Annotated in this window: 91 protein-coding genes and 1 tRNA gene (2 of these 92 cut by a window edge); 49 read left to right on the forward strand and 43 right to left on the reverse strand. The window is 33.1% G+C overall.

All coding sequences use genetic code 11. The features are described 5' to 3' along the window. The 9 genes from nusA to ERX46_RS01410 all read right to left on the reverse strand — a co-directional run. Positions 1-319, reverse strand: partial view of a transcription termination factor NusA gene (nusA, locus tag ERX46_RS01370; RefSeq protein WP_130092036.1) — the 5' portion only. Its footprint begins 917 nt before the window's first position; the window shows 319 of its 1,236 coding nt (coding positions 1-319); its start codon is at positions 317-319; its stop codon lies off the left edge, out of view. Positions 320-326: 7 nt separating this feature from the next. Further along, positions 327-806, reverse strand: coding sequence for a ribosome assembly cofactor RimP (gene rimP, locus ERX46_RS01375; protein WP_130092037.1), 480 nt, complete (start codon positions 804-806; stop codon positions 327-329). Between the two features lie 167 nt (positions 807-973). After that, entirely contained in the window at positions 974-3,094 is a 2,121-nt protein-coding gene (locus ERX46_RS01380) for a M48 family metallopeptidase (RefSeq protein ID WP_130092038.1), read from the reverse strand. 13 nt (positions 3,095-3,107) lie between these two features. Beyond that, positions 3,108-4,577: a hypothetical protein gene (locus tag ERX46_RS01385; protein ID WP_130092039.1), complete on the reverse strand. Its 1,470-nt coding sequence runs from the start codon at positions 4,575-4,577 to the stop codon at positions 3,108-3,110. Between the two features lie 17 nt (positions 4,578-4,594). Then, a complete protein-coding gene (locus ERX46_RS01390) occupies positions 4,595-5,464 on the reverse strand; it encodes a hypothetical protein (RefSeq protein ID WP_130092040.1) in 870 nt (289 codons plus the stop codon). Between the two features lie 9 nt (positions 5,465-5,473). Continuing rightward, positions 5,474-7,594, reverse strand: a complete 2,121-nt coding sequence (locus ERX46_RS01395; RefSeq protein WP_130092041.1) for a M48 family metallopeptidase — start codon at positions 7,592-7,594, stop codon at positions 5,474-5,476. A gap of 142 nt (positions 7,595-7,736) precedes the next feature. Beyond that, a complete protein-coding gene (rnc, locus tag ERX46_RS01400) occupies positions 7,737-8,459 on the reverse strand; it encodes a ribonuclease III (protein ID WP_130092042.1) in 723 nt (240 codons plus the stop codon). Between the two features lie 5 nt (positions 8,460-8,464). Next, positions 8,465-9,715, reverse strand: a complete 1,251-nt coding sequence (gene fabF / locus ERX46_RS01405; RefSeq protein ID WP_130092043.1) for a beta-ketoacyl-ACP synthase II — start codon at positions 9,713-9,715, stop codon at positions 8,465-8,467. A 49-nt stretch (positions 9,716-9,764) separates the two neighbouring features. Further along, a complete protein-coding gene (locus ERX46_RS01410; RefSeq protein WP_130092044.1) occupies positions 9,765-10,001 on the reverse strand; it encodes an acyl carrier protein in 237 nt (78 codons plus the stop codon). Between the two features lie 254 nt (positions 10,002-10,255). On the opposite strand from ERX46_RS01410, the gene yihA reads away from it, so the two are divergent. After that, a complete protein-coding gene (yihA, locus tag ERX46_RS01415) occupies positions 10,256-10,861 on the forward strand; it encodes a ribosome biogenesis GTP-binding protein YihA/YsxC (RefSeq protein WP_130092045.1) in 606 nt (201 codons plus the stop codon). A gap of 84 nt (positions 10,862-10,945) precedes the next feature. Here the strand turns inward: yihA and ERX46_RS01420 are convergent, their stop codons facing one another. The 5 genes from ERX46_RS01420 to ERX46_RS01440 form a co-directional block, all read right to left on the reverse strand. Continuing rightward, a complete protein-coding gene (locus ERX46_RS01420; RefSeq protein WP_130092046.1) occupies positions 10,946-11,563 on the reverse strand; it encodes a suppressor of fused domain protein in 618 nt (205 codons plus the stop codon). A gap of 81 nt (positions 11,564-11,644) precedes the next feature. Continuing rightward, complete coding sequence (locus tag ERX46_RS01425; protein ID WP_130092047.1) at positions 11,645-12,487, reverse strand: 1,4-dihydroxy-2-naphthoyl-CoA synthase; 843 nt, start codon at positions 12,485-12,487, stop codon at positions 11,645-11,647. Positions 12,488-12,597: 110 nt separating this feature from the next. After that, positions 12,598-13,050, reverse strand: a complete 453-nt coding sequence (locus ERX46_RS01430) for an RES family NAD+ phosphorylase (protein ID WP_130092048.1) — start codon at positions 13,048-13,050, stop codon at positions 12,598-12,600. A 78-nt stretch (positions 13,051-13,128) separates the two neighbouring features. Next, complete coding sequence (locus ERX46_RS01435) at positions 13,129-13,602, reverse strand: antitoxin Xre/MbcA/ParS toxin-binding domain-containing protein (protein WP_130092049.1); 474 nt, start codon at positions 13,600-13,602, stop codon at positions 13,129-13,131. A gap of 452 nt (positions 13,603-14,054) precedes the next feature. Beyond that, the gene (locus ERX46_RS01440) at positions 14,055-15,911 is read right to left on the reverse strand and encodes a TonB-dependent receptor plug domain-containing protein (protein WP_130092050.1); all 1,857 of its coding nucleotides are present in this window, start codon (positions 15,909-15,911) and stop codon (positions 14,055-14,057) included. A gap of 100 nt (positions 15,912-16,011) precedes the next feature. Here ERX46_RS01440 and ERX46_RS01445 point away from each other — a divergent pair, with 100 nt between their 5' ends. Continuing rightward, the gene (locus ERX46_RS01445; protein ID WP_130092051.1) at positions 16,012-17,493 is read left to right on the forward strand and encodes an aminotransferase-like domain-containing protein; all 1,482 of its coding nucleotides are present in this window, start codon (positions 16,012-16,014) and stop codon (positions 17,491-17,493) included. Positions 17,494-17,571: 78 nt separating this feature from the next. Here the strand turns inward: ERX46_RS01445 and ERX46_RS01450 are convergent, their stop codons facing one another. The 3 genes from ERX46_RS01450 to ERX46_RS01460 are packed head-to-tail and all read right to left on the reverse strand — an operon-like array spanning position 17,572 to position 21,525. After that, the gene (locus ERX46_RS01450) at positions 17,572-20,895 is read right to left on the reverse strand and encodes a DEAD/DEAH box helicase (RefSeq protein ID WP_130092052.1); all 3,324 of its coding nucleotides are present in this window, start codon (positions 20,893-20,895) and stop codon (positions 17,572-17,574) included. Beyond that, a complete protein-coding gene (locus ERX46_RS01455) occupies positions 20,892-21,233 on the reverse strand; it encodes a HepT-like ribonuclease domain-containing protein (protein ID WP_130092053.1) in 342 nt (113 codons plus the stop codon). The genes ERX46_RS01450 and ERX46_RS01455 overlap by 4 nt, the downstream gene beginning before the upstream one ends. Further along, positions 21,226-21,525, reverse strand: coding sequence for a nucleotidyltransferase family protein (locus ERX46_RS01460; protein ID WP_130092054.1), 300 nt, complete (start codon positions 21,523-21,525; stop codon positions 21,226-21,228). The genes ERX46_RS01455 and ERX46_RS01460 overlap by 8 nt, the downstream gene beginning before the upstream one ends. Before the next feature lie 399 nt (positions 21,526-21,924). On the opposite strand from ERX46_RS01460, the gene ERX46_RS01465 reads away from it, so the two are divergent. After that, the gene (locus ERX46_RS01465; RefSeq protein ID WP_130092055.1) at positions 21,925-23,019 is read left to right on the forward strand and encodes a hypothetical protein; all 1,095 of its coding nucleotides are present in this window, start codon (positions 21,925-21,927) and stop codon (positions 23,017-23,019) included. Between the two features lie 200 nt (positions 23,020-23,219). Continuing rightward, on the forward strand, positions 23,220-24,389 hold the full coding sequence (locus tag ERX46_RS01470; protein WP_130092056.1) for an ATP-binding protein: 1,170 nt from the start codon (positions 23,220-23,222) through the stop codon (positions 24,387-24,389). Between the two features lie 112 nt (positions 24,390-24,501). Here ERX46_RS01470 and dacB read toward each other — a convergent pair whose 3' ends face one another. Then, on the reverse strand, positions 24,502-25,974 hold the full coding sequence (dacB, locus tag ERX46_RS01475; RefSeq protein ID WP_130092057.1) for a D-alanyl-D-alanine carboxypeptidase/D-alanyl-D-alanine endopeptidase: 1,473 nt from the start codon (positions 25,972-25,974) through the stop codon (positions 24,502-24,504). Positions 25,975-26,013: 39 nt separating this feature from the next. On the opposite strand from dacB, the gene asnB reads away from it, so the two are divergent. The 12 genes from asnB to ERX46_RS01535 all read left to right on the forward strand — a co-directional run bounded on the left by asnB (position 26,014) and on the right by ERX46_RS01535 (position 42,802). Beyond that, the gene (asnB, locus tag ERX46_RS01480; protein WP_130092058.1) at positions 26,014-27,867 is read left to right on the forward strand and encodes an asparagine synthase (glutamine-hydrolyzing); all 1,854 of its coding nucleotides are present in this window, start codon (positions 26,014-26,016) and stop codon (positions 27,865-27,867) included. Continuing rightward, positions 27,852-29,018, forward strand: coding sequence for a glycosyltransferase (locus ERX46_RS01485; protein ID WP_130092059.1), 1,167 nt, complete (start codon positions 27,852-27,854; stop codon positions 29,016-29,018). The genes asnB and ERX46_RS01485 overlap by 16 nt, the downstream gene beginning before the upstream one ends. A 3-nt stretch (positions 29,019-29,021) precedes the next feature. Then, on the forward strand, positions 29,022-29,795 hold the full coding sequence (locus ERX46_RS01490; protein WP_130092060.1) for a polysaccharide biosynthesis/export family protein: 774 nt from the start codon (positions 29,022-29,024) through the stop codon (positions 29,793-29,795). Beyond that, on the forward strand, positions 29,795-32,110 hold the full coding sequence (locus tag ERX46_RS01495; protein ID WP_130092061.1) for a GumC family protein: 2,316 nt from the start codon (positions 29,795-29,797) through the stop codon (positions 32,108-32,110). The genes ERX46_RS01490 and ERX46_RS01495 overlap by 1 nt, the downstream gene beginning before the upstream one ends. 32 nt (positions 32,111-32,142) lie before the next feature. After that, the gene (rfbC, locus tag ERX46_RS01500) at positions 32,143-32,691 is read left to right on the forward strand and encodes a dTDP-4-dehydrorhamnose 3,5-epimerase (RefSeq protein WP_130092062.1); all 549 of its coding nucleotides are present in this window, start codon (positions 32,143-32,145) and stop codon (positions 32,689-32,691) included. A gap of 19 nt (positions 32,692-32,710) precedes the next feature. Then, complete coding sequence (locus ERX46_RS01505; RefSeq protein ID WP_130092063.1) at positions 32,711-33,790, forward strand: glycosyltransferase family 4 protein; 1,080 nt, start codon at positions 32,711-32,713, stop codon at positions 33,788-33,790. A gap of 221 nt (positions 33,791-34,011) precedes the next feature. After that, positions 34,012-34,938, forward strand: coding sequence for a lytic transglycosylase domain-containing protein (locus ERX46_RS01510; protein WP_130092064.1), 927 nt, complete (start codon positions 34,012-34,014; stop codon positions 34,936-34,938). Between the two features lie 27 nt (positions 34,939-34,965). Next, a complete protein-coding gene (gene uvrA / locus ERX46_RS01515) occupies positions 34,966-37,767 on the forward strand; it encodes an excinuclease ABC subunit UvrA (RefSeq protein ID WP_130092065.1) in 2,802 nt (933 codons plus the stop codon). 11 nt (positions 37,768-37,778) lie between these two features. Next, positions 37,779-38,462, forward strand: a complete 684-nt coding sequence (locus ERX46_RS01520; RefSeq protein WP_130092066.1) for an LOG family protein — start codon at positions 37,779-37,781, stop codon at positions 38,460-38,462. A 126-nt stretch (positions 38,463-38,588) separates the two neighbouring features. After that, on the forward strand, positions 38,589-39,590 hold the full coding sequence (locus tag ERX46_RS01525; protein WP_130092067.1) for an META domain-containing protein: 1,002 nt from the start codon (positions 38,589-38,591) through the stop codon (positions 39,588-39,590). 642 nt (positions 39,591-40,232) lie between these two features. Further along, positions 40,233-41,399 carry a hypothetical protein gene (locus tag ERX46_RS01530; protein WP_130092068.1) on the forward strand — a complete coding sequence of 389 codons (1,167 nt, stop codon included), beginning with the start codon at positions 40,233-40,235 and terminating at the stop codon, positions 41,397-41,399. After that, on the forward strand, positions 41,378-42,802 hold the full coding sequence (locus ERX46_RS01535; protein WP_130092069.1) for an OmpA family protein: 1,425 nt from the start codon (positions 41,378-41,380) through the stop codon (positions 42,800-42,802). Before ERX46_RS01530 ends, ERX46_RS01535 begins: the two co-directional genes overlap by 22 nt. 756 nt (positions 42,803-43,558) lie before the next feature. Here the strand turns inward: ERX46_RS01535 and ERX46_RS01540 are convergent. Further along, on the reverse strand, positions 43,559-44,767 hold the full coding sequence (locus ERX46_RS01540; protein WP_130092070.1) for a BaiN/RdsA family NAD(P)/FAD-dependent oxidoreductase: 1,209 nt from the start codon (positions 44,765-44,767) through the stop codon (positions 43,559-43,561). 570 nt (positions 44,768-45,337) lie between these two features. On the opposite strand from ERX46_RS01540, the gene tatA reads away from it, so the two are divergent. The 18 genes from tatA to ERX46_RS01635 all read left to right on the forward strand — a co-directional run bounded on the left by tatA (position 45,338) and on the right by ERX46_RS01635 (position 68,522). Beyond that, complete coding sequence (tatA, locus tag ERX46_RS01545) at positions 45,338-45,526, forward strand: twin-arginine translocase TatA/TatE family subunit (protein ID WP_130092071.1); 189 nt, start codon at positions 45,338-45,340, stop codon at positions 45,524-45,526. Between the two features lie 17 nt (positions 45,527-45,543). Beyond that, positions 45,544-46,953, forward strand: a complete 1,410-nt coding sequence (gene gatA / locus ERX46_RS01550; RefSeq protein ID WP_130092072.1) for an Asp-tRNA(Asn)/Glu-tRNA(Gln) amidotransferase subunit GatA — start codon at positions 45,544-45,546, stop codon at positions 46,951-46,953. After that, entirely contained in the window at positions 46,954-48,429 is a 1,476-nt protein-coding gene (locus ERX46_RS01555) for a lytic transglycosylase domain-containing protein (RefSeq protein ID WP_130092073.1), read from the forward strand. It abuts the gene before it with no gap. Between the two features lie 73 nt (positions 48,430-48,502). Beyond that, complete coding sequence (locus ERX46_RS01560) at positions 48,503-49,636, forward strand: DUF4837 family protein (protein ID WP_130092074.1); 1,134 nt, start codon at positions 48,503-48,505, stop codon at positions 49,634-49,636. Between the two features lie 1,050 nt (positions 49,637-50,686). Continuing rightward, positions 50,687-51,163, forward strand: coding sequence for a hypothetical protein (locus ERX46_RS01565; RefSeq protein ID WP_130092075.1), 477 nt, complete (start codon positions 50,687-50,689; stop codon positions 51,161-51,163). A gap of 91 nt (positions 51,164-51,254) precedes the next feature. Continuing rightward, positions 51,255-51,527 (forward strand): hypothetical protein, encoded by a 273-nt coding sequence (locus ERX46_RS01570; RefSeq protein ID WP_130092076.1) that lies wholly within the window; start codon positions 51,255-51,257, stop codon positions 51,525-51,527. A gap of 23 nt (positions 51,528-51,550) precedes the next feature. Then, positions 51,551-53,053 (forward strand): efflux RND transporter periplasmic adaptor subunit, encoded by a 1,503-nt coding sequence (locus tag ERX46_RS01575; protein WP_130092077.1) that lies wholly within the window; start codon positions 51,551-51,553, stop codon positions 53,051-53,053. A 13-nt stretch (positions 53,054-53,066) separates the two neighbouring features. Then, positions 53,067-56,156, forward strand: a complete 3,090-nt coding sequence (locus ERX46_RS01580) for an efflux RND transporter permease subunit (protein ID WP_130092078.1) — start codon at positions 53,067-53,069, stop codon at positions 56,154-56,156. Then, complete coding sequence (locus tag ERX46_RS01585) at positions 56,153-57,334, forward strand: TolC family protein (RefSeq protein ID WP_130092079.1); 1,182 nt, start codon at positions 56,153-56,155, stop codon at positions 57,332-57,334. Before ERX46_RS01580 ends, ERX46_RS01585 begins: the two co-directional genes overlap by 4 nt. 195 nt (positions 57,335-57,529) lie before the next feature. After that, positions 57,530-58,399 (forward strand): cation diffusion facilitator family transporter, encoded by an 870-nt coding sequence (locus ERX46_RS01590; protein ID WP_130092080.1) that lies wholly within the window; start codon positions 57,530-57,532, stop codon positions 58,397-58,399. Between the two features lie 505 nt (positions 58,400-58,904). Then, positions 58,905-59,654 (forward strand): hypothetical protein, encoded by a 750-nt coding sequence (locus tag ERX46_RS01600; protein ID WP_130092082.1) that lies wholly within the window; start codon positions 58,905-58,907, stop codon positions 59,652-59,654. Further along, positions 59,647-59,913, forward strand: a complete 267-nt coding sequence (locus ERX46_RS01605) for a hypothetical protein (RefSeq protein WP_317127168.1) — start codon at positions 59,647-59,649, stop codon at positions 59,911-59,913. The genes ERX46_RS01600 and ERX46_RS01605 overlap by 8 nt, the downstream gene beginning before the upstream one ends. A gap of 85 nt (positions 59,914-59,998) precedes the next feature. Next, positions 59,999-60,199 carry a hypothetical protein gene (locus ERX46_RS01610; protein ID WP_130092083.1) on the forward strand — a complete coding sequence of 67 codons (201 nt, stop codon included), beginning with the start codon at positions 59,999-60,001 and terminating at the stop codon, positions 60,197-60,199. A gap of 71 nt (positions 60,200-60,270) precedes the next feature. Further along, positions 60,271-60,453: a hypothetical protein gene (locus tag ERX46_RS01615; protein ID WP_130092084.1), complete on the forward strand. Its 183-nt coding sequence runs from the start codon at positions 60,271-60,273 to the stop codon at positions 60,451-60,453. Between the two features lie 271 nt (positions 60,454-60,724). After that, positions 60,725-65,434, forward strand: coding sequence for a hypothetical protein (locus tag ERX46_RS01620; protein ID WP_130092085.1), 4,710 nt, complete (start codon positions 60,725-60,727; stop codon positions 65,432-65,434). A gap of 4 nt (positions 65,435-65,438) precedes the next feature. Next, positions 65,439-66,368, forward strand: coding sequence for a toll/interleukin-1 receptor domain-containing protein (locus ERX46_RS01625; protein WP_130092086.1), 930 nt, complete (start codon positions 65,439-65,441; stop codon positions 66,366-66,368). A gap of 617 nt (positions 66,369-66,985) precedes the next feature. Then, positions 66,986-67,765 (forward strand): DUF4365 domain-containing protein, encoded by a 780-nt coding sequence (locus ERX46_RS01630; RefSeq protein ID WP_130092087.1) that lies wholly within the window; start codon positions 66,986-66,988, stop codon positions 67,763-67,765. Next, on the forward strand, positions 67,758-68,522 hold the full coding sequence (locus ERX46_RS01635) for a hypothetical protein (RefSeq protein WP_130092088.1): 765 nt from the start codon (positions 67,758-67,760) through the stop codon (positions 68,520-68,522). Before ERX46_RS01630 ends, ERX46_RS01635 begins: the two co-directional genes overlap by 8 nt. Positions 68,523-68,586: 64 nt before the next feature. Here ERX46_RS01635 and ERX46_RS17435 read toward each other — a convergent pair whose 3' ends face one another. The 7 genes from ERX46_RS17435 to ERX46_RS01665 all read right to left on the reverse strand — a co-directional run bounded on the left by ERX46_RS17435 (position 68,587) and on the right by ERX46_RS01665 (position 78,117). Continuing rightward, positions 68,587-68,757, reverse strand: coding sequence for a hypothetical protein (locus tag ERX46_RS17435; protein WP_165366115.1), 171 nt, complete (start codon positions 68,755-68,757; stop codon positions 68,587-68,589). 63 nt (positions 68,758-68,820) lie between these two features. Continuing rightward, positions 68,821-69,243 carry a DUF6943 family protein gene (locus tag ERX46_RS01640; protein ID WP_130092089.1) on the reverse strand — a complete coding sequence of 141 codons (423 nt, stop codon included), beginning with the start codon at positions 69,241-69,243 and terminating at the stop codon, positions 68,821-68,823. Between the two features lie 2,400 nt (positions 69,244-71,643). Next, positions 71,644-73,359, reverse strand: coding sequence for a hypothetical protein (locus ERX46_RS01645; RefSeq protein ID WP_130092090.1), 1,716 nt, complete (start codon positions 73,357-73,359; stop codon positions 71,644-71,646). Continuing rightward, positions 73,360-75,264 carry a hypothetical protein gene (locus tag ERX46_RS01650; RefSeq protein WP_130092091.1) on the reverse strand — a complete coding sequence of 635 codons (1,905 nt, stop codon included), beginning with the start codon at positions 75,262-75,264 and terminating at the stop codon, positions 73,360-73,362. An 11-nt stretch (positions 75,265-75,275) separates the two neighbouring features. Then, positions 75,276-76,235 carry a BsuBI/PstI family type II restriction endonuclease gene (locus ERX46_RS01655; RefSeq protein WP_130092092.1) on the reverse strand — a complete coding sequence of 320 codons (960 nt, stop codon included), beginning with the start codon at positions 76,233-76,235 and terminating at the stop codon, positions 75,276-75,278. Further along, positions 76,232-77,812, reverse strand: coding sequence for an Eco57I restriction-modification methylase domain-containing protein (locus ERX46_RS01660; RefSeq protein ID WP_130092093.1), 1,581 nt, complete (start codon positions 77,810-77,812; stop codon positions 76,232-76,234). The genes ERX46_RS01655 and ERX46_RS01660 overlap by 4 nt, the downstream gene beginning before the upstream one ends. Beyond that, a complete protein-coding gene (locus ERX46_RS01665; protein ID WP_207214099.1) occupies positions 77,812-78,117 on the reverse strand; it encodes a helix-turn-helix domain-containing protein in 306 nt (101 codons plus the stop codon). The genes ERX46_RS01660 and ERX46_RS01665 overlap by 1 nt, the downstream gene beginning before the upstream one ends. A 569-nt stretch (positions 78,118-78,686) precedes the next feature. Here ERX46_RS01665 and ERX46_RS01670 point away from each other — a divergent pair. From ERX46_RS01670 to ERX46_RS01695, 6 genes are read left to right on the forward strand one after another with little or no spacing between them, the layout of a single operon-like run. Beyond that, positions 78,687-78,914 (forward strand): DUF2188 domain-containing protein, encoded by a 228-nt coding sequence (locus ERX46_RS01670; RefSeq protein WP_130092095.1) that lies wholly within the window; start codon positions 78,687-78,689, stop codon positions 78,912-78,914. Positions 78,915-78,918: 4 nt separating this feature from the next. Next, a complete protein-coding gene (locus ERX46_RS01675) occupies positions 78,919-79,524 on the forward strand; it encodes a toll/interleukin-1 receptor domain-containing protein (RefSeq protein ID WP_130092096.1) in 606 nt (201 codons plus the stop codon). Further along, on the forward strand, positions 79,521-80,954 hold the full coding sequence (locus tag ERX46_RS01680) for an SIR2 family protein (RefSeq protein ID WP_130092097.1): 1,434 nt from the start codon (positions 79,521-79,523) through the stop codon (positions 80,952-80,954). The genes ERX46_RS01675 and ERX46_RS01680 overlap by 4 nt, the downstream gene beginning before the upstream one ends. 2 nt (positions 80,955-80,956) lie before the next feature. Beyond that, entirely contained in the window at positions 80,957-81,586 is a 630-nt protein-coding gene (locus tag ERX46_RS01685; protein ID WP_130092098.1) for a TIR domain-containing protein, read from the forward strand. 41 nt (positions 81,587-81,627) lie between these two features. Continuing rightward, complete coding sequence (locus tag ERX46_RS01690; protein ID WP_130092099.1) at positions 81,628-82,266, forward strand: TIR domain-containing protein; 639 nt, start codon at positions 81,628-81,630, stop codon at positions 82,264-82,266. An 11-nt stretch (positions 82,267-82,277) separates the two neighbouring features. Further along, positions 82,278-83,531 carry a hypothetical protein gene (locus ERX46_RS01695; RefSeq protein WP_130092100.1) on the forward strand — a complete coding sequence of 418 codons (1,254 nt, stop codon included), beginning with the start codon at positions 82,278-82,280 and terminating at the stop codon, positions 83,529-83,531. Positions 83,532-83,831: 300 nt separating this feature from the next. Here the strand turns inward: ERX46_RS01695 and ERX46_RS01700 are convergent, their stop codons facing one another. Continuing rightward, positions 83,832-85,112, reverse strand: coding sequence for a PIN-like domain-containing protein (locus ERX46_RS01700; protein ID WP_130092101.1), 1,281 nt, complete (start codon positions 85,110-85,112; stop codon positions 83,832-83,834). A 542-nt stretch (positions 85,113-85,654) separates the two neighbouring features. On the opposite strand from ERX46_RS01700, the gene ERX46_RS01705 reads away from it, so the two are divergent. Further along, complete coding sequence (locus ERX46_RS01705) at positions 85,655-86,602, forward strand: endonuclease I family protein (protein WP_130092102.1); 948 nt, start codon at positions 85,655-85,657, stop codon at positions 86,600-86,602. A gap of 57 nt (positions 86,603-86,659) precedes the next feature. On the opposite strand, the gene ERX46_RS01710 is transcribed toward ERX46_RS01705, so the two are convergent. From ERX46_RS01710 to ERX46_RS01750, 9 genes are all read right to left on the reverse strand, one after another. Continuing rightward, positions 86,660-87,391, reverse strand: a complete 732-nt coding sequence (locus ERX46_RS01710) for a hypothetical protein (protein WP_130092103.1) — start codon at positions 87,389-87,391, stop codon at positions 86,660-86,662. Positions 87,392-87,579: 188 nt separating this feature from the next. Beyond that, positions 87,580-88,791: a tetratricopeptide repeat protein gene (locus ERX46_RS01715; RefSeq protein WP_130092104.1), complete on the reverse strand. Its 1,212-nt coding sequence runs from the start codon at positions 88,789-88,791 to the stop codon at positions 87,580-87,582. Between the two features lie 169 nt (positions 88,792-88,960). Further along, positions 88,961-89,890, reverse strand: coding sequence for a peptidoglycan recognition protein family protein (locus tag ERX46_RS01720; RefSeq protein WP_130092105.1), 930 nt, complete (start codon positions 89,888-89,890; stop codon positions 88,961-88,963). Between the two features lie 50 nt (positions 89,891-89,940). Beyond that, positions 89,941-90,564 carry a P-loop NTPase family protein gene (locus ERX46_RS01725; protein WP_130092106.1) on the reverse strand — a complete coding sequence of 208 codons (624 nt, stop codon included), beginning with the start codon at positions 90,562-90,564 and terminating at the stop codon, positions 89,941-89,943. Between the two features lie 11 nt (positions 90,565-90,575). Next, positions 90,576-91,487, reverse strand: coding sequence for a transcriptional regulator (locus ERX46_RS01730; protein ID WP_130092107.1), 912 nt, complete (start codon positions 91,485-91,487; stop codon positions 90,576-90,578). A gap of 2 nt (positions 91,488-91,489) precedes the next feature. After that, positions 91,490-91,774 (reverse strand): helix-turn-helix domain-containing protein, encoded by a 285-nt coding sequence (locus tag ERX46_RS01735; protein ID WP_130092108.1) that lies wholly within the window; start codon positions 91,772-91,774, stop codon positions 91,490-91,492. Between the two features lie 881 nt (positions 91,775-92,655). After that, positions 92,656-94,164, reverse strand: coding sequence for a hypothetical protein (locus ERX46_RS01740; RefSeq protein ID WP_130092109.1), 1,509 nt, complete (start codon positions 94,162-94,164; stop codon positions 92,656-92,658). Positions 94,165-94,355: 191 nt separating this feature from the next. Beyond that, complete coding sequence (locus ERX46_RS01745) at positions 94,356-95,618, reverse strand: site-specific integrase (RefSeq protein WP_130092110.1); 1,263 nt, start codon at positions 95,616-95,618, stop codon at positions 94,356-94,358. Positions 95,619-95,958: 340 nt separating this feature from the next. Further along, positions 95,959-96,031 (reverse strand) — tRNA-Gln (locus tag ERX46_RS01750). Between the two features lie 304 nt (positions 96,032-96,335). Between ERX46_RS01750 and ERX46_RS01755 the strand changes: the two genes are divergently transcribed. The 4 genes from ERX46_RS01755 (at position 96,336) to ERX46_RS01770 (ending at position 103,441) form a co-directional block, all read left to right on the forward strand. Beyond that, on the forward strand, positions 96,336-100,340 hold the full coding sequence (locus ERX46_RS01755) for a glycosyltransferase family 117 protein (protein WP_130092111.1): 4,005 nt from the start codon (positions 96,336-96,338) through the stop codon (positions 100,338-100,340). Positions 100,341-100,365: 25 nt separating this feature from the next. Beyond that, the gene (locus ERX46_RS01760; protein WP_165366116.1) at positions 100,366-100,947 is read left to right on the forward strand and encodes a polysaccharide deacetylase family protein; all 582 of its coding nucleotides are present in this window, start codon (positions 100,366-100,368) and stop codon (positions 100,945-100,947) included. 10 nt (positions 100,948-100,957) lie between these two features. After that, entirely contained in the window at positions 100,958-102,013 is a 1,056-nt protein-coding gene (thiL, locus tag ERX46_RS01765) for a thiamine-phosphate kinase (protein WP_130092113.1), read from the forward strand. 444 nt (positions 102,014-102,457) lie between these two features. Beyond that, positions 102,458-103,441, forward strand: coding sequence for a D-alanine--D-alanine ligase (locus ERX46_RS01770; RefSeq protein ID WP_130092114.1), 984 nt, complete (start codon positions 102,458-102,460; stop codon positions 103,439-103,441). A gap of 63 nt (positions 103,442-103,504) precedes the next feature. On the opposite strand, the gene ERX46_RS01775 is transcribed toward ERX46_RS01770, so the two are convergent. Both ERX46_RS01775 and ERX46_RS01780 read right to left on the reverse strand, forming a co-directional pair. Next, positions 103,505-103,816, reverse strand: a complete 312-nt coding sequence (locus ERX46_RS01775; RefSeq protein ID WP_130092115.1) for an SUF system Fe-S cluster assembly protein — start codon at positions 103,814-103,816, stop codon at positions 103,505-103,507. A gap of 339 nt (positions 103,817-104,155) precedes the next feature. Further along, the gene (locus ERX46_RS01780) at positions 104,156-105,274 is read right to left on the reverse strand and encodes a glycosyltransferase family 4 protein (RefSeq protein WP_165366117.1); all 1,119 of its coding nucleotides are present in this window, start codon (positions 105,272-105,274) and stop codon (positions 104,156-104,158) included. A 271-nt stretch (positions 105,275-105,545) separates the two neighbouring features. Between ERX46_RS01780 and ERX46_RS01785 the strand changes: the two genes are divergently transcribed. Continuing rightward, a complete protein-coding gene (locus tag ERX46_RS01785; RefSeq protein WP_130092117.1) occupies positions 105,546-106,937 on the forward strand; it encodes a pyridoxal phosphate-dependent decarboxylase family protein in 1,392 nt (463 codons plus the stop codon). A 277-nt stretch (positions 106,938-107,214) separates the two neighbouring features. On the opposite strand, the gene ERX46_RS01790 is transcribed toward ERX46_RS01785, so the two are convergent. After that, complete coding sequence (locus ERX46_RS01790; RefSeq protein WP_130092118.1) at positions 107,215-107,517, reverse strand: ASCH domain-containing protein; 303 nt, start codon at positions 107,515-107,517, stop codon at positions 107,215-107,217. A gap of 198 nt (positions 107,518-107,715) precedes the next feature. Between ERX46_RS01790 and ERX46_RS01795 the strand changes: the two genes are divergently transcribed. Further along, positions 107,716-108,366 carry a hypothetical protein gene (locus ERX46_RS01795; protein ID WP_130092119.1) on the forward strand — a complete coding sequence of 217 codons (651 nt, stop codon included), beginning with the start codon at positions 107,716-107,718 and terminating at the stop codon, positions 108,364-108,366. A 212-nt stretch (positions 108,367-108,578) separates the two neighbouring features. On the opposite strand, the gene ERX46_RS01800 is transcribed toward ERX46_RS01795, so the two are convergent. Both ERX46_RS01800 and ERX46_RS01805 read right to left on the reverse strand, forming a co-directional pair. Next, the gene (locus ERX46_RS01800; protein WP_130092120.1) at positions 108,579-111,026 is read right to left on the reverse strand and encodes a TonB-dependent receptor; all 2,448 of its coding nucleotides are present in this window, start codon (positions 111,024-111,026) and stop codon (positions 108,579-108,581) included. Positions 111,027-111,057: 31 nt separating this feature from the next. Then, a complete protein-coding gene (locus ERX46_RS01805; RefSeq protein ID WP_130092121.1) occupies positions 111,058-112,785 on the reverse strand; it encodes an ABC transporter substrate-binding protein in 1,728 nt (575 codons plus the stop codon). Between the two features lie 431 nt (positions 112,786-113,216). Here ERX46_RS01805 and mce point away from each other — a divergent pair, with 431 nt between their 5' ends. Next, positions 113,217-113,621, forward strand: coding sequence for a methylmalonyl-CoA epimerase (gene mce / locus ERX46_RS01810; protein ID WP_130092122.1), 405 nt, complete (start codon positions 113,217-113,219; stop codon positions 113,619-113,621). On the opposite strand, the gene ERX46_RS01815 is transcribed toward mce, so the two are convergent. Next, on the reverse strand, positions 113,598-114,224 hold the full coding sequence (locus ERX46_RS01815; RefSeq protein WP_130092123.1) for an HAD family hydrolase: 627 nt from the start codon (positions 114,222-114,224) through the stop codon (positions 113,598-113,600). The genes mce and ERX46_RS01815 overlap by 24 nt on opposite strands. Before the next feature lie 99 nt (positions 114,225-114,323). After that, entirely contained in the window at positions 114,324-114,959 is a 636-nt protein-coding gene (locus ERX46_RS01820; protein ID WP_130092124.1) for a YceI family protein, read from the reverse strand. A 273-nt stretch (positions 114,960-115,232) separates the two neighbouring features. Here ERX46_RS01820 and ERX46_RS01825 point away from each other — a divergent pair, with 273 nt between their 5' ends. Then, positions 115,233-115,343, forward strand: the start of a protein-coding gene (locus tag ERX46_RS01825; protein WP_130092125.1) for a cell division protein FtsX. The gene runs 780 nt beyond the window's last position; the window shows 111 of its 891 coding nt (coding positions 1-111); its start codon is at positions 115,233-115,235; its stop codon lies beyond the right edge, outside the window.

Below are 115,343 nucleotides of genomic sequence, written 5' to 3' on the forward strand. Positions count from 1 at the left end.
TTCCGAAATCTTCAAATTTAATTTCCTCAGAAACATCCTCTCCAACTTCAAAATCTGGTTCGATCTTTACAGCTTGAGAATATGCTATCTCGATATTTGGGTCTTCAACCTCTCCATCAGGAACAATTTCTTTGTTTACCCAAATTTCGAAATCACCCTTGTCGATATTGATAATAACATCACAATGCTCATCAGTACCATATTTTTTCTTTAAGATAGTACGAAATACGTCTTCTAAAACACGCATCATCGTCTGTCTGTCAATACTTTTAAATTCTTTGAATTCAGTGAAAACTTCTATTAAGTTCATACTATTCATTAGTTCACTATTTAAATGATATTACAATTTTTGTTTCCTTTATCTCTTCGAAAGTGTATTCATGTTCTTGAACAACAATTTCTTTTTTCTTCTTCCCTTCAACGCGCTCTTTCGAAGTTGTTTCCAGTTTAATACCATTTTCATCAACGTGCTTTAACACACCTTCAATGGTATTGTTTTTTTCTTTCAGCTGTACCTTAATTTCGTTTCCGATGTTCTTAATGTACTGTTTCAAAACTCGAAAAGGTTTATCTAAACCCGCCGATGACACAGACAGTTCGAAATCTTGTTCCTCCCTATCTAAATTGTGTTCTATGTTCCTTGAGACAGAAACGCAGTCATTAATGGCTACATTTCCGTCTTCTACGTCTAACTCTACTTGAATGACATTGTTTGATGATATTGCTATCTCTACAATGAACAAGCCTTTATCCAGCTCGTTTATTCTCTCTATTGCTAGTTCTTCTATGATTTTCTTCTTCAGCATACTTACAAAAAGAGGGGACAAATTGTCCCCTCGTTCTATTAAATTTGTATATAAAACAGTGCAAATGTAATTAAAATAATTCGAAATACAATATTATTTATTTTTATGCTGACTTTCAAGTGCATTGAAGATACACTTTACTTCTTCAATACTTGTAAATTTAGATTCTAGTTGAATTTAGAAAACACCAAATGAGTAAGTCCCTCAACTGATAATTTATTTAATTTGTATCTTGAATCATACGCTCTTGAACTGTAAATTTCACCTGTGGCAATATGAATGTATTTAGCATCACCGGTAACCGCCTTACTTGAAAACTTATCAAAGTAATATTTTCCAGAAATCAATAGGAGGTAAGGATCATTATATTGGCTCATCAAACTATTCATCTCGTCATAATCAACCCAAAGATTTTTCACGTTGTTGTTTTTAAGATTCGCAGTTTGAATTAAAAATGAATTAATTAATGCTGCCTCGTTGTATTTTTCTGTTGTGAATTCCGCTGTCAATGAAATATCTTTGCTCTTTAGTCTATCTTTTGGAGCGTGTTTTTCAAATCCTCCATTCAAATATTCATAAAACAATAGAGTTGCGTCAAGATCAAACTCACCTTTGGTTTCTGCAACTAGTCTTGGAGTGATCAAAATTAAATCACTTTTACTTAAATTATTATCATCTTCGTTAACTTCATTATAGCTATATCGAATAACTTTTGAACGGGTATATTTTTCTTTTTCAGCATTATAAATTTCATGAAATTCACCGCTCTTTGCTAAGTCGTAGAGAAAGAATAAAGAGAAGTTATCATCAGTGAGTTCAGTGGTTGTTCCTCTTTCTGAGCTTTGTTGTTCACGAATTCTCCTAATTCTATCATATTTTGTTTCATCTTTAAATAAGGTGCTGTCAATTTTTGGGGTTGATGAAACGGAATCAATTTTATTATTATAACGTTGAGCCGCTCGATAGCTTACACTTTCTAGGTCATCAATTTTTAAATTTCGCAAACCTGCTAGACTTCCAATGGCTTCATTTCTGATTTCCTCTACTCTTTTAGAACTTGGAAATTGTTTGTAAACATCTTCAATTTGTCTTAAACTTAAAAGTGCTAATTCTATTTGATTTAGGTTACTAAAAAGACCAAATAATATTGAAATGGCTCCTTCTCTTTCTGCCATATCCTCAGTAAGGCCTCTTTTTTTTCCATTTAAAGAAAGTTGGTTAATTGTTGCCCAAGCGACTGCCTTGCTTGTTTGTAAATATTCATTATTAGGAAATTCTTTTTCTAGAATATAAATTTCATAAAGCGCTTTAATGTAATTTGATACCAATAAATTTTCCCTTACGGATTCAAATCTTGCAATGTTTTGAATTGTTTTAAATTCTTCTTCATTTAGAAAGCTTGTATTGTTTTTCCAATCACTGTATTTTTTAATTTCATCAGCGATGGCGTCTTTTCTTTTTCGAATATTAGGATGTGAACTCTTGCTGTCGTCATAATCTTCAAAAGCCAAAATTGGATTAGGTCTGTCTGGGAAGTATGATCGTGGAATATAAATTTCAGGGTTTCCAAAAAATGTACTGTCAACATCTACTTCATCAAATGTGAGGTAAGAATACATCAAAACATCAAAAACGGTATTCACTTCTTTGTCAGAATAACCTGCCGCATGATAAAGTTTTAAAGCATCTTTATCCGCTTCAAATTCATGGTCTTTGGAAAGTAAAACAAGATCTTCATACGAAGTTGTTGGATTCAATTCACTTTCCTTTGATTTAGTGAATGACTTTTGAAGATGTTTTTCTTGATAATGAACTATTTCATGCGCAATAATATAAGCCAACTGTGCTTCATTTTCAATTTGAGAAATTAATCCTGTTGTAATGAAAATTATTCCGGGTTCAGTACATAATGCATTTGTTGTATTCGTTTTCAGTACATAAAACTGTAATCTTCGTCTTAATCCTGGCTCGTTTTTCAATAAATTTGCTGCAACTTTTTCAACATATTTTGTCATTGGATCTCCATAGAGAACAAAACCTGATTTGAGTAGATTATTTAAAGCGTAATTGGAATATTTGGCATAATCTTCTCTGTTTTCTTCATCCACTTTTGTCGAACTTTTAATTCTCTCAGCAACTTTATCATCAAAAGAAGTTGTGAAAATAGCTGGAGGTGTTCCTATGGATAATGTGGTTTTAAAATTAGCAAAAGTGTCATCCTGGGCGATAACGCCTAAATGCATAAAAAATACTATAGCGAAAAATGTTTTTAGAGAATGGCAATTCATGAATAAATGATTTTTATTTTCTTTTGAAGTCGATTAAAGATACAAATGTTTTTCCTCCTATGTTATGAATAGCATAATATACTCCATTTTCTTTAGTCTCAATTGCATTTTTATAAGCAATTGAATTCACATTTTCTTTCTCCAAGATTCTTTTAATCTCTACTTCTCCAGAATTAGAATTGAAGGTGGCTTTTATAGGAATGGTTTTTTTACTTACATCCATTTTATGAAAAAACCATATTCCATTGCTGTCATTCGCTTTGTATTCTCCTTTTTTAAATACATTCTTCTTACTGTTGAAAATCATTTCTAATTCATTTTGATCATTCACGTAAACCAAATATCCAGTAAGTCTGTATTTAATATCAGAAACATCTTTTCTGACTAAAGGTGTTCCCCAAATGTATTTACCATCCTTATCTAATTTAATTGTGTGTGCACCATAATCAATTCTTCCTCCAGACGCTGTCATTGTAAATATGAAATAAGATGACCCTTCATTGTCAAATATAACCTTCTTAATGGAGCCAATTCCTCTTCTGGTTTTTTTGATTTCAGCATCTATGGGATATGATTTCCTAGTCAATTCAGAAGTTTTAAAATTATAAGTGTATACTCCAAGTATGTTCTTATCAGTTTCCTCATTTTGTTCCTCAGATTCACTTTCATTCAATTGAGACTGTATAGCAATCAAAACTTTATTATCAGAAATATTTTCACTAATCGTATATTTAATAATTCTGCTATAGTCTGGAAGCATTTTATTGATTTTAGGCTCTTCTTCTTGACTGAAGGTTATCATGTTTGAAGCAAAAATATTTTTTGTTGTAGTGTATAAAGAGGTTGTTTGTTCATATTCTCTTACTAAAAAAACAGCCTTGTCATTTGATAATACTTTAGAGGCAATTATTTCAAATTGACTGAAATTTGTCGAAGCAGTGGCCTGTACAGCATTTAACTCTTGATAATCTTCGTCGAAAAGAAAAAGTTTTAATTGATTGGCAGCATTTTGATATTCTAGATGAATAGAAATTAAGGTGTTTCCAGTTTGTTCGCTATTTTCAGCATAGTATTCCATCCTAAAAAAATTAGCTGGGTCCATTTGGATATCAGCAAATCTCATAGGGTCACCAATCGCGTTATAGTCCAGTGTGTATTTCTGAGTGTAAAGTTCGATAGACATATCTTGTTCAATACTATATATTCTCGTTATCCCTTCACTGTTAAAAATGGTTTTTACAGTCTTAGTGCGTTCGCCTCCAATTTTTTTATTGAAGTTTTTACTCCCAGCTTTACTTCCGTCTTTATAAATGTTTATTTTGTTATGTTTTGCTTTTTGTAAATAGATTTTCTCTTGCGCATAAATTAATCCGTCTCCCTTGTGGTTTTTTACTCTTCTTGCTTTTTGAGAAGAAATAATTTCCTGAGCATTAATTGAAAATGCTAATAATGTAATCGTTATTAAAGTAATTAAGTTTTTCATAATGTTTTTTTAAGCTATTAAATAGCAAATGATAATCCTGTTCTAAAATATAGCATGTTAAAGAATGTTTCGTGACCGAGCTTGTTCCTAACAAAATTTCTGGAATAAGCAGCTGATTCTCCAGTAAAATAGCCATATTCCATCGGTAAATTATCAACTGCATCCATGTCTTGATATAGGCCAATATTAAAATTCAAGCCTAAATCTAGACTCAGGTTTTTTGTGATTAACATTCTGTATGTGTAATTCATTGAGAACCGTGTATAAATGAATACCTTTTCGTAATCGTCCAAAAAATCATCCAAGTCCGTGATAGGCGTTTCGGAATCTATTCGATAATTTTGATCTTGATCAAGTGAGAACATACGCACTCCTAATCCGTAGGTGAATAAATGTTGATTTGGCGCAAGGACAGCATCAGAAAAACTACCCAGTAGAATTTGAATGTCATAGGTGTTAAAGACAGGTGTTGAGATTAAAAATGGCTTTGAAATATCGTAATCATCTTCAGTAAATCCAATGTTTGCAGTTTCATTAATTGTAAGATTGTGTTTTTGATAATTAAATTCTACTCCTATTACTTTGTCTGAATTATAAATCCTTTTATACGAAGCATTAAGCATTAAATTAAACTTTTGATCTCCACCAACTAGTTTATTGTTCTGGTCGTAATATTGATAATAAGTTCCTCTCCCAACGCCTTCATTTGCGTACATCCCATCATCGGTATAATTTCCGTTTTGTCCAATTGGGATTAAGCGGGGATTAAAGCTAGCGCGAACTGAAAATATATTTTTCTGATTAAAGAAATTGGTGCTTTGTCCGTATGTGCTTTGTGAGAAACAAAACAATAAGCAGGCAAATATAATTAGATGTAAATTTTTCATTTTCTTTAATTAAAATTTTGAGAATACTTCAAATACTAAACCACCTACTGAAGCTTTTCGGATTTTCAAATTCACAGAATAGTAGTTCGATTTTAAAACATTTCCAGTTGAAATTTCTATGTACTGGGCTTTTCCTGATAGAGAATTTCTGAATATTGATGATTTGTTTGCTTCACCAGAGATCAAAACAAGATAAGGATTGTTGAATTTTTTAATTAATCCTTGCATGTCTTCATAATCAATTATTTGATCTTTAAACTCTCCATTGTTTAGATTTATCTTTTGAACTAGGTAAGAGTTGATCAAACAAGCTTCGTTATATTTCTCAGTGGTAAAGTCTTCGGCTAAGGCAATGCTGTTATCATACACTCGTTCAGTTGGAGCATATTTAGGTATTTCTTTAACCATTATATCATAAAACAATAGTGTTTTATCTAAATCGAAATTCCCTTTGTAATTTGCTTCTAGTTGAGGAGTAATTAAAATAATATCACCTTCTAGTTTTTTATTTCTTTCCTTTTTTAGTTGCTTTCTCTCTTTTTTTGAAAGTGAGGTATAACCTTTTTCATTCTTTATTTTTTCAATTTCCTTTTCGTAAATTTCATTGAATTCACGATTCCCAACTAAATCATATAGAAGGAAAGCCGAAAAGTTTTCATCAATAAGTTCCGTTGTGCTTTTAGTTGAACTTTGTTTTGCTCGAATTCTTTTAATTTTATCATATTTAGATTCTCCCTCAATTGCTAAAGTATCCGTTTGAACTGTGTCAGTCAAATATTCTTCTCTTAGTTTAATTGCATCTAGGTAACTGATTTTCTCTAATTTATTAATGTCGAATCTTCTAACATGTGCAAGAGCAGAAATTGCTTCATCTCTTATTTCTTTAATTCTTTTTGAAGAAGGAAATTCCTTATGAATATCATGGGTTTGTCTAACTGCCATTAAAGCCATTTCCTCTGAAGAAAGTTTTGAGAGGAAGCTGTAAACCATTGAAATAGAACCTTCTTTTTCATCAATTTTTTTTATGAATGATCTTTTCTTTCCAGATAGATTTGTTTGACTCATAAATAACCAAGCAAGTGCTTTACTCGTTTGTAAAAATTCGTTTTTCGGGAATTCCTTTTCTAAGATGTAAATTTCATAAAGTGATTTTATGTAGTCCGAGCGCAATAAGTTTTCTCTAACCGATTCAAATCTTGCAATATTTTGGACATAAGAAAACTCTTCAGTTTCAATAAAATGGCTGTTATTTTCCCAATCGCTGTATTTCTCAATTTCATTAGCAATAGCATCTTTTCTTCTTCTGATATTAGGGTGCGTACTTTTACTGTCATCGTATTCTTCAAATGCTAAAATTGGATTTGCTTTTTCTGGAAAATATGATTCTGGAATATAGACTTCCGGGTTACCAAAAAAAGAATTGTCAATTTTAACTTCGTCAAAGGTGAGATAAGAATACATCAAAACATCAAAAACAGTATTGATTTCTTTATCTGAATATCCCGCTGCATGATAAAGTTTTAAAGCATTTGCATCCGCTTCAAATTCATGATCTTTTGAAAGTAAAACAAGATCTTCGTAGGATGTCGTTATCTCGAGATTAGTCTCCTTTGATTTATTGAAAGATTCCTCTAAGTGCTTTTCTTGATAATGAACAATTTCATGAGCGATGATATAGGCCAATTGTGCTTCGTTTTCAATCTGTGAAATTAATCCAGTGGTTATAAATATGACACCGGGATCTGTGCAAAGCGCATTGGTAATATTAGATTTAATGACATAAAACTGTAGTTCTTTCTCTAAATTTGGTTCGTTTGCTAGGAGTTTTGCAGCAACTTTTTCAACAAAAACGGTCATCGGATCGCCATAAAGAACTAATCCCGATTGAAGAAGGCTATTTAATGCATAATTAGTATATCTAGCATATTCTTCTTTATCATCATCTTTTATATTGTTGGTGCTTTCTATTTTGGCGGCTACTTTATCATCAAAAGAAGTTGTGAAAATAACAGGAGCTTTTCCTATAGATTTAGAGGTTTTAAATTGTGTAAGGCTTGACTCTTGAGCGTTTAGTATTAATGGAAACAGAAATAGCGCGACAAAAAAGGACCTAATATATTGGGATTTCATAATTGTAATAATCGTTAGTAGTTTATAAAACTAATAATTATTTAAGAAAAGAGAGGTGGATTAAGGTCTTTTAGGTAATAAAAGTCTTTTTTAATCAAGTAGAAGAGCAAAGATTGGAATCGAATAAAGAAATAGAGGAGTTTTAAATTGCTCCCATCAATTGTAAGGTCTCTTTTGAAGCTGCTTGTTCGGCTACTTTTTTGGAATCTCCTGTACCTTTTCCATAAGGATTTGAGTTGATGAACACTTCAACTTCATAGAACCATTTTCCGTCAGCGAATTTTTCTGTGATTAGTTTAAACTCTATGTCCAAATGACTTTTCTGTGTCCATATATAGAGTCTACTTTTGAAGTCAATTTCTTTTTCTAATAGAGTAGGTAAATCTAGATGCGCTCTTAAAACGGAATGGAAGATGGATTTTTTGGCGGCTTCGTAACCTGAGTCGATATAAATTGCTCCAATTAATGCTTCAAACGCGTTTCCTTCGAGTGTTGCCAACCTGATGCTTCGGCCCGTTTGGTAAACAATGTGATCCGCAATTCCCATAGATTGAGCTATGGTTGTCAAAGTTTTTCGACTCACCATTTTTGATTTCACCTTGGTTAGATAACCCTCGTCTTCTTCGGGGAATTTATGGAAAAGAAAATCTGCAATTATTGCATCAAGAATAGTATCTCCTAAAAATTCTAACCGCTCATTTGAAATGAGTTTATCAGAAGCGTTAGAAATTGACTTGTGGGTCAACGCGATTTTAAACAAAACTAATTTTTTTGGTCTATGCCCAAATTTCTTAATTATGAATCGAATTAACTTAAGGTCATTTTTGCTTTTCGGGCTTGATCGAAATAAAAACAATCGTCTCAAAACGCTTACTTTAACTTTTTAAAGATTGCAGAGGTATTGTGCCCTCCAAAACCGAATGTATTCGATAAAGCTACATCAACTTTACGTTTTTGTGCTTTATTAAAAGTAAAGTTCATCTTGTTATCAATCTCCGGATCATCCGTAAAGTGATTGATTGTTGGAGGAACAATGTCATGTTTCACAGCTAGAATACAAGCAATTGCTTCAATAGCTCCTGCCGCACCAAGTAAGTGACCTGTCATTGATTTCGTAGAAGAAATATTCAGTTTATAAGAATGTTCTCCGAATACGTGTTTAATTGCTTTTGGTTCAGCAATATCTCCAAGTGGAGTAGAAGTACCATGAACATTGATGTAATCAACATCTTCTGGTTGAAGTTCTGCATCTTTCAATGCTTCGATCATTACATTTCTTGCTCCAATTCCGTCTGGATGAGGAGCCGTAATGTGGTAAGCGTCACTTGACATTCCACCACCAGCAACTTCAGCGTAGATTTTTGCACCACGTTTAATTGCATGATCATAATCTTCAAGGATAAGTGCACCAGCACCTTCACCTAAAACAAAACCATCTCTGTCTTTGTCGAATGGACGAGAAGCAGTTTCCGGAGAATCGTTACGCATTGAAAGCGCACGTAAACCATTGAATCCGCCAACTCCCATAATAGTAACTGCAGCTTCAGAACCACCTGTTACAATTGCATCTGCTTTACCTAAACGAATTAGATTGAAAGCGTCAATAATAGCATTGGTTGAAGAAGCACATGCCGAAACAGTAGCATAATTTGGACCACGTAATCCATATTTAATTGAGATATGCCCTGCAGCGATATCAACAATCATTTTAGGAATAAAGAAAGGGTTGAATTTTGGAGTTCCATCACCATTCATGAAATCTTCATGTTCATCTTGCAATGTTTTTAAACCACCAATTCCTGACCCCCAAATTACACCAATACGATCTCTGTTTGGATTTGATTCCAATAGTTGAGAATCAACCATGGCTTCCGTAGCGGAAACCATGGCATATTGAGAAAATTGATCTAATTTTCTAGCATCTTTTCTGTCAATGAAATCATTAACATCGAAGTTTTTAATTTCGCAAGCAAACTGCGTTTTGAATTTAGAAGCATCAAATTGTTTGATAGGTGCAGCACCGCTTTTACCGGATAGTAATGCATTCCAATACTCTTCTACAGTATTTCCGATAGGTGTTAAAGCTCCTAGTCCTGTTACAACAACTCGTTTAAGTTCCATGAATTAAATCTAAATTTTAATTTGCAGTTTGTTACCAAATTGTAACTGCTTATTTTGCGTGTTCTGTAATGTAAGAAACTGCTTGACCTACAGTTTGAATGTTCTCTGCTTGGTCATCTGGAATAGCAATATTGAATTCTTTTTCGAATTCCATAATTAACTCAACTGTGTCTAGAGAATCTGCTCCTAGATCATTTGTGAATGACGCTTCCGTTGTTACTTCTGCTTCTTCTACACCCAACTTATCAATAATAATTGATACAACTCTTGATTTGATATCAGACATTTTTTCCTATTTTTAAAGGGTTAATTCAGCCTACAAAGAAATAATTTATGTTTTGAAATTCAAAATTAAAACACGAAATTATGCTTTGCGATACTACTTTCGCCCAAAGTTTACTTGTTATTAGTGCCCTGTAGGGCTTAATTATTATTGTTAACTTATTTAACAATGCGTTAAAGATAGAAATAAAAATGATTTTGCGCACCAATTTTATGTTTGCTGATTTTAAAAAAATAACTTTGTGAAAAATTGATGTTATGGTTATACATTCTGCAGAGTTCGTGATTAGTAATACAGAGGTGGATAAATGTCCAGAGCCTAAGCTTGCTGAGTATGCCTTTATTGGTCGCTCAAATGTAGGGAAGTCCTCTCTTATTAATATGTTGACCAACCATAAAAAGTTGGCAAAAACTTCTGGGAAGCCAGGGAAGACACAATTAATTAACCATTTTATTATTAATAAGGAATGGTTCCTTGTAGATTTACCTGGTTATGGATACGCAAAAGCATCAAAGACCAGCCGCAAGAAATGGGGGCTATTTATTGATGAGTATCTTTTGACAAGAGAAAATTTACTCAATACATTCATATTAATAGATAGTCGACTCGAACCGCAAAAGATTGATGTTGAATTTATGGAATGGTGTGCAACCAAAGGTTTACCATTTTCTATGGTGTTCACAAAAACAGATAAATTGTCGGCAGTCGAATTGGATAAGAAACTTGCGAAATATAAACGCGAAATGTTAAAACAATGGGAGGTTATGCCACCATTTTTTGTTACATCAAGTGTTTCCGCAAAAGGAAGAGACGAGGTTATGAATTATATCGCAGAAATTAACGTGGCATTTGAACCGCAGTAGGTGGTTTTTTTACCATTGTAGAGGCACAATGCATTGTGCCTCTACAATGGTAAAAAAAATTGCGCCTACAAATGCCGAAAAACATCACGATCTAAACCAACGACTCTTATAAATTGATGTTCTGTAATCGTCTAGAATTTCATCTCCATTTCTCCCACGGAATTTCTTAATCCATTTCCGGTATCCTTGATGCGTTTTTTGTTCGTATTCTTTGTGGAATATTGGAATGATGGCTAAAAAGTGTACTTCAACCCCATTTATTATTACCGGAGCGAAAAAATCTTCTAATTCAATCGGATCAGCAAGAAGTAAGTAATCTTGCTTCATTGTTGTAGAAATACTGGTAGAAGGATTTCCATTGGCAACTGTATGACCCGGTCCATACCAAGTTTCCCCTTCAATAACGTTTTTGGTGAGTTTTTGAATGATTTTTAAAGGCCACATCATGTTTTCATTTTCAACATCATTCAAATCCCAATATCCTGGCAGACAGAAAAATATTTCAGTATGTTTTCTGTCCTGGTATCTTTCGTTAACAGGCATGTCGTAAGTTGAGAGACCGTTTGTGCAAATTATAGTCAATGGGAATTTCTTCTCCACTTCGATTTTTAATAAATCGATATAATCGTCTTCACCAATCGGATAATCACTTACGCGATGCGCTCCAAATCTTTGTTCTAATGCTGATTTTAATTCGCTCATTGTATTGTTTTAAACAATTCTATTTTCTTAAATTGAAGTTGGAATTGATTTTTACTGATATGCGCAATTGAAATTAATAAGCTATGGAATCCATTTTATGTTAGAAAAGTCTGGCTTACGCTTCTCCAAAAATGCGTTACGTCCTTCTTCTGCTTCATCTGTCATGTAGGCCAAACGCGTTGCTTCTCCAGCAAATACTTGTTGACCAACCATTCCATCATCTGTTAAGTTGAAAGCAAATTTCAACATTCTAATTGATGTAGGAGATTTATCCAATATTTCTTGTGCCCATTCAAAAGCTGTATCTTCTAATTCTGCATGCGGAATTGCTGCATTCACCATTCCCATATCAACCGCATCTTGCGCTGAATAATTACGTCCTAAGAAGAAAATCTCACGGGCTTTTTTCTGACCCACCATTTTTGCAAGGTAAGCAGAACCGTAACCTCCGTCAAAACTTGTAACGTCGGCATCTGTTTGTTTGAATATCGCATGTTCCTTACTCGCTAAAGTTAAGTCACAAACAACGTGTAAAGAGTGTCCACCGCCAACTGCCCATCCTGGAACGACAGCAATTACAACTTTTGGCATGAAACGAATCAATCTTTGAACTTCAAGAATGTTTAAACGGTGCATTCCATCTTCACCTACATAACCTTGTTTTCCTCTTGCTTTTTGATCTCCACCTGAACAGAAAGAATATACGCCGTCCTTGCTACTTGGACCTTCTGCAGATAATAACACAACACCAATTGAAGGATCTTCTTGTGCATCGTAAAAAGCTTCGTATAATTCCGATGTTGTTTTAGGTCTAAAAGCGTTCCTAACATCGGGTCTATTGAATGCAATTCTAGCTACACCATTTGACTTTTTATAGGTGATGTCTTCGTATTCTTTTACTGTTTTCCAATCTGCAGTTTTCATATTCAAGATTTTGGTGTGAAGATAAGGAAATTAAGAAGAATTATGGGAAGGAATTTGTCAGAATTAGGCGGATTTTTAAGAATCTGTTAGAAGTGAGATAAGTTATTCAGTTAGGCTTTTTTAATCCTCAAATCATATATTATCCTTTTTATTTCTACCAATTCGAAAGCTTTTCCCAATAATGAAGGATTTAGAATATAATTGTATTCATCCGGAATAATAATTGAAGGGATTTTGATAAGTGGAATGTTAGAATGTAAAAAATCTGTTCCAATTGTTTTTGTAGAATGAGGCGCTGGAATCTCTTGCCAATCATTAGGTAATTTATTGGATTTGATTTCTTGAATTTGTTCTTCATCAATTTCAAAGGTGCAAACAGAAAGAGAGTTAGGTATGAAGTCAATATTTATATTTACAGAATATTCCAAAATTGCCAAAGCACGACTTTCGGAGGTGTAAATGCAAGGTGTATTCACATGATTCCAGCGGCCACCATAAAGTTTAGCTCCAGTTCCAGCTAAATCTTTGGCATATTCGATTTTACCTATTCTGTAGACTTTCATTTTTTTTGAGAAAATTCTATTTTGTATTTATCTAAAACTCCATCACTTTAATTATTCTTCATCTTCTTGCAAATCCAATTATGAATAAACACCATAAGCAACCCTCCCAATCAAATTGTGAATTTCTTCTCTTCCATATTGGTTGGATGTAAAATCAAAAGGAACTTTACCTCCTAAAGCTTGATTTGGAAAAAACATCCATTGATTAAATTTTTCTTTTTCTTCAAAGACTTCATAACCGAAGGAATATAAATCAGCTAAAGCGAGAATTTTTTCACTGATTGTATCGCTGAATTTTTCACTTCCTTTTTTGTTTATTAAAGTAGCGCGTGTAACTGATAATGCCAAAGCCAATGCATCGTAATCTAAATTGGCAAGCTTTTTAAAAAGTACTAAGTAGTTTTTAGAAATTCTATTTTCAACTATATCCATCTTTTGTATAGATGTTAAGCTGTGAATAGGCATTTGCGCATCGATACCCGTGTAATATTGTGTGGGTGCTTCGCTTACGAAGCTTAGGTTATTATCGGTATGTTGGTTTTCTCCTGACATGACAGTATACTTTATTACTTATTGCAATACAAATATATACTTTTTATTTCGGCAAATCAAATGTTTACTCTTTTGTTTTTAATATATTACTAGTTATCAATTATCTAATGGTTTTTTTTGAAAGTGAAAAGAAAGGAGGGATTCCTCCACTATCAAAAATCAGAGATATTTATCGCTGTTCGGAATGACAATAACATGGGGTTGTTTTTGGCAAGAAAAGGGGTTGAAGCTTCAACCCCTTTTCTTGCCACCCATCACTCAAAACAACTGTCATTCCGGATGAGTTGAAACGACTGAGGAAACTCTTTTGAGCTCTACTGTTTATCGAGATTTATTTCCAAAAGAGGGGAGCACTTCATTACCCTTTTAATTAGTTCTTTGCTTTTGCCGATTTCAAAGAAAAACAGTAATATAAAGAAGCTGTCTTTTATAAACTCTGTGAAATCCGACCATCACTTCTTCCAAACATATCTCACTCCTAAAGTAAACCACCTCGGAGGCATAGGAACCGCTCCAGCCTCAACATATTTAGCATTGAGAATATTACTCACATCAGCATAAACAGAAAAATCATTTATATCGTAATTAGCACGAACACTTAACAAATGATAAGGATCGTTTAATTCTCTTTTGATAAATCTGTTGTTAATTTGAATGGAGAAATCTGCGTAAGCATAATTTAATCCTGCGATCAACTGATTTCTTAATGACTCTAAAATGTATTTTGACTGTATGCTTTCTTCTGAGTTATAACTTGGTTTAAGAAATGTGTAATTCACTTTATATCCAATCTTATGTTTTTCTTTTATTGCAAATTGCTGTGAAATATTGGCATGAATTCCATGAACTAAATTCTCTCCGATATTTATTGGTGAATAAGGTAAAGAAGGCATTTCTCGAACCCAGTCAATGTAATTGCTTATTGAACGATAGAAATATCCACCATTTATTTTCAGTGTTCTCTTAGCATATTGAAAATTCGCTTCATAAGCCCAAGCATCTTCTGGTTGAATGTTTGGATTTCCAACATTTCCAGGTAATTGATTAAGGTATAAATCCGTGAAGGAAGGAATTCTTTGACCAGAACCAACGCTAGCATAAACTTTCCAACTCGGTGAAAAACGATAAGCGAAATCTATTCCTGGATAAACTTGCCAATCATAATCTGTATTGTAATTCACATAAGTTCCTGCGGTAAGAATCAATTTTCTCCAGAAGACCTTTCTATATTCTAAAGAAATTCCATGATTATCTCTTTGGTGTTGACCAATATTTGAACTGTTGATTTCATCAAATCTTGATTCAAATCCTAAGCCAAAATCACCAATTGTAGTTTTAATACTCGTGTTTATTTCCGCCATTAAAGCGTTGGAATAATGTTTTGAACGTGCAATATCGATGTCTTTTCCTAAATATCGATAATCATCTTCATTATAACGATTGCTAATTCTAGGAGAAATCGTAAAACGACCCAATTGATGAGAAGAGGAAAGACTAACCAATGCCGTCTCTACAATTTCATTAGAATTTATGTCTCCAGGAGCAGCGTAAAAACCATTCGCACCAAAGTCATTATAGGTATATCCTCCCATCCATTGAAGCGAGTTTTTGGTATTTATTTTATGCTTTCCAGAATAGAATAAACGTGTATTGCTTTGCGCTGTATTGTAACGTTGTCCGTTGTATAAATCTTGACTCAATGCGATTAAATGATTCTGTTTTTTTGTGTTAAAATTCCCCGTAAGTTGAATTCCGCCACCACCATATACCCCATCACCATCGCCAGCTTCCTTTTCTTGAAAAGATGAACCCGCATAAGTATTTACTGCAATGAAAGACTCACCTGAACTTTTGGTGACGATATTTATCGCTCCAGTTAAAGCATTAATTCCATAAACTCTAGCAGCAGGACCCCTCAAGACTTCAATGCGCTCAATTGCATCTAAAGGAATAGGAATATTCATCATGTTGTGAGCAGTTTGTGCATCCAATAATTTTACTCCATTAATAAGGACAAGCGTTTGTTCAAATGAACCTCCATCAATACTGATGTCTGCTTGATTTCCAAAAGGCCCGCGTTGACGAACATCAATTCCGCCAACATAAGCAAGTAATTCATTTACTGTTCTTGCAGGTAGTTTTTTAATGTCTTCAGCCGTTAGAATTTCAATATTTCGTGTCGCTTGATTTACTGGAATATCTAAACGATTTCCTTGAATGAGCACTTCTTTAAATACGGTTGTGTCTTCTTGTGAAAATGCACAAGTGGATGACAGGGTAAGAATTGTAAAGGCAATAAACTTTTTCATATTTTAATTTTCTAATCTTATTTTTATCAAATTCGATGCAAAGGTGCTACATTTGAGATTCTATAAATAGTCCAGATTTTAAATATTAAGTAGTCCAGATTTGATTTCAATAGCTCAATTTATTCGAATAGACAGAAGAAAGTCTGATTCGCTATATCTCCAAATAGCATATCAATTTATAAATGCTGTTCAGCGAGGTCTTATTCCTGTTGGAGTTAAGTTGCCTGGCACAAGAGTTTGGAGTGAAGAATTAGGAGTGCATCGAAAAACAATTGTTGCAGCTTTTGAGGAATTGGAAGCTCAGAATTGGTTAGTGATAAAAGCCAAAGTGGGTGCATTTGTTCAAAATCCAGAGTTAAAAGCAATAAAAGATGATGATTTAGCTTTGAATCCAATAAAATCAGTAGAAAAAGCAAAGTTTTCATTTAATAAATCATTTATATTGTCTTCACCTTATGAAAAAGAAAACCATAAATTTATTTGTAATGATGGGCAACCAGATTATCGGATTATAAAAACCCAAGAATTATCTCGATTCTATACTGGAGCTTTAAAACGAAGAAATATTCAAAGTAATATTGGGAATTATGCCGTTCAAGAAAATGCGTTTTTTATAGAACAGTTGAGCTATTATCTGAATCTAACACGAGGATTTCACATTTCAAAGGCCCATTTGCTTGTGGCCAAAAGCAGAGAAATGCTCTTTTATACACTTGCGAAAATGTTGTTCAATGAAGGTGACATTGTTCTGGTTGGAGAATTAAGTTTTTTCTCGATGAACATGGTTTTTAATCAAGAGAAAGTAAAGGTAAAAACTGTTCCGTTAGATGAAGATGGAATTGATATTTCTTACATCAGAAAGAAGTATAATAAAGGTGATATTCGATGTGTTTATCTCAATCCACAACAAAGTTATCCAACCACTTCAGTATTATCAAAAGCAAGAAGAAAGGAACTGATCAACTTGGCTGAAGAATATGATTTTGTGATAATCGAAGACAATGAAGATTTTGAATTTAACTATCAAAAGCAAATTGATTTACCCATGGCGACAAATAATGCCAATGGTAGAATTATTCATTTAGGATCAATAGGAAAGCACCTTCATCCAACTTTTCAATTGAGTTTTATGATGGCTCCGCCAGATTTTATTGCAGAAGCGAAAAAACATGTGTCTGTGTTAAATCCCCAAGGAAATTTTGTGTTAGAACAAGCCTTAGGTGAAATGATAATTGAAGGAGATTTGTTTCGCTATCAAAAGAAAGCTAGCAAGATTTACCGTGAAAGAATGTTGCACTTTGAGGCTTTATTGAAACAGTATTTCGGAGAATCAATCAAGTTTGAACGCCCTGCAAACGGATTTGCATTTTGGATAGAATTTCAGGAGCAAATTTCATTGGTAAAACTGGCGCAAGAAATGAAATCTAGAGATACTTTTCTTCCCCGAATTTGTATGTATCAAAATAAAAATCAAACAGCGCTTCGGTTGGGATTTGCACATTGGGATTTGGTGGAAATGGAGGAGTTTCTGAGGTTGTTTCGAGAGAGTTATGAGAAGGTAGTTAAAGTATTGAAATATTAGTATAAAGATCTATCTCATTCAATAATTAAAAAATCCGCGACCATCCGCGCTGCTTGCATCCGCGTTATCCGCGTGCCATTACAGCGCAAACTCCACCTTCCATTCTCTACTCACAGCAGTCCGATAAAAATCAACCACCTCATGTCCGCTTTTAAATATCGAAGCAATATCTTTTATAAGCAACGAATTTTCTTTCCGCTCAATTCCATCCTTAAAACTAGATTCAATTTCAGTATTTTCTTCTTGTTCCAAAAACAACATTAATTTCCTTATACTCTCCACGCCTTCATTGTTCGAAATAGAAAAATCTGCTGATGTTACACTTCTCACAAAAGTGATTTTAGAAATTGCGCGTGACATTAATACATTCAATCTTCTGTGACCTTGTTCTTGGTTTAATGGTCCAAATCGCTTGTGAAAATCTCCATTTAAATCTTTAGCATAACCTAAACTAATAAGCAAATGTTCACATTGATCTCCTTGAACGTTTTCTAAAGATTGAATAAAAATAGAATCTTTATCTTCTAATTGGTCTAAATAATTGGTTGGAATTTTCTCTAAAATTGCTTTTAATTGCGTTTGACTAAAGGCCACCAATCCAAAATCAAATACTGCATTTTTAATTTTGTTAATAATGATTTTTGAAACGATATCCGCTTCTTTTTCATTGCTGCGTTCATCAAAAATCCCATCCGTTGTAATTAACTCAATTGGTTTTTGAGGATTCGGTGTTGGAAAAGTTTTTAATTGATTCTCGTAAAAGTATTGGTTACTAAATGCAATTAAACTTGGATGAACCGAACGATAATGATGTGTTAATATCACGTTTTCCCAATAAAAACTCGCATGGTGCAAAGCGTCGGCTTGATGAAGCGTTTTCTTTTGAAAATAAAATTGTGGTGCCATTTGTTGTTGATCTCCCGAAATCACAATGCGTTTGGAGCGTTGCACAGTTCCTACAATATGACTCAACGGAATCTGACTTGCTTCATCAAAAACGGCTAAATCAAATTGATAATCGATAGGTAAACTTTTCGCCACACTGTATGGACTGCACAAGACAACAGGATGCAAAACTTGAATCCATAATCTTGCTTCGCTTTCCAACAATTCTCTAACACTTGGGAAAACACGTTTTTTATCAAAAGCCTTGACTAAAATTGATTTTCCTTTTCTTAAATCTTTTTTTAATTCCTTTTCTTCTTCATTTAATTTCGAAGCAGGAGTTTGCAATAATGTATGAAATTGCTCAAATTTCCTTTTAATTTCTTGGGTTATTGATTCACCAAATGATTCCGATTCTTCATTAAAAGATTGAATAATATCCATAATTCTTTGATTCAATTTTTCTCCAGTAATTTCAGCTAAAGTTGGAAATTGACCTTTGAAATCTTTCCAATGTGAATTGTAAATCGCAGAATTCGCTTCTTTTAAAGATCTCGTTTCTTGCAAAACATTTTTTGTTTCATTTGAAATCTCCTTCAATCTTGAAGTGTTTTCAATCATCAAAGGAATTTCTTTTTCAATTGATTTTAATTGTGAGAAGATTGGAGCTTCTTTTAACGTGAAATAGTGTCGCAAAGTATGATGAATTTCTCCTAAAATTTGACTAGAATTTTTTAATTCTAACCGTTCATTTTTAGACATTTCAACGAGCAATTGAATGTCATTTTTATCCGCTGAATTGATTCTGTTAATTGCGTAATTAATGTGATCTAAAACAGCAATTTCATCTGGCAACTTTAGTTTGCGCAACTTGTCTTTTGTTGTTATTAATTCACGTTTTACAGAATTTAATTCAACTAAATTCTCCAAAGCTTTCTTGGTGTCCAACATACTCAAATGCGTAAACTTAGAGAGTTTGTTTCTCGTCATCCAAGATTTGTAACTGAATTTATTGTTGCTTGAAAGTGCCAGAATATATTCATTGAGTTCTGTCAAGCTAAAACTCTTGTCCCACAAACCTTCTTCGGCTTTTAAAATAGCTTCTTTTTCGATTAATGTTTTAAATGAATTGTAAAGTTTTAAAAACTGTTTTTGAAGTTTGCTTTCATTCTCAAATACCGAAATTGGCAAAACTTGGTCGTCATGATAAAACAAAGAAGCCAATCCACTCAACTTGATTTTGTACTCAATATCAGAAGGTGTGATTTCTCTTTCTTTTAATGATTTAAGATTTTGAATTGTCTTTTCTGCAGCATGCTGAATATCTGAAATTGCATATTGAGAAATATTGAGTTGCAACCAACTTCCAGAAATCGGGAAGTCATTTTTATTTAAAGTTTCAAGAACAATTTTCTCTTTTTCCCAAGTTGGAAGAGTTGGTTTTTTGGTCAAATAAACAGTCTCTTCTTGAGAATTGTATTTCGATTTGAATTCACTAAATGAAATCCCGCCAATTAAATCCTCTTGGCGTAATCGTGCTAAGGTCAAGTCTAAACTTTGTTCTAATAATTCAGATTGTTCGCCAACCATAATTTGCTTCACTTGCAAACCTTCAATAAAGTTCCAAGTGCTTTGCAACGAACGAATAAATTGCTTTGCTTTTAATTCATGGTGATAAAAAACACAAAAATGATGAAGATTTTTATCTTTCATCTTGTCGTAAATCACTTGTAAAGCGACAGATTTCTCTGCCACCAATAAAGCACTTTTGTTTTCACCCAAGACTTTCCCAATTAAATTGGCAATCACTTGAGATTTCCCTGTTCCAGGTGGACCTTGAATGACCGTATGATTGTCGTTTACTTTTTCAATTGCTACTTGCTGACTTACATCCGAAGGAAATAAATAATGATCCGATAAACTGAATTCTTCAATTTCCCTACTTTCTCCAAACAAACTTTTCAACGATTCACTAAATTGTGGAGCATCTAAAATTGCATCAAATTCTTTTTGAAGTACAAAACGATGTGGATGAAAATTAGCCACCCAAATACCATTTTCAATTGTAGTTTTTAACCCTAATTCTTCTAAATGTTGCGCTGCTTCTTCAATTTCAGAAGAGATTTCATTAAGAGAAAGCGTAATCAACAATAAAGGATTAATATAAAAATCTTCGGTCTGCTTAATTTCAAACCTTCCATTAAAACGATTGCGATGAATTGAAGCATCAGCCAATAAGAAAGGCATCTGAAAAGTTTGGTTTTCGAATTCAAAAGAGATTTTACCGTTCGCAATTCCGAAAATTGGAGAACCACTTTCCTTTATAGAAGTTTGATGTTGCTTGAAGACTTTCTTTAGAAATGGATTTTCATTGATTGAAAAAATTTTATCTTCTTGATAAAAGGTGTCAATTGAGAAAGCATTTTCGTTGGGAAGTAGATTTAATAGTACGTCATTTTTGTTGGGCGTCAAAAGACCTTCCCTCCATTCATTTATTTGTTGGCGTATTACTGTCATTGAATTAAATCATCGATATCAGATTTTAACTTTGGAAGATGATTTATTAAAATTGACCATATGTTTTCATCAGATATATTATCGTACCCATGAATTACTTGATTTCTTAGAGCGATAATAGCTTTTACATCAGAAGTTTTATCTTCATAAGAATCATCTCTTTTTAGGATTCTGTTAACAGCTTCACCGATTATTTCAAGATTACGTTCAATAGCTCTTTTCAGCATAATATTATTGCGATATTGAATGAAGTCCTTATTTTGATTCTCGAAAAACCCGTCAATTTCCTCTATGGAAATTTTGATATCATACAGCCATTTATGAATTCTTTCATCCATAAATCAACTTTTTATTTTTATCAATGGAGTTAATAAGAATTGGATTTTTTAAAGTCTGTTCCTCTACTAAATCAATCTCTCTACCATATAACTTTTTTAAATTCTCCTTAAAGTTGATAAAGTTTTCAAAATATCCAGATAATTCAATTGCCTTAAATTTGACAAGGAAATCTATGTCGCTTTTAGCGTTAAAACTTGAGTTTAATGCGGAGCCAAATAGATACAATCTCTCTACGTGATATTTATCACATAGGTTTTTTAAATGCTCTTTATTTTTTTCAATCAATTTCACATTCAAACTTAATTAAATTTATTCAGATTGGAGAATAATGGAAGTTGTTTTTGTGAATTGGATTTATCTTTCAATCAATCGATGGTTTTTCATGAAAACTTCATATTCCACTACCTCTCCATTTTTAATTTCCAAAGAAGCTTTATCGATTTCTGCTTTTTGTTTAGAAAATAAATTATCCTTTAATCAAAGGGTTCATAATTTAATTTTTTGTGTAATTATTAAAGCCAGTGTGTCATATAGTATTTAATTAGAAAATAGTTGAGTTAAATAACTGGAATTTCTTTTTAACTTTTCCTACTAATAAAACTATTCTTATCTTCGAAATCTATTTTAGTAGGAAGCCTCGCAGTGCCTTACCAGGTAGCGTTTAGAAGAACCAATTACAATATTTGAGATATGGAATTTAATAATAAAAAACTAGAGAAAACATCAAAGCTGATCAATTACGTAATCGCGATTGTACTTTGTGGTTTCTTGATTTCTCTATCTGGAAAATTGATTGATGATGTTGATGAATGGGAAGAAAAGCCATTGGTTGAAGAATTCCAAAATCATGAGTTCTTAAAACATAAGGAATTTGAAATTCAGGACATTGACAATAAAATTGAATTAAAATCTGCAAAACTCTCAAGCGTTCAAAACACCATAAGAGTTGTTAATGGTAATTATGCGAATGCCAAGAAATCTTATGATAATTGGTTAGAAGCTAGGAAAACAGTTGGCTCACCTAGAGAAGATAAAGAGGTTTTGTCACGTGCAAAAGAACTTGATGAATTTTATAAGACACAGCAAGAATGGAAAATTGAATTGAATCAGATTTCTGGTGAAATAGAGGTTTTATCTAATCAGAAAAACGCATTTCACGAAGCAATAAACAAGGAGATTGAGCGTGCTTATGAGGAGAGAGAAAAAGCAATTAGAGCTTATGATTTAAAAGTGTTTCTAATACGATTACTGTTTATTTTACCTATTCTACTGCTTGGAATACTATTCATTGTCAAATTCAGAAAACACAAATACTGGCCTTTGTTTTTAGGATTTGTACTCTTTTCATTCTATGCTTTCTTTTTTGGATTAGTTCCTTATCTTCCAAGCTATGGTGGCTATATTCGATATACAGTTGGGATTATACTGAGTATTCTTTTTGGAACTTATGCTATTAATAAAATCAAAACATTTATTGAAAATAAAAAGAAAGAATTAAAAGTTTCTACTACCGAAAGATCGAGGAGAGTACAAACTGAAACGGCGGAAAAAGCACTTGACAATCATATGTGTCCATCTTGTGGTAAAGATTTTATTGTTAAAAAATGGGATAAAACAGCAGGTAAAAAAGATAAAGCTGATACCTATGGAATTGTAACCAATTTTTGTCGGTTCTGTGGACTAGAACTTTTTAAGAAGTGTAAAAAATGTGGTGAAGAAAATTTCGCTCATTTACCTTTTTGTTCATGCTGCGGTGATAAAATGTCGGATAATGAATCTGAATAGTATTGAAATTTTAGGATGAGATCCTCAATTTCTAAACTTAACATTATTTTAGTAGGGGTTTGTGCCTACGCTGACTAGCGATACGGCAGCGAATGTAACTAAGTGAAAATATAAAGACGCACTTCCAATTGAACGTTTTCTTCAAAAACTGCTCATCCTATTGTGCGTTTGTGTATATTTGCAATAAATATCTAGTAATTATGAGAACGCTCTATCAGAAATTTGAAACGCTTTTACAAAACACTACAACTGATTTTAAGCGTTACCTTTACGATAAAATATCTTGGGATAACCGTATGATTGGAATTATAGGTGGTCGAGGTGTAGGTAAAACAACGCTGATTTTGCAGCGCATCAAAGAAGAGTTAGGTAGTAAAAAAGCGTTGTATGTTTCTGCTGACGATTTATATTTTAGTGAAAATAAACTTTATGATTTAGCTGATGAATTTTACAAGAATGCTGGTGAATATTTGTTTATCGATGAAATTCACAAATATGAAAACTGGTCGCGTGAATTGAAAAACATATATGATTCACTTCCTAATTTAAAAGTGGTGTTTACTGGTTCCTCTGTTCTTGATATTCTTAAAGGTTCAGCTGACTTAAGTCGTCGGGCAGTAATATATAAGTTGCAAGGACTTTCTTTTCGTGAATATTTAAAATACTTTCATAATTATGATACGGGAATTTATTCCTTGGAGCAGATCATAAATAATGATGTGAAACTTGAAAATATAGAACATCCTTTGCCATTGTTTAGTGAATATTTAAAAAACGGTTATTATCCATTTGGAATTGAAAATGAATTCAATTTGAGATTGGGACAAGTAATTGTTCAAACATTAGAAACTGATATTCCACAATATGCAAATCTAAATGTGGCCACAAGTCGAAAGCTTAAACGCTTACTTTCCATTATTGCCGAAAGCGTACCTTTTAAACCAAATTTCACGAAAATAGCAGAGATGATAAAAGTAAGTCGAAACTCTTTGGATGACTATTTTGTGTATATGGAAAAAGCAGGATTGATAACTCAGCTGCGTGATGAAACCAGCGGAATTCGAGGCCTAGGAAAAGTAGACAAAGTGTATTTGGAAAACACTAATATGGTTTATAATCTGGTTGGTAATCAATCAAATGTTGGGAATTTACGTGAAACGTTCTTCTTAAACCAAATGCGTGTTGAAAACGATGTAATTTCATCGAAAAATGCAGATTTCGTAATTGATAAATACACTTTTGAAGTCGGCGGAAAAAACAAGAAACAACAGCAAATTGAAAAAGATGGAAATTCATTTGTCGTAAAAGACGATATAGAACATGGTTATCTAAATGTGATTCCGTTGTGGGCTTTTGGATTTAATTATTAGTAGGAATAATTTTACTAGATTTTTTAATTCTTTAATGCGCACTTTCAATTGAACAATTTCGTCAAAAATCGCTCATCCTGTTGTGCGTTTCAAACAAATTCACAAACCAACCCTAATACCCCGCCATACTATTAAAAACCACCTCCATCCGCTTCACCAACTGATAATTACTCAAATCGTCATTATTCACCATCAGCGCAAAGGCAATCTTCTTTCCGCTCTTACTGTCCACATATCCAGCGTAAGACTTTATTCGATTCATTGTTCCACTTTTGGCTTTGAGTTTTCCTTGAGCGGCTTGACCACGACATACACTTCTTAATGTTCCGCTTGATCCTGCAACGGGCAGAGTCTCCTCAAAAGCGGAGAAATTCTTAGATTTATACATGTACGCCAACAATTTTGTGTAATGCAATGCACTAAATGCATTGGTTCTCGACAATCCGCTTCCATCTGTTTGCATCATTCTAATTCCTAATCTTGGTTCCCAGTATTCATTAATGAATTTTTCACTTTCTTGACTTCCTCCAAAACCTGTTGATTCATAAGTGGAAAGACACAATAATTGCTCAGCGAAAAAGTTTACACTTCTCATGTTGGTCCAAAAAGCAATTTCTTCAACTGTTTTACCTTCGTAAGTGAATAAGGAATTCAATTTTTGATAATTGATTGTCGTGTCCGAATAAATTTGCATTAATAATCTCATTCCTAAAGCTGGATTTTTAACTTTTATTCCCGCACGAATTAAAGCCGATTCAAAAACTTGGGCCAATAATAATTCAGGATCTGGAACGCTTGCTTTTACTTCGAAATTAGATTTGTTATTTGGTAAATTCCCAACAGCAAAACGCTGATAAGAAAAAGGCGTTCCATAAATATAAGCATTGTCGCTGCTCGATGCATAAGTCGTCACTTGATTGTGCAAACTATATCCTTTAATTTTCGGTGTCATGGAATCCAAAGTTGTTGGTCCATTTAATCGCGAACTAGTCGAGAAATGTAAATATGTCATGTTATCGTAAACCGCACAAGCACTTGCAGCTGCTCCGTAATAATTCCCCATATCTGACCATGACCAACCATCAGGTGCGCCATGATATCCAAAAGCGGAACCGTCGGCTAAAACTTTTCCATTGATTTCTTTAATTCCTTTTTCTTTGATAAAATTCACCCATTCTGTGAGGAAAAGATGAACTTCCCCGTCTTTATAAAAGAATCGACTTCCTAAGCTTGGATCGCCTAATCCTCTGATGATAATATCTCCATTTAAAACACCAAGAGAATCAATATTCCCCGTTTTATAAATGATGGTTTTTGGACGATAATCTTTTCCTAAAATCTCAAATGCAGCTGCTGTAGTGAAAAGTTTTACCGTTGAAGCAGGCATAATCGCTGTTTTGTGATTGTATTCAGCAATAATTTTATCATTGTCAATATCGTAAGCTAAAAAGCTAATTGCAGCATTTTCAAGCGATTCATGGCTTTTGAAATTGTTAATAGCTTGCTGCACAGCATTAATTTGCTCTTGTGCAACGGATAAATTGATAAAAAACAAGTAGAATACACTAACAACTATTAACTTCATGGCGAGATTTTAAATTTTTATAAAAATCGATAAAATATTATGTGCGGCATAGTTGGATTGAAGAAATATTTTGAAACCCCTAAAGATAAAGATATAAATCGTGTGAAAAGCGCTATTTCTTGTCAAACTCATCGTGGACCAGATAATACTTCGTTGGAAGTTTTTGGTAGAGCAATTTTAGGACACAACAGATTGGCAATTATAGATTTGAATGAGAGATCAAATCAACCATTTTATGATGTTACTGGAAGATATTCAATCATTTTTAATGGAGAAATTTATAATTATCCTGAATTAAAAAATGATTTACTGAAAAAAGGAGTTGTCTTTGAAACTTCTTCTGATACTGAGGTTTTATTGTACCATATTATCGAAAACGGAACAGCCGGAATTGATGATTTGCAAGGTTGTTTTGCATTTGCATTTTTCGATGAACAAGAAGACGAAATGTTGTTGGTGCGAGATCACATGGGAATCAATCCTTTGTTGTTTTCAATACAAGAAGATGAGGTTTTATTTGCTTCTGAATTAACAGCGTTTAAATATTTATTGAACGATTCGGTTATTAATGAAGATGCTTTAAACGCTTATTTTCAATTTACGTATGTTCCAGCGCCCGACACCATGATTGTTGGAGTTCATAAATTGTTACCCGGACATTATGTGAAAATCAAAGGAAAGAATGTTGATGTCATTGAATATTATTCTGTGCGCAATGCTCCTGATATTAAAATTCCGTATGAAGAAGCCGTTACAGAAATAAAGAAAAAAGTCGAAAATGCAGTAATTAAAAGATTGAACGCTGATGTTCCAATCGGCACTTTTTTGAGCGGTGGAGTGGACAGTTCAATTGTTTCTCAAATTACCGCAGATTTTAAAACTTCTATCAATACATTTTCAATTGGTTTTGTAGGAAATGACTTTTTGGATGAATCAGAATACGCAAAAAATGTTGCAGAACATATTGGCTCCTCACATTTCCCAATTCAATTAGACAAAGAAAGCGTTGTTAAATCGTTTTCAACTGTTTTAGAAGCTTATGATGAGCCTTTTGCAGATTCAAGTGCTGTGGCGATGTATTTCTTATCTCGTGCAGCGAAAGAACAAGTAACAGTTTGTTTATCAGGTGACGGAGCAGATGAGCTTTTCGCAGGATACAACAAGCACAAAGCATATATTAGAAGTAAACATCCAGGTGTTTTATTGAAAGTCGCTTCAAAAGTTGCTGGACAAATGTCTGGCGGAAATAGAAGAGGAAAGATTTCAAATCGCATTCGTCAAATGAAAAAGTTTGGTGTTTTATTGCAACAAAAATGGCCGAATTCTTATTGGATGTTGGCACAATTTATTTCTAAAGACCGACGTGATGAATTGCTTTTGGTCAGCAAACCTTATAAAAGCATAGTTGACCCAGGAAAAGAAAGTTTACAAAGCTTTTTAATGACGGATCAGCAATTTGTTTTGCCTAACGACATGTTGAAAAAGGTGGACATGATGAGCATGCGGAATTCATTGGAAGTCAGAACACCATTTTTAGACAGAGATTTGGTTGATTTTGTGAATGGACTTCCTGACGATTATAAATATTCAGAAGGAGTAGGAAAGAGAATTTTACGAGATGCTTTCAGAGATGTTTTACCTGATGAGGTTTTCTCACGCTCCAAAAAAGGTTTTGAAGTTCCATTGCAAGATTGGATTCAAAGTGTTTGGAATAATGTGGTGGATGAATCATGGTTTTCAAAAGAGTACATCGAAAAACAAAATGTATTTTCTTTTAATGGAGTGACTCAATTGAAAGCAGATTTCGACAAAGGGGAAGAGGAAGAAGCTACAGTTACAATGTGGGCATTTATTGTATTTCAAAATTGGTTTGAACGATGGACAGAAAAATAAAAGTGGTAAGGATAATAAATCGTTTCAATATTGGTGGACCAACTTTTAATGCCACTTTTCTAACGAAGTTTTTAGGAGATGAATTTGAAACTACCTTAATCGGTGGTGTTCCTGACGAAGGAGAAAAAGACTCTCATCATATTTTGGAACAATATGGAATTACACCAATCATCATTCCTGAGATTCAAAGAAGTTTAAATCCAGTTAAAGATTATAAAGCTTATAAAAAGATAAGAGAATTATTAAAGGAAATAAAACCTGATATTGTACATACGCATGCTTCAAAAGCTGGATTTGTAGGAAGAGCAGCAGCTATTTCTTTGAAAATACCTGTAATTTTACATACTTTCCATGGACATGTTTTCCATTCTTATTTTGGAAATGCGAAAACGCAATTATTTAAACAAATCGAACGTTTTTTAGCCAAAAGATCTACGGGAATTATTGCGATCAGTGATATTCAGAAACAGGAACTCAGCGAAATTCATAAAATTGCTCCAGCCAATAAGATTAAAGTTATTCCATTGGGATTTGATTTAGAGAAATTCTCTGAAAATAAGGCAGAGAAACGAGCAGCAATTAGAAAAGAATATAATATTCAAGAGAACGAGGTAGCCATTGCAATTGTTGGTCGATTGGCTCCAGTAAAAGACCATGATTATTTCTTAAAGGTCATAGAAGAATTACTCGGTCAAACAAAAACAAAAATCAAGGTTTTCATTGTAGGAGACGGAAGTGAAAAAGCGCATATTGAAGAAAGAGTAGCCGAAATTCACCAGAAATATCCTAATACAATCGTTATGACATCATGGATTTTAGATATTGCAACTTTTAATCAAGGAATGGATATCATGTGCTTGACTTCCAAAAATGAGGGGACTCCTGTAAGTATAATTGAAGCGCAAGCATCAGGCATTGCGGTCATTTCAACAGATGTTGGAGGAGTTCGAGATATTCTAGAAGAGGGTAAAGCGGGCTTTGTGATTAAAAGAGAAAATAGTGAAACTTATACTGATAAATTACGTTTATTGGTTGAAGATTCATCCTTACGAGAAAAGTTTTCTATTTTTGGACAGGAAAACGTGAAGTATAAGTTTAGTTATCATCGTTTAGTTGATGATACTAGGAAATATTATAAATCGCTATTGTAACAAATGAAAATTATAACGTCACTTTTTATATCTGTATTATTTCTATCTCTATTTACTTCTTGTAATGTGAATAGTCATGTGATGTTTAAAACTACCGATTCAGAGGTAATCACAGAAAATATTCCAATTTCTCCTGATGATGCTTATCGTTTAGCAACTGATGATAAAATTTCCTTTGTGCTTTACGTTGAGAATGGAAAGAGAATAATAGACCTTGCTGCAGGAATCAATTCAAACGGAGGTAGTCAGCAGGCTTCATCAATTAGTCTTCAATACCTTGTTCGTCAGGATGGAAATATAGAATTACCATTACTTGGTTTAGTTCAAGTTGCTGGAATGTCAACAATTGAAGTACAACAAAAATTAAGTGAGTTATATGCTGTAAACTATATTGATCCGTTCATTCAGGTTGAAGTAACCAATAGAAGAGTAATTGTCTTTCCAGGAACCGGAGGGGATGCAAAGGTTATTTTAATTCAGAATGACAATACAACTTTAATGGAAGCAATTGCTTTAGCTGGTGGAATTACTGAGCGTGGTAAAGCGAATGTGGTAAAAGTAATGAGACAAACCGAGGAAGGAAGGAAAGTTTATCAAATTGATTTGAGTACAATAGATGGATTAAAGTATGCAGATATGATTGTCCAATCAAATGACTATATTTATGTTGAGCCAACAAAACAATTATCTCGTGAATTCTTGAAAGAGGTAACGCCAATAGTATCACTGATATCTTCAGCAATTTTGGTCTTTTCAGTATTCACAACATTCAAATAATGAATAGTCAGAAAGGAAAAATATTTGTAAATACTACCTTTGATTTAAAGGTTTTAAAAATTGTTATCAAAAGAAATTGGTACTGGTGTGCAATTATTTCAATTTTATTTTTCGTTTTTGCTTTCATATATGTAAGGTACACTAAGCCTGTTTACGAATCAAAAATGTTGATTCAGCTGAACAGTGAAAATCAAGGAGCAGATTTATTAGATTTTAAAGACGCTAGAAAAGATGGATCCATTGCCAAAGAAATTGAATTACTGAGATCTCAATTACTTTTTGAAAAAGCGATAGACGACTTGCCATTAAACGTTTCTTTGTATGCAAGAGGAGAATTTCTAACAGAAACACTTTATAAACAAGGTACAATTAGAATAAAACCTTTGATCATTAAGGATTCATCCTTGTTTGGTACTCCAATTTTTCTTTCCGCTTTTGATGATAAAGTAATCATGAACTTTAAGTATAACGGAGGGAATTATAATTATAAATTTTCGCCAAATTCGTTACTTAAAACTCCATTTTTTGATATGCGAGTAAGCATTGATAATTGGGACCAATATCTTGCTAACACGACAAGCAATAAACTCTACTTTGTATTAAATGAAAAAAAGTCTATTGCACGTCAATTGAGGTCAGGACTAACCGTTACTCCGGTCGATCCAAATGCACGAACAGTTGAGTTGAGTTTTAGGAGTCACAGTCCTACATTGGCAATGGAGATAGTACAATCTTTAACGGCAAACTTTTTCAAATACGACGAAAATATTAAAAAAGAAAGTGCCGATAATATATTGGACTTTATAGCTGTTCAACTAGATTCATTAACCCAGGAATTGAAAGTTGCTAAGGACAGTATAATGGCTTATCAACGTCAGGAAAACATTACGAATCCTGAGTTTATAGCCTCAACAACTTCTCAAAAAATAGAAATTTTAAAGTTAGAAGAAAGAAATGGATTAGAAGAATTGAGGATTTTAAATTCTGTTGAATCCAAACTTAAAGGAAACCCGAATAGTCTTGATGTTTACCGTTTAATTCCTGTCATTATAGGGAAATCTTATGAATCTAGTTTGAGTATTCAAATTCAAGAGCTTTATAATTTAATTGAGCAAAAAGAAGATCTTTTGTATCAAGTAACTCCAGAAAATGAAAACATCAAGAAACTGATAATGAGAATTCAGGTTCGGAAAGAAAATATTGATGAAATCATAGCTTTATTGTCTAGTAGAATTCAGGAGCGACTAATCGTTATTCGAAAAGAATTAGCAGAATATGAAGACAGTTATCTCAAGTTGCCTGAAAAGCAAATGGAATTGTCTAGACTGAATAATGTCAAAGAATTAAACGAGAAATACTTTTCTTTATTAACAGACAAAAGGGCAATCTACTCTATCTCAAATGCTGGTTACTCCTCAGATAATAAAGTGCTTAACGATGCTTCAACTTCTGGAACTCCCGTCTTTCCAAAAGTTGAAATGATTTATGCTGTGAGTTTATTTTTAGCCTTTAGTTTATCCATGGCGTTTTTATTCTTGCGCTATCTGTTATTTAATGAGATCAATCAACTTTCAGATCTACGATCAATTATCCCAAGTAAAATTGGAGTTTTAGGTTCTATTCCAAAGAATAAAAATAAAGATACTTATTCTTTATTGGTGGTAGATAATAACCCACGATCCATGATCAGTGAATCATTCCGAGCCTTAAGAACTAATTTGTCTTTTGTAAAAAATGACATTAGGACTATTACCATAACATCAACTGTTTCTGGAGAAGGTAAAACCTTTGTCGTGCTTAACTTGGCTGGAATTATAGCGATGACAGGTAAAAAAGTACTCGTTGTTGATCTTGATATGAGAAGACCAACTGTGCATCATGGTTTAGGGGCTACCAATGAAAAAGGGATGAGTAATTTGTTAGCGCGATTATGTGAAAAGGAAGATGTAATTCAAAATACAAGAATAGAAAATTTAGATTTTATTTCTGCTGGACCAATTCCGCCAAATCCATCTGAACTACTTTTGGGTAAACGTTTGGATGAATTAATCATAGAATTTAAAGATGTTTACGATGTTATTATATTTGATAATCCGCCTATTGGATTGGTTTCGGATGGAGTGCGCTTACTTACAAAAGTAGATGTTCCAATATATGTATTCAGATCAAATTATTCAAAAAGAAATTATAGTGATAAACTACATGAAATTTCTGAAATAGAAGAAATGAAAAACATCAATGTTGTATTAAATGCTGTGGATGCCAAGAAAAGTCTTTACGGATATGGTTATGGTAATTATTACAATGAAGAATAAATTAGAGTTTACCAATTGATAAAAAGTATATTTTGAAAATAATTGAAACGGGAATAAAAGACTTAATTGTTATTGAAGCAAACGTTTTTGGAGATGAAAGAGGATATTTCTATGAATCTTTTAACGAAAAACAGTGGAAAGAAAAGGTAGGAAAGCTACCTGATTTTGTTCAAGATAATGAGTCGATGTCTCACGCCGGAGTTTTAAGAGGATTACATTTTCAAAAATCGCCTCATGCCCAGGGAAAGCTTGTACGCGTTGTACAAGGCAGTGTTTTAGACGTTGCAGTAGATTTAAGAAAAGATTCTGAAACCTATGGAAAGCATTTTAAAATAAAACTTTCAGGAGAAAACAAACAACAGTTGTATGTGCCTGAAGGATTTGCGCATGGTTTTTTGACATTGGAAGACAATACCATTTTTAGTTATAAATGCACTAATTTTTATAACAAAGAAAGCGAAGGTGGTTTGCTCTGGAATGATGAAGATTTAGCTATTGATTGGGAAATAGAAGAACCGATTTTGTCGGAAAAAGACAAGTATTATAAAAGTTTTATTACTTTTGTCTCGCCTTTCCTTTAAATCGGAATAACTTAACATCATGAAACTTAGTCTTGTCACCGAATATATTATTTATCTTTTAGGAGCTTTTCTAGTCTCCTTTATAATCAATAAGCTTGTTTTGCGTTTCGCAAAAAGTCTCGGAATAAGAAATAAAAATGATGTTGTCGTTAGATGGAGTAATACCTCAAAGCCTTCTCTAGGTGGAATTAGTCTGTATTTTACCTTTATAGTCAGCGCACTCTTTTACGCAATAACCTCTTCGAATGATAATATTTTTGATAATATCGAATTTGTTGGATTGATCACAGCTGCAACATTAGCATTTGTTATAGGTGTGGCAGATGATGCCTACAATACAAAGCCTTTATTAAAGCTTTTTGGTCAGATATTCTGTGGTGTAATTTTTGTCTATACAGATAATGCTATTGATATTTTTCACCTGCCTGTTCTCGATGGATTAATTACAGTTTTATGGGTTGTTGCAGTGATGAATAGCTTAAACATGTTAGACAATATGGACGGAATAACAGGAACTGTTTCCTTGTTTATATTAGTTACTTGTTTGGTTGTTTTTGGATTCTTTAATGATCCAAGTAATCTGCTTTGGTCAATTCTAATTATAGCCGAAATTGGAGCGCTAACAGCATTTCTATCTTATAATATTCATCCTGCAAAAATGTTTATGGGGGACACAGGAAGTCAGTTTATAGCTCTTTTCGTTAGTTTCTTCGGAATTAAAGCTTTGTGGAACTTACCATCACATTTTGAATTGCCTTCATGGTCAGCTGTTTTTCTTATTTTAGCTGCTTTTACACCAGCGGTAGCAGATACTTTAACTGTAGTAATCAACAGAACCAAAAGAGGTGTTTCCGTAATGCTTGGTGGAAAAGACCATACAACGCATCATATGGTTTATAAAGGGTATTCAGAACTAAAAGTTTGGGTTATTTTTCTAGTTATTAGTATTCTTTCAACTGTAATAGCTTTCATTATTGGTTATTTTATTAGTCTAGGGTATCTTGTTCCATCACTGGCAGGATTAGTATTGTTTGTCGTGGTATTTGTTCTCCTTTATAGAAATACCATTAAATATAAAGAACCAGAAAAAGTTGAATAAGGTACCGTTAGTTTCTTTTTAGACCTTATAAATTTAAGCTTCAAAATCTTTTCGCCAATTTAACATTCCTGTTGAATAGGTTAAGACTAATGATTAAATATCAGTTTTTATAAATTTTATCCATAGTGGATTCATAACGATTTATGTTTCTTGGTCTGTTGAGAAACGGTAAATAAAAATCACTTTAGTTTCATTACTTTTGCACTAAAATTTATATAAAAATGAGAAACGTTTTTGTTATTGCATCGATTTTTATTTTGTTCCTGTTTTCCTGTAAGGACGAACCAAAAACGACTTTAGAAAAACCTGAATTCACGAAAGAATCTATAAAAAATCATTTTGTTGTGCCTGAAGTTCCTGATGGTATATTTTTCGCTGGAGACAGTATCTCATTTAAAGATTTAGATTTAAAAGAGCGAATGGACAATGAATTAGTTATCAATAATTTTTGGCATTCGAATACTATAATGATGATGAAGCGCTCTAATCGTTGGCTTCCTGTTATGAAAAAGATTTTTAAGGATGAAGATGTGCCAGCCGATTTGGTTTATATTTCTATTATTGAAAGTGGTTTGCAAAATGTCACCAGTCCAAGTGGAGCAAAGGGATTTTGGCAATTCATGGCGCCAACAGCAAAAGAGCAAGGACTAATTATTAACGAACAAATGGATGAGCGCTACCATGTTGAGAAAAGTACCCGAGCGGCTTGTAGATATCTGAAAACTGCGCATGAAAAATTTGGATCGTGGGTTTTAGCCGCTGCATCATATAATTTAGGAATATTTGGAATGTCAGATAACCTACAAAGACAAAAAGTAAACAATTATTTCGACTTGTCTTTAAATCCAGAAACAGCCAGATATATTTTTAGATTAATGGCGATTAAATTGGTGTTTGAAAACCCAAGTAATTACGGTTTTTACATCAACAATGAAAGTCTATATCCTGAATATGTTACAACAGACGTGATTATCGATACTTCAATTCCTAATCTTTATGAATGGTCAATTGAACATGGAATAACAATCAAAATACTAAGGAAACTTAACCCTTGGATCAGAGGAAAAAACTTTATTGTTGAAGAAGGGGAGGTCTTTACTTTTAAAATCCCGAAAGACAATGAACAACTTGGAGTGTTCAAAGGTTAATCTATTGTATATACAAGTGCATTAAATATGAAAGATCAAATAGAGATTCTTGGAGCTAAAGAACATAATCTTAAAAATATAGACTTAATTATCCCAAGAGATAAATTGGTCGTTTTTACTGGACTCAGCGGAAGTGGGAAGTCATCACTGGCTTTTGATACTATTTTTGCAGAAGGTCAGCGCCGTTATATTGAAACATTTTCAGCCTACGCAAGACAGTTTTTGTCGGGAATGGATCGTCCAAACGTTGATAAAATTGATGGACTTTCGCCTGTTATTTCGATTGAACAAAAAACGGTTTCTAAAAATCCGAGATCAACTGTAGGAACAATTACTGAAGTTTACGACTTTATGCGTTTGCTTTTTGCTAGAATTGGAACTGCGTATTCTTTCATTTCGGGAGAAGAAATGGTGAAATATTCAGATGATCAAATAGTTTCCTTAATTATTGATGACTTTGAAGGAGAAAAAGTAGTGTTTTTAGCGCCTTTAGTAAAAGGAAGAAAAGGACATTACCGGGAGCTTTTCGAAAGAATGCTCAAAAAAGGTTTTACGAAAATGCGTGTCGATGGTCAAATTGTGGATATGACTCCGGGAATGAAAGTCGACCGTTACAAAGTGCACGACATTGAATTGGTGGTTGATCGATTATCAGTAGATACAAAAGATAAAAAGAGATTAAAGAAAGCAGTAGAGACAAGCATGGAAATCGGTGAGAAATCCATGATGCTGATGAAATTTGACGCTAAGGAAGTTCGTCATTTTAGCCGTACTTTAATGTGTCCTTCTTCGGGAATTAGTTATCCAGATCCTGAACCGAATTTATTTTCATTTAATTCACCTTATGGAGCTTGTCAAACTTGTAATGGTTTAGGAGAAGTTTCTGTAATTGATTTAGATAAAATTATTCCAGATAAGAAATTATCAATCAAAAAAGGAGGTTTAGCACCGCTGGGAGATTATAAGCGTACTTGGATTTTTGAAGAATTAGAGAAATTCTTAGAGGATGAAGGATTTACGTTAAATACGCCGCTTGAGGAAATTCCAGATGATTTATTGACAGCAATTCTTTACGGGCGCGAAGCAACAAGAAATAACTTAGGAAAAAATGTTGCTGCTTTCGAAGGAATTATTGATTTCTTGACGAGACATATTGAAGAGAAAACTTCTGCTAAAATTACACGCTGGGCACAAACGTTTATGAATAAGAAAACGTGTCCAACTTGCGAAGGTTCAAGGCTGAAAAAGGAAGCGCATTATTTCGAAATTGATGGTCAACACATTGGTCAGCTAGTTGAAATGGACATCGATGAATTGGCGCATTTCTTTGAAGCTTTACCTCCGAAATTGAGCAAATCAGAAATGATTATCGGTAAAGAAATTCTAAAAGAAATTGGCGATCGACTTTCATTTATTTTGTCTGTTGGATTAAATTATTTGACCTTGAATCGTTCGGCAAGAACTCTTTCAGGGGGAGAAGGTCAACGTATTCGTTTGGCTACTCAAATTGGTTCGGAATTGATGAACGTTTTGTATGTGTTAGATGAGCCAAGTATTGGTTTGCACCAAAGAGACAATACAAGATTAATAGATTCTTTAAAGCATTTACGTGATTCAGGAAACTCAGTAATAGTAGTTGAACATGACCGTGAAATGATTGAAGCTGCTGATTTTATTGTGGATATTGGACCAGGAGCTGGAGTGCGTGGTGGAGAAATCCTTAACGCATGCAGTTGGGAAGAATTAATTAAAAGTGATTCATTAACAGCTCAATATTTATCGAATAAAAAGAAAATAGAATCACCAAAAGTTCGCCGAAAAGGAAATGGTAAAAAACTAATTCTTAAAGGAGCAACAGGTCATAATTTAAAGAATGTTGATTTGAAAATCCCTTTGGGAACTTTTACTTGTGTAACAGGAGTTTCAGGAAGTGGAAAATCTTCACTGGTAAACCATACCTTATATCCAATTCTAAATGCACATATTTATAATGGAGTAAAAGAACCATTGCCTTATAAAGAAATTAAAGGAATGGAGCATGTGGATAAAGTGATTGAAATTAATCAAGATCCAATTGGTAGAACGCCAAGGTCAAATCCTGCTACCTATACTAAGGTTTTTGATGAAATCAGAACTTTGTTTTCTACAATTCCTGAAGCACAAATTCGTGGATATAAACCCGGACGTTTCTCATTTAACGTTAAAGGTGGAAGATGCGAAACTTGTAAAGGTGGCGGATTGAAGCAAATTGAGATGAATTTCTTGCCAGATGTATATGTAGAGTGTGAGACTTGTGGCGGAAAACGTTACAACAGAGAAACTTTAGAAGTACGTTATAAAGGAAAATCAATTTATGATGTTTTGGATATGACCATCGAAAAAGCAACCGTGTTTTTCGAGCCAATTCCAAAGATTCATCGTATATTGTCTACTTTGCTTTCCGTAGGACTTGGTTATATCAAGCTTGGGCAACCATCAACAACAGTTTCGGGAGGAGAAGCACAACGTATAAAGTTATCCACTGAACTCTCGAAGAAAAGTACTGGAAAAACAATTTACATCATGGATGAGCCTTCAACAGGTTTGCATTTTGAAGACATCAGAATGTTGTTGGATGTTTTAAATCGATTGGTTGAAGAAGGAAATACAGTTTTGGTAATTGAACACAATCTAGATATTGTGAAAGTTGCCGATTATGTTATTGATGTTGGTCCAGAAGGTGGAAAAGAAGGTGGTCGCATCGTTGGAGAAGGAACTCCAGAGCAATTAGTAAAGAAATTTAAGGATTCGATTACAGCAAAATATTTAAAAACAGAACTAGAAAGATAATTAGAAGATATATGAGTCACAAACCAGGAAAAGATTGGAATGAAATAAAGTCGAACGACAGTTGGGCGATTTTTAAAATAATGGCAGAATTTGTACAAGGATATGAGAGCATGGCGCGCATAAATCCAAGTGTTTCTGTATTTGGTTCAGCAAGAACTCAACCCGATAGCAAGTATTATCAAAAAGCAGTCAATATTTCAAGATTGCTTGGAGAGAAAGGCTATGGTGTAATTACTGGCGGAGGACCTGGAATTATGGAAGCGGGTAACAAAGGAGCGCAAGAAGGCGGAGGGCAATCCATTGGGTTAAATATTGACTTGCCATTTGAGCAAAGTGGGAATAAATATATTGACCAAGATGCTAACTTGAAATTCGATTACTTCTTTGTTAGAAAAGTTGTGTTCGTAAAATACTCTCAAGCATTTGTTGTTTTGCCAGGTGGTTTTGGAACGATGGATGAATTGTTTGAAGCGTTAACTTTAATTCAAACCAAGAAAATTGCACGCAAACCAATCGTTTTTATTGGAACGGAATATTGGCAAGGTTTAATTGATTGGATAAAAAATACAATGTTGACAGAAGGAAATATTCATGCGGCAGATCTAGATTTATTTAAAGTGTTAGACGACGAAGAAGAAGCGGTTAAATATATCGATGACTTCTTTAAAACTCATTCTTTGAAGCCGAATTTTTAATTTCATTGGTAAAGATTATGCATGCTTAACACATTATAACAATTACATATTGATATAGTCACTTACTTTGCGAAATATTACAAAAAAGTAATTATCTTTTAAAGAAGAATTATTAAAACAATAAATATGAAATTAAGAAGTGTATTGCCATTTGTTGCCGGATTAGTGATTTTACAATCTTGTTCAACACCAAAGAACGAAGTGATGTGGGTTGGAGGAATGAAAACGGAATGTGATGCTGAGGCTGGAAAAACGGAATGTTTGAATGTTTATGAAGGTGAAGAATTGAAAGATGAAAAATGGCAAGGTATGTCAGCTGACATCGAAGGTTTTTCATTTGAAGAAGGATTCATGAAAAAAATTGAAGTGAAAAAAGAAGAAGCAAAAGGAAACGAAACTTCTCCAAAATACACTTTAGTTAAAGAATTAGAGAGAAAAGAAGATCCACGTATGCACTTGAATGGACAATGGGTTTTGGCTTCTATCAATGGAAAAAACATCAATAAAATGATTGTTTTACCAACCATGAAATTTGATTTAAAAGCAAAGCTAATTTCAGGAAATGGAGGTTGTAATTTATATTCAGCTCAAATTGATGAATTGTCAACTCAAAATATCAAGTTAAGTAAAAACGCTGGTACTTTAATGGAATGTGCCAATGAAAACATGGAAAACGAATACCATACTGTACTTTCTGAAATCGCTAAATACGAAGTGAAAAATGAAAAATTAACTTTCCATAATAAAGATGGAAAAGAAACGATGACATTTATTAAAGTTGATCCTTCACAGCCAAATCCAGCTCTTGGAGGAATGTGGATGAGCACTAGATTGATGGGGGATACAATTATTAAAGCAGATAATAATCCAAATATCACCTTTGATTTAGATAAGATGATGGTTGCTGGTAAAGATGGATGTAACAATTACAATGCATCAATTGAAACTTTGTCAAACGCTGATTTAATTATAGGGCAAATTGCTTCAACTAAAATGATGTGTCCAAATATGGATATGGCAGATAAATTCACAGAATTAATTGCTAAAGTCGTAACTTATAAAGTTGTTGGAAGCGAACTAATCATGATGGATCAAGACGGAAACGAAGTTTTAGCTTTTGTAAAATAGGAAGAAATATCTAATTTAAGATATTAAAAGGGCGGTGCTGATTATTCAGTATCGCCTTTTTAAGTTAAATTCTTTTTTTTATTAAAATGACTATCTGTTAATAGACCAGTAGATTAATGTGTTTAGGAGCTGCTCTTGTTTTAATAATTGATTGGAATCGATAAACAAGGTTGTAATTTTTAATGTAGACATTCACTGATTTTTTTAACCTGTTGTAATTTCAGGATTTAGCAGATTTTAAAATACGTTGTTCTGCGAGAAGAGGGCCGTAAGATTTATTCTTGATTGTCAAGTACGCAAATTGATCATCTTATCATTACATGAAACCAGGCCATCTAGTGATAGTAAGATTTAATTGTCGACTTACTGGTAAACATAGGTGGCATTGTTAATAAATAGGATTACCACGTTGAAGTGTAACTTTTGTAGCTATTGGCAGCTATAAGTTGAATCAATAAATATAGAACGAATAGTTGATTTGTCTAAAAATAATAGTTATCTTACAGAGGAGGAATTGCTAATCAGGATGTTTTTTTGATTTGGAGTTTCCTAACGCCTAAAACATTAAATTAAAATAGTTCAAGATTAAAGCTAAATATAACATGAAATTGTTTTAATCTTGTGCCAAGAAATAAAACGAAAATGAAATTAAAATTAAAACAATCTATATTAGTTGCCCTGTCTGTTATTAGTTTTGGATATGCCAACGCACAATCGCAAATTATTAAGTTGGATAGTGAAAATGGTTCATTTAAAAACTTCCCAGTTCTTCCAGATAACGAGGCTTTCGCTATTGAAGGGGAAATTGATAAATCCATCAAGCTTGTTGAAGTAACGATAAAAGAAAATAAATCTGGAAACGATCCTGTTGTTTATAGTTGGAACAGGTCATTGCATAATAATTCCGAAAATTTCGAAGTTTTAGTTACTCAGCCATTAAAAGCTGGAGCAACTTACGATTTTGTTGTTACTACTTTTAAAGAATTAGAGGTAGATGCTAAGAAAAGGATTCTTGGTAATATCTTAATTCGCAGTAATCACTTGATTAAAAGTGAAGTTACTATTGATAAGCATGAGCTAAAAGTTGATAACGCTAAGAGACTAATCGAAGGATTGAATGAAATAGTTTATGAAGGAATTGCACTTCAAAGATCAAGAAATGGAATTGAATTCGATGGATTATCTGGATTAGTTGAAAATGAGATTAAAAAAATCAATAAATTCAAATTTAAAAAGCTTCTCCACAGAAAAGATGGAACTGAAAAAGATTCTATTTCTAATGCTGCTTTAGATAAAAAAGTAAACTATTTAACAGAGTTGATCTTAACTGAGATCAAGCCATTTATTGCTTCAGAATTGGTTGAACAATACAGAAGATATCCTATTATGGAAGTAAAAACCAGAAAAGGTAATTTCACACTTCCTATCAATGGTGGACTTTATGCATGGAATCTAAACTCTAATATCAATGATGTTAGCTTTTCAAATACAGGTTTAACACCTGGAGTGGGTTTTACAATTCCTTTCAAAAGATCATTTAGTGTAAGAGGGAAATCCTTAACGGCATTAGGTATTTCATTAGGAGTTTTAACAACTAAAATGAAAGATGCAAATGGTGACCGTTTTGCTACCCCAACCATTACACTTCCTGTATACGCAGCATTAGGAGTTAACGTTTTTAGAGTTATTAGAGTTAACGCGGGAGCGATAATGGTTAGTAATATGGACGCAATAAATAGTAAAATACAGTTTATACCAACATTTGGTATTGCTTTGGAATTAGACGCATGGATTGGAGTAAGAAAATAGGATTATTAATACTTGCGGTGCTAGTTTTAGCAGCTTGTTCTTCTAGGAAAAATTACGGTTCAGTATATTTTGCTAGGGGAGATGTCTTTAATGACGCCGAATTGGATTATGACTTAACTGTAAGTGATTACATTGATTATGCAGATTCAATAAACAATGACATCAAAAGTTTAAATCATTATGAAAATGATGTTATCAACTCTGTGGATACAACTGTTTCTGGTGAAGAAATCAGTTCGTTAGACACCTTGAGATTAGAAGAAAAGGTTTTAAAAGACACTTTGTTGCGTTTTCAGGATGCTACAGATACTATTTTTACGAATGATTTAACTCTGAAAAATGAGGAGATCATGGATACCGTTATTGTTGATTCTATTGAGCTAGTTAAAACGGATAGTTCAAGCCTTAAGGTTAATGACTCTATCTTGGAATTAAAAGGTGAAGACAATTTTATTGCTGATTCATTAGAGTTTCTTAAAATGGATACTTTAACGAATGTTGGTGACTCAATACAAGTAATGTCAGATACTTTGAATAAGGTGAATATTGATTCAAGTAAAGTGAAAATGGTTCAACCTGCGGATTCTATTCAGTCTGTCATTAAAGAAAAGAAAGCTTCAGACGCAACGAAAATTATTTACACAGATACAATAGGTGTGATTCGTGAGAAAGGACTTGACAATGGAAATAAATCAAATGCAGATTCAAACTCTGAATCAAAATCAAGAGGCGATGATAATTCTTCTAAGGCCAATAATATTATTATAGTTAATCCTTCAAAAAGCAATTCCACTAACGATAAACCGTTAAGTGATTCCACTAAAAACAGTGTTAAATCACCTGAAAAGTCGAATTCGCAAAACAAAAATCAAAGTCAAGAAACTCAAACTACTGAGAAAACTGTTGATAATAAAAATGCCACAGCAATTGTTCCCGTAATAACTACTGAAAAGAAAGAAGTAAAAACAGATACGGTTACAATTGTAAAAGAGAATTCATTTTATACGAAAGAAATTGATTCACTTATAAGTATAAATGAAGGATTGAGGTTGAAATCAAAAACTGACGATTCAACTATTGATACTTTAATTTACTCTGTCTTCTTTGATACAAGTCAGAAAAACCTGAGTGAGAGCGGTAAAGGGATATTAAGAACTTTAATAAGTGATGCAAATAATAAAAGCTACGTGCTACAATTAGCTGGATTTACCGATAAAAGTGGTTCCCCAAGCTTTAATAAAACATTAAGTGAACAACGTGTTAAAAGTGTTTTGGACTTTCTAGTTGCGAACGGATTAGATGAAAGAAAAATTTACTTCCAATCTTTTGGGGCGAATTATGCAACCAGTCAAAGTGATTTGAATATGCGCATTGTTTCTTGTAGGTTGATTCTTAATAATTGAAAATTGATAATTGTGACACTTGAAATGCGTACCCAAATTATGGTTCTATATGAAATACTGTGGGTAATCAATTTTAATCCTTTGAAAAATTAATAGTTCTAGTACGAATTTAACTGTAACCTACACGAGTTGTATTTTAAAGTATTTAACCAAATCATCATTTCATTTTTTACAAAAAAAGCATATGGATTCCTGTATTTCAGTTGGTTAGTCCCGGCGGGACGGCATATTAATAGCCAAGGACGTAAGTCCTTGGTTTAAAAAAAAATAGATATAATACAAAACCCAACAAAATCGACCTAATTGCATGCAATTAGGTCGATTTTGTTGGGTTTTGTTTCGGTTTGTATCGTTTGGCGGATGGACTTACGTCCATCCCTATTAACATGCCGTCCCTCTGGGACTTCGTGCAATAAATACTTGAATAATAGTGGTTTATGAAATTAAGCGAAATGTATTTTAATAGAAAGTTTCCATTTAAATAAAAGTAGAACCAAATTAACAATCGTTTAGCTTCAATTAAAACCATAGATTTTAAATCTACCCACACAAAATCATATAGAACCCAAATTATTAATGAAACAATGTATTTGCCTTTGATTTAAAAGAAGATCTGCGTAAAATCCGCGCTCGAAGGTTTGCGTCAGCCCGATTAAAATACGGGACAAAAGTCCGTGTACTATTCCACTCCAAAATGAATTATCTTCAAGTCTCTACAAATTCGTAATTACATCATTCGTAATTCGTAATGGATTTTCATTTAAGTTTCCCTGCAACAAACCCGGTAGTCCAAGCAGCCTGGAAATTATAACCACCCGTTATCGCATCAATATCCAGTACTTCTCCAGCAAAATATAATCCTGGAAGATGTTTACTCTCAAGTGTTTTCATATTTACACTGTTCAAACTTACTCCGCCACAAGTAACGAACTCTTCTTTGAAAGTAGTTTTCCCACTTACTTCATAAACATCGTTGGCCAGCACTTCAATTAATTTATGAACTCCTTTTTTCCCAATCTCATCCCATTTTTGAACCAATGGCAATTCTACTTTATTCAATAAGTACAGCCACAAACTTGACGGTAAATTATAAGGACGCATATTCTGCAATTGTTTTTGACCGTGTTCTGAAATAATGGCTTGAATTCCCTCTCGAACCACCTCCTGACTTTGCTCGTTAGTCCAATTCACTTGCAGGTTGAACTGATAGTTTTTATCGGCCAAAAGTCTTGCTCCAAATGAAGAAAGAGATAAAACCGCTGGTCCGCTCATTCCCCAATGTGTAATTAATAATGGTCCATTTCCAATCAGTTTTTCTCCTTGAATTTTTGTTGTAGCATTTTCAACTGAAACTCCCATCAAAGATTTTATCTTTTCTTTCGGCATATTGAAAGTAAATAAACTAGGCACCGGCGTTACAATTTCATGTCCCAGTTTTTCTAACCATCTTAATCCATCTTTCTTTGGACTTCCACCAGAAGCAACAATTACTTTGTTGAAAAACACACTGTTTACATCATCAAAAAACACATTAATTCCTTCAACGGTAGCTTCCAGTTTTTTAACAGCAGTGTCCATCTTAATGGAGATATCCAATTGATTAACTTCCGCCATTAAACAATCGATAATGCTTTGCGAATCGTTTGAGACAGGAAATACGCGTCGATCATCTTGCGCATAAAGAGCAACATCACGAGAAGTAAACCATTCAAGCGTATGTTCATTACTAAATTCTTGGAATAGCTTTTTCAGTTGTTTTCCACCACGAGGATAAGCCTTGCTTAATTCTGAAATAGAAGGAGTTGAATTTGTAACATTACATCTTCCTCCACCAGAAACTTTCACTTTCGCCAAGAGCTTCTTAGATTTCTCTAGAATAATAACAGTGCTTTCAGGGTAGTTTGTTTTTGCTTGTATGGCTGCAAAAAATCCTGCTGCACCACCTCCAATTATTCCAATTTTCATCTTTATTACTTTGGGTGCAAAGTTAGTAATCGAAGTTGAAACTGAGTCACCCCAAACCAAATTCTTATGAACTTCTGTATCTCTAACTATTGTTGGTCATAGTCGTTTATAACGGTTAGTAATGGTTGTTAGATTAGCTTCCTAGATTTGGTATTTAAACTTTTTTGAAATTATTAATGAATTCTGTATCTGCTGTTATGACTGATCTTATTCGTTTATAACGGTTAGCAACGGTTATGAGTTCAGCAAATGTAAATCAAATGCCTAACTACCACTCTTCACTCTTCACTCTTCATTCTTCACTTTTCATTTTTCATTTTTCTTTCTCCTTTCACCATTCTCCACTTTTCATTTTTAATTTTTCATTCTCCTTTCACCTTTCTCAAATACTACCCTTATGTCATCCTCAAAAAGACAAAAATGCAGCTCATCATTTTAATTTTGAGGACTTCAAGTTTGCAGTTTAAACGTCATGAAAATGATTTCTGACATTCTTCACAAACTTTATCAGCTATGGTCGTAGATTAATACAATAATACGTAACTTTGCGTAAATTAAATTTGAAGCAAGATGATTTTAGGAATGTTTGGTCCTTGGCAAGTTGTTCTCGTAGTGATAGTTGTGTTACTGCTCTTTGGTGGGCGTAAGATTCCTGAGCTTATGAAAGGTTTGGGAAAAGGAATGAAAGAATTCAAAGACGCTACCAAGAATGATGAAGATCAAGGTGGTGAAAATGAAAAAGAAAACAACAAGAAATAGGATAAAATCCCTTATTCATGTATAAAACTTTTACCGAGATAAAGGCTGCCCTTGATAAAGGACGGACAGTTCAAGATATTCTTCAGAAGTATTTGGAGAGTATTAAAGAACGTAAAGATTTAAACGCTTTTTTAGAAGTGTTCGAAACTTCAGCTAAAGAACAAGCTGTAGTTGTAGATGAAAAAATCAAAAATGGAACTGCTGGTCGATTGGCTGGTATGGTTATCGGAATTAAAGATAACTTGTGTTATAAAGGACATAAAGTTTCTGCTGCATCCAAAATTTTAGAAGGATTCGAGTCAATTTATACGGCAACTGCGGTTGAGCGTTTATTGGCTGAAGACGCTGTAATTATTGGTCGACTAAATTGCGATGAATTTGCAATGGGCGGTTCAAATGAAAATTCAGCGTATGGTCCTGTTCGAAATGCATTGAATGAAGACTACGTACCTGGTGGTTCTTCTGGAGGTTCAGCATCTGCTGTCGCTGCAGAATTATGTACAGTTGCTTTAGGTAGTGACACTGGAGGTTCAATTCGTCAACCTGCATCTTTTACTGGAACAATAGGATTCAAACCAACTTATGGAAGAATTAGTCGCTATGGTTTAATTGCCTACGCTTCTTCTTTTGATCAAATTGGACCAATAGCTCATGACATTGCTGATATTGCTTTGGTAACAGAGATTATGGCTGGAGGTGATGAATATGACGGAACAGCTTCAAAGAAAGTAGTTCCTTCATTAACACCAAGTCCGTTAAAGGGGAAATTAAAGATCGCTTATATAAAAGAAACACTTGATAGCGATGGAATAGATCCTGAAGTTAAGGCGAGAATTGAACAATTGGTAAACTGTTTAAGAGCAGATGGCCATGAGTTAATTCCTGTTTCTTTCGCTTATCTTGAGCAGATGGTTCCAACTTATTATGTTTTGACAACAGCAGAAGCTTCTTCAAACTTATCTCGTTTTGATGGTGTTCACTTTGGTTACAGAAGTGATGAAGCAAAAGGCGTTGAAGAGGTTTATATAAAGTCAAGAACTGAAGGTTTTGGGGATGAGGTAAAACGAAGAATCATGGCAGGTACATTTGTACTTTCTCAAGGATACTTCGACGCTTATTACACAAAAGCTCAAAAAGTAAGAAGATTAATACAGGACCGTACCAACGAAATTTTAGCTCAAAATGACTTAATTTTGTTGCCAACGACTCCTACAACGGCATTTGAATTGAATTCGGTGAAAGATCCAATTCAAATGTATTTACAAGATATATACACTGTACAAGCTAATTTAGCTGGGAATCCTGCTATTTCTTTACCAATTGGAAAACACAGCAACGGAATGCCTTTCGGTTTGCAATTAATTGGAAAGCATTTTGGTGAAAAGGAATTACTTGATACTTCAGCTTACTTAATGGATTTCTGCTAAATGATAAAACACGTAAATAAAATAGTATTTCAAACTTTGGTTCTGTTTATCGGAATTTCTGCTTATGGTCAAACGGATACATTAACACCAAAGGACAGTTCGGAAGTCATAGAGTATGAACAATTTTTACGTGTAGTTGAGAATACATTAGAAGGTTATTACAGGGATTTTTCATCTACAGACAGTCAAACCGATTCTATCATAAAGTCTTTGGGCTACGATGAAGACGATGTGCCTGAATTTGATGATTCTATTTATTGTCAGCGTATTGCTGAGATGAACGAGATGAGTCCTTTTCAATTAGAATGTAATAGAGATGTTGTAAGCGTTCTAAAGTTTTTTGCTAAAAACAGAAGAGGATTTACAAGTGTTGTTTTGGGTCGATCAAAATTGTACTTCACAATGTATGAACAGAAATTGGCTGAACACGGTTTGCCTTTGGAGTTAAAATATTTATCAGTAATTGAAAGTGGTTTGCGTCCACAAGTGAAATCCAGAGCTGGTGCTTTAGGACTTTGGCAGTTTATGTACCGTACAGGTAAGTATTATGGATTGGATCAAAATTCATATATCGATGAAAGAATGGATCCAGAATTGGCTACCGAAGCTGCATGTTTATATTTAAAAAAATTACACAGCTTATATGACGATTGGAACATGGCTCTTGCTGCCTATAATGCAGGTCCTGGAAATGTCAATAAAGCGATTCGTCGTTCTGGTGGGAAAATGACTTATTGGGAAATCCGCCCTTTTTTACCAAGAGAAACACAAGGTTATGTGCCTAATTTTATTGCAATGTCATATATGTTAACATATCACGCAGAGCATAATGTTAAAGCAAGAGAAGCCAAGATTCATGATTTCGAAACAGACACTATTTGTTTGAAAGACGGAATGCACATGAAGGTTATTGATTCAATTATTGGATGGTCTGTTGAAGATATTCAAGCTTTAAATCCAATTTACAAAACAACATACATTCCTAAAACATCACCTCCACAATGTATTTCTATTCCTACAAAGTTAGTTGGGAAATGGGTAGAATTCGAAGACAGTATTTATGTTTTAGATTCTTTGATTTATGAGAGTGTAGTAGAGGTTGAAGAAAAAGAACGAGGAGATGTAACAGTTCACTATGTCAGACGAGGTCAGACTTTAGGACATATCGCAGATCAATATGGTGTTAAAGTGCGCAGTATTATGGAGTGGAATAATATGCGTTCAACACGTTTAGCTATCGGACAAAAATTAACAATTTATTCAAGCAGTGCAGCTCCAAAGCCTAAAGCTCCTGTGGCAAGCACAAATTCACAGTCAAAACAACCTATAACTGGTCAAACCCATACCATTAAGTCAGGAGAAACCTTATGGACGATTGCAAATCGAACGGGAACAACCTTGGAAGAATTGAAAAAACTCAATCCAGGCTTAAATTACAGAGATTTAAAAGTCGGACAAAAAATTCGTGTTAAATAAAACATTAATCTTTCTTTTCTTGTTTCTTTAGCACAATTATTGCTGTTTGTCTACATCATAAAACGATTAGAAAATGAAAAATTGGTTGGCTATACTATTCCTAAGTGTTATTCTTTCTTCATGTTTAGATGAAGTTAAATCTGAAAAAGAAACCAAGTCAAAAGCTGAAATAGCGCAAGATTCAACCCAACAAGGTGGAAGAAAAATAATAAACGCTGGCTCTGTATCTCAATATACTGGTAAGCCAGGAAGATTAATTGTTGTTGCAGAACCAACAGAATATATTAAAGAAATCGAATTTTTATTTGATTCTATTTTCGCTGCGCCCATACGACCTTTTTATCCCATTACTCCTTATTTTGAAGTGTATCAACGTTCACCTCAAGATTTCAAAAGATTATCCACCCGACTAAGAAATGTTATAGAGCTTTCCATTGATGAGAAAATCGAAAAGGGATCTCCGACAATGCATATTTATGAAAATTACTATGCGAAAACTCAATTATACACCAAGTTGCAAGCACACGATATAAGCGATTTGTATGATTTACTTCTCAAAGAAGTAGATTATCTCTTCCAAATTTACGATCGTCAAGAATGGAAACGTGAATACTATAGACATCCTTCCAAAAAAAATGAAGCTACAAGAGATAGGCTTAAATCTAAATTTGGAATTGATTTAACACTTCCTTCCAAGTTTAGTTATGAATCTATTAATGATGAATATGCAATCATAATGTTCCCAGATAGAACACGTCAAATGGACATGGAAACAACCGGTGCGTATAGTACATCAAGAGCGAATTTCATACAAAGTGGAGTGATGGTTTGGCAATATCCGTACACAGATGAAAGACAATTGCATCCTGACAATTTAATGATGATGCGCGACACTATTTTAAAGTATTACGCACGACATGAAATTGAAGGAGTTTATATGGGAACGCAAGATCATCCAGCGGTTATTCCACAATATGAAAAATTGAAAATTGGTGACATCACAGGTTATCAATTTAGAGGTTTATTCAAATTCACAGGAAAGTCAGAACCTTCGGGTGGTCGTTTTTGGAGCTACCATTTCAAACATCCAAATAGAAATACGATAGTTGCAATAAGTGGTTATTTGGATGCGCCACCGACAATGTCAGCAAGTTATGATTTTAATAGAATTCGTGCTGTGATTTATTCTTTGAAGGTTGTAAAGTAAGTTTGTCTATGTAGCTATCCCGAATCCTGAATTTATATAATTGGGTTACCAAGCTAAGTCGTAATTATTTAAAAAGAGATTCCTCGTCGTTTCACTCCATCGGAATGACAGGTTTTCGTTGGCTTGGGTGGGGTAAAATTTGCTCAAGCGAAGCTTGAGCAAATTTTACCCCAAAGACTTCTCTACGAACTGTCATTCCGATAGTTGAGAAAATCTTAGATTTTAACAACTGAGGAATCCCTTCTTCCTTTTTGCTAAAGTTTAACTCTAGATAAAATTAATCAATGCGATTACCGGCTGTATTATTGAAAAAACACATCGTTAAAATTAGGGATTAACAACCTATATTGGTAGCCCAATTATATAATTTGTTTTGTTTAAAGGAATCTTGATCCTTAATTTAATTGGTTCTGTTGCGATTTTAGTGGAAAACAATCATTTTGTAGTAATGTATTAAACTTAGTTTTAATACAAAAAAGCCCTTCTTTAATTAATAAGAAATTCTCTAAATCAGCTACCAAGAGATTTTATCTAGTGGTCTGATTTCAAATCAACTAGTCCCGTACTAATCATAATCTCATAATTTTATCACGGTAACGTTTTCTTTTAACAAATATTCTAAGTTTCAGGAATACCATTAAATTCATGGTAGAATCATTTAATAGACATCAATATATTTTAGATTATCATAAAACAAAAAAAAACCTGATAATCAATTGATTATCAGGTTTTTATTCTGTTGTCCCACTAGGGAGCACCAAAAAACCTCAAACCCCTTATTTCACTTGCGTTTAAAAGGTTTTATTAAATGTAGGTCACCACATAGGACACGTGAAATATCGTGTATTATGTACTTATATGAATGAACGTTTAAGTTGTAAATATACTCATTTTCATATTCATACAAGCATAAATAACACTAAATATTATGATGTTTTAAAACAAAACTTCCTCTACCTCAAGAACATCCAAACCTAGATATATAGAACATTCCTTTATAGTAACATACTGATGTGATTTTTTGAGGTGGTGTTCCTTCATCTTTTTGATATGCAAATATTGAATATCAATAAATATTATTTACTTTTGAAAAACGTGATTAAGAAATACACCTCCATATTAATGTTATTTAGTGCCTTAGCAATGATGCTGGGTCACAATTTAATACCACATAATCATCACGACCATGAAGTTGTTCATTTCGAGCATCAACATTCTGATGGAGAACAGCATGATCATCACGAAAATAATCACGAAAACGATTCTGAGGATTTTGATTTTGGACATCTTTTTTCTCACTTTCAACATAGCGAAAAGGATGTTGCATTTTTAAGTAACAACAATTCCCATACTACTTTTTCAAAACAACTATCCCTTTACCCTGCTGTATTATCAGATACTTATAATTTTCAGCATACTTCACCTTTTGTTCAGCATTATACACAACCGCTGTACAAAACTGTTTATTTCAATTCACTTTACCACCTTCCTTCGGGGCTTCGGGCTCCTCCTTATTTCATCGTTTAATTTCCTTTATCTTCTAAAGGATTGATTTTACTTGCATTTTAATATGTCAAGTACAGATTTATTTTACTTAAAAATCAAAACAAAAATTACGATGAAAAATTCAATTATAGTATTGGCTGTAACAGCCTTAATGTTTGCAGGATGTGACAATAAAGATTCAAATGGTCATGGACACGAGCATGATAGCGAAGGTGGACATACAAAAAGTGAAAGTGTTCACAAGCATTCAGATGGTTCGGTTCATGAGGACCATAAAGATGAAGACCATACGCAAGAAGAATTTAAAGTGAAAAGCGACAACTCTTCTAATAAAACAGAAGAAGGTCATGGACATAGTCACGAAGACGGTGATCACAAGCACTAAACTAAATTAAAATCTAAAGAATTATGAAAATAGCATCAATTATGATGGTCTTTTTGGCATTCCTATTTGTTGGATGTTCTGACAAAAATGAAAACAGTCAAAGCCAAGAAGCAACAAGCAGTTTAGAACCGCTTGCATATACAATTTACTCCGAAAAAACAGAATTATTTGTAGAATTCAAACCCTTAGTTGTAGGAAGTACATCTACTTTTGCAGCACATTTTACCATTTTGGGAGAAAACTTTTTACCACTTACTGCTGGCAAAGTAACAGTGAGTTTAGTAATGGGAGAAAATGGAATCCGAAATAGTGCGGAATCTGCGAGTTCACCAGGGATTTTCCGATTGGCTTTAAAACCAAAAACAGAAGGAGATGGTAAACTCATTTTCGATATTGAGACAGAAGATTTTACTGATCAAATCATTATAGATAATATATCTGTTTATTCGAATGAACAGGCTGCACTAGATAATCAAGAGGTGATTGAAAGTGGTGACGATATCACCTATTTGAAAGAACAAGCTTGGAAAGTTGAATTTGCTAATGCCCCAGTTTTAAAAACACCTTTCAGTAACGTTATTAAAACGAGCGGACAAATTCTTTCTGCACCTGGTGATGAGATAATTATAACAGCCAATGCAAGCGGTTCTGTAATGTTTGCAAGTAACAAAACAATTGTGGGTTCTGAAGTAAAGGTCGGTACTAACTTGTTTACTGTGTCGGGTGGTAATATCTCAACAGGAACTATTGACGCCAACTTTAAAGAAGCAAAAGCAAATTACGATAAAGCAAAAGCAGATTTTGAACGTGCAAGTGAATTGGTAAAGAGCAATATTATTTCCCAGAAGGAATACTTACAAGCTAAAGTTGATTTTGAAAATACGCAAACGGTTTACAATACGCTAGCTAAAAATTATTCAGCAAAAGGTCTTGCTATAGAATCACCAATGGCTGGTTTTGTAAAGAATATTTTGATTAGTGATGGTCAGTTTGTAGAGGCAGGAACTCCACTTGCAGTTATTTCTAAAAACGAAAAATTAGTTTTGAAGGCAAATGTTTCTCAATTATATTTCAATAAACTTCCTACAATTTCGAGTGCTAATTTTAAACTAGTAGGAGTGGATGATGTTTTTGAAACACAAAAATTAAATGGGAAATTAATTTCTTATGGAAAAAGTGTTTCTGACAAATCTCCTTTCATTCCAATCACTTTTGAGATAGACAACATTGGAAATATTATACCAGGTTCAGTTGCAGAGGTTTTTTTAAAATCAACACCGATTCCAAATGCATTAGTTATTCCTACATCAGCTTTAATGGAAGAGCAGGGAAGCTTTTATGTGTATGTACAGGTTGGCGGAGAAAGCTTTCAAAAGAGAGAGGTCAAACTCGGATCAACTGATAGTATCAATGTTCAATTACTTTCAGGAGTGACTGAAGGAGAAAGGGTGGTGACAAAAGGAGCTTATCAAATTAAACTTTCCGCTGCATCAGGAGAATTACCTGCGCACGGTCACGAACATTAAAAAAGATATTATCATGTTAAATAAAATTATAAATTTTGCACTCAACAACCGGCTGCTCATTGTAGTTGCATCGGTTTTGTTGATCGTGTTTGGATCTTTCGTAGCGTCAAAAATGGAGGTAGATGTATTTCCAGATCTTACCGCACCTACAGTTGTTGTAATGACAGAAGCACATGGAATGGCTCCTGAAGAAGTTGAGAAATTGGTTACTTTTCCAATCGAAACATCAGTAAACGGTGCAACCGATGTAAGAAGGGTACGAAGTTCATCATCTGCAGGGATTTCTATTGTTTGGGTAGAATTTGAATGGGATACCGATATTTTTAAAGCCCGTCAGATTGTCAATGAAAAAATCAGTGCAGTTGGTGAGAAGTTTCCTACAGGAATAGGGAGTCCAACAATGGCTCCTCAATCCAGTATTATGGGAGAAATCATGTTGATAAGCCTTACAGCAGATTCTACAAATCAGATGGATTTGCGGACGATAGCGGATTGGACAATCAGACCGAGATTATTGGCGACTGGAGGAGTAGCACAAGTGGTGACAATTGGAGGAGAATTTAAACAATATCAAATTTTAGCCTCACCTCAAAAAATGGAATTTTACAATGTTTCACTTTCTGAATTACTTAAAGCAAGCCAAGAAGCCAATGGAAATTCATCGGGTGGTTTTATCAACGAATATGGAAATGAATATATCGTAAAAGGTATAGGAAGATCAAATAACGTTGATGAATTAGGAAAGTCAGTGATCAAAGAAATAGATGGAAATCCAGTTAAAATTGAGGATGTTGCCGAAATCAAAATCGGACCTTCTCCAAAGATTGGTGATGGATCAGTGAAAGGCGAACCTGCGGTAATTATGACCGTTATGAAGCAACCCGGAACAAATACACTTGAATTGACTGATGATATTGATGCAGCAATCGCAGATATTCAAAATAATCTACCCGAAGATATAAACATCAATACAGAGATTTTCCGTCAGGCTGATTTTATAAATGCTTCCATTAGTAATATTAAGAAAGTACTCCTTGAGGGAGCAGCTTTTGTTGTTATTATCCTCTTTTTGTTTTTAATGAATTGGCGAGCAACTGCGATTTCATTAGTTGCAATTCCTATTTCATTGATTGTTGCAATCCTGACCTTGAAAGGACTCGGTTTTACGATTAATACGATGAGTTTAGGAGGAATGGCAATCGCCATAGGAGATTTGGTAGATGATGCCATTATTGATGTCGAAAATGTTTTTAAGCGATTGAAAGAAAATGCTTTAAAATCTAAGAAAGAAAGAAAGAAGAAACTCAAAGTGATTTTTGATGCTTCTTTTGAAATACGTACAAGTATAGTTAACGCGACATTTATTATCATCGTTGCATTCCTTCCTTTATTTTTCTTATCTGGAATGGAAGGTAAATTATTGGCTCCATTGGGTATTGCGTTTATTGTTGCCCTTTTTGCTTCATTAATCGTTGCTATAACGATTACACCGGTATTGTGTAGTTATTTACTAACCAAAGATAAAATGTTGGAAAAACAACACAAAGAAAGTTGGTTAGTAGAACGTCTTCAGAAACTGTATGTTTTATTACTTGAAAAGGTAATGCGTTGGAAAAAGACAATGATTGCAGGAAGTCTTGTATTATTTGCTTTATCAATGTTTGCTTTTAGTCAGTTAGGAAGAAGTTTCTTACCTGAATTTAATGAAGGCTCTTTGGTAGTTAGTGCAGTAAGTTTACCTGGAATTTCTTTAGAGGAGAGCAACAAAATTGGAACTAATATTGAGAAAGAATTGCTTAATGTTCCTGAAATTAAAATTACGAGTCGACGAACGGGAAGAGCAGAATTAGATGAGCATGCACAAGGTGTAAACGCTTCTGAAATAGATGCACCTTTCACGTTAGGAGAAAGAAGTAGAGCAGACTTTATGGCTGATGTGCGAGAGAAAATCGCTGGAGTATCTGGAGCAAACATTACTATTGGTCAACCAATTGGACACCGAATTGACCACATGCTTTCTGGAACTCGTGCCAATATTGCTATTAAACTGTTTGGTTCTGATCTGAATAAATTGTTTTCTATATCCAATCAGATTAAATCAAAAATCGAAGGGATTGAAGGTCTGGTGGATTTGAGTGTAGAACAACAGGTAGAGATTCCTCAAATTCAAATAAAAGCAAAAAGAGAATTGTTGAATCATTATGGAATTACCATTGGTCAATTTAACGAATTTGTGGACGTTGCTTTTGCAGGAGAAAAGGTCTCTGATATTTATGAAGGAGCTAAAACCTTTGATTTAATCGTTCGATTTGATGATGATAACAGAGGTAAAATAAAGAATATTCGAAATACATTTATTGACACAAAAGAGGGGAAGAAGATTCCACTTCATTATGTTGCGGATATTGTAAGTTCGAGTGGACCTAATACCATAAATCGTGAAAATGTCGAACGAAAAACTGTTGTTTCCGCAAACGTTGCAGGACGTGATCAAAAAAGTGTAGTTGAAGATATTCAACGAACTATTGAAGCGGAAGTAACACTTCCAGAAGGTTATCATATCGAGTATGGAGGTCAATTTGAAGCAGAAGCAGAGGCTTCAAAAACTTTGATGGCGACTTCGTTACTTTCACTATTGATCATCTTTTTGTTGCTTTATCAAGAGTTTAAGAACATCAAAATTGCAGGTATAATTCTATTGAATCTTCCACTGGCATTGATCGGAGGAATATTCAGTATCTATTTTACAAGTGGTATTTTAAGTATTCCTGCAATTATTGGATTTATCACCCTTTTTGGTGTAGCGACAAGAAATGGGATTATATTGGTGTCACATTACAAAACCTTGCAAGATGAAGGTTTGAATTTATATGATACTATAATTCAAGGTTCAAAGGACAGATTAAGTCCCATACTAATGACTGCTTTAACTGCTGGTCTGGCATTAATACCACTTGCAATTGCAGGTGATTTACCAGGTAATGAAATACAAAGCCCAATGGCTAAAGTGATTCTTGGTGGTCTATTTACAGCCACAGTGCTAAATATCTTCATTGTTCCTGTAGTGTACTTTTTAACTAATTCAAAATCAGAGAAAAAATGAAAAAGTCATTTTATATAATATTGCTTTTATTTGGCATGGCCTTAAATGCAAAATCACAAATATCGATTGACTCTGTTCTTTATACTATTGAGCAGAACAACAAAACCATTCAAGCCAATGTGCAACTTTGGGAAGCAAAAAAAATGGAGTATAAGACAGGGTTAATGCCTTCCAATCCTAAGGTTGATTATGATTTCTTGAATGGTTCGCCTGTAGGTGCTGGTAATCAAATAGATTTTGCTGTTACGCAATCCTTTGATTTTCCAACTGTGTATAGCAAGAAAAAACAGCTTTCTGAAGAGCAAATCAAACAGGCTGAATTCCAATTGACTTCTGCTAAACAAGATATCTTATTGGAGGCGAAACTCACTTGTATTGAGTTGGTTTATAGATATAAATTTCAGTCGGAGGTTTTAAAGAGGAAAGAAAGTACCGACAAATGGCTTTCTGATTTTCAGTCGAGTATGGTCAAAGGTGAAAGAAGTATTTTAGACGTTAATAAAGCCAAGCTTCAACTCACTGAGATAAATGCAGATTTTCAGAGAAACCTATCTGCGATCAATCAATTAAATCAAAAATTGACTGAATTAAATGGTGGTGTTGTGCTTAATGTAACGGATCTGTCTTATTCTGAGATAATCGAAGTACCCTCTTTTGAAAATTTAGAAGAAGAGATTAAAGCAAATGATCCAATTCGTGAGTACATAGAGCAAGAAAATGTAATCATTGAAAAGAAGATAGAGTTGAGTAAAGCTATGTCCTTACCAAAAGTCGAAGCAGGTTATCGTTATCAAGCCATATTAGGACAAAGATTTAACGGAGTTCATGTGGGGCTTACGATTCCACTTTGGGAAAATAAAAACAAAGTGAAAGCGCAGCAAGCCAACCTGGAGTTTAATGATTTGAACTTATTAAATCATTCCAATGAACGTTATTATTACATACAGAATATCTATGAGAAACAACTTAATCTTAAATTAACGCTTGATGAATATGAGACACTTTTTACGGGTTTAAATACTGTGGAACTGTTAGATAAATCGCTAGAACTTGGGCATATTTCAACGATAGAGTACTTTATGGAATTGTCTTTTTATTACGGTGCCTTAAAGAACTATTTAATGACTGAAAAGGAGTATCGTCAATCTATTGCCGAACTGTTTAAGTATAAACTATAAGTTAGTTGAGTAAACACAGTGACGAAGAATTATGTCTTTTATAAAAAGGACCTCTTTGTTGGTGTGTTTACTTTATTGTTTTGTATCGAGCAAAGCGATATCCGATATATGATCTTTCCGTATTGGATATCTTTGGCTGCTTCAATATAAACGATATTTTTACTGCCATAACCAAGTTAGTTATAAATTTTAAAAATGAAGAACGAACAAACAGCAATAAGAACTACCTACTTCAGTATAATAGGTAATACTGTCTTGGCTATAATAAAAGCACTTGCTGGCTTCTTCGGTAATTCCTATGCTTTAATTGCAGATGCAATTGAATCAACTACAGATATATTCGCTTCGTTTTTAGTTTTACTTGGTTTTAAGTATGCAAAAAGACCGGCAGATGAGAATCATCCATACGGTCATGGGAAAATTGAACCACTTATTACATTTGGTGTTGTTGCTTTTCTAGTTATTTCAGCCACAGTTATCGCTTATACCAGTATTCAGAATATTCAAACACCACACGAAACTCCGAAAGCATGGACTTTAATGGTTTTAGGTTTGATAATAGTTTGGAAAGAAATCTCTTTTCAAGTAGTGAATAAGAAAAGTAAACAAACCAATAGTTCTTCACTTAAAGCAGATGCATGGCATCACAGGAGTGATGCCATAACATCCATAATGGCATTTTTAGGAATAACTGTTGCAATAATATTTGGAGAAGGATATGAAACTGCCGATGATTGGGCTGCTTTATTAGCTTCTGCTTTTATCCTGTATAATAGCTATTTGATTTTTAGACCAGCATTAGGTGAAATCATGGATGAGCAATTATATGACGATTTGATAATCGAAATTAGAGAAAAGGCCATAAAGGTTGAAGGAGTTCTAGATACAGAGAAGTGCTATGTTCGAAAAGCAGGAATGCGTTTTCATGTTGATTTACATGCAGTTGTTGATAGTGAAATCTCTGTAAAGGATGGACACTATATTTCACATAAACTAAAGGACTATTTGAAAAAAGAAATACCGAATTTAGGAAAGGTATTGATTCATATTGAACCAAATGATTAGTACTTCAGAATAAAACATCCTCTACCTCATCAACATCCAAACCTAGATATATAGAACATTCCTTTATAGTAATATACTGATGTGATTTTTTCAGGTAGTGCTCCTTCATCTTTTTGATAAGCTCTCGCGAATATCGTTCAGACTTTCCAGTGATGATCATGACGTCTTTTGTATGGAGAACGATACGCTTCATTTTACTTATAATTATTTGGTGTCATTTGATGTTTATGATACTTTATCCATATACTATCTATACACCTTCAGTAGCCTTGATATATACATATTGAGACTGTTTTCAGCCTTGATTACAAAATTATAGGAAATTAAATGATAATGAAAAGGCAAAAACTAGGCAAATCAGCATAAAGATTATGGAACGGAAGCGATTGCTATAATAAAACTTAATGATGAGGTAGTTTTGAAGTATCGATTTCAAGTCGCGACGAAATTTGACCAATGTTGGGAAAGTCCCAACAGGATATTTTAAAACTAAAATTGAGTAATCATGGCAAAACAAAAAGGAATAATCAAGCTTACTGGTAAGATTGGAGATTTGTCCTTCTACAAGTCGAAAGACGGGTATTTAGCACGTGAGAAAGGTGGTGTTGACGGAGAAAGAATCAAGAATGATCCTGCGTTTGCAAGAACACGAGAGAACGGAAGTGAGTTCGGGTTGGCAGCAACGGCAGGGAAGACCTTGAGAAATGCTTTTCGTCCAATGATGATGCGTGCAGCAGATAATCGTGTAACTTCAAGGTTAACGAAATTAATGTCTGCAATTCGTAAGTTGGACACAACGAGTGATCGCGGAAGCAGATCTGTTGGTGTTGCAATCCAAGATCAACCTGCAAAGGATATGTTGAAAGGATTCAACTTTAACATTCGTGCAATGTTGAACGCTATTTTGTATCGTCCAATTACATTGGATCCAGCAACTGGAGAAATTGAGATCGCAGATCTTATTCCAGCGAATCATATTGCTGCATCAGGAAATGCAACTCATGTTTCATTTACAGCTGCATGGGCAAATGTGAACTTTGCAGATGGTACGTATGAATTGTCACTTTCAAGTGCAATGAATCTTCCATTAGATAGTACACAATCAACTGTGACTGTAACTCCGTCAGGAGTTCCTGCAGGAACGGGAACTGATGTGTATATCATGCTTGTAGAGTTTTTCCAAGAAGTTAATGGTACACAATACAGCTTAAACAATGGTGGCTACAATGCCATGAACATTGTTGACGTTGTCTAAAACCTATAACATCATGGAAAAAAGAATTCAAGACAAGTTAGCATCCCTTGGGAAACGATGCAAAAAAGAAACTCCTCCATTTTTCAAAAAGCTACGCACAGCAGGAATAGTGTTGGCCGCAATCGGAACGTCGATTCTTGCAGCGCCAATTGCTCTTCCAGCACTTGCGGTAACTATAGGCGGGTATTTAATACTTGGTGGTTCAGTTATCACAGCTGTAAGTCAAACTGCAGTTGTTGAAGCAGATTGTGAGGAGTAAATCCGAATTAGCATGGAGCTAATTTGAAGAAAATTATCAAACTAGTCCTTCAGGATTTAAACTGGAGGACACAACATTTAAAATTATGTCAGAGACAGCTAATGTAAAAGACGAATTAATCGTAGAACTTAAGAAAAAGAAAAAGCCAAAATTTAAGGCTGGATCAGAATTAGCAAGTTCAGTAAACCGAATGAGTATTGATTGGGATAATGATTTGGATGAAGATTTAAATTCAGAAACTCTTACGATCTCAATTCACTTGACTTCAGAGCCGGGTGATGACTAAATAGAATTATTTAGAAAATTAAGCCACCAAGCATTATGCCTGGTGGCTTTTTAAATTTAAAATCATTTAATATGGATTACTCAAATGACAATACAACAATTATAGGAACTATCTCTGGTACAATCTTGAGTATTATTGCCACATTCGATATGCAAGATATTGTAATGACTATAATTCTGGCCGCAGTTGGTGCTACGGTGAGCTTTTTGGTGAGTAGGGGATTGAAGTGGATTTGGGGGAAGTGGAGGAGGTAGTAGATTTTATCATACTCAATCTCCATCATTATTAAGATCAAATACTAAAATGTGAATTCTATAGTTTTTTGATTCATAGCAAGTAATACCTGATGAAAACGATTAATCCAACAAAACATACAACCATAAAATGGAACGAAATAGGGTTTTTTCTTTATACACTTATCAGTATTTTTAATCAAATGTTTAGGATATTTGATTAAGTTTGATTGTTAAAAGCTTACTTACAGTACTAGGCTAATTCCAATCCAATCTGTTAGAAATACAAATAATGACACAAAACCTACACCTCTTTGAATTAGGCGAGAAAGTTAGTGATAAACACATTGATCAAATTATTAATGATTTTTATATTGCTTTCAAAAATGATACCGGAAAGAAAAATAATTATGAATTTGATTTTTCGAAATTAAAATGGATTTCTAATCAAGAATTATTGATTCTAACTGGATTGTTTCAATACTTAATAGATGTCGGTATTAGTTTTAAAGTTAATTTCTTAATTAAGGGTTCTAGTTCAAATATTGATAAAAAAATTGCAAGACAAATTATTCAAATTTGGGATGTTTGGAAAATATATCAAATTGTTCCAAATAATGATTATAACAGGTATTTCGATATTGATGGAGGTTTTGTTGATCGAATTAGAAAGCAATTCAACATAAGCTCATCAAACCAAGAAATTTATGATAGATATGGTGTTACACCTTTTTTAAGCTTACCTAAAATTGAAAAATATGATGATATTGCAATTTCAGAATTATTAAATAAAGTTTACAGTTTATCAGAGGCAACTAATCAAATATTGGAAAGTAATGGTTGTTACTTGCCTTTTGAAAACAAAACACTAAACTCCATAATAACTAAAGAACTTTATGAAAACTTTTTAGACCATTTCACTAAATCATTTTTAAATAGTCATAAAAATTATTCTTTTTTAAGTATCTCCTTAAAAAAGAAATTGAATAAAGATTATTTTGAAAAAGAGAAAATACAATCATTGCTGAAATTAAACTTTAAAGAAGAAAATTTATATGATTTAAAACCATTCTTTTTTAATGATTTTAAAAAAGAATATAAAAATGAATCATACCTTCAGATATCCTTTCTAGATTTTGGAGAAGGCATAACTAAAACATTAAATGAATCTTATTCTAATCAAAAAGAAGCTAGTATCACAGACTCGAACATACTTAAGTATGCTTTTGAACCTTTATCATCGCAACATACAATTCAGGAAAGATTTAGTGAAAATATAATTACACCAAGAGGATTATTTGATGTTTTAGTAATTGTTAAAAGATTTGAAGGATTAATTGTTATTAGAAGTAACCATGGAAAAATAGCTTATGATTTTTCTAATAATAAATCTATTGAAGAGGCTATTATATCCTTTGGAGATGAAACTTTATATTTCCCAGGATCTTTAATAAGTATTTATTTGCCTGAAAGACAGTTAGAGAAAAAGTTTGACAGTACCTCCATTAAACCAAACGTTAACTTCAATAATTTTAATTTTAATAAGAGTAGTAAAAAAACAGTACGGTTGTTTGATATTCAGAATCAAATAAAATCAACATCTTCCTCGAAAAGTGAATTATATAATAATCTTTTTGAATTATTATTAGGGGAATTGAATTCAGATAAAAACGATTCATTAATATATTTGGATTTTCAAGGTTATGAGATAGATGAAAGAGTAGCCAAGAAAATTATTTACTTCATATGCACTGATTATAGGTTTAATTATCAAAACAATATTATAGTTCTTAATCCACCCGAAAAGTTTTTTCTTGAGAATATTAAAGATGAAATATCAGAATTAGAGGAGGTTGATAAAAAATTTAGATTTCATCCAACTCCATTTGTTTTTATAAATGAACTTGTAAATGAACTTGAAATTTTCTGGTTGGGAGTTTATTCAGATAAGGATATTAATAAGCTTAATGATTTATTATTTGATGAACATGATTTAAGATCTTCTGATTTCGAATGCCCAGAGGATATTATTGGACATATTAATAGATATGATAAATATGGTAATCTATATTCTTCAATTAATTCAAAAGAAATATTTAAGTTTTACAAGGAAATACAAAATGCTTCAATTCATGAAGAAATACAAAGTATAGTAGAAAGTTGTATTCAGAAAGAAGAAAGTTGTATTTATTTATGTAATGGAAACTATTATCAATACGAGTATCTTTTGTTGAATGAAGTTCTTTCAAATGAAGAAAAGCTTAACTACCTCTCTAAAAATTTATTCTTAAAAATTCAAGAAAGATTCGGTAGTCTCGAAGATGTTTTATTTACCGGAATTACGGCAAGTAGTCATAAGATATTGGACTCATTGATTAATCAGGATGATTTGAAAATGGAAAACTGTATATATCTTAATAATTACTTTTCTTTTGAAAAAGAGAAAGCATTTTTAAAGCTTATTAAGCATGATTCAAAAGTGATATTATTATGTGATGTGATTTCTACTGGTTTTTTAGTTAATAAATTTGAGTCCCATCTAATTGAAAACAATGTAGATTTAATTGGAATAGGTGCCTTAGTGAACGCGATAGATAATGATTATTCAGGTATTGATTATAGCTATATCATGAAAAAATTAACATCTACATTTAATTATAAATTAGAAAAAAAGCGAAGATCAGAAATTAGTGAATTGTTAAATCAAAATAAAATAAAAGTAATTAGAATAAATCCATTTACAAATACTCCAATTACTCATTCTATAAAAGAAACTAATTCTAATGAGTCCATATTGATAGATAATCATGAATTTATAAAACTTTTAGATCCTTCCGAAATAAAGATAGGTTATTTTGAGTTCAACAGTTTAATCCATCCATACTTTTTTGATATGGACACCATTCTTGATAAATCAAATCCAGCTTCAAATAAAATCTTAAGCGCATTAATAAATAGATTAGAAAATAAAATAAACATTAGAGATATAAATTTAATCTTTTATCCAAAGGAATCTGGGATAAAAAATATTGATTTTGAGTATTTCAAAAATAATATTATTCCTAACCATAGTTTAGAATTTATAAAGTTGGAACGATTTCAAACGAATGAAGGATGGAGGTTTTCTCATCCACCAAAATCATTGATTGAAAAATGTAAAAATAAAAATGTTCTAATTTTAGATGATGGTTCATGTTCTGGAGAATCTTTATTGCAAATGATTAATGAAGTGGCATTTTTTGACGTTAAAGAAATTACCGCAATTTCAATTGTAGGAAGAGTTAATGACCATAAGCGAGAATTTTTTTCCAGATTAAAATCAGTTCAAGCAGGAGGGAATTCGGTAGCAGTCAATATTTATTTTGGTTGCCATTGGCATCTGCCAACTTACCATCTTTCTAAAAGCCCAGTTATAGATGAAATAAATTGGTTAAAAACAATACAATCTTTCACTAATTTACCACTTAATTTAAAAAAAATCATTCAAGTTGTCCATAATGAATTGAAATTAAAACCAATCAAAGAAAGTAATAATGATCATATAATTAAATCAAAAGACAACTCGGTTATAATAAAGGATTTAATAATTACTAGAAATGAACTTGGGAAATTATCAGAATTTAGGTTTTATACAGAGTATTTCAATTATCTAGACCATTTTATATCTCAATATGAATCGAAATCAAAAAAGAAAAGAGGTAAAAGCCCCTATAAAGATATTGAACTTATCTGTGGGGTTTTAATTCACGAACCATATTTATTTGAATCTCTAAAGAAAATTGTTCCAGATTTGGTAGACAATTTAAAGGATTTTATTTATGCTCTTTTTTGGAATGAAAATATTATCGATCAGAAATTATTAAACTATAATTGGGATATCAAAAATTTTATTCATTTAGTATTTATCATTTTTAATGAAAATGAAATAATTAAAGATATAGGTATTAAAAAACTTTCAATTTTACTTAATAAGTTTTGTATAAAGAGCTCAGATAAAAACTATTTTTTTTACCGAATATTGAAGTATTTACATGTAAGTGAAAATGATAAAAGTTCTAAAAAGCACTCACCAGAATTTCTGAATTTGTCAATTGAACTAATAAGTATGATTGATGAGGATACTTCTCATTATAAGGCGATTCCCTCCTTTTTTGCTTCATTACCGAATAATGTCGCGGATTATTATTTTCAACTTAACACCGTTATTAACAATTATAAAAAATTACATCAAGATTCTTCACACAATGAATATATATTTAACGATAAACAGGTTATAATTTCCTCTTTAAAAGTAATTGAAAGAAATAATCGATTGCATTCTGATAGTGTAGAACAAATTAAAGTAATAAGAAAATCTTGGAAACAAATTTCGGAATTCATAGAATCTCTCCTTCGTTTCTCTAGTAGCTTCCCAAATTACTTTATTTTCAATCAAGATTATCTTTTATTGGAGGAAGCAAACAGGTCTCTTAGAACATTACATGGTTATCTATCTAATGAATTGTATAATGGAGATTTTCTTAATATTTCTAATATTAAATCACTTATTAATGAAGTGTTTGAAGAATTCATAAATGAAGATACTAATTATTCAAATCTCTTTTCACAATCTAAGAATGTGAATTTGAGTAGTAAGGTTAAACAATTGATTTCCGAATTGAAATCTTCAAACGAGGCTTGTTTTTTTGAATTAGATATAGAGAATGATGTATGGATTGAATTTCCAACTTATTACTTTGAACAAATAATATCGAAGGAAATAATTGGAAATATGAGATTTGCGGATTTAAACAAACCGATTAAAATTAGCTTAGAAATAATAAATAGTTCGGTGTTATTACTAATCAATAATAAAATAAACTTTAAAGATAAAATTTCAAAAGGAGGAGGTAAAGGAACTGATAGACTGGAAAGAATAAATTTATTTAATCATAATACTAACTATGAGTCCCAAACCAACGGGGACTTTTATTTACAGAAAATAACATTTACAAAAACTTAGAAATATGGAATGGAATGAAATTGCAGAAGAAACAATTTTAATGTTTTTTGATGAGAAAGTTAATTTTGAATTACCTAAAACTAAACAGAAATTAGCAAAAGAATTGTTTAGTGATATAAAACTAATACAAAGTCTAGCTGATTTTGAACAGATTATTGAACAAGAAGAAACGGATCAAAAGTTCTTATTCTTTGTCCACCTTAATCACAGTAAAAAAAACAAAGGCTATGATGATTTCAAAGCTTCTAAAATAAAACTTAGATATCCTAATTTAAGATGTTACTATATCTCATCTGTTCCTAAGAAAACTATATTTAAAGATGGTAATGATTCATTAGATGTATTTTCTTACGATAATTTTCATGATAAAATTGGAGAAACATTCATTCCTCAAATTAGTTCAGAAATTTCTTCTCAAGAGAAAAGTGAAGAAATATTCAGGAAAGGAATATTTTTGAGCCATTCTTCAAAAGATTCAGAATTAGTTAGGAAATTTAGGGATTTAATTTTAGTGTCTGGACTTGGCTATGATCCTAAAATTATAAAATTTACTAGCCAAGAAAGTTATGGAATCCCAGGAGGAATTAATATTCCTGAAGACTTAAGAAATTTCCTTAGAAATGAGATGGGATTATTTATTCAGTTTTTAACTCCTAATTATTTGGATAGTAGGATATGTTTGAATGAAGAAGGTGCGGGTTGGTGTCTTTTAGATGATGAAAAATATTTCATTCCTCTTCTTATCCCTCCAAATAATCATAAATTACTTTCTTGGATAAAAACTTCAAACAAAGGTATTTGTATAGATGATAAAGGTTCATTATCAAATATATATGAAGATCGGAAAGTTTTTTTTGGAACAAATGTCAATGGAACAAATCTTCAACAAAATATTGAGAAATTCGTTGATTATCTTAAAAATCAAGTTGTTTGATTTAACCATTCGTTGTTCTTAAAATGCTCTTTGTGCATGCTGGATTGATATGATACATGTTATCTGATTTTGTGTTCAATCCACCTCATCATTTTTGAGATGGACTTAACGGATTTATAATTACTGTTTAATTAATTGGTGAACTAGAAGTTGGCGTAATTGCTTTAAAGTGTTCTGGATTCGCTTGTAGTTCTCTTCCTGCTGCTCCAATTGTAAAAATTATGAAACAGTCTTCTTGATTGCTTCGGGTTTATGAGAAGTGACTTTTTGTGCATCCTTAATAATTTTGATGAGGTCATCATTTCGAATGAAGGGGATGATTGATACGATTAGAGTTAATTATAACATATTTGCTCAATAGCATAAAGGTTAGAAGAGTATAAAATTTAATCCAGTGATTTTTCAAACAAAATGTTAGAGATTTTAAAATTAGATGGATATTTAAACATAAAACTTGCTATACTTGAAAAATAATAATGTAAACATCCTGTATTATTATCAGTTAATTCTCGACTTTTTATAAAGACATAAGATAGTTTTTATTTATATTAGTTGCATAAAACTCCACTAATAAACGAAAAGCCGATGTGAACCACTATAAATAACCCAACAAAAGAATGACAAAATATTTACAGACCAACGCAACATCCAAGAAGGGAATAAACTATATCAAACGAGTAATAAAATCTGTTAATTGCGAATTCCATTCAATTCATCAAGAAAATGATATTGGATTAGATGCTATAATTGAATTGAATGATAATTCTGGTAGAAAAGGACGACTGGTGGCAATCCAAGTTAAATCAGGTAAATCTTTCTTTACAACTAAAGCCGGAAAATGTAAAATAAATATTTCAGATCACAGGGAATATTGGCTTAATCATGATTTAGATGTATATGGTATTGTATATATTCCTGAACTATTCAAAGCATTCTATGTTGATATAAAAGAATATATAAATAATAATCCTAAGCGTACCGTAATAACTTTTTCAACAGCTCCTGAAAATGAGTTTAATTTTGAAAATTTCGGTAACAGCATAAATAATTATCGACCTAAATCATTAGACCAAATAAAACTCTATGAGGAATTTGTAAATTCTATTGAAAATAAGATGATTAAAATTATATTCAACCATTTAAATATTTCTGTTAACCTTGTGATTGAAAAAATGATGGTTTCCTCAAGTTTTCAAGAATTATTGATAAAAATAGGATGTAATATTGTTTCAGCAACAGAAAGAGATAGAATAAAAGTAGAAATTGGGATGCCAACATGTTCTAACAAAGAAGGTTCTTTTATGTATTCAATAAACAGAGATATTTATCTTGACAATTCTTCACTAAAGTTTTATGAGAATAAATTTCAAACCTTAAAAAACATCATTCATGGATAAAACCAGGTCTATAGCGATAGATTCAGTTATTGATATTGTTGAAGCAAACAATTGTATTTACAACCCTATCATAACTGAAGATTATAAGGGGATGGATGGCATAATAGAATTAATTTATAATGAAAAACCATTACACAAGACTATTGCTATCAATGTACAATCAATTCCTACTGAGACCAATTTTGAACAGCTTGATTATACATCTTTGGAATTTTATGAAGAGTATTTTGACTCATTAGATCTCCCTCTTATAATTGTTGCCATAAAACCTGATACAAGAACAGGTTATTGGTTTGAATATGTGAAGGGCATCCCTTTTAAAAAGCAAGTAATGTCTCCCAAATTAGACCGCGAGTTTTCTTTCGCTGGTTTTAACAGAAACTTTCTAAATTATTTCCTTTTAGGAAAAGACAGTTTTTACGAAGTAGAGAAGTACCTTAGATCTCCTGATAGAGAAATTTTACGAAGTTTTTTTATTTCAACTTTTAATTTACTAGAGTATGCTATACCATATGTCTTACTTTACCCTAATTCAAAGGATTACTTTAAGTCACTTGAAATAAAAGTTTTTCCTGCTGAACCTGATATGATTGAAATAACTAAATATTTTACTAAAGAAAGTAAAGACGTTTACATGAGGAACGATTTCTTATGGTATGTTAAAGATGAAAATGGAAATTTTAGAATGCCCTTAACTATGTTTATTTACTTAAGTAATGAATACAATCTTATATCAAAAAAAACGGGTATACTTTAATAATTATAATCAATTATTAATAAAACCACAATGGATCCATTTTTGTTTTCCGTTTTTAAAAGGCTTAAGAAATCAACTTCTCACAAAACTTATAAAGCCTTACAAACTTACTCCTCTCATTTCCTGGAGGAGTTTCAGAAATCTTCTCTTTAATTTTCTCCATTTCTGCAGGAATTTCCTTCCTGGGCATTGTTCTTAAAATGCTCTTTGTACATGCTGGATTGATATGATACATAATATTTAGTTTTATGCTCAACCCACCTCATCATTTTTAGAGATGGGTTGAACGGATTTATAATTACTGTTTAATTAATTGATGAACTAGAACCTGCCTTAATTGCTTTAATGTGTTCTGGATTCGCTTGTAATTCTCTTCCTGCTGCTCCAATTGTAAAAGTGATGAAACAGTCCTTTTGATTGCTTCGGGTTTGTGAGAAGTGACTTTTTGTGCATCAGCTATAATTTTGATGAGGTCACTTTTCCTAATGAAAGGAATCACAGATCCAACCAAAGCAATTTGAAATTGTTTTCCTTGATGCAGGGAATAAACTATCCAGTACAAACTTTCTTTTTCGCTTTCTGAATTGCAGCTTATCACAAAGCAATTCGGGCAAGGCTTTTTGAGTGGTTTTCCACTGTTTAATCCTTTGTTTAGGATAAAGAAGTGCGGGCCTTTATACACGCCTTCTGGTCGATAGGTAATCATTTTGAAATTAGACATAACTCGTTGTTTAAAAATTAAGTCATATCTAAGTCGCTTCGCTCCACCATTAACTCCAAAAGAAAAAACCAAAGAAAACGACCAAAAAGGCCGAAAAAAAAGGAAAAAAGAAAGCTCATTCACAGGGCTAAAGAGCAGGTTTGTCAAGGTTTTTGACGATAAAAATTTTGACTCCTGCCGTTAAACCCACAAATGAATTAGCATCTTTTGATAAAAGCAAATGATAGTTAGAATGTGATCACAAAATTATTATTGCAAAACCCGGAGGGCTCGACCTTTACAAAGCTGTGGTTAGCCCTATCTTTGCTTTTATTTTTTTATTTTATTCTCTCAGGGATAAGGTAGATTCCTTTTTAAATCGAAGCTTTAAGCTCAATAGAAATACTGTAATGATTGTACAGAGGTATTACTTCTTTATTCAAGTGTAGGTGTTCTTTTGTATGTAAGGAAAGGTGTTTCGAAAGGAAAAACGATTTAGACAAAGCAAAAGTTAGATGTACAAGCGAACACATACTCTTGACTTCCTTAATGTTTAATTGGAACAGAAAGATTAAGTACCTGCTGACCTTTTGGGAGGCTGGTACATTTCAGGAGAAATGCTAATCGGAAAAGTTACTAATGTTCTAATCAGAGAGGAAAGTATTTAATCGAAGAGGTATGCTTTTTTTTATTCGAAGGGATTCGTTTTTACAAGTGTATGTGTTTATTGATTAAAGGAATTGTTGTTTCAATAGGTGCAATGACCTTTAATAGTTTAAACTAATGTAATAGAGAAACACATACTCTTGACTACTTTAATGCTTAAATGGAAAGGAGAGTTAAAGCACCTGCTGACCTTTTGGGAGGCTGGTGCATTTTAGGATATGTGGTAATGATTATTCAGAGGAGTAAAGTTTATAATCGAAGAGAGTAGGAGCTTTGTTTTGTTCGAAGGTATCATGTTTTACAAGTGTATGTGTTTTTTGATTTTAGGAAATGTGTTTTCAAGATGGTAAACGATAGTGCTAAAGCAAAAGCCAATTAAATGAGAAACACATACTCTTGACTTCTTTAATGCTTAAATGCAAAGGAAAGTTAGAAATACCTGCTGACCTTTTGGGAAGCTGGTATATTCTAAGAGAAACTCTAATCCATAGAGTAAGTTTAAATCGAAGGCCTTATGTTTGATTAAATGCATGGTAACTTTTTTTATAATGCAAGTCTTTGGAAGTATTGGCAATCTTGAGAGTAATCTTTTAAGAGTTTAATTCAGGTCGGAAACTGTTAAATCGAAGGAATATGTAAGAATATTCATTTAGTGCCAATTAACACTGATAATAGCACAGGAAAAACAGCCTTGAGCTTTCTATTCAACAAGAACGGAGAAATAATGATTTAGTTTTGGATAAAGCATAATTCGGAGGACGCGAGCCGCCTTGCGAGTGGAACGAGGGGGGGCGCAACAAATGGATGTGGAACAGACAGGTTGCAACCTCTGTGCTTTTTGGCACACGAGGGGCGTTTCCAGTTTTTTGAATTCGAAGGTATAATGTTTTACAAGTGTTGGTGTTTTTTTGATGCAATGCAATGGAGACAAAAAATAAGCCAACGCTTGACTTCGGTAATGCAAAATAGAATGATAAAGTTAAAGTGCTTGCTGACCTTTTTGGGGCAGCTTGCACATCTTAGGGTAATGCCAAAAAACTGGAAGCGCCCTGAAGCCTGAGAGACCAGCAGGCGAGCCATACAAGACGCTGCGGTGACACCCCATTTAAAAACTTCGCTTTAGCGAAAACCGAATAGGGGTTTGGGGTGGCAGAGTAGCAGCAACTGAATGAGGAGACACCCACAGCGAGAAAAATAAGTGGAGTGTGGCGCGCGGAGTTTCCGAGTACGACACAATGGAACGGTAAAAACAAGCCCGTAGTGCAACGGAGCTTTGTATAGGCTTGTTTTTATATTTTTTGAGCAGGGTGGTGGTGACGATTGAAGACCACTTTTCCTGTGCCATACAATCTTTAGAAATCACCAAAATATGCGAAGCTAAAAACCAAAAAATCGGCAGCTGTTGGTTGCGGAGGATAAGGTTTAATAATTCAGAGATGTTAGTTCGTGGCCTTTTATCGGAGGAGTAAGCTCTTTCTATTGTGGAATGCTTAGTTTGAAAAGCAATATTATGCCCCGATGGAGACGGAAAGCTTTATGAAATGGTTTGCACAGGAACACGCTAGAACAAAGCGACCTTGTGAAGCTCTTGGAATAGCGATTGTTTCCGTAGCAAAAGCATGAATAAACTTGGAGGTGGAGACGGATTAGGCGCATGATCTTAAGACATTAAATCTTATTAATCTTGAGTAGGAATCTTTATAGTTCATAATATGGGAGAATGTCTTAGGTATTGGGTAGTTTGAAATCAGTCTGTTACAGAAATCTTCTCCATTTATCGGGAAAGTAAGGAGTTTTAAAAGTAAAATGTGCTAAATCTCTAATTAATTCATATCCTGAAGAATCAGTTCGATATTTATATGAAAATTCATCCTTACAATCGATTAGGTTCTTCTTAAATTCAACAAATGAAATAGGTTCTTGCTTGTTATTCTTCAAAGAGATATTTAATTGATAGCCATCAGTAACCGATTTTGAAAATAATTGCTCTTCAAGGTCATTTTCTGTATCTTCAATTAGGTTTAATGAGTTAGATTTCTTTCCATGATGAGGTATGAAAAGTGCTAAATCAATATCATATTTGATTGAGAAATCCCTTATTTGAAAAAAGTATTCTGGTAAGTCTAGGACTACTGTTAATTCGATTAACATACCTAATAATAGCGATGTGTCATCTATATAAAACACTGGCTTTTCACCGTTAACAAAGTACTTTACAAGATTTTCAGGATTATTACTAGGGTCAGGAAAACGATTGGATGTTTCTTTAGCAAATTTAATATATGCGAAAACTTCTTTTAAGTGTTGAATTGCTAGATCATCTCGATTATTATTTTTAAAGAATAAAATTATATCAAGTATTGATAGAGAATGAATATCAAGTAAAGTTCTTCTAGAAACGGAGTTATTAGTAACTAACAAAGATATGATTTCTACTGTATTAGGATTGGCACTTTTGCTTAAAGAATTATTAAACCCAAAAATAATATTTGATAAATAATTGTGCGTTCTTAATGTATAGCCAATTTGTTCATAAGCGCCTCCGTTTGGATAATACAGGCCGTCTTTTTTAATGGCTATTTCTAATGTTCGTTGACCATATTCAGTAAGAACATATAAGTAAAGCGAATAAACTTCTTCAAAGTATTTATGTACAGCTTTGCGTTTTTCTAAATTGTTTTTTAATATCCAAAACCAATAATCAAGTAAAAGGATACGGATGTGTTTTTCAGCGGTAGCTAAATTATTATGAGAAACTGATTCACGATAAATTATAAATCCAATTAATTTAAGAGATTTGAATCTTAACTTCCAGGATCTTGGAATAGCACCTCTTTTGTTTGACCATTCTTGTTGATTTAATAATCCTTTAATTAGTTCTTTAAAGTCAGCGGTAACATCTTGAACAGAGTCAAGATTAATTAATACACGGTTTAGGTTTTTTCTAATGGAGTCATCACTTAATAAATATGGACCAAATAAATGATTAGTGAATTTAAGAGATAATTCTTCGATGCCCCATCTCATGAATTTAGTTTCAGGACATATTTTTATCATTTTCTTAAGAAAACCATTTAATAATTCCGAAGCATTACCTTTTAAAACACCATTATGAACGATTACAATTACAAGTTCCAAATTCTGAAAATTTGGATATATTGTATTATAATCAACAAAAGCTGCGTCCTGAATAGAGCTAATTATTCCATCTTGCTTAATTAATGAATTTTCATTTATATGTCTATCCTGTCCTCCTTTCAATTCAAAATAAAATTTCTTTTTCACTCCACTCTCATCCTTTCCAATGGCGATAATATCCTTACCATACTCTTTTAGACCTAGGTTTTCTGATGGGGTAGTTAGAATTTTAAAACCCATTGCCTCAAGCAAGAAGCCGAAAACAACATTTAACTCATTTTTTTCGGTAAGTGACTCCAAGTACTCTCTTACGAATATTTTGTTTGTATTCATTTATAATATGTTATTAAGCTGGAACTCTAATAAGTCTGGATTTTTATAGATTCTTGAATCAATAAGAGTACTCGCGCTAACTGATCCTAATGGAATGACTTCAGATTCAGAATTACCATGACGGAAACTATTACCTCGAACAATACTTGAGTTTTTGAAATGTGATGTCAGAAAAGATGGATCGTTTCTTGATTCTTGCATAAGCTTTGTTTGATTTTCATGAGAAAGAGCAAAGTAATACTCCATCAATTTTTTCTCCTGATAGTATGGATTCAAATCATTGATTTCAAATTTTTTAATTCTGAATTTTTCATGTAATTCAGCAGCGTGCTTAATTGGCTTTAAAAAAGAATGTACGTTCTTTTCTTTACCAATTATAACTTTAATCCATTCGATCAATTTGATTCCATAAACTTCATGTGCTAGTATGGATAGGTGTCCTTTCAAACTCTCTCGTACTTTTAAAAAAGGAGATTTCCTAAGAACTATGAGAATAGGAAGGATTTTGTCGAAATTTATAGTTGTAAGACAAATTTTTTGAATGGCTGCCAATTGTATTTCTTCTGTACTTAATTTTAATAAATCAATATGAAAAACAGATGAATGTCCTATCATTATGATATCTACAGGTAGTGTTTTAAGATTGTAAATAGGATTGAATTGCTTTAAAATACAGTTTTCAGTTTCTTCTGGGTTGCTTCTGAAAAAGTGCTTTATTGGGTTGCTAAAGGATCGAGTAAGTGAGAGTTTTCTACCAGGAGTCTTTTGGTATAGATCTGAAAGTAATTTATACAGAAAGTTGGGGTCTTTAAATTGAGAAAAAAAGCTATTGACAATAGAGAAATTCTTTGTTTTATTCAAATATGACATTAGCATATTGAATCTGTAGGCTTCATCTTCTTCTCTTCCTATGAGTCTAACAAGATGGATGATTTGAAGACTAAATCCTGTTTCTGAATTATCTAGAAACCTCATCCATAGATCATAAGCCTGTTCTCTTTGTATTGACGATGCTTTGTTACTTCCTGCAATATTATATAGGAGGTTGTTTATTTGCTCATTTAAAAAAGATTCATCAATATAATTTGATGCGGTATCTATTGCTTCCCTGATATGTTCTTTTTTTAATTCACAGAACGCAAGCAATCTAATTCCGATATTTGAATTTTGTGCTAGTAGCTCAATTATTTTCTTAAAAATTTCTTCTGTATGGGTGTTATAAAGCTTTAAAATGATTCTTATTTGGAATTCAGATTGTTCGTATTCTTCTTGTGTTGTGCCAAATTTGTATAATTTATATGCTAGATCATTAGGTTGTTTGAAAACTTCCTGAATTAGTTTTCTGTATATAAAACTATTTTCTGTTTGTGTGGATATTTGACACAAACAATATACTTGCTCTAAAGAATAATCAGATGAAGTTAAGTGATATATAAATCCATTATCGAAATAATCCAAAAACCTGTCTGATTTATCGGATTTAATTCGCTCAAAGGCGTATGAATAAACGTCGAAACCACTTGACTTTAATCGACCTAACAAAAAACCATATAATCCTTCTAAAATTTTTCGAGAAGTAAGGTTTTGATTTTCATTAAACTCTTTTTTAATTAGCGTCTCAAACTGATCGATTATTTCAGTTATATCAGAAATAGAGGTTGGGTGAATATAATTTGCCCTTGATTTATAATAATTGAGTAGGCACTCATTAAATTTTACTGACTTTAGGTTTGTAAAAACCTGATTAATATTTGACGAGTCTTCAAGTATGACCCCTAATTCAATAAGTAAATCAATATTTTCTAATTCGATACGTTCGAAGTTTGTTTTTGATTTTTGAAGACAAATGATAACTAGGTTATTTATAGCATTTTCTGATGGAGTAAGCTTTATTTTTTTTGGCATATAAAATAATTTTATCTTGGCCCCATAAAACGGTCGCCATTAAAGTGTATCATATGATCGGGAATTTCTGAAAGCCAAACTTCTGTTTCCCACGCAATGTCATTGGAGTATTTCTTAAAGTCTTTTAAGTCGATAAAAGCGGTGACATAAACTTTTCCTACTTTACAGTTTATTAGGAGCTCTTCTAATTCTACAATTCTTTTTGGTGAAATAGGACCATGAGATGTTACTGCTTCAATTAAGAAGAGCCAATTTCGTTTCGTATCATGAATTACTACATCAGGAAGTTTACTATGCTGATCTATTGGTATTCCTAATCCAGCTAGTGCGGAGTCATTTCGGTACAAATCTTTTTTTGCGGTATCACCGACATATAACAATTGACTTCCTGGTGCAAAGCGAGGAGCAAACTCCTTTATAATGTCAATTTGTAATTCATTATGTTTGCCAGGAGAGAACTTTAATTCTGTACCGTCTTCTAGCTTTAATGGAATTTTTCGATATTCTCGTTTCTTCGAATACTTTTCTTTTAAAGAGCCTATTTCATTTAGAAAAAGATCGATTTCTTTTTTCCATTTTGTAGATCCATAAGATTGTACAACCTTTAAAGCCTCGGGTGAGATACGATAATGATTGTCTTTACTGTTTGTTGCTAACTCTGGGTTTTCAGGATTATGGTTGACTATTCCTGCTTGAACAAATTGATGTAAAGTTTGTCGTCTTATAGTCTCTCTTGAGTTTTCAGCATAGTTTTTATCGTATTCATCAGCCATAAATCGCATAATGCCATCGTATTTTGCGTTATTTTTATTCCCCATTACAGACATGCTGAGGGCTTTTGCATCTTTCCATTTAGATTTAGGTGATATTTGGCAAAGTGCGAGTAAGGTTAATGCTGAACGATCATTTTGTTGTCTTGTAGGTAAACCTAGTTCTTTTAAAATGGCTTTGGCTTCTTCAATTTTATTCATTCTGTTAATTCTAATTCTATTTGATTATTAACTAATTCATTTATAAAGTCAATTGTGAAATTGTTATTTTCTAAAATTGTACTTCCAATATTTTGTATTACTTCTAGGTCAGGCAATGTCATTTCTTTTAATTCGGTTGCACTGACATTTACGTTTCCGTTGAAAATCCGAAAATAGGTATCATAGATAGTGCTCGATAACAAAGCTGCAATACCAACTGTTTCTTCATTGGATAATTCACCACCTGGGCGATATATATAATTCACTTTGTTTTCTAAACCTATCAGCTCAGCTTTTTTATAATATTGTAGATATGGCGCTGCAACTAATCTATTCTTATCGTCCTTACTGCTAAATCTTCGCAGTAGTACATAATTTTTGTTTGGTACTAGAAGAGGTTTAGCTAACGGTTCAATATTAATGTATTGCTCTTTTTTAGGTTTTACAATGGGCCATTCAATTTCCATTTGCTTAATGTTGTGTAACCAATATAGAGGTGCTAAATAGACGTTTGAGTTTTGATACTCACTTCTCAAGTATTTTTTTGAACGAAATGCTACAACAGGGCCAGTAGAGACTTTAACTCCGTAATCAATAAATTTGTTACGCCAAGTTCTAAAAACACCTAAAACATGTTCTTCATAATCAGAAGTAGGTAAATACATTATCTTTTCATCGGTGTTTAAATCAAGAACTCTATCAGAAGAATAAGTTCTTTTTCTTGCATTGTCAATATCAACTATACCTGAAGATGAAGAGATTTCTGTTTGATTGCCTAATTTGTATTCTTGTTTAAATCCATTAATTATCACTGTTTCTTGAAGTACTTTGTCTCTGCTAAAGGTGTCTTTTCTTGAAACAAATAGATGAACGTTGTTCAATTGAATTTTCTTAAAAAAGAATGAACGAAATACTTTAAAGTAACCTCCAGATGCATAGCTTCTTGGTGTGATAAAAATTAATTGACCATCATTCTTTAGAAGTAAAGTAGATAATGCCATGAAAATAGAATAAATATTCGCATGACCACTATAAACAGCAGAAGCGGCAATTGCTCGCAAATCAGTTTTAGCTATCTTGAAATATGGAGGGTTTGAAATTACTATATCAAACACTTCTGATTCTTTATAAAATAAATCACCAGATGTATCTCTAAAACAGTGTGCGTTGTGAAGAATGAAGTCATGTTGTCTAATTTCGTAGGTTAAAACAACTTCATTTTTAGCTGCGAACTTTAAAAGATATTCCAAGGATTGAATTGTTAATGGTATGACGTCCTTATCTATTTCATAAACAACTAATTCAATTTTCCGAACTAACTTATTATTAGCTATTATCTTTTCAACCAATGCACATGATAAAATTCCTACTCCAGTTCCCGGATCTAGAATTTTCAATTCCTTTCTATTGGAGTTGAAGTAGGCAGCCATGAAATGTGCTATTTCTAATGGTGTAAAAAATTGCCCATTCTTTTTCTTATGGTCTTTTGAAACTGAATCTGCATATAATTCGCCTAATCTTTTAGCAAAAGAACTAGGAGACTCATCATTTTTTGGTTTTAGGTGAATTGATTCCATTATCTTTTAGGTTTATTTAGGTATTCAACTTTGGCTTCGGCTACTTTTAGTATTTCTGAAGCGAATTCTTCATTAACAATTTCATAAAGTACTTTGTCACTAAAGTAATTAATAAGCATTTGTTTTTCATCAACATTAAATAATTCAGCAAACTTAATGATTAGCTCACGTGTTGCTCTTCTTTCCCCACGTTCAATTTTGCTCAAGATTGATTGATCTATATCAACTGCTGCAGCTACCTTTCTTAAAGGAAGATCGTTTGCTTCTCTCAATTCACGAATTTGTTGGCCTATTGTTTTGGGCATAATCTATTTAGACATATTTTGTCTAAAGTTATGAATATATGTTGAAGTTTAATCAATTCAAGTAATATTTTATTGGATTGCCATTCGCAATTGGGTGTTCTTCTATGGATGTGGATGGTTTTCTAAACCTGGAATCTCTTTTCCTGAGTTGAGATGGATTTCAGGGAGCTCGTGTTTGAATTGGGTGGAGGTTCTTTTGGTTTCTTTAAGGGTATTTGTTTTGGACTAAAACTGACAAAATTTAGACAAATAGCGACATTTGTCAGTCAAACTGACAAAATTAGCTGTCGAATTAATACTATTTAGGTTGTTTTGTCATAAATTAACAAACGGCATAGAGGTTGATGAGAAATCTCCTTTAATAGAAATAGCCGCCCTAAGGAGAGCGACTATTCAAGATTGTGAATCAGCTGTGACCAAACTAACTGATTCATGAACTTTTTTCAAGTTTGAGAGTGCAAATGTATCAACTTTTTTGATAACACCTAATACTTCCAATCTTTTTTCTCTTTCGTGGTTCACACATCGTGAAGTGTGTATACTATTTATTCATTCTCAAAATAAAAGAAATGGGAAAAGGAAAAAATCAACATGTTGTAAAACACCCAGATGGATGGGCTGTTAAAGGAGCTGGTAATTCAAAGGCTACCAAAGTAACGAAAACGCAAAAAGAAGCCGCCGATGTAGGAAGAGGTATTGCGAAAAACCAAAAATCTGAATTACTGATTCATGGTAGAAATGGGCGAATCCGAGAGAAAGATTCGCATGGTAATGATCCGAGAAATGTAAAAGGGTAGGAATATGGGATTATTTACAAAAGAGAAACTTATAAATAGGGTTCAAAATGAATTAAGAAAAGGCGGTGAAATTCATCTCAGCGCTAATGATAAGGCTACAACATTTTTAAATGAATCAAAAACTGAACAAAGAAGGTTTTCTGAGAAGATCTATGATATATTTTTATCACATAGTTCTGACGATTCAAGATTAGTGGCTGGATTAAAATTAGAATTGGAAGACATGGGGTATTCTGTTTATGTAGATTGGATTGAAGATCCTGAATTGGATAGAACTAGAGTGACTAAAGTGAACGCGAATTATTTAAGAGAAAGAATGAAACAATGCAAAACGCTTCTTTATGCTTTTTCTAAAAATGCATCAGAGTCTACATGGATGCCTTGGGAACTTGGATATTTTGATGGAATTAGGGGGTTTGTAGCAGTAGTTCCTATCGCTGAAACTAATACCTCTACATTTAATGGAAACGAATACCTAAAAATATACCCTTATATTGATAAACATGGCTTGAATTTTACTAACAAACCTCATATTTGGGTTAATGAATCAAGTGATACCTATGTACTATTTGATAAATGGATTCAAGGAACTAAACCAATTAAAAGATGAAAGCAGAACACGAGTCGTTTATAAAAGATTTTCTAGAAAGTATTATAGAGAATAAAGCCGCAATATTTGCAGGAGCAGGCTTATCTGTTGGAGCAGGATACGTTGATTGGAAAGGGCTTTTGAAAGATGCAGCTGAAGAAATTGGTTTAGATGTTAAAAAGGAAGATGATTTAATCTCGTTGGCACAATTTCATTATAATGAAAATGGTGGACGAAGCAAATTAAATAAAAAAATTCTGAAAGTTTTTACCGATGAAGTTGAAGCAACAGAAAATCATGGAATATTATCACGACTACCTATTGACACATTCTGGACTACCAATTACGATAGTCTAATTGAGGATTCACTTGAATCCTATAACAAAATAGTAGACGTTAAACATGAAAACGGTCAGTTACCTAATTCCACTCCAAAAAGAGATGTAACAGTTTATAAAATGCATGGGGACGTTAAACATGCACATGACGCTATAATCACTAGGGACGATTATGAAAAATATTTTCGTACTCATGACCCATTTGTAACCACATTAAAAGGTGATCTCACAACTAAAACATTCTTATTTATAGGTTTTAGCTTCTCGGATCCTAACCTCGATTATGCATTGAGTAGAGTCAGGTTAAATTTCCATGAAGGTGCTAGCCATCATTATTGTTTTGTAAAGACTATTTCAGAGGAAGAATGTGAAGACAAAGCTGAGTTTGATTACAAAACTAGAAGACAAGAACTTTTAATGAATGACCTTAAAACTTATCAGATATTGCCTGTTATTGTTAACTCCTATAGTGAAATAACAGATATTTTATCAGAGATAGAAAGACGATATAAATTGAAAAGTGTTTTTATTTCTGGAAGTGCTGAAGAGTATGGAGAATGGGGAAGGGATCGAGCAATAAAGTTAATTCACAAATTATCATCTAAACTGATTTCGAAAAACTATAGAATTGTCAATGGATTTGGTTGGGGTATTGGTAGTGCAGTAATCAATGGAGCACTCGAACAAATATATCTCAAGCCTAAAAAGTATTCAGAAGATCAATTGATTGTTAAACCCTTTCCTCAATTTGCTACTGGTGAAAAGGAGCTTCCTGAACTCTGGCAGGACTACAGGGAGAGAATGATCTCACTCACAGGGATAGCAATATTTCTATTTGGGAATAAAATAGATCATAAAGCACAAACGATAGTTAATGCTGGTGGAGTTAGAAAGGAATTTGATATTGCTGTCAGACAAGGTTGTATACCAATTCCAATCCATTCTACAGGTTATATTTCAAAAGAACTATGGGATGAGGTTCTAGAAAATACAAAAAAGTACTTTCTAGAAAATGATTTAAAGGAAGACTTCGAATCACTTTTAGACGAATTTGCTGCAGACAAAATAATACAAATTGTTATAAGAATGATTGAAAAAATAAACAAAAAGTAATTATGGCTAATAAAATATTCGTTTCATATAAACATAAGGATTCTAAAGTGAAGCCAATTTTGAATAGCTCTATTAGTGTTATCACTACTGCACGTCATTATGTTGATGTGATAGAGGAATTACTTGATGAAACTGACCATTTATATAAAGGGGAAAGAGAAGGTGAGGATATTGGTAGTTTTGTCGATACAACAATAGGCTCAAAGTTAGGAGATAAAATTTTTGATAGCTCAGTAACAATAGTTTTGATATCAAAAGGTATGAAAGAAGATAGAAGTGAAAAAGAACAATGGATTTGGGAAATTTCATATTCACTTAGAGAACAGACTAGATTGGGGGGTAGGAGTAAATCAAATGCCATTTTAGCTGTTGTGCTTCCCGATGAATATGGAGACTATTCTTATTTCATGACTGCAAATTCAGCTTGTAATAGTATTACATACAAGGCTGGGGAGTTATTTCAAATTCTGAGAGACAATATGTTTAACTTAAAAAATAAAGAAGATAATATCAGGGAGTGCAATGGCACTACTGTTTATGCTGGAGAACCTTCATACATTAAAGTTATTGAATGGGATAAATTTAAACATAACAGTAATTATTATTTAGAAAAAGCTATAAATATTAAGTAAAATATAAACGATTATAATATTGTAAAAAAATCAAATAAGTTATGTCCAGAAGAGTTTTTTTTAGTTTTAATTTTGAAGATGTCTCTGACTTTAAGGTAAATGTTGTAAGGAATAGTAGGGCTTTTAAAAACAATGGTTTAGAAACAACATTTGTTGATAAATCTTTATGGGAAGAGGCATTAAAAAAAAGTCCTAATACAATAAAAACTTTAATTGATATTGGAATGAAAGGAACTAGTGCAACTACGCTTCTAATAGGTGTGAACACTACCAATAGAAGGTGGGTGAACTATGAAATAATAAATAGTTTTGTGGAAGGAAAAGGGATTTTAGCAATTCATTTAAATAGAATTAGATCAAGAACTACAAAAAAAATATCTCGAAAAGGAGTAAATCCATTGTCTAGGCTTAAGTTAAGAATTGATTCGGAATGTAAAAAAATATATTTTTATGAATTAAAGGATGGGAAATGGATTGTTTTTAAGGATATTCCATTCGTTAATAATCGAAAGACTAATTCTTTTTACTTTAGAACCGGACATATTTTTAGAAGAAGCCAGGCGGGGAGTGAGTATAAGTTTTCCGAATTATTCGATATGGAATACTGCTGGAAAATTGATGATGGATATAAAAACTTTCCTAATTGGGTTGAAAAAAGCGTGAAAATAGTTCAAAGATAAATTGTGAAAAAATGAGCAAATCTCTTAAGGAAAAACTTAATGAGTTAAAAAAAGACTTACCTAACTTCATAAAACCTGAGGGGAAGAAAGGAGATAAATGTTTTTTTCACGATTGTAATGGGAAGGCTATTAAGTCTCATACTTTATCAGAAGCACAAGTGCTTGGCTTGCTAGAAGGCGAAAATGAAAAAGGGAGAGTTGTAGTTTATCATATCGATGATGTTCCTGATGTAGATTTCAAGAACGAATTATCTCTTTCTACTTTTCAAAAAACGAATCGTAGGTTATTTGAAAAAGGGAAGTCTGATACATCTGTGTTTTATGGATTTTGTGAAGATTGTGATAGAGATTCATTTCGCTTGCTTGATAATTATCCATTTTTAGATAATAAGGAAATTAATTTTCTTCATAATTTAAGGACAACTGCTTATACTCTTACTTACCATAGAAATTTATATACAGACTTTAAAGATAGAGTACTCCCTTTAGGCGATAAAGTTGAAGAAGGTACTGAGGCAGCTAATCATGGATTTAATTTTTTATCTTCATATCTTCATAATATACCCGATTCAAGCGATATTTCATTTGATGAAGTTAAGGATCTCAAAGAATTAATTAATTTAAGTACTATTCCAATAAAAAAACAAAGAGATGAGGTTATTGAATTTCAAAAAGATTTTTTTTCAGATCTGTTTAATGAATCTAATTACCCTATGAATGGGTTTGTCTTCAAGCAGGAATTAATGAAATTAAAGCCGCTTTTGGAATCAGTCGATAACGATATTGATGAAGATCATTTTAATCTTATATCTAAGGAACTTGATCAAAAGATTTTTGAATATCAGAAAGCAATTCAATTAATAACCAGTTTATATAGAGAGAAGTCTTATGAAGCTTATCGATATTTGACTATTTCCATCGAAGGTATGTTTCAAATTGCAGGAGCATTTAATTATTCTATTGATGGGGTAACAAATTTATCTTTAACTTTTTTCCCTGAAAAAGAGACCAATAAGACCCATTTCATATTTTCAGGACATGTAAGCGAGAACAATTTAAAATACTTTTCGCAGTTGAACATTATGCCAGCTTCTGATTTTAAACTAAAGGTTACTGAGATCATTTTAGCACATGGAACTAATGTTTATATTTCTCCTGAATTATGGAGAAAAACACCAGAAAGGGTTAAAGAGTTAATGCTAAGTGATAAAAGTAAAGTGATTTCTGAAGGATTTAACTTTTTCGATTCAGTTTCCAATGGTTAACTAACATAGAATGATTGATTCTTGAAATTTAATTGTTTTAGCAGATATATCTTTTTTAATAAGGCAATTTAGACTAACATGACACAAATATCATTATTCCTTTGCCACTTCTCTTAAAACCTATATATTAGTATCGATTTAGGTGGTTAGGTTAGGTTTATAAGAGGGAATAGAACGCTCGTTCATTCCCTCTTATTGTTTTTTATAAATGCAGTAGTCACCTTTGTACGTCATCCAAATTCTTTTTCTAAACCCTTTGTTTTATAATTTATTAATTCAGAATACTTATTAGGTTTGGACTCATGAATTTGCAAAATTATCCGTTGGGTTCTTTATTCCTTTTAGTTTTTCTTGAGCACTAATAAATTTATCAAATGGATTCATGATTTTATCCATTTTATCTTGAGTCATACTTAAGTCATCCATTGGTTTTTTTATTTTTTCAAGTGATTCCTTAGCATTGATGAATTTACCCATTGGATTCATTATACTTTCAAGTTCTTCTTGTGAAAGGCTTATTCCATCCCTTTTTATTTTTTCTAGTGCTTTTTGTGCGTTAAAATATTCCTCTAATGGAGTTTGAGTTTGGTTTAATTGTTTTTGTTTCTCAATATTATTGTTTTTCCATATTTGTAATCTAGTAAGATTATATCGGGTGTTATCAATTTCTTTTTGTTGAATATTTTTCTGGATGGTCTCTGTTTCCTCCTCTAATGTTTCTGTGTCTTTAATTTTGTAAGATTCAGAAATTAAACGAATGAAATTTTTTGTTGTAATTGAGTAAAATAAATTATTAGTATTTTTAATAAATTCCTTTATCAATTCTTTTCTTGGTCCTAAATCATGCCCTTTAAATTTAATTGCCCAATCTTCTTTTCTATCATCTGAAATAAACAAAATAGGTTTACTTGTTTTTACTGATAAAGCTTGTAACTCATTCCAAATAATTAAGTCTCCAAACTTTTCTATTGAATCCTTATGATTATCTTTATACCCTGGAGGTATTTCCTTTTCATATCTTTCAATACCGCCTTTATATATTGCTTCGGTCTCTTCTAAAGTTAATTCTAAACTTACTTTATCATTAATGATTTCAACTAATTCTTCTAAAATTGGATCTTTACCTTGTACATAATTAAAGTCTAAATCTTGTTTAAATTTATCAATAGAAGAGTCTATTTTTTTCAATGATGTTTCTAATTCTGAAACTATACATTCTTTTAATTCATTTTCATGTTTTAGAATGCTTAATGCAGAATTATATTTATCTGGTCCAGAATAATTATTAATTATGTTTAATAATTTATTTTGATTTTCTTCGATCAATTCTTTTATTGTGTCTTTAAATGATGATCGATTTTCAATTATGGTTAATCTGTTTTTATAAAATTCATTACATATATGATGAGTTAAATATAATCTATCTTTTGCTTTTTTAAGTATTTCAAAATATTTTCCTCTATTTTCCTCACTATATCTATACAGGTTTAATATAGAATTTGTGTCCAAAACGATTATTGCATCTTTATAAATTTGTTCAACAAAATCTATTATGTGATGTTCTTTAAACTTAGTTTTCATATGCTTAATTTGATTTAAGTTACTATGTAAATGGAAGCAAATGTTTCTTTTTCAACAGACGCTCGCTGTTTATGATTGTATTAATGATTTAGAATATTTGCTGGATTCAAATTTAAACTAATTTTTAAGATAATACTCACAACTCCAACAACATCTCCTGATGGGATTCTATTCACTTCGGATTTAGGTCAAGCACCAAGGTTGTCAATGATTGTTTAATTTCTTATCATTTTAAAAGCCTTTTAGGGTTTCAGCTTTTTATGAAATTTAATGGCTTGATATTTTAGTTTTAGTAATCAATTTAAAGCATCATCACACAAAAATAATTAATCCTTTGCCACTTCTCTAAAAACCCATATATTAGTCTCGATTTAGGTGGTTAGGTTAGGTTTATAAGAGGGAATCGGACGCTCGTTCATTCCCTCTTATTGCTTTTAAACGAGTTTTCAAAAATTAACTCTAGATAAATCCAGTACCTATCTTATGTTTCTCCAGCTTATAACATTCATTTTAATTATTGCTATTAGTTGTACATTCGTTTTATGAAGCTTTTTAATCACCTTCGATTTCAACTACTGTTTTTCTTAATTTTTGGATGGGGTATTAATTACGCTCAAATACCAAAAGGCTATTATAATTCTGCAGAAGGATTAAAAGGAACGAATCTGAAAGCAGCTCTTAATGATATCATTGATGGTCATGTTAAATTCCCTTATACGAGTTCAAATACTGATGTTTGGGATATTCTCAAGGAAACTGATAAAGATACTATTGATCCCAGTAAAGTTATTTTACTTTACACGGGCTGGACTGTTGATGCAGCTCAAGAATATAATAGGGGAGGAGGTTGGACACGTGAACATGTATGGGCAAAGTCAAGAGGGAATTTTGGTACTTCTCAGGGTGCTGGAACAGATGTTCATGCTTTACGACCTTGTGACGTTTCTGTAAATTCAGCTAGAAGTAATAGGTGGTTTGATTGTGGGGATTATGAATATATTGATGGGGATGGAGCAACTGGAAGTTATACAAGTTCTTCAAGCTGGGTTTGGGAACCTCGTGATATGGTAAAAGGCGATGTTGCCCGAATGATTTTCTATATGGCTACAAGGTATGAAGGAGAGAGCGGAGAGTTGGATTTGTTTATGATTGATTCTATACCTAGTGATAATAAAACAAAAGCACCGGTTCACGGAAGACTTTCTGTTTTACTCCAATGGCATAACGATGATCCTGTTGATGATTGGGAGCTTAATAGGAATGAGGTTATTTACTCATATCAAGGTAATCGTAATCCTTTTATTGATAGGCCTGAGTTTGTGGAGGGGATTTGGGGTGAGGCTTCTATGTTGGAGGAGAAGGTTGGAATTGAAAAGGTTGAGCTTGCGAAAATTGTAGACATTTTTGGACGTGAGGTTGAAGCTAGAGATGGTGTTGTTCGGTTTTACTTTTATAGCGATGGAAGGGTGGTTAGAGTGTTTGAACCATGAGCTATATTTTTTGTGCAACTGATAATAAATTCATTTAAATATTAAACAACAAAATATTTAATATTGACACCTTGTATTTTCAAGTTGAGATAAGTCAGTAGAAATTCTATACCAACCATTAGTATGTGTTATCAATTGGAAATGAATCACTTCCTTACCATTTTCATTTCCTCTTTTAATAAGTAGTACTAGTTCTTCTCGGAAATTTTCATGTTCTAAAAATCTATATCCGTTTTTGTCTTCAAATATTCCTGAATAATAAATTGCTTTGAATTTAGGAACAAAGCCGTATTCTTTCCTCTCAAGCTTTTTTAACTCCTTTTCATATTTTCCTTCATTAATTTCTTTTCTCCACTTCTTTTCCATCAATGTAATTGATTCTCTTGATTTCTCTAGGTTGGATGTGTCGAAAAGATAAAGGGTGTCATTTCTCCAAATAAAAATATCATCAACTAAGAAAGAAACTACTACTGTTGCATTTTTTTGAACTTTTGTTGCATATTTTTTAATGTAAAAATCTGGAGCAAGGGCAGTTTTTTTAAAGGTTTCAAGATTTTCAGCGACTGAACCACCCCAAGATCTCACAATAATTGTATCACCTATAACTTTTCTGTAAGCAGGCCTATTTTTACAATCTGTAAACGGCTCGAATCCAATCTCTCTTGTTGTTTTATTGAACTCAATGCCATTCGATTTAATCCAATTCTCTAACTCTAACTGATTTTTGTTTTGAGCTATTATAAAGATTGAATTTAAAATAATAACAAGTGTTAGAATAATTGTTTTCATGAATGGATTGTCTTTGTACGATAAAAATACCTTTTTAGATTTGAATTTACAAATACTGACGAAGACGCTTGAATGCATAATGTTTTTTTGATTCTCTTTCTAGAGAATTGTTAGCCTTACAGCCCCAACAACATCCCAATCAACTCTTCCTGATGTGCAGTTTCATTCACTTGTACGAATTGATTTAATTAAAATCTAAAAGGTTCCAGTATTCTAAGAAGCAGAGTTTTAAAGCCAGCTTGCTCTATAATCTCTTCTTGGTTTAACCCGATTCTCGAGAAAACTCCCATTGTAGCGCACTGTTCTATAATCTCAAGAGAAAGGTAGTCTTTTGATTTTAAAAATTCTGACAACTCATTTGTTTCTTTCATTCGCTTACTGAAAAGTGAGAGCCTTGAAAAATTATAATTTTCAGTAACTTTTAAATTACGTTTTTTATATCTTATTGAAATAGAATAATAACTATCGGTTGTGTTTTTTTTAATTCTCACCCAATAAGGGATTAATTTGTATTGGTTATTTAAATGATAGGATATTTCTATTCTATAATTTTCATCTTGGCAGGTATACGATATTTCCTCCAGCTCTTTAAAGTAGTTAAAGCTTAGCGAGTATCCGTTTTCTACCCCCTTTTTTAAATTTATCACATGGGTTAGTTTATTGTTGCTCTCATAAAATTTTAAAGCAGTACCACTGTAAGCGTCCCAGTTATCATAAATGAAATGACTAGAGAAAAGAAACTTCCTATTATATGCTGAGGGAAAACCTAACTCTTTAAGTTTATTGAATGAAGAATCATAGACAATATTCTTATACACCGCTAACTTATCTTTCCACTTTTCATTAAGCGCTTTTTGTTCTACAGCTTTTTCTAAATTGATTTTGGCAGTATTATAACTTGAGACTAATTGAATTGCTTTTTCAAATGAGTTAATCGCTAAATCGAACTCTTCCAGCATAAAGTATGCATACCCCATATTGTTGTATGTACTGCTGTATTCGGGGTTGACATTAATTTCTTCTTTAAAATAATCAATAGATGCCCCAAACAGTCCTTCGTCAAACTTTAGGTTTCCAATATTGTATCTAACAAGTCGCGCGGAAGAGTCAATATATAAAGCCTTTTCATAATCCTGTATTCCTTTTTCTACTTCACCCTGATCCACAAATAAGTTTCCTCGGTCGTTGTAAGCACGATAATCATCGGGGAAAGTGTTAAGTTGTTTGTTATAGAGTTTTAATGCTTTTTCATAGTCTCCAGCCTCATGTGCTTTTAGCCCTTTCGCAAAGTAATCGGTCGAATCTTCCGTAGGTATTTGACCAACCAAGGAAAAATCTATAAGCGTTATAATAATTATGAAAAGTTTAAGAAAACATTTAAAACCGAAGACAAATTTCATGAGGTTAAATTAGATAAATTGTCTAAATAACAGTGTTAGTAATTGCTTTTTTTTCGTTAATTCAAGTCTCTTTAATAGAACCTACCAATATTTTTAGGAATAAATTTTATAAAGACATTCTCTAAACTAAGCGTTTTAACTTTCTTGTTTTTATGGATATATAGTTGTTTTACAACTCCAACAACATCTCTATCAACGCTTCCTGAGGCGCAACATCCAACTTAAATTTATTCACATTCGCATGAGACCAAACACCAGGAGTATCTGCACATGTTTTAGTTCCAATCAAATCAAAAGCTTTAACTCCTTCTTTCCGGATGAGGTTTGGAAGTCCTTCTCTGACATCAATATTGTGCTCATTTGCTAATTTGAGCAATAATCCTTTGAGTGATTTGAGTTGTTCGACAGAATACTTATGAAAGTAATTATAGCCTCTAAATTCATCCTCTAATTCAATTACTTGATCAGGAATTACTTCTTGGCCAACATAAGTGAAGTATGAATTTTTATCTCTCTCAATGATTTTTGGTTTTCCGTTTACTTCTTTTTCAAAGTAGCCTTTTGTCAATTGACCAAAGCTACATATTTCAATTCCTATGCTTTCACGGTGCAGTGGCTGGCTGCCTATTCCAAGGTGCCAAGCCCAGGCATTATTTGGAATTGCTTGAAGTATTTTACCATCGTGATCTGAATTATCATTGTGAATGGATTGGCCACCAATTACAAATTCTGTTGCTACTTTGTGTGGTCGTTGCCCCCAATCATCGATAACGCGATAAGGGTTTTGCCAACCTGCAGTATGATGCAAGAAAATCCATTTTTTCTTTGTGGGTTGGTTATGGTATGCATGTTCTGGAAGAAGATATTCGGAGAATATTTCTTCATCATCATTTGGATTGTTGAGCATTTCCCAACCGTCGCAGAGTAGAGACCAGGTTGCTGGTCCTACGATTCCATCGGGAGCAATGTTTTGTGATTTTTGAAAGAACAAAACAGCATGATGGGTTTGTGGTCCGAAGATTCCATCTGGTAGGAGGTTGAGGAGGAGCTGGAGTTGTTTTACTTCTTGGCCGTGGGAGTGGAGTTTTAGTGTTTTCATAGAAAAATTATTTTATAATTTTTGGGCGTTTTGCAAAACGCCCGTACATATTATTTTCTTTTGTCTTTTGTTTCGGGTGGAAATGATATCAAATTGAACATCTTTCTTAATCTTGAACGAACACGTTTTCCGTATAGATTTTCAATTTCTTTTGCGGTGAGATTTGTTGTGGCGTGAGTAACGATTTGGTGATTCACCAAGAGGTCGTAACGCTGCAATAGAATCTCTGCAATGGTATTGCATTCGTTTCCATAAAATTTGATATTCTGCTCAACTCCAATATCATCCAAGCAAAATGCACGTTGCCTTTTTCCGTATGCTTGAATTGTATTGAATCCATTTTGGTTGAATTCAAATGCGATGTCTCTGGTGGATTTTACTTGGAAAGTTTGCTCGGGTAAAATTATGGTTTGAATAATTTGCATCCACGAGGTTTTTCCGCAACCAACAGGACCAGTTATGAGAATTCCTTTCTTGAGATCAATCCCATATTTTTTGCATTGGATATCTTCGTGAATCATGTAAATGATGAGCTTGTGAAGAGTTTTGATGTCTTCGTTGTGAATGCGAAATTCTTTTCCAAACTTCTCTCTTCCTTTGTGCTGAAGGTAGTGTAGCGTGTCGTGGAATTTAAAATGACGCATGTTATTTTTTATTTTATATGGCTTTTCCATGAGTTCAAATTTTACAATGGTTCAGAATAATCTTTGTTTTCGTTGACGTGTAATCTCTGCTGTGCCGGACTTCGGTTTTGTGCTTGGTATTTTTCATCCCGGATAATCCAGTTCTTTGCAGCAGCTTTCCAATTTTTCATTTTTGCTTTTCCACCAACCAACCATCCATTGGATTCATAATGGTTGAAAAAGGTTTCAGCAACTTCGTAAGACGATTTATTCTCGTGAAAAAATGTTTTTGCTTCTTTGAGTTCCGGAGGAAGGAATCTTTTGCGTGTGGAGGGCGATTTCAAATCGGCCTTACTTGCTTTTTTGGATTTGAGCGAATCGGATGATTGCAAATCACTTTTTTTGGGCGATTGCAAATCGCCCTTTCGAAAAGAAAATTCATCATCATTATTTTGGGATGAATGGGGGGAAGATTTTTTTTCTTCCCCTTCTTTTGTTTTATATAGTTTATTATTGTTTTCTATTTGTTTATTATAGTTTACTATATGTTTAGTATTGTTTAAGAAAGGTCGCACGAGATGTTCAGATGTTGTATCAGGTGATGTATCACTTGTTGTATCAGATGATGTATCAGATGATGTATCAGATGATGTATCAGGTGTTGTACCACGTGTTGTATCAAATCTGTACATGTGAACTTTTGAAGATTTAAACCTACTTTTAGAAGGAGTGTAATTGATGTATTTCCATTCACTTAACTGCTTTAAACACTTAGAGTAAGTATTGGTAGAACCAATTTTTGAAAACTGCATTAATTCATCCCGACGAATGTTGATTTCATTTTTAAACCGAGTGCTGTTCCATAATTGAAACAAGGACATATACAGGCTTACATGCCACGGAGTAATGCGAGGATCATCTCTAAATTTGAGCATCGCATTCTCCATGTGATGTATGTAGTTGACTGCTTCCATGCCTACACATTTTGTTTAAGATCATCGATTATGTTAAGGATATCCTGTTTATCATAAAAGATAACACCACCCACTTTTGAAAAAGGAATAATTCCATTTACGCGCATGTTTTGCAAGGTACCTTGGGAGATTGCTAGCATACGTTGTACTTGATGAGACTTCAGAAGAACTGGATCGGGTGAGGACGTGCTTTGAGTTAATAGCTCTTCTTTTAATGATTCTAAAGACGATAGGATTGAGTCTTTTAATTCTTGCAGATCTTCCTGCGTTACAATTGAAATTTGCATATGACATTGGTTTAAAGATTAGGTACAAATAGAAGTAAAAGTTTTTAATATTTTGGGTTGCAGGGGGTTGCACTTTTGACGTAAACCCCACGTAAAATGCAGGATACAAAGGTTTATTTTTTTTGAGCTTGGTGTAATGCGCTCTCAGTCGCTCAATTTCTATTAAAATGACACTAAAACTTACTAAATCTTATCAAATCCTATGAAAAATGACGGTTTAAAAGCTACAAGAATTACAGGGGGGTTGCACTTTTTCTTAAAATCAGCTTAAAGCCAATGTCTACAGTAGGTTTGTACGTATTTTTGGTGTGGAAAATAGCTGAAATTAAGGGGGGTTGCACGTGGGTTGCAACCCCCAGTGCAACCCCCTTGAATACCCCATGAACATTGAGGTTTAGCGAAAATGACATTTTTACTATTAAATTTGATTGTATTTATTGCTATTTGCCTTAGATTTGTGTCAGTAACTAGTCCGAAAAAAGAGGACTTTCAAACAAAATGATAAATAGAATAGATTAAAATAGACATATAATAATATTGTAGCGTAAGCTATTTTTAGAACTCGTAAACCGCCAGTTATACATTATCCTCTAAAATATAGTCTTGACGCCTTGCTACGGCATGGGCTCAAGATTGTTAGAGGATGGGACCCTGGCGGTTCCCAGAGTTCTGCATGAATGGGTTCATGCTACTTCATTACAATTGAATCATGTTAAAAGTCGAACTTCTAAATTTTCCGTTAAATATTGAACAGGTTGATTATGTCATACTGTTTATGATTTATCATAATATCGATAGTATTCAAGAACTAGTTGATCAACCCATTGACAATTTAAGACAAAAGGAGGACTGGGATGAAAGATTAGAGCTGATACTAAAGATCATTCACGAAAATCATCATACTTAAAATTGTACATTTTAAATATTAAGGACTTCACCCTTTCGAAGCTCTTTTTATCCATATCATACATTTTATTTCTAAAACTTATATTGGAGTATTCAATATTGTTTTTGTTGGTAATTGCATATGGTACCCAGTTCGAGATATTCGTCACATTCTCGTTGAGAGTATCGGCTTCTTTAAATAATCTGCATAAAACGGCAATCTCTTTAATGTTCAGTGCGGATGATAATTTTTGAAAAGAATTTGATCCCTTTTTATTGAGTTTCAAGGCATGGGTTTGATCTAAATAACTAAGTTCAACATCAGTCCATTTTAGCAACTTATGTGCTAGGTGATGTTCATCCACCTTGGAATGAAATTCAGCGCTTAGTAAAGCTTGCTCAAAGTGTTTTTGCTTTATGGACAATCGAATGTTTTGTTCTTCTTTACTTTCTACCTCATATAAACTGGATTTGATATCATCAGTTATAAAGGTTAGAAAACTCTTCTTTTTAAAATTGATTGAAATCAAAAAATAGATAATTTCATCTTGGTTAATTGATGTGTAATTTATTTTTTTTAGAAAAGAATTAAATGCTTTTAAAAATTCTTTGTAAGCTTCAAAACTGTTGTAATTAATTCTATTGGAAATATCGAATGAGAGGATCTTGTTTATTTCACTTTCTATTATGGCCCTAAACCTTTCATCGAGTTCAATTTTCTTTAATTTCTTTAAAATTTCTTTAGAGAGATTTACAAAATGATTTTCATTGAGTAATTTAGAGTAATACGGAATCTGTTGATTGAGATCCATTGAATGATGAAATGTTGTCGTCACAAAGTCGAGTACCTTTACAATTGACCTGTAAACTAACATGACACAATCCTTTCTATTATAGGATTGTTTTATTTTTATGTTTAAATCTGTAGATTTCAATTGATACTCATTGGTTATTTCATTTAAATAACTATTGAAAATACGTTGAAGTTTTTCAATTCCTTTTTTGAAGACTTCCTCTGTATTGTTGAGCGCTAATTTTCGGAGTTTATTAATATGCTCAATTTCCATTTCCTTTAACTGAATATTAAAATATCCGTAAATCAATCGGTCGTTGTCAATTTCGGACCATTCAGATTCTAGAGCAACACCAATTACATCAAAACCATTTTGCTTCTTATAAACGTAATCATTCTTTACTTTCTCGTGATTTAAGTTTAATAATTCAAAAACTTTTGGGCTTATGAGGGTTGTAGGATTATTAGGGAAGTCAATTTCATTGTTAACGAAAAAACTTTCTGCTAGGGGATGAGCGGTTGAGATTCTTAGTTCTTCAATTAACTTAAATTCACTACTCTCTTTTTTAAATTTTCCGATTATCATGTCCTTACAGACCATTTGTTCAGAGTTTAGATAGTCAGCTACTTTAAGAGCATCCAATTTGTTCGGAACTAAGGGACCATTAATTAGATCATGATATGAAATGATTTGGTTAAAAAAATCTTGCATATCTAATGATTTGTTACTAAATAAACAAATTTTAACACATTATCATAGGTTTATCACAAGTAATATGGAGTCCTTATTTGTGATAATAAGTAGTATTTGATGTTAAGTTATTTGTATATAGTGTGTTATTGTCTTTTTTGGTTAGAAAAGAAAACACCAAGCTGTTAAGCCTGGTGTTTGAGTTATTTGATTTATCCCATTTTTCTTTGATCTGGACTCGCTTCAACTAATTGAGAAAGCTTTGCTTTCAAGTTTTGCATATCTTCAGACACTTTGCTCTCAATGACCTTAGCGTAAATTTGAGTTGTACGAATAGAACTATGGCCAAGCATTGAGCTTACCGTTTCAATAGGTACGCCATTGGATAATGTTATGGTTGTTGCAAAGGTATGACGAGCGATATGCGAGGTAACCTTCTTCTTTATACTGCATATATCTGCAATCTCTTTTAAGTAACCATTATATCTTTGATTGCTGTTTACCGGAAGAAGTCTGTTTTTGTTTAAGCAGTATGGGTGTTCTCTGTACTTCTCTATAATTTCAAGTGCAACTGGTAATAAAGGAACACTTTCTTTTACACCTGTTTTTTTTCGATTTGTTTTCAACCAGGATCCACCATCTATTCCTTTGACGATGGCATCATATTCGAATTCGTAGATATCAGCATATGCGAAACCGGTGTAGCAACAAAAAATGAAAACATCACGTACTTCAGCTAAACGCTTTATAGAGATTTCTTTAAATCTAATTCTATCGACTTCTTCTTGAGTAAGTACTTCCCTTTTAGGTGCAATGTAGCTACATCGGAAGTTTTTAAAAGGGTTTGAAGAAATCCAGTCTAATCCAACTGACATGTTCATTACCGTTTTTAGGTTCTTAATGTACTTGTGTGCTGTGTTTGTATGTAGGTTATCTTGCGTAAGCAGATAATGCTCAAATTCTGTGGCGAAGCGTAAGCGAAGCTCTGACAATGATTTGTCTTTTATTTTGTACTGGTATTTCATAAAGGCTACGACTTTCTTCTTAGTAATTACGTAGCGTGTATAAGTTTTTTTAGCTGTTTGACCTATTTGGACCTTTTCTTCCATTTTGTTGTTGTGGTAGTCTAAAGCGTCTAAGATGGTTTTCTGGGTTGGCTTCTCGTCGACTCCTAGATATTTGTTTTTTATATCTGTGCTTGTAACAGTGTTTCCTTGTGAAACTTCTTGAATGAATATTTGATTAATGTCATTTATGACTTTATCAATATAGGCGTTTAGAAAAAGGGATTTAGAAAAAGAGGGTTTAACTCTTCTTTTTTTCTCATTCCAAGCAGAAGATGGGATGTAGTGAGTGGTGGCAATTTCTGCTCGTTTGAGATCAACTACAATTCTAATGTATAGTTGAACATCTCCATTTTTAGCCTTTTGTTTTTTTGGATAAAACTGAACTTTAAACTTTTGATTCCTTTTCATATCTACGTATTTAAAATGTTGCCAAGTAATGGTTCATTAATAAGTAGAATTGATGCTAGGCCCTGTTGTGTAATGATTTACGGTTTTTTGGTGACCTAAATATTTAAAATATTTAGGTCACCACATAGGTCACCAAAAAACTACTCTGAGAGTGTTTTAAGCTTCAATTCCGGTGACCTAAAATTACTTTAAATTTAGGTCACCACATAGGACACGAGATTTATGTATTCCCTTATGTTTGTTTGTGTTTGTGGTGGTTTGAGAATGTGTTGTATATTCTCTTTTTGATTATATTTGGTGGTATATAACAAAAAAAGACCTCCAAATGGAGGTCTTTTAGTTGTCCCACTAGGTCTCGAACCTAGACTCTTCTGTACCAAAAACAGACGTGTTGCCAATTACACCATGGGACAGCTTTTACTTGCTATCAAACCTATTTGGCTTTCTGCGAGTGCAAATTTATAAACTTTTTATGTAACAGCAAGGGAAGTAGAGATAATTTTTCAATAATTTTTTTTCAATGCTGATATTCAGTGAAATATGTGCTTCTATTTTTCGTTGTTAAGCAGTTGTTGGCTTATATCAGAATCCTATTGGTGGTTTTTGACATATTTCGACTCATTTAAAATCACGATTAGTATTAAATAATATATTTTAGATTTATAATTTAGCTCACAACATGAATATTATTAACTTCGTGCGATTCAAATTTACGCTATGAACTATAAAAAGTTAGACATTTCTATCGGATGGTTGTCGTTTTTAATTGCGACAATCGTTTATTTTATTACAGTTGAAGACACTGCATCATTGTGGGATTGTGGAGAGTATATCACTGCAGCCTACAAGTTGGAAGTCGGTCACCCTCCAGGAGCACCATTCTTTATGCTTATTGGGAGAGTATTCTCTCTTTTCGCAGGATCTGAAGCTGATGTAGCTTTGTGGATTAATAGAATGTCAGCGCTGAGTAGTTCTTTAACTATTCTTTTCTTGTTTTGGTCAATTACTAAATTAGGAAAGAAAATAGCTGAAAAAGACGGTGCTATAATGTCTAAAGGTCAAAAAATCGCTGTTCTGGGATCAGGATTTGTTGGTGCAATGGCTTATACTTTTACTGAATCTTTCTGGTTCTCCGCTGTGGAGGGAGAGGTTTATGCCATGTCATCTTTGTTTACAGCTGTTATTTTTTGGGCTGTATTGAAATGGGATGAGGAAATGACGATGATCACACGTGGTGAATTAAGTCCAGAAGTTCGTCCTTTGAGATGGATGGTTTTGATCATGTTCTTATTTGGATTGGCAATTGGAGTTCACTTGCTAGGATTGCTTGTTATTCCTGCAATTGCGTATGTTATTGCTCATCAAATGAAACCTAAAGTTAATTTCAAAACATTCTTTATCACGGGACTAATTGGAGTAATGGTTCTAGGATTTATCCAAAATGGTATTATTCCTGGAACAATCGCATTGGCTTCTAAAATGGAGATTTTCTTCGTAAACTCTATGGGGTTACCTTTCGGAGTTGGAGCTGCTTTCTTCTTTATTCTTCTTGTAGGTGGTTTAATAGGTGGATTGATTTTTACACGAAAGAAAGGATTTAAACTTGGAAATACGGTTATCCTTGGGTTAATCATGTTGTTTATTGGATATGGATCTTTCGCTACGATAGTAATTCGTTCGAATGCAAATCCGCCATTAGATGAAAATAATCCTGAAAACTTAGTAACACTTCATGCATTCTTGAAACGTGAGCAATACGGTTCATGGCCTTTGTTGTATGGTGAGCATTTTAACTCAAAACCAGCTTCAAACGATAAGTTTAAAGACCGTTCACCAACTTATGACAGAAGATGGGTGGTTTCTACGAACACTGGGACTGAAATTATTTCTTTCAAGGAGAAAGAATTAGCGGAAAACTATATCAAAAATAGTGGACAGAAATATCAAATGGATGAGAAGTATTTTGTGATTAATGCAAATGCACTTAAAAATCAGGTTCCTGTTTATACTCAAAATACCATTTTCCCTAGAATGTTTGTTCGAGGAGATCCGCAAAGAGCTGATGGCTATAGAAGTTGGTCTGGTTATGATTCAAATAGGAAAGTTCCGCCAAGTCAAATTGGTGATGATGGACGACCAGTTCCAACATTCGGTAATAACATGACTTACTTTGTCAATTATCAAGTGAATTGGATGTATTGGAGATATTTCATGTGGAACTTCTCTGGAAGACAGAACGACATTCAAGGACATGGTGATGAATTCCGTGGAAACTGGATTTCCGGATTCAACGTTGTGGATGAAGCAAGATTAGGTGCGCAAGGAGAAAATGCTCCTTTCTATACACAAAGCAATCCTAGTAATACCAAATTCTTCTATATCCCACTTATTTTAGGACTCATTGGAATGTTCTTCCATTTCCTAAAAGCACCAAAAGACGGAATTGTAGTCGGTGTGCTTTTCCTTTTAACCGGATTAGCGATTGTCGTCTATCTGAATCAGAAGACATTTGAGCCGCGTGAACGTGATTATGCTTTCGCAGCCTCATTTTATGTCTTTGCTATTTGGATAGGACTTGGGGTCTATGGTTTATACGAAGCCTTTAGGTCCTTTGCGAAAGATGAATATAAGAAGTTAGGAATCAGCTTTGGTGGACTATTGTTGCTCGGTATAATAATAGACATGGGAGCAAGTCGTGGAATGCCAACAACTGTTTCAATTTTAATAATCGGTGCAATTGGCGGTGGAGCACTACTCGCAATGACCATGTTAAGGAAGATTAATGCACCAAAAGTTGGAGCAGCTGGTTTTGCAATTTTACTTGGTTTGTCAGCACCGTTATTGTTAAGCACGCAAGGATGGGAAGGTCATGATAGAAGTGATCGTTCTCCTGCACGTTCATTGGCTTACAATTATTTAATTGGATGTGGACCAAATTCAATCGTTTATACGAATGGAGATAATGACACATTCCCATTATGGTACTTGCAAGAGGTAGAGGGAATTAGAACTGATATTCGAGTGGCTAACTTATCGTTAATGCAAACGGATTGGTATTCTAACCAAATGAAAATGCGTTCTTATGAATCTGATCCTTTACCAATTAAATTTAGAGAAGATCAAATTTTAATGGGTGCTGGAAATACAGATTATGTTTTATTTGTTGACTATGAAATCTATAAAAGAAGTCTTAGCACTGAAAAAGCAAATGAAATAATTAGTAAAAAGATTGAAGGGAATCCTGCTCAATTTAAATCTGCTTTATCGCAAATTAGAAGAGGTTTAGCTGGAGCAATTACGGCAATGACGCCAAACAATGCGAAGGCTGCTGATGTTCTGCAAAAAGTGAAGGAGGAATTAGAAACTCCACTTGCTAATCCTGGATTTGCAGATTATGAAAGGATTGATTTGATTATTCGAAAAATCTTTAGTGATGTTGGAAATAAAATGATTTCAGCAGATCAAGGTTTACTTACTCAGTTAGAAACCGCTGCAGTTTCATGGACAGAATCATGGGATTACTTGCCATTAGATTACGCAATGGAGTTTGTAAGAGATGATGCGAATATGCTTACGCAACCAGGTGGTAGGACTTTAAGATATTTCCCTTCTTCTGGATTTGTACTTCCTGTAAATATCGAAAACGCTGTGAAAGCCGAAATTATCTCTGAAGAATTTGCAAGTAAAGCAGAATCTGAAATTAGATTTGACTTTAGAAAAGGAGGAATGTTTAGATCTGAGGTTAGAGGTTTAAGCCGTGAACAAGTAATGATGATGGATATTCTTGCTAACTTCGATTGGAAAAGAGGAATTTATTTCTCAAGTCCAGGAGGTTCGGATGTTGCAAAAGCACTTTACGGTCAAGGTTTTGTTCATAATTTTGGTCAGGTTCATGGATTAACTCCATTGAAAGGTAGTATTGCTGATGACTATGTGCGTGAGATTATGTACGATAACATTATCAATAAATATGATTATGCAAACCTTTCTGGTGATGGTGTATTGGTAGATTACTATACACGCCGTCATACTACTCAGTACAGAAATAGCTTTATTGATTTAGTTACGAAATACATAGGTGATTATGAGCGTTCAAAAGGACGTCCAATGAATGATTCTTTGTCCGCTTCATCGAATGAAAAATCTTCTCAATTTTATGCAGATAGAATAGAGGAAATCATTAATCATTCTTTAAAGTACTTACCAATTGATAAAGTTTTAGACTTTGGAGAACCAAGAGCAACTGGTAGAAGACTTCCAAATGGAGATCAAGCTTATTCTGATGGTGCAGTTCCTGATTATATCAAGGCATTGTATCAAGTAGGGAAGAATGAAACTGCTGAAAAGTTAGCAATAGAGTATATGGCACAAATGGAAACAATGATGAATTATTTCCAACACAGTGATGCCCTAATTGCTTATGGAAGTAAGGCCGACTTTATTTCTTTCTCAATGAATTTCTTGCAGGTTTACGCTCAGGTATTTGTTAATTCACCAGATAGTGAGGCGGCAAAATACGGAAATGAGTTAGACCAAAAAATGACAAGAGATGTTGTTGGAGGAATCGTTGAAGAACTAAGAAACAAGGAAGTGAAAGAAACTATTCGTGGTGGAAGAACACGCGTGAGAACAATGGAAAAAGAAGCATTAGAATTTGCTAAACTTTACAATGCTTTGCTTTCTGAAAACGGTTTCCAAAGTGACACAACAGACGGTCAATAAAAGATTACATAAAATACCCAAACTTGTGGCGTGGATTTTTCCGCGCCGCATTTGGTTTGGGACAAATGGAAATGTGTGCTTAACTTTTGATGATGGTCCACATCCTGAAATTACTCCTTGGTTGTTGGATGAATTGAGGTCACATAACATAAAAGCGACATTCTTTTGGCAAGGATGTAATATTGAAAAATATCCTGAATTTTTGAAAAGAGCAATAGATGAAGGACATATTGTTGGTCATCATGGTTTCAATCATCAATCAGGAAAAGAATTATCTTTTGAAGAATTCAAATCGAATTTTGAAAAATCAAGAATGTTGGTAAAGTCAAATCTGTTTCGACCGCCTTATGGTGATTTGAATCGAAAACAAGCCAAATACGCTTTAAATAAAGGCGAAGTTGTGATGTGGAGCTGGATGAGTTATGATTTTGATTCAACTATTTCATCTAAAGAGGTTCTTCAGAAAGCTAAAAATCAAATTCAGAATAGAGATATTTTGATATTTCACGAGAACGAAAAAACAATTCACAGAATTAAAGAAATTATACCTGCCATTATTCAAATTATTCACAATAAAGGGCTTAATTTTGCACTGGTAGAAAAGTAACGATAGTATTATGAGCGAAGAAAAAAGAACATCATTAGAATCAATAGGAGAATTTGGATTGATTGAAGAACTGACAAAGAACTTCAAAAACAAAAGAGCATCCACAATCTATGGTGTAGGAGATGACGCAGCAGTGATCGATAAAGATGGCGAAAACGTAATGCTCGTTTCTACAGATGCATTAGTGGAGGGAATTCACTTCAATTTGATGTACACACCATTGATGCACTTAGGTTATAAGGCTGTCGTGGTAAATCTATCAGACATTTATGCAATGAACGGAACGGCTGAGCAAATCACCGTTACAATCGCCGCTTCGAGTCGTTTTCCTAAGGAGGCACTTGAAGAATTGTACAAAGGAATTGAAAAAGCTTGTGATTTTTATGAAGTTGATTTAGTGGGTGGAGATACAACTTCTTCAGTTTCTGGATTAATGATTTCAATCACAGCAATTGGAACTGCCAAAAAAGAAGATGTTGTTTATAGAAATGGAGGAAAAGAAAATGAATTACTCGTTGTATCAGGAGATTTAGGAGCTGCCTATATGGGGCTTCAGATCTTGGAACGTGAAAGATCTGTTTATAAAGCCAATCCAGATATTCAACCAGATTTAGATGGATACGATTACATTTTAGAAAGACAATTGAAACCAGAAGCAAGAAAAGACATCATTAAATTCTTAAAAGAATTAGATGTTAAACCCACTTCAATGATTGATATTTCTGATGGATTAGCCTCTGAATTGTTTCATTTATGTAGCCAATCTAAATTAGGAGCGGTTATTTATGATGAAAAATTACCAATCGATACATCCGTTTCTACAACTGCAATAGATTTCGATATCTCCCCAACAACTTGTGTGCTAAACGGAGGAGAGGATTACGAATTATTGTTCTCTATCAAACAAGAAGACTTCGATAAAATCAAAGGAAATCCGCACATGACAGTGATCGGTCATTATACAGCGAAGGATTCAGGTTTGTATTTGGTGGATAAACAAGGTTCTGCAATTAAATTAAAAGCGCAAGGTTGGAATCACTTTAATGGAGAAGGGGGGGATTTATAATTGATAATTAACAATTGATAATTGTTTTTCGCGGTTTGTTATTCGCTGTGTTGGAACGCGGATGAAGCGGGCCTTCGACAGGCTTAGTCACCGAAGAGTAATCCGTTGACTGAGCCTGTCGAAGGCAATGAAGAGACAAGGGTAAATATATTGAAAAGACTAGAAATAATATACAAATAATTAGGTTTCATCTTAGAATGCTCAGTCACCCTTTTATAAGCGCGGATTAACAAGGGTTTTTAAATTATGCTGTTTTTTAAATCCGTGTAAAATCAGCGTTCGAAGATCTGTGTCATCCTGATTAAAATGCGGACAAGATTCCGCGTTCCATTGAACCATGTAGCGATCATGGTTGTTATAGATTAAACATTTCAATGCTGATAACTTCCATCATTCCTGCTCAATTTAAGCTTGTTTTTTCACGTACTTCGTAAAAACTAGAGCATGATAAACGTAGGAATCTTTTGTGGTGGATATTCATCTGAATTCGAAATATCTATTAAAAGCGCAAGTACTATTTTGGAGAATCTTCCGAAAGAGGAATACAATGCTTTTTTAGTGCGTGTAACTGAAGAGGGTTGGTTTGCTGATTACCAAGGTGAATCAGCTGAAGTTTCTCCGATCAATTTTACCTTCACATTGAAAAATGGAGAGGAAATTAAAATTGATTTATCACATGTTTACATTCACGGTGATCCTGGAGAAAATGGAAAACTACAGGCTTATTTTGAAATGAAGAACATGCCTTTCATTAACAGTAGCGCGCTTTCTTCTGAGCTTTCATTCGATAAATGGTTTTGTAATCAATTTTTAAGAGGATTTGATATTAAAGTAGCAGAATCACAGTTGCTATTAAAAGATACATCATATTCAACTAAAGAAATTGGTGAACGGTTGGGTTATCCTTTATTCGTAAAACCAGCAGATTCAGGTTCAAGTTATGGGATTTCAAAAGTGTATGCACATGAATATTTGCAAAAAGCAATTGATGCCGCATTTGCTGAAGGAAACACTGTTGTATGCGAAGCGTTTTTGAAAGGAACGGAAGTTACATGTGGAGTTTACCGCAACGATAATGGAGTTATTCCTTTACCATGTACAGAAATTGTATCAGAATCTGATTTCTTTGATTACGAAGCAAAATATTTAGGAAAATCTCAAGAAATAACTCCGGCAAGAATTAGCGACGAACTCACTAAGAAAACGCAAGATTTGACAGTGATGATTTATCAATTACTTCAAATGCGTTCATTAGCAAGAGTTGATTTTATGATTGTTGATGATGTGCCTTATGTCATTGAAGTCAACACAACTCCAGGTTTTTCATCAGAATCTTTAGTCCCAAAAATGCTAAAATGTGCTGAAATTTCAATACATGATTTCTGGAAAGAAATTTATGCCTTCGAAAGAAAACAGTTCGGGCTGTAGCTTTTATTTAATAGGTATGGACGTTTTGTGGGTTGGCGGCTGAGCGTAGCCGAAGCCCCACCCCTACAAAAATCCCAATTCCAACTTTGCTTCTTCACTCATCATTGTCTGATCCCAAGATGGATCAAAAACGATATTTACTTTCGCTGATTTTACTCCTTCAACTGATGCAATTTTATCTTCAACCTCTTTTGGTAGAGACTCTGCCACAGGACAGTTCGGAGAAGTTAGTGTCATTTCAACCTCAACCGATTGGTCACTATTGATTTTAACTTCATAAATTAATCCTAATTCATAAACATCTACAGGGATCTCCGGATCGTAAATAGTTTTGATTACATCAATTATCGTATTCTCTAATGCAATGTTTCCCATCTTTTTATTTTTTACAAAGATATTGTTTGTTTTACAGATAAATGGCAAAACGATCTTCTTTTTTAGAAAGATTATAAATAAGGGGGTGACAATTGATAATTGTCAATTGATAATTGACGATTATCTGTTAATATGATAGAGTTTGATTTCTAACTCGCCATTTGCAAGTTAAATTGTTTAATAGAGTCACGTTGGATTTGTTGATTGTTTTTTAGAGTGAAAAGATTGGGAGAATGTTAATTAAAAATGATAATATCATTTCACATTACTGTGATCTGAACAAAACTTCCCGTCTCTTCAATTATCAATTATCAATTATCAATTATCAATTATCAATTATCAATTATCAATTATTTTCCCAATCGCCAACCACAAATCCCTTGCGGTATAATCCCAAGAAAAATCTTTTGCTCTTTCCAATCCTTTTTCAATTAAAGAATTGCGAAGTTTTTCATCACTCAAAAGTAAATGGAGCTGTGATTGAATAGATTCAACAGAATATGGATCACAATACAAAACTGCATCACCACCAATTTCTGGAAGAGATGTTTTATTTCCTGCTAAAATTGGAACTCCTGATTGCATTGCTTCAACCAATGGGATCCCGAAACCTTCAAAATAACTCACAAAAGCCAAACAAGTTGCACTTCCCATTATTTCAGCAAGATCATTTATGGAAACATGCCCTGTGAAATGAATAAATTCTTTCATTTCAGGTTCTAATTCAATGGCTTCGCTGTTCCACATAGGTTCGCCTACCAACAATAAATGATGCGGAATCTTTTCGTCTTTTTTAAGCTTTTTGTACGCTTCAATTAACCGCTGAACATTCTTTCGTTTATGAATTGCACCAACAAAAACTATATATGGTTTTCCTTCAGTATGTTTTTCGCGAATTTCCTGCTTTATACTTTCTTCAATTACTTTGTAGAGTGGAGAAACACCATTATAGGTTACATCAATTTTATCAGCCGAAATACCGTAAGTTTCCATGATATCTTTCTTCGAGAAATTGGAAACAGTACAAATTCTAGCCGCCTTTTTAGCAAATAAAGGAAATCTTTTCTTGAAGAATTTCAGAACATCTTTTGGAACATCTTGCGGATTATGTTCAAAATTTAAGTCATGAATAACCGCCAATTGTGGAAGTTCAGCTCTTAAAGAAAGATAACCATCAGGAGAAACAAAAATATCGCACTCGTACTTTTTTAAAGCACGTGTAATCGAGTAATCAAACCAAATCTTCTGTAAAATAGTATGTCTAGCTGGAGGATGAACAATTACAGGAGTTATATTATCTGAAAAAATGAATTTTTCATCAAATGGACGATCAAAAAAGAAAATGAATTCGTGCTCAGGATGCTGCTGAGTTATTCTCAACATTGTTTCATAGGTGTACCACCCAAAACCCTCCATTTTGTTTTTTAACAAAAACCTTGTGTTTACGCCTATTTTCATAAATTCAGTTGGCAAAGATATTAATATTCTATTAATGCGGTATCCTGTATGCTGTTGCAAAATAGCATTTAAATAAGGTAAATGTATAGTCAATTGGTATTTCGTCCGAAACGTCATTCAACAACAAAACATATTGTCTTTTATTTAAACTAAAAACAGTACTTTTGTACATTATTTTAGTGAGAACCGTTTAACGATTTAAAATTCGTTTCCGAGGACTTTATAAAGCATTGGTATTTATAAAGTTCTCATCGAAACAGCATAAAGTATTATGGAAGAAGCATTAGCAGTTTTTCAATCTATCGCATCAGAGTTATTAGCCGACGAGAAAGTTAATTCTGTTGTAGATTATATTCCTGCAGACCAATTGTTTGATAAACTAGATCTTTCACTTATCGATCAACCGATCGATGATGAAACGCACCTAAGAAAGTTGAAAGAATTGGTGATGGCAACTCCTAGAACTGCAACGAATGCTTTCTTTAATCAACTATATGGTGGAAGAAATGAAAAAGCTGTGCTGGGTGAGTTATTGGCTGTTTTGCTCAATAACAGCATGTATACTTACAAAGCTGCTGGAGCACAGGTGGGTGTAGAAAAAATTGTATTACGCAAAGTTTGTGAAATAATTGGTTGGAACGAAAACGCAGATGGAACATTCGCTACTGGCGGATCGATGACGAATTTCATGTCTATGTTGATGGCAAGAGACGCTTTCAATAGTAAAATACGTTTCGAAGGAGTTCAACAAAAAATGACGGTTTATACTTCAATTGAATCTCATTATAGTATTCCTAAAAACGCCTCATTTGCAGGAATAGGAAGGAATAATGTGCGTTATATCCCAGTTAATAAAGTAGGGGAGATGATTCCTGCAGATTTAGATACAGCAATTGCAAAAGATATCGCTGATGGTTTCCATCCAGTTATGGTAAATGCTACCGCTGGAACAACTGTCTTAGGAGCTTTTGATAACGTTGAAGCAATAAACGAAGTATGTAAAAAATACAATGTTTGGATGCACGTTGACGGCGCATATTGTGGTTCAGTTATCTTTAGTGAAAAATATAAACACCATTTAAAAGGTCTTGAAAATGTTGATTCATTTAGTTTCAACGCGCACAAAATGATTGGAACGCCATTAACGTGTTCTTTAATCGTTGTTAAAGACAAGAAAAATCTCAGAAATTCATTTGCAAATGAGGCTGAATATCTTTTCCAATCAGATGAAGATGATTTCAACCCAGGAAAAACTTCATTGCAATGCGGCAGAAGAAACGATGCTTTAAAATTCTGGACACTATGGAAAAGTGTTGGAACAAAAGGACTAGAAAAAATCGTTGATCACCAATTTGATTTGGCTGATACCGCAAGAGATTATGTAAGAAATCATCCCGATTATAAATTGTACAGCTTCGAAGATTCAATTTCCGTATGCTTCAATTACAAAAACATCTCAGCCAAAGACATCTGTGCAAAATTATACGAACACGCGGAATTAATGGTGGGATACGGAGCTTTTCAAGAAGACGAATTCATCAGATTTGTAACTATAAATGCTCAAAATAGCAATGAAGATATTCTACTTTTCTTTAAGAAATTAGAAGGTTTCGTAGCCGAACACTTTAATGAATTGAAAATTGAAAAGTTAGGAATTAATTAATGATCAATTAATGTTTAATGTTTATGGTTTAATGTTTAACGGGTTTTGCGCTGGACGGTTTTTTAAATTGTAGTGTTTATTAGTAAACTCAATTTCTACACAGTAGAAATTCAATATCCAACCACGTTAAACATTAATAATTTACAATTAAACATTAAAACAAAACCACGTTTAACCCTTAAACATTAAAACAAAACCACGTTTAACATTAATTAATAATTAACCCTTAAACATTAAAAAAACCACTCCTAACGCGTTAACCATTAATAATTTACAATTAAACATTAAATAAAACCACCGTCACTTCATCTTCCAACCCAATATCAGGATAAAACCGTTGCATTTGTTCCCACATATCTTGGTGATTTTTAAATCCATCATTCTCTAAATCCTCCCTTTTCACGTTCTCCAATCGCGTATAATAAACCATAACAACATCAACAATCTGTTGACGATTAGTTTCCACACTTTCAAACAATAATTCACCCAAAGCAATATCTCTTCGCCCCTTCCGAATCGTAGTTACTTTGCCTTTCTCTAAAGCATCAAATATGTCCTCGTATAATGTTAGTTTTTGCATTTTTATTGGATCTTCAAGTTCTTTATATCCTAAATATAATGTAAACGATTTAATAATCGAATAGATTCCCGTACTTACTTCATTCTCTTTTTCTTCTTTGCGCTTCCTTCGTAATTCCTAATAACGCTGACGAGAGTTTTTAATTCGTGGTTTCCTATCCAACGTTTTTTCTTAATTTCACATTCCAATCAATTATATATGAAATCGTTTTTCTTGTTTCTATTTTTCTGTCTATTATCCAGTTCAGCTTATACACAAGATAACTCAATTATGTTTCACGGCAGTAAAATCGAAATTCCTGAAGGATTCTCAGAGTTGTCAGCAAAAGAATTAGCTGCTTTTAAAACCAAAATATTCAACCGTCCAATAATGAAGGTTTATGAAAAAAGAAACGATCCTTCTGATCTGGAACGAATTATCATTTATTTCGATTCTCTACAAGGAACAAAAAACTTGAAGTTTGAACAACTCGTTAAAATTAAGCTTGGAGTAATTAAAGAAAGTAATATTGTATTCAATGAAGTGAAAGTTGATCCAATAAATCATTATGTTTCTGGCAAGTCAATAGTGACCGGAGACACCTCAATGTTTGGTTTTTCAGTTGACGAATATGGGATAATGGGATTTCAATTCGATAAATCAACAGGAATCAATGAATCAACCAAAGAGCAGTTTGAAAACATTCTAAAATCTACAAAACATAAATCTCCATATAAATACATTCCACGAGAAATCCCTGAAGCTGAAGATGCTAAAAAAGACGAGGAAATTAGTGGGTGGTTTATGGCTCTTGGCTTTGCAGCAATGGTATTGGTTTGGTTCGTTAGAAAATATGCAAGAAACAAGTGAACAATTGATAATTACGATTGTGGAAATATCGTTTAAGCCATCGTTAATTATAAAGCTCCTTATCTCAACAATTTAGAATTACGTTACCACGAGTTTTAGACCCATATATCTAATTCTTAATTATTTACTCTTCTTTGCGTCCTATACGATTCCTTAGCATCTTAGCGGTTAAAAACCCCTTAATCACTTCGCAGCAGAGATTCTTATAATTCTTAGTTCTTATAATTTTTCTTCGAAAAACTAAAATCTATTTTATAATAAAAAATCGGCAAGAATCCCAATTGATAACGTTGTGCAATAGGCTCTGCTGTTGGGTCAGTTAAACTAGGTGCATAACTCAACGCTAAAATATTTTCAGTATTCAGAATATTCACCAGGTCCAAACCAATCTCATGTGTCAACTTTTCAGTATTCAGCACATACGTTAACTTCAAATCCAATCTGAAATAATCTTTAAATTGACGCGTGTTGAAAAGAGAATCTTTAAACACCAATTCGCTATTGATTTCTGTTTGTGTAACATCAACATAACCATATCTTCTTCCTCCAGCAGCAGTGACTTTAAATCCTGCAGAAATCATATTTCTATCATTGATTTTAAACTCTTTTCCCGCCAGGAAATTCACAGCATAATTTCCGTTGAAATCTGTATTTCGCTCAACTCCGTCACTTCCCTTGTATTTAGATTCGAAAAGTGAACCCGTAGCTAAGAAATAGAAAGATTTATTGAAATATTTCTGCAATGTTAATTCTACACCATAGTTTCTACCTGTTCCTTCATTGACTAATTCGTCAGGGAAGAATCTTTGGAATCCGGATCCTTGATTAATCAAGCTGAAAGACGAAGAATACATATTCACTGGAATATTATACAAATGCTGGTAATAAACTTCTGTCTTTAAAGTCAGACTATTCTTGAAGTTCTTTTGATATCCAAGTGCACTGTGAAAACTCTTCGTGAAATCCATGTCTTCATTCAATCTGCGTAAATCTCCATCCGTATCCACTTGCTGATAAGTATATTGATAAGTTGGTTGCATTTGTGAGTGTAAACCAGCTCCAGCGCTAAATTGGTTACCGTTTTTTAATCTCAGTTGCCAACCCAAACGCGGTTCAACATAACTCCAACTGTCACTTAAAGAATAGTACTGACTGTGAACACCAGCCGTGAAATCCATTCTTTCGTTAATTTTCCATTTGTATTGAACAAAAGGTTGAATTAACGCACTGTAACCTTCAAAATCATGTCTTTTTATGAAATAGGTATGAGAAACATCTAATGCGGAATCAACATTTTTCATTAAATATCCGTCCACATTTATTCCTGCTCTTATAATATTTCTGTTGTTCACTTTGTGATTTACACTTGCATAAAGTGCCGTTTTATAAGTTTGGAATTTATATCCCATCAACTGATAAATAGAATCTGTTCGAATTTCGTAACTCTCAACACCACCAACTATACTTGTATCTATGCTTCTCTCCAAAAAGTCATGACGAGACCTCTGTTGATCATAAGTTTGAGCAATTGTCGCTTTAAAGAAAGTGTTTCGAGAAATAGGTTTTTTATAGCTCACTCCCAAAACACCCATCGCAGTTCCAAAATATTGATCTCTGTCTCCCTCTCCAAATGCTTCTTCTGAGATTTCTTTCTGATCTGAAATTTTAATCGCTATATCAGATGCACCACCTATCGCAAAAACTCCAATGTGTCCGCCTTTTTTCAATGGAAATGACAATTTTACTGCTCCATCACCATAAGTAGGCACTGCATCAGTTCCAATTCGAATATTCATCGCCTGAAAAATACTTAAAGTACTGTATCGTCCCATTACCAAATAACTAGAACGTTTGTCACGGTTGATTGGGCCTTCAGCTAGAACTTCTGTTCCTAGAAACCCAAACTGACCAGTAAATTCATGTTTATCTGGGTTTCCATTTCTTAAACGTAAATCAAAAACTCCAGAAATTGAATTCCCATAATCTGCTGGAAATGCCGACATAAAAAAGTCAGAATTAGCCAGTATTTTATTGTTTAAAATAGCAACTGGTCCACCTGTAGAACCCGACGTAGCAAAGTGATTTGGATTGGGTAAATCAATTCCTTCAACTTTCCATAATAATCCAATTGGAGAATTTCCTCTCACTACGATATCGTTTCTTGAGTCATCAGCCCCTTGAACTCCAGCAAAATTACTCGCCATTCTTGCGGGATCACCTCTAGAACCTGCATAACGTTCTGTTTCCTCAACACTGAATTGACGAGCCGAAATAGTCGCCATTTCATTGTTTACTTGACCCACTTTTTTACCAATAATATTCACTTCTTCAGTGGTTACAATATCTTCATTCAACTTAACATTAACAATGCTTTCTCTTCCAGAGTTTACGGTAACCGTGTTTGAAGTATTCAAATATGAAATATAACTAGCCGTTAATTCATATTTTCCAATTGGAACGTTTTGAAAGTTATATAAACCATCCAAATCCGTCATGTTTCGCAGAATAACACTAGAATCAGATGATATCAAAACTAATTTAGCTCCAATTAATGGGTATTGTGATTCAGAATCAACAACGCTACCTTTTAGAGTTTGCGAAATTTGACCAAATAGTGGCAGTGAAACCAGAGCGAGTATTAAGAGTAGATACTTTATCATAGTATTTTATTTGTGAGTAAAAATAGACAAATTATTGTTTTTCTTTGGTTTCCCATTCTTTTTTTGACCAATCCTTTAGATATACATTTTTGAATGAGTAACTATTCATTTTGTTGAGCTTTAGGTTGCGCACTTTAGAATAAATGATTTTTATAGTTTCCTCATACCATAAAATAATGAAAGGTGAATCGTCCATTAAAATCGTTTCAGCTTCAGCAAAAAATCGATAACGCTCAACTATTTCTGGACTTATTTTTCCCTGTTCAAATAAAGCATCGAAATTATCATTCTGATAACGTGAATAATTTGTCATGGATGGTTGTGAAGAATCTCCAGGAACAGTTTTCCCATAAGCAGTCATTAAAAAGCTTTCTGGACTATTGTACTCAGCAAACCAAGAAGAACGAAATAAATCTCCTTTTGCGAATTTTTGATCTTCTAATTTCTCTTCAAAAGTCACGCCTTCCAATTTTATATCAATATTTAAAGTCTGTTTCAATTGGCTTGCAATTTCTATTGCTACATCAGAATGTATTGTTCCTAAATTATATTTCAAATGTATAATTGGAAAATCTTTACCGTTAGGATAACCTGCTTGAGCCATTAATCTTTTTGCTTTTTCAGGTTCAAATGTATATCCATGTTGACCTACATTTTCAGATTTATAACCATTAAATGCCATTGGTGGAATTATTCCTCCATCACCTTTCTTGAAAGCTTGGTAATTTAAAATGTTCGAAATTATTGCTCCACGATCAATTGCGTAATTAAAAGCTTTTCTTACCCTAACGTCTTTAAATTCAGGTTTCAATAAGTTGAAATAGTAATATTGAGTAGCCAATAAAGGCTTTCTAACTAAAATGAATTTTGGAGGCGTGCCATTGAAATCTTCAATTTGTCCTTCGCCCAACATTTTAGACACTTTTTCTGGCGGTAACCCTTCAATTAGATGAATTTCTCCGCGTTCAAACATTTCTAGTTGTTCAGTTCTTTGCCCTTCAACTTTCATTATTAAAGTGTCTAAATAAGGCAAGGCAAGGCCATTGTTATCTTTGCCATAATAATTTTCATTCCTAGCCAAGACAATTTCTTCTCGGTTATTCTTTATGCGGGTTCCTGAATAAGTAAAAGGTCCAGTGCCAATCAATTCGTTTTCTAATCCAGCCTCAATAGCTTTTTTTGAAACAATTAAAGCAGCAGTTTGAGTAAGTTTATTTACAAAATTAACATCGCGTTCAAGTAATTTCATTTCTAAAGTATTCCCGCGAAATTTCAATCCTGAAATGTGATCTGCTTCCTTGTTATAAAATTTGTCAGCACCTTCTAAAAGTCCTCTAAAAATTGAATAATATGCGCTGCTGGCCTCGGTTTTGTTTTGTTTACAGGCCAATTCAATACTGTAAACTACATCTTCTGCAGTAAACTTGTTTTTTCCTTCAATGGAAGGATGTCTATGGAAATACACATTGTCTCGCAATTCAAAACTTATTGTTTTACCATCAGCCGAAATTGTCCAATCTTTTGCGAGTCCAGCTCTTGTTTCTAAAGATTTTGGATCGAGTTCCACCAATCCTTCATAAACTTGATTAAGTAAAGTGGAAGAATAAAGATCCGTCACATACCTGGGAATTAAAGTGGATGGAGCGTTGTTTATTGCAAAATTGAATGTTCCACCTGCATATTTGAACTTCTTTTTCTTAGAAATATCACCGCAAGAACTAAAAGCAACAAGCAATAAGATAATTAGTAAATTCCTCATTTGAAAATAAGTAATGTGTGTTTTATTTGGTTTAAGCAAAGGATAATAAAAATAAATACAACACCGAATTTAAAATAATAATTTCATTTCCTACCCCATAAAGGCTTTATTTAATCTACAAACGACTATTCAAATTGAACCAATCCCAACGAAACCAGCTAGCCACCGAACCATTCATCCAACTAACTCCATCAACCAAACCAGCCATCCACCCAAAACAAATCTGCGAAAACCACACCCCACCTCAGCCCAACTACCTCCACCCAAAAAACAAATCTGCGAAATCCGCGAAATCTGCGGGAAAACCAACCCCACCCAACCCCACCCAACCCAACTCATCCCAACCACCTCCACCCAAAACAAATCTGCGAAATCCGCGAAAATCTGCGGGAAACATATTAACTTAGAAACCAAATATCTCAATTCACAACATGAACAAAATAGAACACATAGGCATCGCAATTAAAGACATGGACAGTGCCATCAAAATATACGAGCAATTACTAAACACAAAATGTTATAAAGTAGAAAACGTAGAATCAGAAGGAGTGAAGACGGCTTTCTTCAAGATCGGAGACTCTAAAATAGAACTCCTAGAAGCAACAAACCCTGAAAGTCCAATTGCAAAATTTATAGAAAAACGAGGCGTTGGAATGCACCATATTGCTTTTGATGTAACGGATATCGAATCAGAAATTGAAAGACTTTTATCACAAGATTTCCAACTGATTCAGAAAACACCAAAAAATGGAGCTGATAATAAAAAAATAGCCTTTTTACATCCAAAATCAACAGCTGGACTATTAGTTGAATTATGCCAAGAGCGAACGGACTAACCTTATTACGTTGTCGTTTTTTACATCCAAATGATGCGCTTGAATTCCAATAGACTTTGCGCCTTCAATATGCTGCATTGAATCGTCGATAAATAATGTCTCTTTCGGATCAAAACCTTCTTTGTTGCAGAGTGTTTCAAAAATCTCTGCATCTGGTTTTCTCATTCCCATTGCGCAACTAAAATACAATTCTTTAAAGTAATTAGAAAGCGATGATTCTCCATAAACTTCATTGAGTTGCTTATGGAAAAATTCTAAATGAATAGTGTTCGTATTGCTTAACAAAACAGTATTGTATTCTGATTTAAGCTCCATCAAGAAATCTAATCTTTCTTTGGGTAAATCCAATAACATTGCGTTCCAAGCATTAATAATAACTTCATCTGTTGTTGATTCAGGTAAATAGTTTTTTATTCCACTAATAAATTCCTCACCACTGATCTCTCCTTTTTCTAATTGATTAAACAAGTCCGTTTGATTGGCTTGTGTGTATAGACTTTGAAAATCTTGATTTCCCAGTTCAGTAAATGCATCAATAGTGAGTTGGTAATTTAAATTCAATAAAACTCCGCCTAAGTCGAATATGATATTCTTAATTTTCATGTTGTTTGTTTAAAAGACAAATGGTGCAAATACAATTATAAACAAAAAAAGGGCAAACATTTTACTGCTTGCCCTTTTCAATATTCTAATAATCAAAGATTATTTCTTCATTAACTCAGCATGAAGTTTGAATTCTATTTCTGTTGAAACAGCTCCTTCTTCAGGTTTCTCTGGATTAACTGTCATTCCTTTCATTTCTGCATCACCGAAATCAATAGAGAAATCACCTTTCATAGTCATACCTTTATCGTTCGTTTCAATTTTAATTGGAACTGTTCTGATCATTTCAACACCACCAACAATAAGCATTAACTTAGCGTTTCCTTCAATATACTCCATTACTTTTACATCAGTAACAGCATATTTATCAATATTGAAGAAGTCTTCATTTGCAAGGTGACCTTGTAATTTTGGTTTTCCACTTGCTTCGTCAAGATCCTGTACATCAATAGTTTTCATGTCAACTGTGAAGTGACCATTAAATTTTTCACCATCTTGAAGCATTGTTCCATCAGTGATTTTTACAACACCATTGTGGCTATTTCCATCGTTTTGTCCTCCTATCCATGAACCAGCCCATTCAATTTTGCTGTTTTCTTGGTCAAGTTGGTACTCTGCAACAACTACCTCTTCTTTTTTATCTGCATCGATAGCACCATCAGTACTTTCTGCTCCTCCACATGACGTAAAAGTTAATGCTGCAAAAGCCAATACTCCGTAAATTACTTTTTTCATATTCTCTCTTTTAATAAATTTAATTTGCAAATGTAATAAAATTTTAGGTACCAAGGTATGTAAATCGTTAAGCGTATCGTTATCAGTTGTTAATATTTCAAAATTGTGAATTAGTTTTAGTAATTCGCTTAATAATTAAGTTGTTATTATAGAAAATAATTATAAAAATGAACGCATATTCTAAAGAATTGAATGTTTAATGCGTTTTTTAGAAGAGTTTATCACTTCACTATTATATGATTTCTGAAAAATCTTCCTAAATTCGTGGGTTAAATGGGAAAAGATATTGAAAAATATGGGAGAAGAGGTCTGCAGTCAGGCTATCTCTCCGTGGTAGTCGGAATTTCACTAGTACTCTTTATGCTGGGACTTGTTTTGGGTGCC

This window comes from Brumimicrobium glaciale (genome assembly GCF_004152935.1).
GTDB classification, from domain to species: Bacteria; Bacteroidota; Bacteroidia; order Flavobacteriales_D; family Crocinitomicaceae; genus Brumimicrobium; species Brumimicrobium glaciale.

Coding starts and splice junctions, on each gene's coding strand:
- ERX46_RS01655 (WP_130092092.1), bottom strand. CDS start 76,235: ATGAATAAAATTGAAGAAGCCAAAGCCATTTTAAAAGAACTAGGTTTA.
- ERX46_RS01660 (WP_130092093.1), bottom strand. CDS start 77,812: ATGGAATCAATTCACCTAAAACCAAAAAATGATGAGTCTCCTAGTTCT.
- ERX46_RS01705 (WP_130092102.1), top strand. CDS start 85,655: ATGAAGCTTTTTAATCACCTTCGATTTCAACTACTGTTTTTCTTAATT.
- ERX46_RS01435 (WP_130092049.1), bottom strand. CDS start 13,602: ATGTCAGGAGAAAACCAACATACCGATAATAACCTAAGCTTCGTAAGC.
- ERX46_RS01645 (WP_130092090.1), bottom strand. CDS start 73,359: ATGAATACAAACAAAATATTCGTAAGAGAGTACTTGGAGTCACTTACC.
- ERX46_RS01685 (WP_130092098.1), top strand. CDS start 80,957: ATGGCTAATAAAATATTCGTTTCATATAAACATAAGGATTCTAAAGTG.
- ERX46_RS01790 (WP_130092118.1), bottom strand. CDS start 107,517: ATGCAAAAACTAACATTATACGAGGACATATTTGATGCTTTAGAGAAA.
- ERX46_RS01740 (WP_130092109.1), bottom strand. CDS start 94,164: ATGCAAGATTTTTTTAACCAAATCATTTCATATCATGATCTAATTAAT.
- ERX46_RS01725 (WP_130092106.1), bottom strand. CDS start 90,564: ATGGAAAAGCCATATAAAATAAAAAATAACATGCGTCATTTTAAATTC.
- ERX46_RS01665 (WP_207214099.1), bottom strand. CDS start 78,117: ATGCCCAAAACAATAGGCCAACAAATTCGTGAATTGAGAGAAGCAAAC.
- ERX46_RS01670 (WP_130092095.1), top strand. CDS start 78,687: ATGGGAAAAGGAAAAAATCAACATGTTGTAAAACACCCAGATGGATGG.
- ERX46_RS01470 (WP_130092056.1), top strand. CDS start 23,220: ATGAGAACGCTCTATCAGAAATTTGAAACGCTTTTACAAAACACTACA.
- ERX46_RS01620 (WP_130092085.1), top strand. CDS start 60,725: ATGACACAAAACCTACACCTCTTTGAATTAGGCGAGAAAGTTAGTGAT.
- rimP (WP_130092037.1), bottom strand. CDS start 806: ATGCTGAAGAAGAAAATCATAGAAGAACTAGCAATAGAGAGAATAAAC.
- ERX46_RS01610 (WP_130092083.1), top strand. CDS start 59,999: ATGTCAGAGACAGCTAATGTAAAAGACGAATTAATCGTAGAACTTAAG.
- ERX46_RS01380 (WP_130092038.1), bottom strand. CDS start 3,094: ATGAATTGCCATTCTCTAAAAACATTTTTCGCTATAGTATTTTTTATG.
- ERX46_RS01450 (WP_130092052.1), bottom strand. CDS start 20,895: ATGACAGTAATACGCCAACAAATAAATGAATGGAGGGAAGGTCTTTTG.
- gatA (WP_130092072.1), top strand. CDS start 45,544: ATGTATAAAACTTTTACCGAGATAAAGGCTGCCCTTGATAAAGGACGG.
- ERX46_RS01520 (WP_130092066.1), top strand. CDS start 37,779: ATGAGTCACAAACCAGGAAAAGATTGGAATGAAATAAAGTCGAACGAC.
- fabF (WP_130092043.1), bottom strand. CDS start 9,715: ATGGAACTTAAACGAGTTGTTGTAACAGGACTAGGAGCTTTAACACCT.
- mce (WP_130092122.1), top strand. CDS start 113,217: ATGAACAAAATAGAACACATAGGCATCGCAATTAAAGACATGGACAGT.
- uvrA (WP_130092065.1), top strand. CDS start 34,966: ATGAAAGATCAAATAGAGATTCTTGGAGCTAAAGAACATAATCTTAAA.
- ERX46_RS01485 (WP_130092059.1), top strand. CDS start 27,852: ATGGACAGAAAAATAAAAGTGGTAAGGATAATAAATCGTTTCAATATT.
- ERX46_RS01410 (WP_130092044.1), bottom strand. CDS start 10,001: ATGTCTGATATCAAATCAAGAGTTGTATCAATTATTATTGATAAGTTG.
- ERX46_RS01440 (WP_130092050.1), bottom strand. CDS start 15,911: ATGAAAAAGTTTATTGCCTTTACAATTCTTACCCTGTCATCCACTTGT.
- ERX46_RS01635 (WP_130092088.1), top strand. CDS start 67,758: ATGGATAAAACCAGGTCTATAGCGATAGATTCAGTTATTGATATTGTT.
- ERX46_RS01535 (WP_130092069.1), top strand. CDS start 41,378: ATGGATTGGAGTAAGAAAATAGGATTATTAATACTTGCGGTGCTAGTT.
- ERX46_RS01575 (WP_130092077.1), top strand. CDS start 51,551: ATGAAAATAGCATCAATTATGATGGTCTTTTTGGCATTCCTATTTGTT.
- ERX46_RS01820 (WP_130092124.1), bottom strand. CDS start 114,959: ATGAAAAAAGTAATTTACGGAGTATTGGCTTTTGCAGCATTAACTTTT.
- ERX46_RS01580 (WP_130092078.1), top strand. CDS start 53,067: ATGTTAAATAAAATTATAAATTTTGCACTCAACAACCGGCTGCTCATT.
- ERX46_RS01785 (WP_130092117.1), top strand. CDS start 105,546: ATGGAAGAAGCATTAGCAGTTTTTCAATCTATCGCATCAGAGTTATTA.
- ERX46_RS01680 (WP_130092097.1), top strand. CDS start 79,521: ATGAAAGCAGAACACGAGTCGTTTATAAAAGATTTTCTAGAAAGTATT.
- ERX46_RS01650 (WP_130092091.1), bottom strand. CDS start 75,264: ATGCCAAAAAAAATAAAGCTTACTCCATCAGAAAATGCTATAAATAAC.
- ERX46_RS01730 (WP_130092107.1), bottom strand. CDS start 91,487: ATGGAAGCAGTCAACTACATACATCACATGGAGAATGCGATGCTCAAA.
- ERX46_RS01430 (WP_130092048.1), bottom strand. CDS start 13,050: ATGAAAGTCTACAGAATAGGTAAAATCGAATATGCCAAAGATTTAGCT.
- ERX46_RS01770 (WP_130092114.1), top strand. CDS start 102,458: ATGATAAACGTAGGAATCTTTTGTGGTGGATATTCATCTGAATTCGAA.
- ERX46_RS01530 (WP_130092068.1), top strand. CDS start 40,233: ATGAAATTAAAATTAAAACAATCTATATTAGTTGCCCTGTCTGTTATT.
- ERX46_RS01600 (WP_130092082.1), top strand. CDS start 58,905: ATGGCAAAACAAAAAGGAATAATCAAGCTTACTGGTAAGATTGGAGAT.
- ERX46_RS17435 (WP_165366115.1), bottom strand. CDS start 68,757: ATGTATCATATCAATCCAGCATGTACAAAGAGCATTTTAAGAACAATG.
- ERX46_RS01585 (WP_130092079.1), top strand. CDS start 56,153: ATGAAAAAGTCATTTTATATAATATTGCTTTTATTTGGCATGGCCTTA.
- ERX46_RS01805 (WP_130092121.1), bottom strand. CDS start 112,785: ATGAGGAATTTACTAATTATCTTATTGCTTGTTGCTTTTAGTTCTTGC.
- ERX46_RS01590 (WP_130092080.1), top strand. CDS start 57,530: ATGAAGAACGAACAAACAGCAATAAGAACTACCTACTTCAGTATAATA.
- ERX46_RS01420 (WP_130092046.1), bottom strand. CDS start 11,563: ATGAGCGAATTAAAATCAGCATTAGAACAAAGATTTGGAGCGCATCGC.
- ERX46_RS01780 (WP_165366117.1), bottom strand. CDS start 105,274: ATGAAAATAGGCGTAAACACAAGGTTTTTGTTAAAAAACAAAATGGAG.
- ERX46_RS01625 (WP_130092086.1), top strand. CDS start 65,439: ATGGAATGGAATGAAATTGCAGAAGAAACAATTTTAATGTTTTTTGAT.
- ERX46_RS01675 (WP_130092096.1), top strand. CDS start 78,919: ATGGGATTATTTACAAAAGAGAAACTTATAAATAGGGTTCAAAATGAA.
- ERX46_RS01385 (WP_130092039.1), bottom strand. CDS start 4,577: ATGAAAAACTTAATTACTTTAATAACGATTACATTATTAGCATTTTCA.
- ERX46_RS01695 (WP_130092100.1), top strand. CDS start 82,278: ATGAGCAAATCTCTTAAGGAAAAACTTAATGAGTTAAAAAAAGACTTA.
- ERX46_RS01570 (WP_130092076.1), top strand. CDS start 51,255: ATGAAAAATTCAATTATAGTATTGGCTGTAACAGCCTTAATGTTTGCA.
- ERX46_RS01640 (WP_130092089.1), bottom strand. CDS start 69,243: ATGTCTAATTTCAAAATGATTACCTATCGACCAGAAGGCGTGTATAAA.
- ERX46_RS01490 (WP_130092060.1), top strand. CDS start 29,022: ATGAAAATTATAACGTCACTTTTTATATCTGTATTATTTCTATCTCTA.
- ERX46_RS01735 (WP_130092108.1), bottom strand. CDS start 91,774: ATGCAAATTTCAATTGTAACGCAGGAAGATCTGCAAGAATTAAAAGAC.
- ERX46_RS01495 (WP_130092061.1), top strand. CDS start 29,795: ATGAATAGTCAGAAAGGAAAAATATTTGTAAATACTACCTTTGATTTA.
- thiL (WP_130092113.1), top strand. CDS start 100,958: ATGAGCGAAGAAAAAAGAACATCATTAGAATCAATAGGAGAATTTGGA.
- ERX46_RS01525 (WP_130092067.1), top strand. CDS start 38,589: ATGAAATTAAGAAGTGTATTGCCATTTGTTGCCGGATTAGTGATTTTA.
- ERX46_RS01720 (WP_130092105.1), bottom strand. CDS start 89,890: ATGAAAACACTAAAACTCCACTCCCACGGCCAAGAAGTAAAACAACTC.
- ERX46_RS01455 (WP_130092053.1), bottom strand. CDS start 21,233: ATGGATGAAAGAATTCATAAATGGCTGTATGATATCAAAATTTCCATA.
- ERX46_RS01560 (WP_130092074.1), top strand. CDS start 48,503: ATGAAAAATTGGTTGGCTATACTATTCCTAAGTGTTATTCTTTCTTCA.
- ERX46_RS01800 (WP_130092120.1), bottom strand. CDS start 111,026: ATGATAAAGTATCTACTCTTAATACTCGCTCTGGTTTCACTGCCACTA.
- asnB (WP_130092058.1), top strand. CDS start 26,014: ATGTGCGGCATAGTTGGATTGAAGAAATATTTTGAAACCCCTAAAGAT.
- ERX46_RS01710 (WP_130092103.1), bottom strand. CDS start 87,391: ATGAAAACAATTATTCTAACACTTGTTATTATTTTAAATTCAATCTTT.
- ERX46_RS01815 (WP_130092123.1), bottom strand. CDS start 114,224: ATGAAAATTAAGAATATCATATTCGACTTAGGCGGAGTTTTATTGAAT.
- tatA (WP_130092071.1), top strand. CDS start 45,338: ATGATTTTAGGAATGTTTGGTCCTTGGCAAGTTGTTCTCGTAGTGATA.
- ERX46_RS01700 (WP_130092101.1), bottom strand. CDS start 85,112: ATGAAAACTAAGTTTAAAGAACATCACATAATAGATTTTGTTGAACAA.
- ERX46_RS01795 (WP_130092119.1), top strand. CDS start 107,716: ATGAAATCGTTTTTCTTGTTTCTATTTTTCTGTCTATTATCCAGTTCA.
- ERX46_RS01615 (WP_130092084.1), top strand. CDS start 60,271: ATGGATTACTCAAATGACAATACAACAATTATAGGAACTATCTCTGGT.
- ERX46_RS01510 (WP_130092064.1), top strand. CDS start 34,012: ATGAGAAACGTTTTTGTTATTGCATCGATTTTTATTTTGTTCCTGTTT.
- ERX46_RS01425 (WP_130092047.1), bottom strand. CDS start 12,487: ATGAAAACTGCAGATTGGAAAACAGTAAAAGAATACGAAGACATCACC.
- ERX46_RS01745 (WP_130092110.1), bottom strand. CDS start 95,618: ATGAAAAGGAATCAAAAGTTTAAAGTTCAGTTTTATCCAAAAAAACAA.
- yihA (WP_130092045.1), top strand. CDS start 10,256: ATGGTTATACATTCTGCAGAGTTCGTGATTAGTAATACAGAGGTGGAT.
- ERX46_RS01690 (WP_130092099.1), top strand. CDS start 81,628: ATGTCCAGAAGAGTTTTTTTTAGTTTTAATTTTGAAGATGTCTCTGAC.
- ERX46_RS01565 (WP_130092075.1), top strand. CDS start 50,687: ATGCAAATATTGAATATCAATAAATATTATTTACTTTTGAAAAACGTG.
- ERX46_RS01395 (WP_130092041.1), bottom strand. CDS start 7,594: ATGAAATCCCAATATATTAGGTCCTTTTTTGTCGCGCTATTTCTGTTT.
- ERX46_RS01715 (WP_130092104.1), bottom strand. CDS start 88,791: ATGAAATTTGTCTTCGGTTTTAAATGTTTTCTTAAACTTTTCATAATT.
- ERX46_RS01540 (WP_130092070.1), bottom strand. CDS start 44,767: ATGAAAATTGGAATAATTGGAGGTGGTGCAGCAGGATTTTTTGCAGCC.
- ERX46_RS01390 (WP_130092040.1), bottom strand. CDS start 5,464: ATGAAAAATTTACATCTAATTATATTTGCCTGCTTATTGTTTTGTTTC.
- dacB (WP_130092057.1), bottom strand. CDS start 25,974: ATGAAGTTAATAGTTGTTAGTGTATTCTACTTGTTTTTTATCAATTTA.
- ERX46_RS01465 (WP_130092055.1), top strand. CDS start 21,925: ATGGAATTTAATAATAAAAAACTAGAGAAAACATCAAAGCTGATCAAT.
- ERX46_RS01755 (WP_130092111.1), top strand. CDS start 96,336: ATGAACTATAAAAAGTTAGACATTTCTATCGGATGGTTGTCGTTTTTA.
- ERX46_RS01775 (WP_130092115.1), bottom strand. CDS start 103,816: ATGGGAAACATTGCATTAGAGAATACGATAATTGATGTAATCAAAACT.
- ERX46_RS01555 (WP_130092073.1), top strand. CDS start 46,954: ATGATAAAACACGTAAATAAAATAGTATTTCAAACTTTGGTTCTGTTT.
- ERX46_RS01505 (WP_130092063.1), top strand. CDS start 32,711: ATGAAACTTAGTCTTGTCACCGAATATATTATTTATCTTTTAGGAGCT.
- ERX46_RS01630 (WP_130092087.1), top strand. CDS start 66,986: ATGACAAAATATTTACAGACCAACGCAACATCCAAGAAGGGAATAAAC.